Below are 114,051 nucleotides of genomic sequence, written 5' to 3' on the forward strand. Positions count from 1 at the left end.
AGGGCGGCGATGGGCGCGGTGAGGACATTTTTCGCCTGGCTGGCGACAAAGAACACCTGGGTGGTCATTTCCGCCATCAACGCGTTGTCGGCGTTGTCCACGTCCAGCAGCACGGTGTACAGCACCACCCGGCCGCTGCCGCTCTTGCTGGTGCTGGCGGGGCTGCCTCCGCCCTGGCTGGTTTCGTTCAATGGCTTGGGCGGGATCGGCAGGATCTGGCGCACGGTGCTGGTCCAGCGCCGGTTGCCGCCGCTCAAGGTGGTGAAGTAGGCCTGCATGCCGGGTTTGACGTGGCCGATGTCGGCTTCCGAGACTTCGGCCCAGACGGTCATCGGCGAAAGTCTGGCGATGCGCAGGATCAGCGGGGTTTGCTGCTGGGCGTTGAGGGTCTGGCCTTCGCGGGCGTCTACCGCCACCACGGTGCCGGACATCGGCGCATAGATGCGGGTGTAGCCCAGCTCGGCCTGGTCGCTGCGCAGGCTGGCCTGGGCCTGGCGGATCTGCGCTTTGTACATGTCGATGCGCGCCTGGGTGGCCTTGAGTTCGGCCAGGGCGGTCTGCACGTCTTCTTCGCGGGTGGCGCCGCCGGCGTTGAGATGCTGCTGGCGCTGGTATTTCTGCCGGGCCAGCTGGTTCTGGGCGTATTGCTCTTGCAGCTGGGCCTGGAGATTTTCGATGGAGAAGCGGCTGGCGTCGAGCTTGGCCTGCTGGGTGGCGGGGTCGATCTCCACCAGCAGTTGGCCTTCCTTGACCGTGTCGCCGGCCTCGACGTGGATCTTGCGGATCTGCCCGGAAGCCTGGGCGCCGACATCCACATAGCGTCTGGGTTGCAGGGTGCCCAGGGCGGTGACGCTGCTTTCGATATCGCCCCGGCTGACTTGTACCGTGGCGAGCTGGTCGCGTCCGGGGGGAATGAAGGTCCAGGCGCTGATGGCGACAACGGGAATCAGGCACAGCGCTGCCAGCAGGGCGCGCCGGGTATGTCGGGGACGTTTCATGCAGGGTTCCGGCCAGGGGGAAATCGGCCCGTCACAGCAGCCGGCCGCGGGGCGGGCGGCAAGGCTTGCGGCCACCGCGGGAACGGCGAAGACGGGGAACTGTCAGGTAAACGAGCTGCCACAGGGGGAATTTAACTGCCGACACATGGAGTTACAGCTGTCGCCAGGCTGATAAATCAACCGCTGTGGCGCGGCGCCACTTTAAATCTATATGAGAATTACTATAAATTACGCTGCTGCTAAACAGCCATCACGAATTACCGGGTGCAAGTGGCCATTGACGGCCTTGTTCAAGGACAGAATCGCCCCCCCGGGCGGTCGGGAGCCCAGTTGGAAAACTACTATCGCGAGCTGATGTGCTTCCTCAACGCCAAGCTGGGCAATCGCCAGGTGGCCGAGGATGTGGTGCACGACGCTTATGTGCGGGTCCTGGAGCGCTCCAGCGATACGCCCATCGAGCAGCCGCGGGCGTTTCTCTATCGCACGGCGCTGAACCTGGTGATCGACGGCCATCGGCGCAATGCCCTGCGCCAGTCCGAGCCCCTGGAGGTGCTGGACAACGAGGAGCGCTACTTCAACCCTTCACCGCAGACCAGCCTCGACCACGGCCAGCGCCTGGAGATGCTGCAACGGGCCCTGGCGGAACTGCCGCGGCTGTGTCGCGAGAGTTTTCTCCTGCGCAAGCTCGAAGGCCTGTCCCATCCGCAGATCGCCGAGCAGTTGGGCATCTCCCGCAGTCTGGTGGAGAAGCACATCGTCAATGCCATGAAGCATTGCCGGGTGCGGTTGCGGCAGTGGGACGCTCAATAAGGCGTTGCCATTGCGACGCATTTAGTTAAATTTTTTTTCATTGTCCTCGTCCCTACTCAACAGACGATCCGCTGTCCTGCATGGGCCAGTCGGGTCACCGTGACACTTTATCTCCCGCGTTGAGGCGGTTTATCCAGAGGACACTGGAAATGACACAGGCAATTGCATCGGCCCACGTTCACGATTTGATCGGTATCGGTTTCGGCCCCTCGAACCTGGCGCTGGCCATTGCGCTGGAAGAGCGCGGGCAGGAGCACGGTCCGCTGGATGCGCTGTTTCTCGACAAGCAGGCGGACTATCGCTGGCATGGCAATACCCTGGTGACCCAGAGCGAACTGCAGATTTCCTTCCTCAAGGACCTGGTGACCCTGCGCAATCCCACCAGCCCCTATTCCTTCGTCAACTACCTCAAGCATCACGGGCGCCTGGTGGACTTCATCAACCTGGGCACCTTCTATCCGTGCCGCATGGAGTTCAACGACTACCTGCGCTGGGTGGCCGGCCACTTCCAGGAGCACAGCCGCTACGGTGAAGAGGTGCTGGCCATCGAACCGCTGCTGCACAACCAGCAAGTCGAGGCATTGCGGGTGATTTCCCGGGATGCCCAGGGCGCCGAGTTGGTGCGCACCAGTCGTGCGGTGGTGGTCAGCGCCGGCGGCACGGCGCGGGTTCCGGAGACCTTCAAGGGGCTCAAGGACGATGCGCGGGTGTTCCACCATTCCCAGTATCTGGAGCGCATGGCCAGCCAGCCCTGTGTCAATGGCCAGCCGATGCGCATCGCGATCATCGGCGGCGGGCAGAGCGCGGCGGAAGCCTTCATCGACCTCAACGACAGTTTTCCTTCGGCGCAGGCCGACATCATCATGCGTGGCTCGGCCCTCAAGCCGGCGGATGACAGCCCGTTCGTCAACGAAGTGTTCGCCCCGGCCTTCACCGACCTGGTATTCCAGCAGACCCGCAACGAGCGCGAGCGTCTGGTCAACGAGTACCACAACACCAATTACTCGGTGGTGGATGTCGACCTGATCGAGCGCATCTACGGCATCTTCTACCGGCAGAAAGTCTCCGGCGTGGCGCGCCACAGCTTGCGCACCATGACCACGGTGGAGAAGGCCACGGCCACTGACCTGGGCATCGAGCTGATCCTGCGCAACAACGCCACGGGCGAGCGCGAAGTGCGGCATTACGATGCCGTGGTCCTGGCCACCGGCTACGAGCGGCAGATGCATCGCCAACTGCTGGCACCGCTGCAGGAGTACCTGGGCGATTTCGAAGTGGACCGCAACTATCGGGTGATCAGCGACGAACGCTGCAAAGCCGGCATCTACATGCAGGGCTTCAGCCAGGCCAGCCACGGCCTGAGCGATACCCTGTTGTCGGTGTTGCCGATCCGCGCCCAGGAGATCGCCGATTCGCTGTACGAACACGGCAAGACCCGCGGCCACAGCCGTTCGGTACGGGACCTGCTGCTGGCTACCGCCAGCTGATGGCGCGCCGCTGCCGCTGCTGTCGGCAGCGGCGGCCGCTGCCACAAAAACGTCATTTTCTGCCTGTTCCTGAACCTTGGCTGAAGAACTTTTCATTTCCCCGAGCCAGGGTTTTTCCCCGGTTTACTCTGCATAGGGCGCGGCGTAAGCTGCGCGCGTTTTCAACCATTGGAGGCCCAGTGTGGGTACTTGTTCGAGTGACAGGAGTCGGCCGGTCTTGACCACCGGCGCAGTCCCGGCAAGATAGCGCGCAGCCTTTTTCCTGCCGCTGTCTCGCCGTACAGCGAGAGGCGGCATCCCGATCGCGGCCCCTTTGTGGCCCGCTTCCCGACGTCCCTTCTTGACGACTCTGTTTCGCCCCCGGTCCGGCCTTGCGCCGCTCGTGGTGGCATCGACGCGTGGGTCCTGCGACCTGCGGGCCGGCCGTGCGCGGACGCTTGAAGCGTTGCGTCAGGCCCGGCCGTACCTGCCTGTGGTTGTCCTGTGTCGTCCTTGCGGGGGAGCCGTCATGGGTTACATCAGTCAGCGTCATCATCGCCAGCAACATCGTCCGTCCCTGTCGGTGCGATGGCCCCGGGCGTGAGCCCTGTCCCGTGCCTTTGCCTACTACCCTGACTGTTTAGTTGCATCACTGACGTCCCCGTGCCGCTGGCCGGACGTCTGTGCAGGAGTCATCACCATGAAGCTCAGCCTGTTGAAAGAATTTTTCGCCGGATTTCTCCGTACCCGGCACTTTTCCCGGCATTTCCGCCGCCTGGCGCTGCTGGACAGTATTCGCGACGCCAGCGTCAGCCGTGATGTGCCGCCGACCCTGGGGCAGACCCTGGTGGCCGCGGCCAACAGCGACGCCGCGCAATTGCTGGACCAGCTCGGCAGCCACACCGATGGCCTGAGCACCGAGGAGGCCGAAGCCCTGCGTGAGCGCTATGGCCTCAATGAGGTGGAGCACGAGCAGGCGCTGCCCTGGTGGACCCACCTGTGGCACTGCTACAAGAACCCCTTCAACCTGCTGCTGACCCTGCTGGCGGTGATCTCCTGGCTGACCGAGGACATGAAGGCGGCCACGGTGATTTTCTCCATGGTGGTGCTCTCGACCCTGCTGCGGTTCTGGCAGGAGGCCAAGTCGAACAAGGCCGCCGATGCCCTCAAGGCCATGGTCAGCAACACCGCCACGGTGATGCGCCCCGGTTCGGCGCCCCAGGCGGCGCCCATGCTCGGGCGTCTGCTGGGAGCCGCTGCCGAGGCCACGGGCGCACAGCGGATCGAACTGCCGATCAAGCAACTGGTGCCCGGCGACCTGATCGTGCTCTCGGCCGGCGACATGATTCCCGCCGACTGCCGGGTGCTCAGCGCCAAGGACCTGTTCGTCAGCCAGGCGGCGATGACCGGTGAATCCATGCCGGTGGAGAAGTTCCCGCGCCAGCAGGACGCCGATACCAGCAATCCCCTGGACCTGGACAATATCCTGTTCATGGGCACCAACGTGGTCTCGGGCTCGGCCACGGCGGTGATCCTGACCACCGGCAACAGCACCTATTTCGGTGCCCTGGCCCAGCGGGTGAGCGCCACCGACCGCGCCCCGACTTCGTTCCAGAGCGGGGTCAACAAGGTCAGCTGGCTGCTGATCCGCTTCATGTTCGTCATGGCGCCGCTGGTGCTGTTCATCAACGGCTTCACCAAGGGCGACTGGATGGAGGCGCTGCTGTTCGCGCTGTCGATCGCCGTCGGCCTGACCCCGGAAATGCTGCCGATGATCGTCACCTCGACCCTGGCCAAGGGCGCGGTGTTCCTCTCGCGCAAGAAGGTCATCGTCAAGCGCCTGGACGCGATCCAGAACTTCGGCGCCATGGACGTGCTGTGCACCGACAAGACCGGCACCCTGACCCAGGACAAGATCTTCCTGTCGCGGCACGTGGACGTCTGGGGCGAGGACTCCGACGACGTGCTGGAAATGGCCTACCTCAACAGCTACTACCAGACCGGGCTGAAGAACCTGCTGGACGTGGCGGTGCTGGAGCACGTCGAGGTGCACCGCGAGCTCAAGGTCGCGACGGCGTTCCAGAAGGTCGATGAAATTCCCTTCGACTTCACCCGGCGGCGCATGTCGGTGGTGGTGGCGGAAAAGGATCGGCCGCACCTGCTGATCTGCAAGGGCGCGGTGGAAGAAGTGCTGGCGGTATGCCGCAACGTGCGCCATGGCGAGGCCGAGGAAGCCTTGACCGAGAGCCTGCTGGCGCGGATTCGCCAGGTCACCGCCGACCTCAACGAAGAGGGCCTGCGGGTGGTGGCGGTGGCGGCCCGGCCGATGCTCGAAGGGCGCGACACCTACAGCCTGGCGGACGAGCGCGAGCTGACCCTGATTGGCTACGTGGCGTTCCTCGATCCGCCCAAGGAAAGCACCGCCCCGGCCCTCAAGGCCCTGGCCGAGCATGGCGTGGCGGTCAAGGTGCTGACCGGCGACAACGAACTGGTGACGGCGAAGATCTGCCGTGAAGTGGGCCTGGAGCAGCAGGGCCTGTTGATGGGCAACGACATCGAGCGCATGAGCGACGAGCAACTGGCCAAGGCGGTGGAAACCACCAACGTCTTCGCCAAGCTGACCCCGACCCACAAGGAGCGGATCGTCCGCCTGCTCAAGGCCAACGGCCATGTGGTGGGTTTCATGGGCGACGGGATCAACGATGCGCCGGCGCTGCGCACCGCCGACATCGGCATTTCGGTGGACAGCGCGGTGGACATCGCCAAGGAAGCGGCGGACATCATCCTGCTGGAAAAGAGCCTGATGGTGCTGGAGGAGGGCGTGCTGGAAGGGCGCCGGACCTTCGCCAACATGCTCAAGTACATCAAGATGACCGCCAGCTCGAACTTCGGCAACGTGTTCTCGGTACTGGTGGCCAGCGCCTTCATCCCGTTCCTGCCGATGCTGCCCATGCACCTGCTGGTGCAGAACCTGCTCTATGACATTTCCCAGATCGCCATTCCCTTCGACAACGTCGACGAGGACATGCTCAAGCAACCCCAGCGCTGGCAGCCGGCGGATGTCGGGCGCTTCATGGTGTTCTTCGGGCCGATCAGCTCGATCTTCGACATCACCACCTTTGCCTTGATGTGGTACGTGTTCGACGCCAACACCCCGGATCACCAGACCCTGTTCCAGTCCGGCTGGTTCGTGGTGGGGCTGCTGACCCAGACCCTGATCGTGCACATGATCCGCACACCGAAGATTCCGTTCCTGCAGAGCCGGGCGGCCACGCCGTTGCTGGTGATGACCGGGATCATCATGGCGGTGGGGATCTTCCTGCCGATGGGGCCTTTGGCGCACTACTTCAAGCTGCAGGCGCTGCCGTCGCTGTACTTCGTGTTCCTGCCACTGATCCTGCTGGCCTACATGACCCTGACCCAGGCGGTGAAGGGCTTCTATGTGCGCCGCTTCGGCTGGCAGTAATGCTGCCCTGTAGGAGCCAGCTTGCTGGCGAAGGCTTTCTTGCCAGCGAGAGTTACCCCGCAGGCGAACGCGTCTCTGCCCGCGAGAGTTACCCTGCTGGCGAAGGCGCCCTCACGGGCCGCTTCGCTGGCAAGCCAGCTCCTACGGTCGCCCGTGCGTCCGCGGCAGGCCATGAGACGTTCATGGACCGCTGCTAGAGTCCTCTGGTGCCATTCATGCCCTTCGCTCAAGGACAGTCGCCATGCAAGCCCTGCACAACATCAACCTGGACTCGCTGATCGATACCCTGGTCAGCCTCAGCGCGGCCTTCATCCTGGGTGGCCTGATCGGTTTCGAACGCCAGTACCGGCAGCGCACCGCGGGCTTGCGCACCAACGTACTGGTGGCGGTGGGCGCGGCGATCTTCGTCGACATGGCCAACCGTCTGGGCGGTGCCGACGGCGCGGTGCGGGTGGTGGCCTATGTGGTGTCGGGCATCGGCTTTCTCGGCGCCGGGGTGATCATGCGCGAGGAGGGCAACGTCCGCGGCCTGAACACCGCCGCCACCCTCTGGGCTTCGGCGGCGGTGGGGGCCTGCGCCGGTGCCGACCTGATCCTCGAGGCGTTGCTGGGCACCCTGTTCGTGCTGGCCGCCAATACCCTGTTGCGGCCCATCGTCAACAACATCAACCGCCAGCCGCTGGACGTGATCTCCGCCGAGGTCACCAACATCGTCTATGTGATTGCCCACCGTTCGAAACAGAAGGCCGTGTTCGCCTTGCTGGAAGCCGAGCTGGAACGCAGCAACTACCCGGCCAGCGATGTCGACGTGCATGCCTTTGGCAGCGATGAAGTGGAGATCGAGGCGACCCTGGCCACCACCTCGGTGGACGGTGAAGAACTGGATGCGCTGGTGGCGCGGCTGTCCACCTCGGCCCTGGTGCAGCAGGCGTTCTGGAGCCCGAGCACCACCGAGTGAGCGTTGCCCGCTGACGGCCTTGCGCGGTCTTTCTCGGTTTTCAGAGGCGTGTGCCGGTTTACAGGAAAAGCCTTACATCAAAACAAGACCCTGCCCGTCTGCAAAAAGCGGGTGGCGATTTAAGGTAGTCGGCAACCTTTTACCGAGATGGCGATCGGAACTGAGTGACAGCTGACTTGTCCGAAAAAAACGTCGGCAAGCCCGTTCTGGGCGTGGTTTTCAGATTAATCCTAGAGAAAACCCTCCGACACTTCCCTAGCCTTCTACCGATCTAGGAGGAAGGCCGGCAGTCGCCGGTCGTAGTCTCAAAAGCAGGATCCAGAAATGTCCAATAGAGCGCTGCGCATACTGATTGCCGATGATCAACATTTTCATCGGATGCAGATCGAACGAACCTTGAATCAACTCAATTACTACCGCATTGCCCCCGTGCACACATTGGAGGAACTGCTTTCGCTGGTGGAGTACGCCTGTAATCCGTTCGATCTGCTGATCATCAACGGCACCCTGGCCACCCACAGCGGTTTCGATCTGTTGGACTTCTGCCTGGACAACCCCCAGCTCGGCCACGCCCTGATCTATGACAGCCAGCGCTTTCCACCCATCCCCAGCAGCCTGCGGCACCGGATCCAGGCCAGCCGCGCCGAGTTGCCGGACAGCGAGGCGATCCGGCGTCTGATGCAGCAGATCGATCCGCCCGTGTTCCGGACCTCCAGGTCGGGCGGCATTCAGTGGCTGCCGGAACTGCAGCACGGCGGCTGGCGTGCCAGTGCCAATTGATTCAATCGCGCTCTATGCAAAACGGCATCCCCAGGGATGCCGTTTTACGTTGCGCTGCGGACAAGGCGCCGCCGATGCAGGCGGCGTCGGGTTCAGGCCATGTCGCTGTGGCTGAACTCCTCGCCAAGAAAGTCGATCAGGCTGCGCACCGACGGCAGCAGGCCGCGGCGTGACGGGAAGATCGCGTGCACGATCCCGCAGCGCGGCGCCCAGCCGGGCACCAGTTCCTGCAGGCGTCCGGCGTCCAGGTCTTCGCGGACCACCACCTTGGGCAGGTGGACGATACCGATGCCCGCCAGCACCGCATGTTGCAACGCCAGCAGATCGTCGGTGACCATCCGCGGCCGGTGGCGAATCAACGCCTCGGCGCCGTCGGGTCCCAGCAGCTGCCATTGGTAATCCCGTTGCGCCGCTCCCCAGTGCAGGCTGGGCAGGCCGCTGAGATCGGCCGGTGTCGTCGGGCTCGACAGGCGCTGGAGAAAGTCCGGATGCCCCACCAGGCATTGGGTGCTGTTGCCCAGGACCTTCATCACCAGGTCGGTGTTTTCCAGGGGCGGGAAGCGCACCCGCAGGGCAATGTCGAAACCTTCGTGGATCAGGTCGACCCGGCGGTTGGTGCTTTCGATGAACAGCTCCACCAGGGGGTACTTGAGCATGAAGCGGGTGAGCATCGGCCCGACCCAGGAATTGAGCAAAGCCGTGGGACAGGCCACCCGCACCAGCCCCTGGGGTTCGGAGCGATTGCGTTCGATGACTTCCGCCGCGCCCTCGGCTTCCACCCGCATGGCCAGGCAGCGCTGGTAATACTCCTGGCCGATCTCGGTCAGGGAGCAATGGCGGCTGGTGCGCTGGATCAGGCGCACGCCGAGGCGCTCCTCCAACTGGGCGATCCGCCGGCTGAGCTTGGACTTGGGCATGTCCAGGGCCCGTCCGGCCGCGGCGAATCCCCGGTGCTCCACCACCTGGGTGAAGTAGTAGAGGGTGTTCAGGTCTTCCAAGATCGTTCTCCAGATAGAACGCTAAGGGCGATTTTCGCAGTCTAGCGCGGCAAAGGTGCGAGTTTTAAGGTGTGCCCATCAGAAAGTTCTGGAGGGCGACATGAAAAACATCATTGGCATCTACACCGCTCCCCGGCCCCATTGGGTCGGCGACGGCTTCCCGGTACGCACCCTGTTTTCCTACGACAACCTGGGCCAGCACATCAGCCCGTTCCTGCTGCTGGATCATGCCGGACCCGCACAATTCAGCCCCACCACCGCCCGCCGTGGCGTCGGCGAGCACCCTCATCGCGGTTTCGAGACGGTGACCATCGTCTACGACGGTGAAGTGGAGCATCGCGACTCCACCGGCAGCGGCGGCAAGATCGGCCCGGGCGACGTGCAGTGGATGACCGCGGCCTCGGGGATCATCCATGAGGAACTCCACTCCAGCGAGTTCGCCCGGCGTGGCGGCAACCTGGAAATGGTCCAGCTGTGGGTCAACCTGCCGGCGAAGGACAAGCTCGCGGCCCCCGGTTACCAGAGCATCCTCGCGGCGGACATTGCGCAGATCCCGCTGCCGGGCAACGCCGGCAGCCTGCGCCTGATCGCTGGTGAGTATGACGGTCAGCGAGGGCCGGCCTGCACGTTCACCCCGATCGAAGTCTGGGACCTGCGCCTGCAGTCCGGCAAGTACCTGGAGCTGCCCCTGCAGGCAGGGCGCAATACCGCCCTGGTGGTGCTGCGCGGCACCGTGCAGGTCAATGGCCGGGAGCGGGTGGAGCAAGGACAACTGGCGCTGTTGGAACGCGACGGCGAGCTGATCAGCCTGCAAGCCGGCAGCGACGCCATTGTGCTGCTGCTCAGCGGCGAGCCCATCGACGAACCCATCGTCGGCCACGGCCCGTTCGTGATGAACAGCGAAGCGCAAATTCATCAGGCCTTCATCGACTACCAGTCGGGACGCTTCGGCCGGATGGACGCAGGCGGTCACTGACCGGCTGCACTGGCGCGGCTTGCATCGGCAACTAGGCTTTGCCAGTCGCGCGCTACACCCCGATGCCCACCATGACCCGGAGGGCGCGCAGCACGGGTTTCATTCCAGCCGGTTGATCCGGCATCGATCATTAGCGAGGACTCACCATGACTAACGCCTACAAACGTCTCGACAAGGAAAACGCCGCCGTGCTGCTGGTGGATCACCAGGCCGGCCTGCTGTCGCTGGTCCGCGATATCGAGCCCGATCGTTTCAAGAACAACGTGCTGGCCCTGGCCGACCTGGCCAAGTACTTCAAGCTGCCGACCATCCTCACCACCAGTTTCGAAACCGGCCCCAACGGCCCGCTGGTGCCGGAGCTCAAGGCGCTGTTTCCCGATGCGCCCTACATCGCCCGACCCGGCCAGATCAATGCCTGGGACAACGAGGACTTCGTCAAGGCAATCAAGGCCACCGGCAAGAAGCAACTGATCATCGCCGGGGTGGTCACCGAGGTCTGCGTGGCGTTCCCGGCGCTCTCGGCCCTGGAGGAAGGCTTTGAAGTGTTCGTGGTCACCGACGCTTCCGGCACCTTCAACGCCCTGACTCGCGACTCGGCCTGGAACCGCATGTCCAACGCCGGCGCGCAACTGATGACCTGGTTCGGCCTGGCCTGCGAACTGCACCGTGACTGGCGCAATGATGTCGAGGGCCTGGCGACCCTGTTCTCCAACCACATCCCCGACTACCGCAACCTGATGACCAGCTACAACACCCTGACCCAAGGCAAGTAAGCGCCCCCTGTAGCCACTGCCGCAGGCTGCGACACGCGCTTGAAGAGCGTGCAGCGCTCGCTCGGCGCCCCGGCAGTGGCTGCACCGATTCATGGCAACGGCCGCTGCCACCGGCCGCGCCCGGGGCCCCAGGGCCCTGTGCGTGCTCCGCAGCGCCCTGGCCCTCTTCGATCGGCGACTTTTCCAGCTATACCTGCTCCTGCTGCTTTCGTGCGATCTTGCCGTCCCCGTCTTGCCGGAGTGCTTCGATGTCTTCCCTGTTCAGCGATCATCCGTTGTTGGCCGCGCTGTTCCTGCTGTTCCTGGATGTGTTGCTCTGGCGCCTGATCGGCAGCCGCGGCGACTACTGGAAGCTGGCGGTGCGGGTGCTGATCTTCTCCCTCTACAGCCTGATGCTGTTCAACCAGGGCATGAACCCGATGCAGGCCGCGCCCTGGCCCGACGACGTGCCCCTGCACCTGGCCGCCACCGGCCTGGAAATCGGCTGGTGGCTGTTCGGCGCACGGACCCTGACGGTGCTGCTGGGCACCCTGATGATGCAGCGGGTCGGGCATACCGGGCGCCTGTTGCAGGACCTGATGGGCGCGGTGATCTTCCTGATCGCCATCATCGCCGCCCTGGCCTATGTGCTGGAGCTGCCGGTCAAGGGGGTGCTGGCCACCTCCGGCGCCTTGGCGATCATCGTCGGCCTGGCGCTGCAGAGCACCCTCAGCGATCTGTTTTCCGGGATCGTTCTCAACACCACCAAGCCCTATCAGATCGATGACTGGATCGCCATCGATGGCACCGAAGGGCGGGTGCTGGATATTGATTGGCGCGCCACCCGGTTGCAGACCTCCCAGGGCAGCATGGTGGTGATTCCCAACTCCCTGGCGTCCAAGGCCAAGATCACCAACTTCAGCCGGCCGGTGGACGTCCACGGTCTGTCGGTGAGCGTGCAGGTCAGCCCCCACGCGCGGCCGCAGAAGGTCATCGAGGCCCTGGAGCGGGCCACCCTCGGCTGTCGCCTGCTGTTGAACACGCCGGCTGCCAGCGTGGCGATGAAAAGCACCAGCAGCACGGGCGCGGAATACGAGATCAGTGCTTTTGTCGCCAGCATGGGGCACAAGCGCGAGGTGCGGAACCAACTGTTCGACCTGGCTTTCCGCCATCTGCAGGCCAGCGGCATCAGCCTGCTGTCCAGTGGCGAGAGCAGCCAGCCGCTGACCTTGTCGCGGCCCCGGGCACTGCTGGACGCGTCGAGCATCTTTTCCACGCTGCGCCAGGAGGAAAAGGACACCTTCAGCCAGAACATGCACCTGCAGACCTTCCGCGCGGGCGAAACCATCCTGGCCGCCGGGGACGTCAGCGACCACCTGTTCATCATCGAGTCCGGCGTGGTGACGGTGACCATGCAGCGTGACGGCAAGCCCTTCGAGGCCGGGCGCATGGGGCCGGGGGAAGTGATTGGCGAAGCCGGGGTGGTGGCCGAGCAGGCCACGATCGCCGAGTTTTCGGCCAAGACCTTCTGCAGCCTGTACCGCATCGACAATGAGTTCCTCAAGCCGTGCCTGGACGCGCGCCATGACATCAGCGAGGCGATGAAGAACCTTCTGGATTTTCGCCGGCACATGGCGCAGACCCTGGCCCAGGCGACCCCCAAGCCGGTGGCCAAGAAAGGCTTTCTGCAATGGCTGCGCAGCCGCACCTGAGGCACCGGCGATAGCAAACCTCGGCCCGGCCAGCGAGGCCGGGCAAAGCCCCCTTGGCAAAGCATTGCCGCAACAGGCCTTGTCACCTCAACAAGCCCCCCTGCCTGCGAAATGCTTCGTGCTGCCGCTTAGGTGAACAGCCTTACCCCCTTAGCGGAAATACGCCCGCGGCGTGGTGCCGGTCATGGCCTTGAAGAAGGCGATGAAGATGCTGTCGCTGGCAAAGCCCAGCTCGAACGCGGTGTAGCCGATGCTGCGGCCGGTGGCCAGCAGCTCGATGGCGCGCATCAGGCGCCACTGTTGGCGCCATTGCTGATAGCTCAGGCCGGTTTCGCGCTGGAAGATCCGGCCGATGGTGCGGCTGCTGGCGCCGACTCGGGTGGCCAGCACCTGCAAGGGCGGCGGCAGTGACTGCAGGTCCGCCAGCAGCGGTTGCAGGCGCTTGTCCCGGGGCAGGGGCAAGGACAGCGGCTGGCGCAGGGCCAGGCGGATTTCCTCGATGCACAGGCCCAGCAGGTGCGGGTAGCGGCCCTGGCTCCAGTCGCAGTCGAAGGCGGCCTGGGCCATGGGTTCCAGCACTGCCCGAAGCAGCGGGCTGACCTCGATCACCGCCACCTCCCCGGGCAGTTGCGGGCTCAGCTCCGGGCAGAAGTACAGCGAGCGGTAGTCCACGCTCTGCTGCATTTGTGCACGGTGCGTTACCCCGGCGGGAATCCACGCCGCCCGCGACGGCGGCAGCAGGCACACGCGGTCGGCCAGGGTGATCCGGGTGCAGCCCTGGCGGGTGTACAGCAGTTGCCCGCGGCGGTGCCGGTGCAGGCCGGAGTCGTGATCGCCGAGGGTCGCGGCGATGCCGATCAGCGGCGCGCTGAAGCGATCCGGGTCGAACTGTGCCTGTGGTTCGAGCCAAGCCATGGTTGACGTATTTCCGATAGTTGTTGGCAGGGTTGCGATAATACGCCAGGCGCCGCTGCCTAGAATCGTCGGCAGTTTTTTTGCCGAGCCCTGCCTGATGAATAACCGTTGCCTGTTGCCCCTGGCCCTGGCCCTGCTGATGTTCCCGCAGATCGCCCAGACCCTCTACAGCCCGGCCCTGGGCGATATCGGCCAGGCCTTTGGCGTGGCCCCCGGGCAAGCGGCCCAGAGCCTTTCACTGTTTGTCCTGGGCTTTGCCCCGGGGGTGCTGCTGTGGGGGCGCCTGAGCGATCGCTGGGGCCGGCGCCCGGCCTTGCTGGGGGGGCTGGGGCTGTATGTCCTGGCCCTGGTCATGGAGCTGCAGGTGCAGAGCTTCAGCGCGCTGTTGCTGTGCCAGGCCCTGGCGGCCCTGGGCGCGGCGGCGGGCTCGGTGGTGACCCAGACCCTGCTGCGCGACCGGTATCGCGGCAGCGAGCTGGTGCGGGTGTTTTCCCTGGTGGGCATGCTGCTGGCGGCGAGCCCGGCGATTGGCCTGTTCAGCGGTTCCGCCCTGGTGCAGGCCTGGGGTTACCGGGGCGCCCTGGTCGGCTTGCTGCTGCTGGCCCTGGCCCTGCTTGGCTGGTGCGCCCTGGCCTTGCCGGAAACCCGCCCGCCGGCCCAGCCCCTGGCGCCCCTGGTCGCGACCCTGTGGCAGATGCTCGGCGATCCGGGCATCTGGCGTTCGGCGCTGCTGGTGGCGGTGTTCAACATTGCCTTGCTCAGCTACTACAGCCTCGGGCCGTTCCTGTTCCGCGAGCTGGGGCAGGGCGAGCAGTGGTTCGGCTACAGCGGCGCGCTGCTGGCCCTGGGGTCGGGCCTGGGGGCCTGGCTCAACCGGCGCTTGCTGGCCCGGGGCTGGTCCGCGCGGCGCTTGCTGGTGGCGGCGGCGCTCGGTGTTTTGCTGGGCGCGGGCGGGGTCCAGGCCTTGCAGCACAGCCTGTGGCTGGTGCTGCCGATGTTCGGCGTGGTGCTCGGCTTCGGCCTGGCGATACCGAACATCCTCGGCTCGGCGCTGGCCGCCTACAGCGACCGGCTGGGCAGCGCCGGGGCCTGGTTCGGACTACTTTACTACCTGCTGATTGGGGTCGGCCTGCTGCTGGTGGCCTGGGCCCAGGCCCTGGCTGCGAGCCTGGCCCTGTGTGCCGCCGCGGCCTTGATGCTGGCCTGGTGGCGCGCCGCCGGGCGTGGCTGACACGGCCGGCCGCGAGCGGGCCAATGGCCAATTGCTTGATCATGATCAAGCCCCCGTCGGCACGATCCGCGCAGCCTGTCAGCAGATTTGCGCAGCCACGCAGAACCTTTCCCGGTACTGGAGGACTTGAACATGGCCAAGATGAAAGCAGCGATTTTCGTCGAAAAGAACCGCATCGTGCTGGACGACAAGGACATCCCCGAAATCGGTCCGCTGGACGCCCTGGTGCGCATCACCACCACCACGATCTGCGGCACCGACGTGCACATCCTGCGCGGCGAATACCCGGTGGCCAAGGGCCTGACCATCGGTCACGAACCGGTGGGCGTGATCGAGCGCCTGGGTTCCCAGGTCCGCGGTTTCCATGAGGGCCAGCGGGTGATCGCCGGGGCCATCACCCCCAGTGGCCAGAGCTATGCCTGCCTGTGTGGCTGCGGCTCCCAGGACGGCCCGGACACCCGCCATGGCTTTCGTGCCACCGGCGGCTGGAAGTTCGGCAACACCATCGACGGCTGCCAGGCCGAATACGTGCGGGTGCCGGACGCCCTGGCCAACCTGTGCCCGATCCCCGACGGCCTGAGCGACGAAGAAGTGCTGATGTGCCCGGACATCATGTCCACCGGTTTCTCCGGCGCCGAGCGCGCCGAGGTCAATATCGGCGACAGCGTGGCGGTGTTCGCCCTGGGGCCCATCGGCCTGTGCGCGGTGGCCGGGGCCCGACTCAAGGGCGCCACCACCATCATCGGCGTCGACACCGTGGCCGCGCGCATGAGCGTGGCGCGCGGGCTGGGCGCCACCCACGTGGTGGACTTCAAGCAGGGCGACGTGGTCAAGCAGATCATGGAGCTGACCGACGGCCGCGGGGTCGATGTGTCGATCGAGGCCCTGGGCACCCAGGGCACCTTCGAATCGGCGCTGCGGGTGCTGCGTCCGGGGGGCAAGCTGTCGAGCCTGGGGGTCTACTCCAGCGACCTGCGCATCCCCCTGGATGCCTACGCCGCCGGCCTCGGCGACCTGAGCATCCTCAGCACCCTGTGCCCCGGCGGCAAGGAGCGCATGCGCCGGCTGATGGAGGTGGTTGCCAGTGGCCAGGTGGACCTCAAGCCGCTGGTCACCCACCGCTTCAAGCTCGATGACATCGAAGCCGCCTACGAGCTGTTCGCCAGCCAGCGCGACGGTGTGATGAAGATCGCCATCACGCCATGACCCGCGCACCGGGTGACCTTGATGCATATCAAGGCGCCCGGGCCCGTCTGCCTCGACACTTCGGCCATCACCGTCCAAGGAGGTTCACCATGAGCCAGTACCAGCGCCTGTTGCTGATTGCCGACCCCCAGCAGCACCAATCCCCCGCGGCTCGTCGCGCCGCCGCCCTGGCCCAGGCCAGTGGCGCAGCGCTGCATGCCCTGGTGTTCGTCGAACCGCCGGCGCGCACCTACCTGTGGGAAGAACACCTGGAAGACAGCGAACGCCAGGCCTACCTGCAACGCCATGAGCGCTGGTTGCAAGTGGAGGCCGAATGGATGCGCGAGCAGGGCGTCGAGGTCACCACCCAGGTGATCTGGAGCACCCAGGTGCTCAAGGACATGCTGGCCTACATCGACGAGTTCCGGCCCGACCTGTTGATCAAGGACGTGACCCTGGAATCGGCCCTCAAGCGAGTCTTCGTCACCCCGCTGGACTGCCACCTGCTGCGCGAGGCGCCGGTGCCGGTGCACCTGGTCAACGAGGCGCCGCACAAACTGCCCCGGCGCATCGTCGCCGCCGTCGACCCGGCCCAGTCCGACACCCAGATCAGCGGCCTCAACGCTCTGATCATCCAGACCGCCAACGCCCTGGCCCTGCAATGCGATGCCCAGCTGCACCTGCTGTATGCCTACGACCTGATGCCGATGCTCGACGGCGTGGCGCCGGTGGCGTCCACCGCCTGGAGCGTCAACTGCCTGGACGAGCTGCGCGACTCCCTGCACAAGGAGTTCGAACGCCTGGGCGATCAGTACAACGTGCCCCAGGAATTTCGCCACTTCATCATGGGCCCGCCGGTGCCGGGCATCGCCCAGTTCGTCGACGAGTACCTGGTGGACGTGGTGGTCATGGGCACCGTGCACCGCACCGGCTTTGGCCGCTTGATCGGCAGCACCACCGAGCGCGCCCTGTACTCGATGCCGGGCAGCATCCTGGCGGTGAAGGCGCTGAGCCCGAGCTGAAATCCCCGCCTTGACCCCGCCTGCGGCGAGCCTCAGCCCGGCTCGTCGCCCTGGCTGCCCGGCAGGTACGGCAGCAGGCGCGCGGTTTCCTTGCGCACCACCGCGTAGCACTCGCAGCTGTGCTGTTCCAGGCGTGGCCGGTCGAGGACATTGATGCGTCCGCGGCTGTACTCGATGATGCCCTGGCGCTGCAGTTTGCCGGCGGCCTCGGTGACTCCTTCGCGGCGCACCCCGAGCATGTTGGCGATCAGCTCCTGGGTCATCACCAACTGGTTGCCCGGCAGGCGGTCCAGGGACAGCAGCAGCCAGCGGCACAGTTGCTGATCGATGGAGTGGTGGCGGTTGCACACCGCGGTCTGGGCCATCTGGGTGATCAGCGACTGGGTGTAGCGCAGCATCAGCAGGAGCATCTCGCCGTGGCGGTTGAACTCGTCCTTGAGGCGCTGCCCGGGCAGGCGCAAGGCGTGCCCGGCACTCTGCACGATGGCCCGGCTGGTGGTGCTTTCGCCGCCCATGACCAGGGACACCCCCACCAGCCCTTCGTTGCCCACCACGGCGATTTCCGCCGAGGCGCCGTTTTCCATCAGGTACAGCAGCGACACCACCGCGTCGGTGGGGAAGTACACATGACGCGGGATATCCCCGGATTCGTAGAGCACCTGGCCCAGGCTCAGGGCCACCGGCTTGAGATGGGGCAGCAGGCGCTCCTGCACCACGGCCGGCAGTGCATTGAGCAAGTGGTTGGGCCCGAGCCCAAGGTTGTCGAACATCTCAGAACCACCGGATGGCAAGGCGTCAGCGCTCACTCAGGGTAGTCCAGGGCCTGGCCCGCTGTCTGTCATGGCGCCGGCTCGCTGACGGCCGCTGTCAGGGAATGCCCGGCCTGTGGCGGCGCGGCGCTGGCGGGCCAGGTCAGCAACACCCGGTGCGCCCGGCCGTCGTCCAGCAGCGCGATGGCCAGCCCCGGCAGCGGCCGGCCGTCCAGGCTCAGGCTGAGGATGGCCCCGGGGTTCTGCCGCACCTCGATCTGGTACAGGGTTTCGCCAAACCGGTAGTCCAGGCTGTAGCCCGGCCAGTGGGCCGGGATCACCGGTTCGATGTACAGCTGCTGGCCTTCGCGGCGCAGCCCCAGCAGCGACTCGACGATCAGCCGGTACATCCAGCCCGCCGAGCCGGTGTACCAGCTCCAGCCGCCACGCCCGGTGTGGGGCGCCACGCCATAGACGTCGGCGGCCATCACATAAGGCTCGACCCGGTAGGTGGCCACCTGCTCGGCGCTGCGTCGGCTTGCCGGATTGATCATGCGCAGCAGCTCCCAGGCCCGGGCGCTGTCCCCCAGGCGGGCGAAGGCCATGCAGGCCCAGATGGCCGCGTGGGTGTATTGCCCGCCGTTCTCCCGCACACCGGGCACGTAGCCCTTGATATAGCCCGGGTCCAGCGGGCTGTGGGCGAACGGTGGGTCCAGCAGCAACACCACGCCGCTGTCGCGACGCACCAGGTGCCGGTCCAGGGATTCCATGGCCTGGCGCTGGCGGGCGTCACTGGCGGCGGCCGACAGTACCGACCAGCTCTGGGCGATGGAGTCGATGCGGCATTCCTGATTGTCGGCGCTGCCCAGGGCCTGACCGTCGTCGAACCAGGCCCGGCGATACCACTGTCCGTCCCAGGCCTGGCTGTCGAGGGCCGTGCGCAAGGCCAGGGCCTGCTCGCGGCAGGTCCGGGCGAAGTCCGGATCGTCGTGCTGTTCGGCGGTGACGGCGAAACGCTGCAGCACCTGATGGCTGAAGAACCCCAGCCACACGCTTTCCCCCAGGTCGCGCTCGCCGACCCGGTTCATGCCGTCGTTCCAGTCGCCGGTGCCCATCAGCGGCAGCCCGTGGACGCCGCGCCGGCTGCCGTGCTCGATGGCTCGCCGGCAGTGCTGGTAAAGGCTTTCCCGCAGCCCGCAGGTTTGCGGCAGGTCGTAGTAGGACTCTTCTCCGGGATTGAGCAGGCGACCTTCCAGGTAACCCACCTCGACCTTCAGCACGCTGCGATCGCCGGTGATCTGCACGTAGCGGCTGGTGGCCAGGGGCAGCCAGAGGAAGTCGTCGGAGCAGCCGGTGCGCACCCCGCGATTCTGCGGCGGGTGCCACCAGTGCTGAACGTCGCCCTCGGGGTATTGATGGGCCGCGCACAGCAGCAGGTGTTCCCGGGCCAGGGCCGGCTCGGCGTGGATCATCGCCATGCTGTCCTGCAACTGGTCGCGAAAGCCGATGGCGCCACCGGACTGGTAGAAACCGCTGCGCGCCCAGAAGCGGCAGGCGATGGTCTGGTACATCAGCCAGCCGTTGGCCATGACGTCGATCGCCGGTTCCGGGGTGCGCACCTGGATGCAGTCCAGGCTGCGTCGCCAGTGCCGGTGCACCGCCGCCAGCTCGCTCTGGGCCATCTGGCTGCCGCGGTATTGCAGGACCCGGCGGGTCGCTGCCTTGGCGTCGGTTTCGGCCCCCAGGCGGAACAGCACTTCCTGGCTCTGGCCGTCGGCCAGCTCCATCGCCACCTGCATCGCCGCGCACGGATCGAAACCGGCGCCGGAACGCCCGGACAGGCGCTCCCGGGTCAAGGCCGCCGGTGCCGCGAGGCTGCCGTTGCGGCCGATGAACTCGCTGCGGTCGCCGGTAAAACTGCGCACCGCCGAGTCGGTGTCGAGAAACGCCACATGCCCGGAGAACTCCATGTTGTAAGGGTTGCGGGCGAACAGCGCGCCACTGACCGGATCACTTTCAGTGACCACGTGCATGGCCGAGCGGCCGCGCAATTCCCCCAGCACCCATTCCACGTAGCTGGTGACCGTCAGGCGCCGTGGCCGGCCGCTGCGGTTGCCGATCTTCAGCCGCGAGAACTTGATCGGCGCGTCCACCGCGACATACACCGTCAGCTCGCTGTGGATGCCGTTCTCCTCGTGCTCGAACACGCTGTAGCCGAAACCGTGGCGGGTGCGATAGCTGCCGCTGCCGGGGCACGGCTGCGGGGTCGGTGACCAGACCTGGCCGCTGTCTTCGTCGCGCAGGTACAGGGCTTCGCCGCTGGGGTCGCTGACCGGGTCGTCGTGCCAGGGGCTGAGGCGGTATTCGTGGGCGTTTTCGCGCCAGCTGTAGGCGCCGCCGCTTTCCGAGATCACCGTGCCGAACAGCGGGTTGGCCAGGACGTTGGCCCAGGGCGCCGGGGTCGGCTGCCCGGGGTTGAGGGTGATCAGGTACTCGCGGCCGTCGCTGCTGAAACCGCCGTAGGGCGTTTGCAGAATCAGTTCCGGTTGCGCGGCTGCCGGGGCACTGCCGGCCGGTTGCGGCAGGCGCACCAGGGGCGCCTCCAGGCGTGGCAGCGAGGGATCGGCGCGGCGCCGGTGGACCTGCTCGGCGAGGCTGCCGCGGCTGTCGCTGATCACCAGGCGCGCCACCGCCAGCATCAGCACGCGGTCTTCGCCGGACAACTGCTGGGCCGGGCGCACGAAAATGCCCCCCGGGCGGTCGATCAGGCTGGCTTCGCTGCCGGAGGTCACCAGGCCCATGATCAGGTCCTGGAGTTGCTGGCGGTAACCGACCTGATCCTCGTTCCAGATCACCAGGTCCACAGCCAGGCCTTTTTGGCGCCAGTAGGCGTGGGCCTTGATCAGTTGCTGCACCAGGGCGATGTTGGCCAGATCGCCCACCTGCAGCAGGACGATCGGCAGGTCGCCGGAAATGCCCTGGCCCCAGAGCCCGGACTGGCTGCGGCGGTTGCCCAGCAGCAGGCTGCTGTCGGCGCGCAGGCTGGCGTTGGCGTACAGCAGCGAGGCGGCCATCTGCTGGTACAGCCGGGCTTCGGCCAGGGACGCGTTGAGCTGGCGCAGCAACACCTGGCTGTGGGTCCAGGCCAGGTCGAAGACCCGGTCCGCCAGGTGCCGGTCGCGGTATTTGTGGATCAGTTGCAGGCACTGTTCGCGGCTGTCGGCGACCCCGGTCACCAGATCGATGGTGGCGCTCTGGCCGGGTTCGAGGGTGATCCGGCAGCGGATCGCCACGATCGGGTCGAGCACCGGTCCGGCGCTGCCCGACAGCCGTTCGACCTGTGGGTCCAGGGCCAGGGGCGCGGCCAGATCGCGGCCTCGGCCGATGAAGCGCGCGCGGTCGGTTTCATAGGAAATAGCGTCGATGTCCACACCGTGGGCCGCCAGCAGGTGGCACAGCCACGGCACCGGCTGTTCCTGGGAACGCGGTCGGCGGCTGCAGACAATGGCCTGCAACTCCGGCAGCAGTTCGGTCTCGATGAACAGGTTGCTGAAGGCCGGGTGGGACGCGTCGCTCTGGGCCGTGGCCAGGACCACTTCGGCGTAGCTGGTGAGCTCGATGCTGCGCCGTACCCGGGCCCGGTTGCACAGGTGCAGGCGGCGCAGCTCGATGGGGTCCTCGGGGGACACGACGATTTCCGTGTGGCTGTCGAAGTCCCGCTCGCGCACCCGGAATTCGGCCCGGGCATCGGTGAAGATCGCCTCGAAACCCTGCGGCCGGCGGCGGGTCGGCTGGTAGGCGGCGGACCAGAAGTCGCCGCTGGCCACGTCCCGCAGGTAGCAGAACTGGCCCCAGTGATCCCGGGTCGGGTCTTCGTGCCAGCGGGTCACCGCCAGCTCGTTGCAGCGGCTGTAGCCACCACCGGCGCTGCTGAGCATGACGTGGTAATGACCGTTGGACAGCAGTTGCACCGCCGGGCGCTTGCGGTCCGGGTCGGCGAACACCCGCAGTTTGTTCTCGTGGGCCCGGGCCGCTTCGTCGGCCGCAGGTGCTCCGGCGGCGTGCAGGTACTGGGCGGCGGTTTTCGGCACCCGTTCCTGCAGCAGCAGGGCGATGGCCTGGAACTGCGGATCGGATTCGAAGCGCCGTTGCATGGGCTGCTCCAGCAGCAACCAGGCCAGGGCCAGCAGGCTCATGCCCTGGTGGTGGGCCATGAACGACTGCACCACGGCGTGATCCTGGCCCCGGGGCAGGCGCGACTCGGTGTAGTCCACGGCTTCATACAGGCCGAAGCGTCCCGCCAGCCCCAGCTGGGCCAGGCGTTGCAGGTTCTGGCAGGCCGCCTGGGGCGCCACCATCAGCGCCAGGACGCTGGCGTAGGGCGCCACCACCCGTTCCGCGCCGAGGCCGCGCTTGAGTCCCAGGCCCGGCACGCCGAACGCCCGGTACTGGTAGTTGAACTGGCTGTCGAGGGTGTTGTAGCCCGACTCGGACACGCCCCAGGGCAGGCCCTGTTGCTGGCCGTACTCGATCTGCAGGGCCACCGCGGCGCGGCAGGTCTGGTCCAGCAGGGTGCCCTGGTAGCTGGGCATCACCAGCATCGGCATCAGGTACTCGAACATCGAGCCGGTCCAGGACAGCAGCACCGGGGTTCCGGCGCTGCTGGTGAGCAGGCGGCCGAGGGCGAACCAGCTTTCCTGGGGCAGCTGTCCCTGGGCGATGGCGACAAAGTGGGTCAGGCGCACCTCCGAGGCCAAGAGGTCGTAGTAGCCGGCATCCAGGCGGTGCTCTTCGGCGTTGTAGCCGATCACCAGCAAATGGCGCCGGGTGTCGTAGAGAAAGCCGAAATCCATCTGCGCCATGCTGGCCACGCTGTCCTGCAGGCGGTCGGCGCAGGTGACGCGTTCCAGCGCCAGTTCGCGCACCGCGTTGATGCGCTCGCGGTGCAGCGGCGGCCAGTCTTCCGGGGCCAGTTGCGCCAACTGGCGCCAGCCCAGGGTGCCGAAGCGGCGGCCGTCGGCCATGGGCGGCAGGCAGCGCCATTGCAGTTCGTCATGCAGGTCCTGGCATTGCGCGGCCAGTGCCGCGCGCCAGTAGTCGACATCGTCCGCGCTCTGACCCGGGGCCTGGGCCGCGCCTTGGGCAATCCGTTGCAGCAGCCCGAGCAAGGCATCCGGGGCGACGTCCGCGTGCAGGCTCAGGTGCTCCTGCACGGCGCGGGTTTCCAGGCGCCAGCGCAGCACCGGCGTGGTGTCCTGGCCGGCCGCGGTGAGGGCGTCCTGGAACACGTCGAGGCTGTCCAGCAGACCGTTGGCGATCTGCGGCAGGTGCGGCGGGTTGTCCACCAGCGCCTGCAGGCCGGGGCGCAGGGTCAGCAGCAGGCCCGCCAGGTTGCCGCTGTCCACGGTGGACACATAGCGCGGCGGCAGAGGTTGCAGGCTCTGGGTGTCGTACCAGTTGTAGAAGTGCCCGCGGTAGCGTTCCAGGCGACCCATGCTGGCCAGCATCTGCTCCAGGCGCTGCAGCAGCCGGCGGCTGCTCAGGTAGCCGAAGTCGTGGGCCGTCAGGTGCGCCAGCAGGGCCAGCCCGAGGTTGGTCGGCGAGGTGCGATGGGCGATGCGGCGCTGGGGCTGTTCCTGCAGGTTGTCCGGGGCCAGCCAGTTGTCCTCGGGGCCGACGTACTGGTCGAAGAAGCCCCAGGTGCGGCGGGCCAGGCTCTGCAGAAAACGCCGCTGGCCGGCGCTGGGGACGAAGGCCACCGGGCTTGCGGGGCGGCTCAGCCACCAGGCCAGGGCCGGCCCGGCCAGCCAGGCCAGGAGCAGGGGCGCGGCCATCAGCAGTTGCAGCCGCGGCCACAGCAGCCCCGTCAGCAACAGCGCCAGCAGCGGACCGACCCACATTCGCCGGTACAGCTGCAGCAGGCTGTCGTCCGGGCCGCGCTCGGCTTCCCGCGAGGGCTGCCATTGCAGGCGGTGCCGTTTGCTGATGCCCATGCGCCACAGCGCGCGGGCCATGGCATCCAGGCTGTAGGCGGCCTCATAGGGCAGCCAGGCCAGGGGCAGCAGGGCCCGGGACAGGTGCTGGCCGGCGCTGCTCAGGGCCGCGTTCAGTTGTTGCAGCAACGGCACTTCCGGGGTGTTGTGCAGCAGCTCGCGCAAGGCCGCCGACAGCGGCAGCACCAGCAGCACAATCAGCACCGCCAGGGTCCAGGCCAGGGGCTGGGTGGAGCCCAGCCAGCCCCACAGCAGCATGCTCAGCAGGGCCAGGGGCTCCAGGCTGCGGCGCAGGTTGTCGAGGATCTTCCAGCGCGCCAGGGGGCTCAGGCGATTGCTTTCCAGGCCGCCGCCGGCCCTGGGCGACCAGGGCAGGAGCCAGGGCAGCAGTTGCCAGTCGCCACGGATCCAGCGCTGGCGGCGCTTGACGTCGGCGCTGTAGCGCGCCGGGTACTCTTCGAACAGCTGCACATCGCTGAGCAGGCCGGAGCGGGCATAGCAGCCCTCGATCAGGTCGTGGCTGAGGATCCGGTTGTCGGCGAAGCGCCCGCCCAGGGTCTGCTCGAAGGTGTCCAGGGCATAGATGCCCTTGCCGACGAAGGAGCCTTCCTGAAACAGGTCCTGGTAGACGTCCGACACCGCGCGGGTATAGGGGTCGATCCCGGCGTCGCTGGCGAACAGCCGGGAATAGGCGCTGCGCGCGGTGCTCGACAGGCTGATGCCGACCCGTGGCTGGAGAATCCCGTAGCCACTGACGATGCGCCCGCTGAGCGGGTCGGTCTGCGGGCGGTTCAGCGGGTGGTCCATGGCGCCCACGCATTGCTGGGCCACGTCCCGGGGCAGTTGGGTGTCGCTGTCCAGGGTGATCACGTAGGTGATCTCGGGCAGCGCCTGGATATCGCCGACGATCAGCAGGAAACGCTCGTGGCCACGGCCCCGCAGCAGGGCGTTGAGGTCTTCGAGCTTGCCGCGCTTGCGTTCGTGGCCCATCCAGCAGTGTTCGCCGGGGTTCCACAGGCGTGGCCGGTGCAGCAGGTAGAAGCGATCCACCGCCTCTTCGGGGTACTTCAGGTTCAGCGCCTCGATGCCTTGTCGGGCCAGCGCCAGCAAGGCAGCGTCGCCGTCCTGGGTTTCGCTGGGGGCGTCGAGAAAGTCGCTGAGCAGGGCGAAGTACAGCTGGGCATCGCGGTTGGCCAGAAAGCGCACTTCCAGGCCTTCCACCAGCTCTTCGACATCCGCCGTGCTGCCGAACAGGCAGGGCACGGCCACCAGGGTCCGGGCGCGAGGGTCGATGCCTTCGCTGTAGTCCAGACGCGGCAGAATGCCCGGGGCCACGGTCAGGGTCACCAGGCCGTTGATCAGGCCGATGGCCAGGCGGCTGGAGAGCAGCAACGCCGGCACGGCCCACAGAGCCAGCCAGTAGTGGCCGGGGGCGGCCTCCTGGTACAGGGCGTCGAGAAACGGCCAGGCGAACAGCGCCGAGAGCAGCATCACCGGCCCCAGGAAAAAGCCCAGGGGCGCCTGGGTCAGCAGGCGCCGGCCCCGTTCGGCCAGGGGCACCCGAGCCTGGATCTGTTGTTCAAGCGTGCGGCGTCCGGCGCCGATCAGGTAATGCCCGACATGGCCGGCCACGGCTTCCGGAGCTTCGGCGCGGTAGTGGGCCCGGGCCAGTTCGATGCACTGCCGGGCCACCTGCTGTTCGCTCAGGGGACAGTGGCGGGCCAGGCGTTCGAGCACATGCCGGTAATGGTCGCGGGTGGCGAAATCCATGCGCCGGTAGACCTTGGCCGGGTCCTCCTGCAGTTCCTGTTCGACCCGGCTCATCAGCTCGACGAACTCGCGCCAGTTGCTGGCCGAGAGCAGGCGCAGGCTGGAAATGCTGTTGCTGATGGACACCTGGTCGGCGGCCTGCTGCTGGGCGTCGAGCTGCACCAGGCGCTCGATGTTCAGCCCGGTTTCTCCCAGCAGTTGCTCGATCCAGGCCAGGGGCAGCACCAGGGCGGCGTTCTGCCCTTGCAGGCGGCGCGCCAGTTCGGCGACGAAGGCGGCACTCATGGGCGGCGCCGAGCGGGCCATGTCGGCCACCGCCAGCACCACGCTCTTGGCGTCCTGCTCGGCGGTTTCCATCAGGCGGTCGGCCCAGTCGTTGGCCAGATTGCGCTCGCTCCAGTTGGCCATGACCCGGAAGGCCACCCGGCGCAGGTTTTCGATCAGGGCCAGGCGCAGCATGATCGGGATCGCCCACAGCTCGCCGAGCATCAGCGGGGTGACGCTCTGGTAGCTGTCGACGAAACGCCCCAGGCTTTCGCTGTCGACCCGGCCGTCGCCGTGGGAAATGGTTTCCAGGGCAATGTCGTAGACCCGGGGCAGGCCCGCCGACTGACCGTTGGCCAGGCGCGGCAACTGCCGGCTGTAGCCCCGGGGCAGGTGGGTGCGGGTGATGCGGATCTGCTCTTCCAGCAGGTAGTAGTTGTCCAGCAGCCACTCGGCGGCGGGGGTGGCCCGGGGCGAGTTGCCGGTGGCGGCGGTCAGGCTCTTGCAGCAACTGGCCAGGGCGCCGGCGTTGTCCGCCAGGCGTGCCAGCAGCCAGTCCGGGTTGCGACTGCGACTCAGGCGGTGCTGTTGCGCCAGCAGGGTGCCGTGGCTGGCCATCTGCTCACTGCTGAACAGTTCCGAGCGCAGCGGCGCCTGGTATTCGACGCTGTTGCGCGAGGCCTTCCATTGGCCGTATCTGGCGGCGGGCATCTGCCAGAACCTCAGGAATGCGTGGGTCCAATGACTGTCCATGTTTTCCTTGGCATAACAGAGCCGTCCCTCGGCACGGGGTGCGAGGGAGGGCCGGGAGCGGGGCGTACGGTCAAATCGATGCACCGTCGCGACGAACGTTTCAGGCAAAAAGCTGCAACCTTGACGATGGCGGGCAGGGGGGAGGGTGTCTGTGCGCTGGGGCACATAGGCGCACGATCTGCCTTTTGGCTGGATGGGGTGTGCCTGCCTGTAGGCATTGCCGAAGGCTGCGAACGGGCGAGCATCGCCCGGCCAGTCGGCGCGGTAAATCAGGTACAGCGCTGATACGAAGACAGGGCGGCGCGATGGTGAGCGGGCAGGTTGCTGACAGGCTAACCCGGGGGAACAAACAGCCTCGCCACAGAGCCGTGGCTGTTTCAGAGAGTGCTGAAAGGTGCTTGGAACTACGCCGATTCGCTTTCTTTTGTAAGGCAAATCCGAGAAACTGCCGGCCGCTTGAATGCGCCAGGTGAGCGGGCTAGGGTGCTGGAGCCATCGCCCAATCGATGGCTCGGATGTGCAAGTCCGGTCATGTCGGCGCATCGTTGTCAAAAGCAGTTTCCGGGCTTTCTTGCCCTTCGTTTCTGCGTTATGGCAGCCGTGCGTGGGAGACTTTCGAGTCTGCTGGGTTCCGATATGCCCGGTCTTGCACACCTGCGTACGGCTGCCACCTTATTCGTGTGCAAGCGAACGGTGGCGGCTCCCATGAGTTTCATATCGGAGTTTGACCATGAAAAAGATTGTCCCCGATCCCCCCACGTCCTATCGCGATCCCCAACTCAAGGCCGCCAACGCCACCCTGCGCGTGGCTCTGGCCCGGCAACCACAGGACCCGGCGCTGTTCCAGCGCAACACCCAGGCCAAAGCCGTTACCCCCGACTCGCTGTTCAGCGTGCGTCCAGGCGTCAGTGCTGAAGAGGCATTGGTGCATGTGGCGTTGTTGCTCAAATGCGCCGAGGAGGTCTGCGATGAAATCACCCAGCAGGGCAGTGGCATCGAGCGTGGGCTGATCTGGTCCATGGTGCATTCCGTGGAGATGGCCCGGGCGGTGGTGGAGGCGTTGCTGGACGCCCGCCCGCGAGGCGCTCTGGAGCACGCGATCTCGGAAGAAACCGGCCGCTTGTAGGAGCCGGCTTGCCGGCGAAGAGGCCCGCAAGGCATGCGTCGTCTGGGCCGACGCCTTCGCTGGCAAGCCAGCTCCTACGGAGGACCAACTGCCGCACACCCACTGTAGGAGCCGGCTTGCCGGCGAAGAGGCCCGCAAGGCGTGCGTCGTCTGGGCTGATGCCTTCGCTGGCAAGCCAGCTCCTACGGAGGACCAACTGCCGCACCCCCACTGTAGGAGCCGGCTTGCCGGCGAAGAGGCCCGCAAGGCATGCGTCGTCTGGGCTGACGCCTTCGCTGGCAAGCCAGCTCCTACGGAGGACCAACTGCCGCACCCCCACTGTAGGAGCCGGCTTGCCGGCGAAGAGGCCCGCAAGGCGTGCGTCGTCTGGGCTGATGCCTTCGCTGGCAAGCCAGCTCCTACGGAGGACCAGCTGCCGCACACCCGCTGTAGGAGCCGGCTTGCCGGCGAAGAGGCCCGCAAGGCGTGCGTCGTCTGGGCTGACGCCTTCGCTGGCAAGCCAGCTCCTACGGAGGACCAACTGCCGCACACCCGCTGTAGGAGCCGGCTTGCCGGCGAAGAGGCCCGCAAGGCGTGCGTCGTTTGGGCTGACGCCTTCGCTGGCAAGCCAGCTCCTACGGAGGGAGACACCGCTTCAGCGGCGGACCGGCCGCAAGGCCGCCGTCGCGCTTGATCTGCCTGCATCTTCAACCCGCTGCGAAAACCAAGCGCCCGCACTTTAGTTCTGGTCCGATCCTCGGCCCTTGGGGCTTCGGCTATAAAGCTCGCCACAACCTCACCGCTGGCGGCGTCCTGAGTTTTGCTCGCCATGCTTTGGTGATTTTCCAGTGCTTTTTTCACTGTTAATCTTGCCGCCATGACCCAAGCCCCCTCACATCGCCCTCACATTGCCTGGACGCTGTATTTCTGCGTGCTGTTCAACGTGTTCGTCTGCGGTCTGGGTCATGGACAGATGGCGGCGCTGGAAATCATCGGCGTGGGCGGGCAGTTCTGTCACGCCCTGGGCGAATCGGCCTCGACCCTGGATGAAGGCCCCAGCGACAAGACCGCCCCCGGCGCCATGGGCGCCTTTGTCTGTCCCCTGTGCTCGGCGGTGAGCCTGGGCCTGGGGCTGCTGTTCTGCCTGGCCTGGCTGCTGCTGGGGCGGCGTCAGGCGCGAGTCCGGGTCGAGCAGCGCAGCAAGGCACCACCGCGTTATTCCTGGCCGTCACTCAATCCTCGGGCTCCCCCTCTGAGCGCCTAGCGCTGCTGCGCGACGGCCCTGGCCGTCGCGTCATTTTCATCCCCTGGTACTTTCCTGCGGTCGCGATGGCGACGGCGGCCGGGGGCTGTTCGATGATTTTTTCGAGTCCGAGTCCATGACGTTCCCTTATCGCTCCTCCAGTTGCGCGGCGCTGTGCTGTGCGCTGTCGTTCAATGCCCTGGCCGATGCTCCGCTGCAATTGCCGCAGATGCGCATCAGCGCCGACGAGTTGCCTCAACCCGGCCTGCAACTGGATACCCAGACCAGCACCGGCTCGCGCCTGGGCCTGACCCCGCGGGAAACCCCGGCGTCGGTCAATGTGGTCAACCGCCAGCAGATCGAGCAGCGCGGCGCTGCCAACACCCAGGACATACTGGCCAGCGTGCCGGGGATGAACGCCGCGGCATCGCCGGGCATCCCGGGGTTCGTCTCCTACCGCGGCTTCTCCGGGCCGCAGATCACCCAGTTGTTCAACGGCATCAGCGTGCAATACGACTCCATTGCCGCGCGTCCGGTGGACAGCTGGATCTATGACCGGGTCGAGGCGGTGGGCGGGCCGTCGAGCTTCCTTTATGGCACCGGCGCGGTGGGCGGTTCGATCAACTACATCACCAAGCTGCCTTCGCGCACCGAGTCGTTCAATGAAGGGCGGGTCAGCTATGGCTCCTTCGACAGCCGCGAAACTTCCTTCGGTTTCAACCATGCGCTGAACGACGGCGCCGGGCCGCGGCACTACGCGCGATTCGATGTCAGCCACACCACCAGCAACGGTTATGTCGACCGCGAGCAGCGCGATGCCTGGACCACGGCGTTTTCCCTGTTGACGGATTTCAACGACCAGCTGTCCCACACCCTGGCCTACGAGTACCAGAACGAAAGCGTCGACAGCCCTTACTGGGGCACCCCGGCGCTGAACCCGCTGGGGGGCAAGATGGAGGTGGACAAGAGTCGGCGCTTCGAGAACTACAACGTCAGCGACGGCCGCTATGAGCAGCGGGTGCAGTGGCTGCGCTCGATCATCGATTATCAGGTCGACGAGCGCACGTCGCTGCGCAACACCCTGTACCACTACAACGCCGATCGCGAATACCGCAACCTGGAAAACTACGCCTACAACAGTGACAACAGTCAGGTGGTGCGCTCCGGCATCCTGCTCCAGCGTCACGCCCAGGAGCTCAATGGCAATCGCTTCGAACTGCTGCACCACAACACGCTGTTCGGTCTGGACAGCCAGTGGTCGGCGGGCCTCGACTACAGCCACAACGTGATGAGCAACTACCCGCGCTCGGTGTCGGGCTCGCTGCCCGGCGTTGCTCCGGGCGACTTCGACCCGGGCAGTTTCTGGGACCTGCCGGGCATGCGGCGCGGTTTCGAAAAGAACCGCCGCAACCAGGTGGACACCTGGGCGCTGTTCCTGGAAAACCGCCTGCAACTGACCGATCGCCTGTCCCTGCTCAGCGGCCTGCGCCATGACCAGATCGATCTGCAAGTGACCAACTACCGCGCCGTCACCGAAGCCAACCCGGCGTTCTTCCAGCGCAAATACCGGCCCACCACCGGGCGCCTGGGGCTGGTGTACGAGTTGACCCCGGCGGCCAACGTCTACGTGCAATACAGCACCGCTGCCGACCCGCCCGCCGGGATCCTCACCACCGCCAGCTATGGGCAGGTGCGCGACTTTGATCTCAGCACCGGCAACCAGTGGGAGATCGGCAGCAAGCTGGACTTCCTCGACGGCCGTGGCTCGGCGACCCTGGCTGCCTACCGCATCGAACGCAAGAACCTGTCCACCGCCGACCCGGGCAACCCCGGCAGCAGCCAGCCGGTGGGCCAGCAATCGTCCCGCGGGGTGGAGCTGGCGACTTCGTTGCGGGTGACCCCCAAGCTGTTGGCCGAAGGCAACCTGGCCTATGTCGATGCTCGGTACGACGAGTTCTATGAAAACGTCGGCGGCCGGCCGGTGTCGCGCAAGGGCAACAGCCCCACCAATACCCCGGACAAGGTGGCCAACCTGTGGCTGACCTACGACCTGGCCCCGTCCTGGCAGGTGGGCACGGATGCGCGCTACGTGTCGTCGGTGTACGCCAACGCGGCCAACACCCGCTATGCGCCGGCCTACACGATCTTCGGCACCTTTGTCGGCTACCAGCTCAATGCCGATACGCGGATCACCGGCCGGGTGCGCAACCTCACCGATCAGGTCTATGCCCGCACCACGGGGCCGACCCAGTTGTACCTGGGTGCACCAAGAACCTTCGAGCTGGCGCTGCAAACGCGCTTTTAACCTGAGCCAGCGGGGCGCCTGACAGCGCCCCGCGCCTCTGTGAAATGGCTGTTCTGTGAGATGCCTGCGATGAAGCGTTATCTGTACCTCTGGCACCGTTGGCTGGGCATTGTCGCCTGCCTGTTCATGGCCCTGTGGTTCGTCTCCGGGGTGGTGATGCTGTATGTCGGCTACCCCAAACTGACCCCCGCCGAGCGTCTGGCGCATTTGCCGGTGCTGGTCCTGGAGCGGGAGCGGGTCGACCTGGAGCAGGTGCTGCACGCCGCCGATCCCGAGCAGGCGCCGTCGAGCATCCGCCTGACCACGGTGGCCGGCGCACCCCGTTACATCCTCGAATACCCGGGGCCGCGCAAGGTGGCGATCGAGGTCGACAGCGGCCTGCAGGCGTTGCCCACTGACCGGGTCGAGGCCCTGGCGGCAGCCCGGCAGTTCGCACCGGGCGTAGCGGTGCGCGATCGCGGCGCGGTACAGGGCGACATGTGGAGCCAGTCCCGGGCCCTGGACGCCGACCGGCCCTTGTACCGGGTGGCCACCGCTGATGCCGAGCGCCGCCTGTTGTATGTCTCGGGCAGCACCGGCGAGGTGGTGCGCGACGCCACCGCCACCGAGCGCGGCTGGAACTGGATCGGGGCCTGGCTGCACTGGCTGTACCCGCTGCGGGGCATCGGCATCGATGGCGCCTGGGGGCCGATCGTGACCTACCTGTCCCTGGCCGCGACCCTGATGACCGTGCTCGGCCTGGCCGTGGGCCTGCTGCGCTGGCGCTTCACCCGCACCTATCGCAACGGCTCGCGCTCGCCGTACCAGGGCTTTGCCCGCTGGCATCACCTGGGCGGGCTGCTGTTCGGGGTGCTGGCCATCACCTGGATTTTCAGCGGCCTGATGTCGATGAACCCGTGGCAGATCTTCAGCAGCGCCCAGCCCTTGTCGCTGGCCGCCTATCAGGGCGCACCGCTGCACCCGGCGGCCTTTCCCCTGAGCGCGAGCCAGGCCCTGCAACGCTTTGCCGACGACGGCCTGCGGGCCCGGGAGCTGGAGTGGCGGATGATCGGCGGCAAGGGGTACGTCATCGGCTACGACGGCGCCGGGCGCACACGGATTCTGGCCATGGCCGATGGGCAGGTCCTGCGCCAGTTCAGCCCGGGCACCTTGCAGCAGGCGGCCTGGGCCATCCGCCCCGAACGGCCGATGATCGTCCAGCAACTGGCGGCCTACGACTTCTATTACTACGCCCGCGAGCCCCACAGCATGATGGGGCATCTGCAGCAGCGCCTGCCGGTGCTGCGGGTGCGCTTCGACGACCCGGCCCAGACCTGGCTGCACCTGGACCTGCACACTGGCGCGGTGGTCAGCCAACTGGACCAGCCGCGTCGCGCCTCGCGCTGGCTGTTCGCCCTGTTGCACAGCTGGGACTGGCTGCCCCTGCTGGCCAACCGGCCGTTGTGGGATGTATGGATGCTCCTGTTCAGCGCCGGAGGTTTGCTGATCAGTGTCAGCGGCGTGGTGCTGGGCTGGCGACGCCTGGGACGTTCGTTGAAGCGGGGCAGGGGGTAGGTGCAGGGGCTGGGTCCTGGCGGGCTCCCGTGTCTGGGCTGCATTCCAGATGGCTGCCAATTTCAGATAGCTGCCAATTTCAGATAGCTCCCATGCCCCTCCAGCGTCGCGGCTTGTTAAGTTGCAGGGCCGTTTTTGCGTAATGGCTCCACAGTCGACGATGTTCCCTTCGCCTGGGAGCGCTTTGGCTAATGGAATCAGCCGCAACACGTCAAGGAGCGACCCATGTTCAGCCCGGCCGACCAGACCCACTTCAGCCTGGACATCCAAGGCATCCAGCACGACTTCCAGGTGCTCTCGTTCCAGGGCACCGAAGCCATCAGCCAGCCGTTTCGCTTTGACCTGCAACTGGTCAGCGAGCGCCCCTGGATCGACATTGAAGCCCTGCTGCACCAACCGGCCTTTCTCGCCTTCGACCCCCAGGGCCATGGCATCCATGGGCTGATCCAGCGCATCGCCCAGGGCGACGCTGGCAAGCGCCTGAGCCGCTACAGCCTGTCGCTGCTGCCGCACCTGGATTACCTGCGCCACCGCAGCAACCAGCGGATCTTCCAGCAGCTTTCGGCGCCGCAGATCATCGCCCTGATCCTCGAAGAGCACGGCATCCTCGGCAATGCCTACCAATTCCAGATTCAACACCCGTGCCCCGAGCGCAACTACTGCGTGCAGTACGACGAAAGCGACCTGCACTTCATCCAGCGCCTGTGCGAAGAAGAAGGCCTGCACTACCACTTCCAGCACAGCCGCGAGGCGCATTTGCTGGTGTTCAGCGATAACCAGAGCGTGTTCCGCACGCTCGGGCGGCCCACCGCCTACTTGCAGGGCAGCGGGCTGGTGGCCGATGAGCCGGTGATCAAGGGCTTTAACGTGCGCCTGGAAACCCGCACCAGCCGTATCACCCGGCGCGACTACGACTTCGAAAAGCCGCGCCTGCAAATGGAGGCTGCCTACAAGCCCGACGCCAAGACCCAGGAACCGGACCTGGAGGACTACGACTACCCCGGGCGCTTCACCGATCGCCAGCGTGGCAAGTTCCTCAGCCAACGCGCCCTGGAACGCCACCGCGCCGACTACCGCCAGGCCGAGGGCTGGTGCGATGAACCGCGGCTGATCAGCGGGCATTTTCTGCAATTGTCCGAGCACCCGCGTGGGGAGTGGAACGACCTGTGGCTGCTGACCCGGGTGACTCACGAAGGCAAGCAGCCCCAGGTGCTGGAGGAATCGATCACCAGCGACACCGAGACCGCAGACGGCTTCCAACAGGGTTACCGCAACCGCTTCCTCGCCACCCCCTGGGAGGTATTCTTCCGCCCCGCGCTGGACCATCCGAAACCCCGGGTCCTGGGCAGTCAGACCGCAGTGGTTACCGGCCCGCCCGGAGAGGAAATCCACACCGATCCATACGGCCGGGTCAAGGTGCAGTTCCACTGGGACCGCGAAGGCCAGGGCGACGACCAGACCAGTTGCTGGCTGCGAGTGGCGTCCAGCTGGGCCGGCGACCGCTACGGCGCCCTCGCCATCCCGCGCATCGGCATGGAAGTGCTGGTGGACTTTCTTGAAGGCGACCCCGACCAGCCGCTGATCAGCGGTTGCCTGTACCACCAGGAACATCCGGCGCCCTACGAATTGCCGGCCAACAAGACCCGCAGCACCTTCAAGACCCTGAGTTCGCCAGGCGGCGGCGGTTTCAACGAAGTGCGCCTCGAAGACAGAAAAGGCGCCGAACATATCTTCGTCCACGCCCAGCGCGACTGGGATGAAAACATCCGGCACGACCAGAAGATCCGCGTCGGCCACGAGCGTCACGACACGGTTGAAGGCAACAGCTACAGCGAGCTCAAGGCCGAGGAACACCGCACCATCCACGGCGAACGCAAAACCGAAATCCGCGCCGACGACCACCTGAACGTAGCGCAAGACCAGCACATCAAGCTGGGCACCGCACAACTGCTCCAGGCCGGCCGCGAGATCCACCTGCAAGCGGGGCAGAAGCTGGTGATCGAAGCGGCCAGTGAACTGACGGTGCAAGCCGGGGGCAGCTTTATCAAGCTCGACGCCAGCGGCGTCAGCGTGAGTGGGGCGTTGCTCAAAGTGAATGCGGGAGGTGCGGCGGGGCAAGGCAGCGGCGTCGGTATTGAGCCGCCGATGCTACCCGGTGTGGCGGACAAGGATAAGGCCGGAAGCTTGATGGAGAAGGCCTTGGTGAATCCCAAGCAGAAAACCAAACCTGAAGAAGATTATCCGTTCTCGCTGTAACGCTCGATTTCATGGACATGCAGATTGATGGATATGGAGTCCGACTATGTTGATCAGCCCGCCTTTTCTCCCGTTAGCCGCCCCAAACGAAAGCGATGAGGACTTTATCAATCGGGCGATGAACAGTACTGAAGGAGCCTTTCCTCTCGGTCAGAACATGGTCTGGCACGGTGGTATCCATCTCACGGCACCGAGGGAAGGGAACACTCACCTGCCCGTTCGCGCCATCGCCGATGGAACCGTGGCTTATGTTCGTCAGCCTACGGCAACCAACACCGATACCAGCCATCCTTTGAATTATCGAAATGGCTGGACCGATGACGGCTGCCTGATTCTGAAACACGAAACGGATATAGGCGAAGGCGCCCACGGCAAGGTTGTTTTTTATTCAATCTACATGCACTTATCCGCTATTAAATCCGTCGATATCGCAATTGATATGCCTATTTACCGGAAGGACGAATTAGGTACAGCAGGCAGGATTTATGGTGCTCCCCATAAAATACACTTTGAAGTCATCTGCTCTCAGGAGCAACTTGGCCATTTTCTAGGCAGGAGTACCGGGCGCCTAACCACCACCAGGAATGGGCGAACTGATAGTTGTTGGGGCGATGTTCACTTCTATATTCCTCCAGAAATACTGTTCTATGCCGCCCGGCCGACCAACCCAACAAGCGCAACTAATGAGTCGGCCATTGTCCACCGGCATATCGATGCCTATTTTGTTTCTATGAACTATGGAGAAGGACAGTGCACATTAACCACTCTCGATGAAGTTGGCACTCGACTGGGAGAACGGCAGGAAACGCAAGATTACGAATACAACCTCTATACGACTGCCAAAACGTTGTATCCCCGCTCACCGAGTGCGGGTTATGAGTTATTGCGATTTGGCCGGATATTGGGTCCAGATCTACTACAGCCCCATGATGCGGCGCACTGGCGACAAGTAGCCTATCCGGCGAGCGGCGCCCATCCGGCAGGCGTCGGCTGGGTCAACCTGAAAAGTCCTACCGTTACTGTCTATAGCGACGCCGACTTTCCCCATTGGCAGGGTTGGAAATTGATTGACGATGACACCGATGGCGATGGTCGTTGCCAGTCTGAACAGGTTATGGAATTACTGGGTATTTCCGAGATTCCAGTGACGCTACAACAGCGTACTGCCCATAGTGCGATGATCAACACACCTGAAAACCAGAAAAAACTTAAACGACTGATTTGTAAATTTCCCAGCGAATGGGAAAGAGCCAATTTCTTCAACAGATACAACTGGTTGAGTGAAGGTAATGAGCCTATTATTTCCGCACAGGCTCAAGAAAAACTGAAGTTGCACTATGAGGCGTTGGCCTTTTGGGAAGATATGGATCTGAAAGATATTAATTCAGAGCACTGGCATTTTCCACCGAAGGAATTTATTCGGGTTTTTAGAAAGTGCGGGTGGTTAAGTCTGTGCGAGCTCGGAAGTACATTCCCAAAACACATGTTTTATACCTCGAGTGGAAGTCCAAGAGTTTCCATAAGTGCAAGCGGTCAGGCATATGTCATAAGTAGAGTTGATGCGGAAAATAGAGTATTAAACCATGTGGTGGATCTAAATAAAGTCATAAGAAAATATTTAGGGGGAGACAAGAAAAGAATTTCTATATTTTTAGCGCAGGTGCTTCTTGAAACTGCGCAATGGAGAAATATTGGGGGGGATAAACGCCTAATGCATGAGTGGGGTTTTGGTAGGTATTCTGTGCTAAATCCAGCAACTGAGTTTTATGGCGTGTTCTACGGAAGAGGGATAATGCAGCTGACGTGGGCCAAGAATTATAAGGCTTATGGAGAGTATCGGTGTTTTAGAGATCATGTGGGTGTATATGTTGAAAGGATTTTGAATTTTCCTCCGCGTCTTACTAACGGTTCAATGCACTATTCAGCACACCCGGATGATGGAGGGCTTACCTTTGTCTGGGCTCCGAGATTTGATCCCGATATAGTCGCAGAGAATAGATATAATGCATGTGACTCGGGCGGCTTTTACTGGGTATCTAAAACCTTCTCAGGCGGAATGAGCATCAACAGAGTCTCAGACAGGCAGTACTCAGCAAATAATATAGGTCTGATCAATCGTCTAGTTAACGGTGGCGGCAATGGATACTATGAAAGACAGGCCTACACTGCTTATATGCTTCGAAAACTCACAGATAGTATTTCTGAAGCTCAAATAATAATTATATCCCCTACGGGGAAGGCTACTGTTCATGCAGATATGCAGCCAGCGGAGTAGTTAAGTGAATACTAAAAAAGTAGTTTTGGTAGTGTTGATAGCTTTTTTTTGTATGTCTATTCAAGCGCAATCTTTAAAGTTTAATCCTGACAAAAAAAGCGAAGTGGAACTGTCATGGCACGGATCTAGCTTGAATGTGGGTGTGAGCAGTAATGGCGGTTACAAAGTAAGTGAATTTGTTTTTGAGACGGATAAGAAGTTGCATGTAAGTCTTGATGACTTCAACTTTGATGAGGTGGTTGATTTTGCTGTTTGGCATACTGATGATGGGATGGGTACTTATACGATTTTTAGAGTGTTTGTTTACGACGCTAAAAAAGGATTGTTCACAGAAATTTTTCCAAGCTGTGGTGATGAGTTCATAAATCTCATGGTTGATAAAAAAAAGAAAATCCTAGAAAGCACCTACTATGACGGCAACATTCCAAAGCAGTGTGTTACTAGTCTTTCGACGAAAACGGGCAGCCGCTAATCAGCATTTTTCCGTGTTGCAAGGAGCACCAGTTGCCTTGCGAACGACCCCGAATACCTTATTTCGCAGTGGGTAGAAGATGGCGATCTGATTCAGGTGTTTTCAAGAATTGATGGAGGAAAGTTCTCTTTTTAGAGAAGTTAGGTTGTTTGTAGTGATGATCTTAATGGTGATGGGGGAGGGGGCGGTGTTAGGGTTCTAGACGCTTTCCTTGGTGCTAAAGATAAATATAAAAAATTTATAATGATTTAGGGGGCTGAAGTAGTCGTATGATTTCGGTTGGCTATGGTTGCTGTCAAAAAACTGGGTTTGTTGTGTCAGGAATTTCTTGGGGTAACGCAGTGCAGATGCCTTGTAGAGACTGTATATGGATGATTTTAAAGGGTGTGATAAAGATGAAAATTTGGAGTGCGTTAGTTGATCTTTGTTTCTTCTGATTTCTTGCTGAAAAAGATGTTCGTGTTGACCTTGAACAGGTTTTTTCTTCTTCCAATGAGCCATGACCAGAATCAAGCTTTTGCTTCTTAAAGGGCAAATTTACCCACCGGCACCGCCCCCAGCGGTGATAATGCGCGCCAGCCCATCCTCTTCAGCAACGGAGCCCGTCGCGCCCATGTTCGTCATCACCCCGCAGGACCCTGAGACTTACCGGCGGCAAACCCGTCGCAGCACCTTGATCATCGCGCTGGTGTTCATCGCCCTGGCCATGCTGTTTTCCAGCGCGGCGGTGGCGCTGTTCGGTCAGCCCGGTGGCGACAACCTGGTGTGGAACGCGGCGGGGGTGTTCACCGGTCTGCTGATCAGTGCGGCGCTGCTGCGCAGTGTGTTCTGGAGCAAGCCGTGGATGGCCGCGGCGGTCTATGGCTGGCGTCTCAAGCGCAGCCTGATGCGGGTGACCAATGTCATGCATCAGGTCACCGCCGGGGTCGCGGCGGGCGATCCGGCGGCGCTCAAGCTGCTGCGTTTCTATCACCTGGGGCTGCTGCAGATGCATCAGCTGGACGCCAACTCCAGCGCCCACGGGCAGATGCTGGGCGAGGTGGAGCGGCATCTGGCGCTGCTGGCCGAGCAGGGCATTGACCCGCAGCAGGAGCGCCTTGAGGCGTCATGGCTGGAAGCGGTGAAGCGGCACAAGACCCCTTGAGCGCCATTTGGCAACCTCCTGCCGCTGACAGGTCACCTGTGCGAACGAGCGTGCTCGCGCTGGGCTGCGTAGCAGCCCCTTTCGGCGCTATTGCAGATACCGCCACAACGCCTGGGCAATCGCGCTGGGCCGGCACTGGGTGCCGAACAGTTGCTGGCCGATGCCCAGGCCCAGTTGCCGGTAACTCTCGAACTGCGCCTCGTCAAAAAACTGGTCCACGGTGCTCTGGTTGGGAAAGCTCGGGTTGGCCCGGGCGTAGTTGACGACGTCCGGCGTCAGTCCGGCGATCAGTCGCGGCTTGAGCACCAGGATCCGGCAATGGGGCGTCTGGCACAGGTCATCGTCACGGCCCGGGGAGTGGGCATGGACATTCAGCAGCAGGGCGCATTTCTGGTTATCGGCGCTCGGCGTCTGGCGAAACTCTTCCAGGCTGGCAAATACCGTCTTCAGTTGCGGATGGCTCAGCACGCCCGGGTCTTCGCGGATCTCCAGGGCCTGATCGATGCGCGCCAGGCGCACCAGGTTGGCCAGGTCGTCGAACTGGTAGTCGGGATCGCAGCCGCTGTCGCAGGTGATGATCAACTCCACCTTGCGCCCCTGGCGCAGCAGTTCGTAGGTGCCGGTGTTTTCGAAGTGCCCGCCGTCCGACAGGTACTGGTAGTCGCGGCGGTAGCCGTGAAAGCGCGCGGTCAGTTCATAGAACAGGTAGGCCTGGGTGCTGTAGCGGATCCAGGGCTTGAGGTCCCGGGGCACCCAGTGCGATTGCCCGGGGTCGAGAAAGTGGCTGGGCCACCAGATGCCCAGGCGCACGTTGGCCAGCCCCAGGACCAGCGACATGCCAAGGCTGGTGGCGCGACCCAGGCCGGTGCTGAAGGCGGCGCCGGAAACGCCGATCCACTGGCCCAGGGTCAGCGGGCGCATGATTTCAGAGGCCGGGCCATGGTCGAGGTCGCGGCGATAGGCCTGGCCGTCGAGGAGGTAGCGTTCTGCCGGGCAAGCGCTGGTTGGCGCCGGGTTGTCGGGGGCCCAGTTCGGGGCGATGCACAGCGGTTTGCCCTTGCGGTCGCGTTGCACCAGCTGTTCGGCCGGGTCGACGGTGAGGTTCATGGTGACGTTGATCAGGTGCACCGGGCCGGCGCTGGGACTGGCGTAGTACTGCTGCAGCGACAGGTCGTCGCTGGCCATCGGCTCGGCCACGCTCATGTAGGTGCGGCGCTGTTGCGCCGGGCCGTTGAAGCGCCGGCCATTGGAGGCGCCGAGGTAGGCGCGGGTCAGGCGCGCCGAGTAGAAGGCCTGCAGCGACGAGGTATTGAGAAAGCCGATGAAGCGCCCGCTGAGGTGGGTCAGCAAGGCCGCCAGCAGGCTCAGTGCCGCGAGGCGCCAGGCCACGGCGTGATCGCCGGCAATCACCCCGCCGTCGTAGGCGATCCATTGCACCAGCAAGCCCCAGCACAGGCACAGCAGGCTCAGCAGCAGGCCACCGGCAAGCAGCGCGAGGACCTCCAGCGGTAGCTTGTGCATCCAGCCCGGCAGGTTCTTTTCATCCTTGAGCAAGGCCAGGCGCCGCACCAGCCACACCCCTGCGATCAGCAACAGCAGGCTGCCCAGGGCCCGCAGGTCATGCAGGTAGCGGTACAAGGCCTGGGCCGCGGTCACCAGCAGGGCGAGGAAGCCCAGCACGGCCACCGCGGCCATGGCCCGACCCAGGGCCCGGGTGATCTGTATCCGATAGTTGCGCACGCTGTTGGCGCAGGCGTTGTCCTTGGTCGGGTCGCGGTTGTCGGCCAGGTGCCTCACCAGTTGTCGGGTGATCAGCAAGGCGCCGCTGCCCACCAGGGCGCCGGCCAGGGTCAGGGCACCCACCGCATGCCACTGGGCCAGCCAGTAGGCCAGGGCGCCACAGAGCCACAGGCCGCCGACCACGCCGAGCATGCTCCGGTACGCCGCGTTGCCCATGCTCGGTGGCCGGTCCAGGTCGCCCTGGGGAATGATCAGCCAGTAGGCCACGGCGCAGGGCAGGGCGAAGAGTACGCCGGCCATGAGTGGCCAGAGCAGCAGGCTGGCGTGACTGAGCACCTGGAACAGGGTCAGCAGACTGAGCACCAGCAGGATCGGCAGGCCGATCATGGCCTGCAGCGACAGCCAGTTGCGCCAGGTCATGGCCAGGGCATAGAGCATGTCGCCGGAGCCGGTGGGGGTCAGGTAGCGGCCGTTCTCCCGCAGCCAGGCCGTGGGCCCCTGGCCCGGCGGCTGCCGGGCGTAGTCGACGCCGGTGCTGATCCGCCCCGGCGGTTCGAAGCGCAGGGCCTGGTAGGCATCGCGGGCGGCCTGGCCCACCGGGTCCTGGGGCGCCGCGGGGCGCAAGCGCCCTGGGAGAAACAGGCTGGAAAAGAAACTGCCGATGTAGCCGCCGCCACTGACCGTGGACAGGTAGTCGATGCGCGACAGCAGGCTGGGCTCGGCGTCGGCGTCGGCGTCGGTTGCCGGTGGCGCTGGCCGGGTGCTCGCGCTGGGCGCCGGGGCCCGGGCCAGGGCTTGCAGGACGCCCAGGCAGAAGGTTGCGCTGCGGATGCCGCCGCCGGACAGGGCCAGGCCCCAGTTGCCACGGGCGGCCGGGGTGTGCCCGGGGGCTTCCTGGCCCAGGCTCAGGCGTCGAAAGCGGATGCGTTGGTGCTCGATCTGGTACGGGTTCTCGTCAGGTGTCATGGACCTTCCTTGGGGGGACGGAGGGGCTGCGGTCCGGGCCGCGCCCCGGCAAGCGCACGGCAGGATAGCGGATGCCGGGGGCCGTCGTGCAAGCTCCGGGTGCCTTGGCGGCGGGCGCGACAGTGGAGGGCGCGGCTTCGGGGCACCAGGGGCATGGGGCTTGTGCAGGTCGCAAGCGGACAGGGCGCTTGATGCGCCGGCTGCATGGAAAAAACGTTCTTGGTTATAACGTTAGATTTTATTTATATAAATGGACATAAGCTTTAGCCGCTATGCTGCCGCCAGTTTTTGACCTGGCCGCGTGATCTGTAGGGTTTTTTATCGATGGATGTGGGTAATTTCGGTTTTGTAATCGCAGGCCTGGTAGTGGGTTTCATCGTGGGCATGACCGGTGTCGGAGGCGGCTCGCTGATGACCCCGATCCTGCTCTGGTTCGGCATCAACCCGGCCACCGCAGTGGGCACCGACCTGCTGTACGCGGCCATCACCAAATCCGGTGGGGTGCTGGTTCACCAGAAAAACCGCAACATCGACTGGCGCATCACCGGCTGGCTGACCCTCGGCAGCGTGCCGGCGGTGGCGGTGACCTTGTGGTTCCTGAAGAACCTCGACACCGATCCCCAGGCCCTGAACTCGGTGATCAAGCAGGGTCTGGGCTTTGTCCTGTTGCTCACGGCCCTGGCCATCGTCTTCAAGAAAAAGCTCATGGCCTTTGCCCAGCGCCACGGCAGCGAATACCAACCCAGCCCCGGCGGCCTCAACGGCCTGACCGTGGTCACCGGGCTGATCCTCGGCACCATGGTCGCCCTGACCTCCATCGGCGCCGGCGCCCTGGGTACCGTGGCGCTGTTCATTCTCTATCCGTTCCTGGCCACCAAGCGCCTGGTGGGCACCGAGATCGCCCACGCCGTGCCGCTGACCCTGGTGGCCGGCCTGGGCCACGCCAGCATGGGCAACATGGACTGGAACCTGCTGGGCTTCCTGCTCATGGGGTCGCTGCCGGGGATCTGGATCGGCAGTCACATGACCGGGCGGGTGTCCGACGAGATCCTCCGGCCGTGCCTGGCGCTCATGCTGTTCTCCATCGGCTACAAGCTGGCCTTTTAAAAGCAGCGGCAAGCCGCCAGCTTCAAGCGGCAAGCAAAAAGCACCTGTCAGTTGCGGCGGTAGAGTGCCAAAAATGCCGCCAGCGACAGCATGGTCGCGCCGCAGCATCGATTGAGCCGGCGCATGCCGCTGGCGGTGAGGAATTTCGCCGCCTGCACGCCGCCCGCGGCATACAGGCCCATCACCAGCACCTCGACCAGCGCCGTCACCAGCGCCAGGGTGGCGTACTGGATGAAGACCGGTTGGCCGGGGTCGATGAACTGCGGCAGGAAGGCAGTGAAAAACAGCAGCACCTTGGGGTTGGTCATGGCCACCGAGAAGCTGCGTCGGAACACCTCGCCACGCCGCGAACCGGCCCGCACCTGCTGGGCACCGAGAGCCAGGGGCGCACTGCGCCAGAGCTGGATGCCCAGCCAGGCCAGGTAGCACACGCCGACCCATTTCAAGACCATGAACAGCTGCTGCGAAGCCATCAGCATCGCCCCCAGGCCGAGGCCCACGGCGGCGATGATCAGCACATCCGAGAGCGCCGCGCCGGCCATGCCCACCGCCACCAGCTGGCGATTGCGCGAGGTGCCGTTGGCCATGGCCAGGAGCGAGGTCGGGCCGGGGATCAGCGCGCCGATAAAGCAGCTTGAGGTATAGAGCAGCAGGGTGGTGGTGTTCATCGCGGTGTTCTCGTCGGGCAGGTGGCGCAGTCGACGCAGCATGCACCAGCTCGATGCGGGTTTAAAAGGTGTTGGTCGAGGCCTGGGCGGCCGTTGTTGAATCGGCCTCCCGGTTTGCCAACTTCTGTGGATTCCCAGGGTCAGTTATCCTGAGCCGGCCGTTGGCGTGCAATCTTGCCCCTTTCCTCTTCTGTGATCTGTCCATGACCCGTTCTCCTCCTTGTGGTGCCGCTCCCCAGACCTTGCGCGGTGGCCAGACCGGTGCCGCGATCCGCCAGTACGACTGGTCGCACACGGCCGTGGGGCCCCGGGAACAGTGGCCGAGCCTGTTGCACAGCACCTTGAGCCTGGTGCTGGAATCCCCCGAGAGCCTGTACCTGCTGTGGGGGCCGCAGAAGCAGTTCTTTTTCAACGACGCCTATCGTCCGGTGCTCGGGCCGCGCCTGGCCAATGCCCTGGGACAGACCATCGAGACGCTCTGGGCCGACGCCTGGCCGGACGTGCAGCCCATGGTGGAACAGGCCTTCCTCGGGCAGTCGTGCCGGCACGAAGACCTGCCGGTGAACATGCAGCGCTACCCCGGCGAGGAGCTGACCTGGTGGTCGTTCTCCATGAGCCCGGTGTTCGACGAGCGCCAGGAGCAGGTGCTGGGGGTGCTCTGCCATACCGTGGAAACCACCGAACGGGTCCTTCTGGGCCAGCATGCCCGGCTCACCGAGGCCCGCCTGCGAGAAACCCGCGAGCTCAACACCCGGGTGCTGGCCAGCAGCAATGACTGCATCAAGGTGCTGGACCTCGATGGTCGGTTGTCGTTCATGAGCGAGGGCGGGCGGCGGGTCATGGAAGTCAGCGACTTCAATGCGATTGTCGGCTGCCCCTGGCCGGATTTCTGGCAGGGCCAGGGCAACCTGGAGGCCCGGGCGGCGATTGCCGCGGCCCAGGCCGGCGAATCGGCGCGGTTCCAGGGCGCGGCCAACACCCTGGCCGGCACCGCCAGATGGTGGGATGTGCAGGTCACGCCCATGTTCGATGCAAGCGGCCGGCCGGAGAAGATCCTCTGCATCTCGCGGGACATCAGTGCCACCCGCGCGGCGGAGGAAGAGCTGCGCCGCTTGAATGAGTCCCTGGAGCAGCGGGTCCAGGAGCGCACCCAGGAGCGGGACCGGATCTGGCAGCTGTCCACCGACCTGATGCTGGTGGCGGACTTCGACGGCCGCATCGTGGCGGTCAATCCGGCCTGGACCTCGCTGCTGGGCTGGCAGCGCGACCAGCTGGAGGGCCGCAGCTTCTACGATTTCATTCATCCTCAGGACCGCGTGGCGGCCGCCAGTGCCAGTGCCGAACTGGCCCGGGGACAGAGCTATTCCCGGGTGGAAAACCGCTTCCGGCACCAGGACGGCAGTTATCGCTGGGTGTCCTGGAGCGCCGTGCCCGACCCCCAGCATATCCATGCCGTGGGCCGCGACATGCAGGCCGAGCGTGAGGCGGCGCAAGCCCTGCGCAAGACCGAGGACATCCTGCGGCAGGCGCAGAAGATGGAGGCGGTGGGGCAGCTCACCGGTGGCGTGGCCCATGACTTCAACAACCTGCTGACGGTGATCCGCTCGTCCACCGACCTGTTGCGTCGCAACCTCAGCGAGGAGCGCCGACAGCTGTATATCGAGGCCATTTCCGACACCGTCGACCGCGCCAGCAAGCTCACCGGCCAGTTGCTGGCCTATGCCCGTCAACAGAACCTGCGCCCGGAAACCTTCGATGTCGGCGCCAGCGTGCAGCTGGTGGCGCAGATGATCAATCCGTTGATCGGCGCCTGCATCGAACTGCGTCTGGAGTTGCCGCAACAGCCCTGCCACACCCACGCCGATGTCGGTCAGTTCGATACCGCCCTGATCAACATGGCGGTCAATGCCCGGGACGCGATGCAGGGCGAGGGCTTGCTGGTGATCGCCGTGGAGCGGGTGACGCAGATCCCCGCCAGCGCCGGCCAAGGCGTCCAGGTCGGGGATTTTGTCGCGGTGTCGCTGACCGATACCGGGGCCGGCATCGAGCCGCAGCAGATCGAGCGGATCTTCGAGCCGTTCTTCACCACCAAGGAGGTGGGCAAGGGCACCGGCCTGGGGCTGTCCCAGGTGTTCGGTTTCGCCAAGCAGTCCGGCGGCGGCCTGGAGGTCCACAGCCGGCCGGGGCAGGGCACGCGCTTTACCCTTTACCTGCCGCGCACCGAGGCCTTGGCCAGCGTGCCGCTGCCAGCCAGCCCGGTGGCGTTGCCGGCGGATGGGCAGGGCGCGACCCTGCTGGTGGTGGAGGACAATCCGCAAGTGGGACGGCTATTGGCCCAGTCCCTCAATGAACTGGGTTATCAGGTCGAGTGGGCCACCAGCGCCGCCGAGGCGCTGCGTCGCCTGAGTCAGGAGCAGGACAGGTTCCAGGCAGTGTTTTCCGATGTGGTGATGCCCGGCATGAGCGGCATCGAGCTGGCCGGGCGGATCCGCAGCGACTACCCCGGGTTGCCGGTGATCCTCACCAGCGGCTACAGCCCGGCCCTGGCCGAAGGCCGCACCCGGGAGTTCGTGTTTCTGCAGAAACCCTACTCGATCGCCGAACTGGCCCAAGCCATCGATAGCTGCAGGTGCTAGGCGGCAAGCTCCAGGCGACAGCAAGCTTGGCGCTGGCCGCTTACAGCTTGCCGCTGTTCCTCAGCCATTCCTGTGCCGAACGCCACAGGCAGATCCCCAGAAAATAGGCGGAAGCCGCCAGCCACAGGCCCATGATCGACGGGCTGTGCAATGGGTGGCTGAGGATCAGCAGCGCGCCACTGAGCAGCCAGACGAAGGTCACGATGATGTTCAGCCCCATCCACTTGCGCACCCGGAACGGATGCAGGAACTGCAGCCGAGTGGCGGTCAGCAAGGCCAGGGCGAAGATGCTCAGCAGGGTCGGCCAGGGACCGGGCTCGATCAGGTAGAAGCACAGGGCGACCACGTTCCAGGCGGCGGGAAAACCCTGGAAGTAGTTGTCGTGGCTCTTCATGTTGACGTTGCAGAAGCACAGCAGCGATGAAAGCAGGATCAGCGAGGTGGCCAGCAGCGCGCTGTACTCCGGCAGGGGAATGTAGCGGTAGATGAACAACGCCGGAATGAACACATAGGTCAGGTAGTCGATCACCAGGTCCAGCACCGAGCCGTCGATGTTGGGCAGCACCGAACGGGTATTGACCTTGCGCGCCAGGGAGCCGTCGACCCCATCCACCAGTAGCGCCACCCCCAGCCACAGCAGGCAGGCCTTGGGCTGGTTGTCGAACAGCGCCAGGGTGGCGAGCAAGGCACTGACCACCCCGGTGGCGGTAAAGCCATGGGCGCCCCAGGCTTTGATTCTGGCGATTTGCAGGGTCGATATCACAGGGCGTGTCTCCGGCGGCTGGGGGGCCTGGAGTCCCCGCGTCGCTCAAGCGGCGACGCGGGTCCAGGTTGCAGTTATCGACCGAAAAGCCTGGCAGAAGGTTCAGCGTGATCCTGGAAACAGGCCCTTGTCGCAACCCTTGGCAGCCGATTGCCCGGCCTGGCCGGGGTGAGCGGTCGAGGGGATTTCCAGAGTCTAGGCGCGATGGCCGAAGCGACAAGAAAAACGCCACGTGAGCGCAGCCGGCACGTGGCGTTTGGTTGTTCCGGCGCGGGCCGGGGCGGTGCTGGAGCGCTTAGCGGGCCGCCTCAAGCGCGCCGAGAATCCCATGGGCGGTCTTGACCCGCTCTTCGTTGGGGTAGTTCTTGTTGGCCAGCAGGACGATGCCGATCTGCTTGCCGGGGACAAACAGCACATAGGCGCCGAAGCCGTTGGTGGAGCCGGTCTTGTTGTACAGGGCATCGGCTTGGGGCGCCTGGGCCGGCGTCAGCCACTGCACCGGGTGCGGCTCAAGGGCCATGGCCGATGAGTTGCCGGCCAGCAGCCGCGCCAGGGGCACCGGGTAGGCATAGCGTTCCCAGCCCAGGCCCTGGGTCATGTCGCCCACCCGGTAGTAACCGCTCTGGGTACTGGCAATGGCGCGTTGCACGGTGGCGTCGAGTTGCCCCGGTTGCAGGTTGCCGGCAACGAACTGCAGCAGGTCGGCGGCGCTGGTCTTGACCCCGTAGGCCTCGCTGTCCATGGCACCGGGGCCGACCCGACTCGGCTTGTTCTGCTTGTCGTAGCCCTGGGCGTAGTGGCTGCGCTGATCCTGCGGGACGCGGACGTAGCTGTGCTTGAGGCCCAGCTTGGGAAACAGCGTCTGTTCCATCAACTGATCGAACGGCTGGCCCAGGCTGCGCGCCGCCAGGTAGCCGAACAGCCCGAGGCTGGGGTTGGAATACAGGCGCTGGGTGCCGGGGCTGAAGGTCGGTTTCCAGGTGTTGTAGTAGTCCAGGGTCTTGTCTTCGCCCTTGACATCGTCGGGGAACTGCAGGGGCAGGCCGCCGGCGGTGTAGGTGCCCAGCTGCAACAGGCTGATACCGTCGAAGGCGCTGCCGCGCAGGGCCGGCAGGTACTGGCTGGCGTTGTCGTTGAGGGCCAGCTTGCCGCTGGCCTGGGCGTAGGCGGCCAGGGTCGCGGTGAAGGTCTTGCTCACCGAGCCGACCTCGAACAGGGTGTCGTGGTCCACCGGACGCTGATTGTCCTTGGAGGCGACACCGTAGTTAAAGTAATGTCGCTTGCCGTCGACGATGATCGCTACCGCCATCCCGGGGATGCCCTGCTGCTGCATCAACGGACGGATGGTGGCGTCCACCGTGGCTTTCAGGGCGCTGTCCGGGGTGGTTTCGGCCAGTGCCTGGGAGGCACCAAGAAGCAAGGCACAGGCGCCGAACAGGCCCCGTCCGGTTAAGGTTATTTGCCGCATGATGGGTGGTTTTCCATATTTTTTGCTTATTTTGACCGCAGGGTTCCAAGCGGCCTTCCGGCCTTGATCTTCGTCGCGCGAATTCAAGGGGTACACGGCTCGCCAGGTCTTCCGGGCAGGGGGCGCCGGGTCGGCGGCTGGCGAGCGAGGCCACTGTAGGCAGTCTGCGGCGGACCGGCAAACGACGATATTTCGCGGCAGCCATTAGAAAAATTAGGGAATAGTCATGCTCCGTCCTCATCTGCCCTTGAACGCGCTGCGCGCCTTCGAAGCCTCGGCACGTCATTTGAGCTTCACCCGCGCGGCCATCGAGCTGTGCGTGACCCAGGCGGCGGTCAGCCATCAGGTCAAGAGCCTGGAGGCCCAGCTCAAGGTCACCTTGTTCAAGCGCCTGCCCCGTGGGCTGATGCTCACCAGCGAAGGCGAGACGCTGCTGCCGGTGCTGCGCGAGTGCTTCGACCGCATCGCCCAGACCCTCGGGCGGTTCGACGGCGGGCACTACCGCGAGGTGCTGACGGTGGGCGCCGTGGGCACCTTCGCGGTCGGCTGGTTGCTGCCGCGCCTGGGGGACTTCCAGGCCCGCCATCCGTTCATCGACTTGCGCCTGAGCACCAACAACAACCGGGTGGACGTGGCCGCCGAGGGCCTGGACTACGCCATCCGCTTCGGCACCGGGGCCTGGCACGGCATCGATGCCCTGCCACTGCTGCAGGCGCCGCTGTCGGTGCTGTGCGTGCCGGAGATAGCCCGCCAGTTGCACAGCCCGGCGGACCTTCTGGGCCAGACCCTGTTGCGTTCCTACCGCACCGACGAGTGGCCGCAGTGGTTCCAGGCGGCGGGGCTGGGCAGCAACAGCCTGTTGCCCCAGAGCGTGGTCTTCGACTCGTCCCTGGGCATGCTCGAAGCCGCCCTGCAGGGCCTGGGCGTGGCCCTGGCGCCGCCCTTGATGTTCGCGCGGCAACTGGCCAGTGGCGCGGTGGTGCAGCCGTTCGACATCGGCATCGTCACCGGCAGCTATTGGCTGACGCGCTTGCAGTCACGGGCGGAAACCTCCGCCATGAGCGCCTTCAAGGCCTGGCTGCTGGAGGCGGTGGCCGCCTAGGCCCCGCTCAATAGCGCCAGTGCCCCGGCGTCCAGACCCACTGGCCGGCGTGCCAGCGGTAATGTCCGGCCACCCAGTGGTAGCTCGGTGCCGGCGCCATCGGTATCACTTCAACGAGGGGCGGTGGCGGCGGCCGGCGTGGATGGACCGGCTCGACCACGCAACCGGCCAGGGTGGTGCCAAGCAAGCTGGCAAGGAGGAGGCTTTGGAGAACACGAGGCATGGGCGCTGTCCTTGGGAAGAGGCCGTGGGCCCGCGGTCATCGCGGGCGCTCAAGGGTTGAACGCGGCCCGGGGCGAAATCCGTCGCCGACGTTTCAATCGCGATTGGCCGCGCGGTTTTTCCCCGGGCCCCGCAGGTACATGGACTCCACCAGTTGCTGGCGTTCCTTGAGCGACAGGCCGCCGGCAAAATTGGCCAGGGCTTCATCCACCCGGGCCCGCAGGGCGATGTCGGCCTCGCGGGACTTGCCCAGTTCGGCGTCCAGGGCGCGGCGGTCCAGCGAGTCGGCGCCGAGCTCGCGAACCACCCCCTGGCGGGCTTCGCGCGCGGCGATGATCAGCGGCTGGCTGTCGATGCGGGTCTGGCGCAACAGCTGGCGCAACTGGCGGCGGCGCTCGTCCGGCATCTGCGTCATGGCCTGGCGCAGGCCCTGTTGCGGCATCGCCAGGGCCTGGGTCGGTTTGGGCTGGCCGAACCATTGGTAGAGGCCGCCGGCAACGCCGCCGATCAGGAACACATTGAGCAGCAGCGACAGCAGCAGCAAGGTTTTCAGTGGGCGGGGGGACAGGTTCACTGTTCGGCCTCCTCGGCGTTGATGCTCAGGACGAATTCCGCGTCGCTCTGGTCCAGGACACTGGGCAAGGCCTCGGCGGAGGGCGGCAGCGGCAGGCTCAGGGTCACCGCCAGCATGCCGGCGGCGGCACCGCTGAGGCCGACCCCGATCCAGCCCAGGGAGGTCAGCCAGCCGGCATAGCGCTGCCAGAGCGTCGGTGCCGGCTGGCGCATGCTTGCCGTGGCGATGATCCGCTGCACCAGTGCCGGGCTTGGTTCCGGCACCTGGTAGCTGTCCAGCCGGGTGTCGAGCCAGCGCGCCTCTTGCAGCGCTTGCCGGGCCGCGCCATGGCCGGCGTCGAGCAGGGCCTGGGCGGCGGCGCGCTCGGCACTGGGCCAGCGTTGCAGGTCCGCGCCATAGGCGTCGGCCAGGTAGGCAAAGCGTTCGGGGGTCATGGTGTTCTCCTTCCTGAGAGGTCCGCGCCGGGGGCCTCGGCGAGGTGGCTGCGCAGAGTACGTCGGGCCCGCGACAGCAGGCTTTCTAGAGCCTCGACGCTGATGTTCATCAGCGCTGCGGCCTCGGTGTTGGACAGCTCCTGGTAGTACTGCAGGACGATCGCTTCGCGCTGGCGCTCCGGCAGCCGGTCCAGGGCCTGGGCCATGCGGCGCCGCTGGCTTTCGGCTTCCAGCTGCTGCTCCGGCGTGGGGCCGCTGTCCGCTGCCTCGATGGCCTCGTCGCTGTCGCTGTGCAGGTGATCCTTGCGCCGGCGCAGGCGGTCGTAGCACAGGTTCAGGGCGACCCGGTGCAACCAGGTATCGAAGCGTGCCTGTTCGCTGCGCCAGTGCGCCGCCTGTTTCCAGATCCGCAGGAAACTCTCCTGGGCAATGTCCCGGGCTTCGTCGGCGTCACCCAGCAAGCGGCTGGCCAGGGCCAGCAGGCGCGGCAGCTTGCGGGTGACCATTTCTTTCACGGCCTGGGCTTCGTTGTTGCCGATGCGGGCCAGCAACTCCAGATCCGGGTCGGTGTCGTTCAAATCGGCGGTTCTCGGTGCGGTGGTGGGGCGATCCGGAAGAGCGCGTGCTCAGCGCAGCCAATGGCCTTCGATCCAGTACCAGTTCGGCCCGCGGGCCTGCCAGTGCCCGGGCACCCACTGGCCGCGGCGCATCACTGGCTGCCAGTGTCCCGGCACCCAGACATAGCCGCCTGCGTGCCAGCGCCAGTGGCCGCGATCCCAGGCATAACCGGGACGGGCCATGGGCGGCGCTTCGTAGCGCATGGGCGGCGGGGCCTGCTGAACGATCACGGTCTGGGCGAAGACCGGGCTGCCGGCCAGGGCGGTGAAGGCCAGGGGGATCAGCAGCAGAGTGCGAAGACGTGGCAGACAACGGGCAAGCTTCATGATGGCTCCTTCAGGCCTGCGTTCGCTGTTGAACGCAGCTGATGGGTTCAACGATAGATGGCCGAGGAATCCGTCGCAGGGAAGTGAAGGTTTATCCGGGCCCGGTTCAACCGCGGTTCAGCGAGCGGGCCTGGGGGCTGGCACGGGGCGGGCTGCGGCGCATGCAAATTTTTCGGCGGTGGCGGCGACGGAAGTTGCCAGGGCGCGCCGTTCAATCGGTAACCCTGTGCGGCGCTGGCAAGGTTCGCCGGCGCCGCAGAGCGGTTGCACCACTGAACCCTTGAGGAATGCATCATGTCCCGTCGTATTGCACTGCTGATTGTCATGGCCACGATGCTGTCTTTGGGGGGCTGCGTGGTTTACCCCGGGCACTACCACGGCTGCTGCTACCGCTATGGCTACTACCGCTAGGGCCCCGGGCCGCACGCTGGCGTGATCCGGGGTGCTTGGCTAAGCCCCATGGGCCCGGCACAATCCTCGACCTTGCAGGGCAGGCACCGGCGTCGCGCCGATGGCGGAAATGCCCCGGGAGCGCGGAGGAAGGTGGATGCCCGTCTTGAAACACCAGGACCAGGACCCGGATGCGATTGCGCGTCCGGTGTGCGCCCTGCGCATCTCGATGCAAGAAGAGCGCTGGGAGCGGCCGTGGCACAGCCATCGCAAGGCCCAGTTGCTGTTTCCCGCGGGCGGCGTGCTCAGCTGCGAGAGCGCCGAGGGCCTGTGGCTGGCGCCGCCGCAGTGCGCGGTATGGATTCCCAGCGCGATCGAGCATCGAGTCCAGGGGCTGCAGAACGCCCAGGGCTACTGCCTGCTGGTCGAGCCCGAGCACGCCCGTGCGCTGCCTCAGGCCTGCTGCACCCTGGTAATGTCGCCGTTGTTGCAGGAGCTGCTCAGGCGCTGTGCGCAGCTGCCGTTCCTGTATGACCAGGACGGCGCCGCCGGGCGCTTGGTCGCCGTGACCCTGGATGAACTGGCGGTCGCGCCCCGGGAGCAGATCCACCTGCCCATGCCCCGGCACGCACAACTGCGGCGCCTGGCCCAGCAGATCCTTGAACAGCCGCAGCGGCGCCTGAGCCTTGGGCAATGGGGCGAGCAGATCGGCCTCAGCGAACGCAGCCTGAGCCGCTTGATCGTGGCCGAGACCGGCCTGAGTTTCGGTCGCTGGCAGCGTCAGTTGCACATCCTCCTGGGGCTCAGGCAATTGGGTCGGGGCGACTCGGTGGAGCGTGTGGCGCTGACCCTGGGCTATGACAGCGCCAGCGCCTTTATCCGCATGTTCAAGAAAGCCGTGGGCCAGCCACCGGGGCGGTTTTTTGCCGAGCGCCGCCAGGCGCTGGAAAACGACGCCCTGTAGCCGCTGCCGAGCCCGCGAGGCTGCGAAAAGACCCGCAGGGCCTTGCCTGGCGCTGTCCGGTCAAACTCACGATCGCTGTGGCCGGTCGGCGTGCCGCCCAGTCCGTTCGCCGCCTGTGGCAGTGGCGATATCTGGCCGGATTGATCAATAACTTGTCGATCTCGGCTGATGCGGACAGTGGTTCCCAGGAAGATGATAAGCATTCTTGTTTGTCAACTTCTTGAGGTGTTCCCATGTACTTCGATCATCAGCATTTTCCCCTGGTCTGGATGCGTCGCGCCGAGGACGCAGGGCAGCCCGGAGTCGACCCTTTCCAGCAGTTGGAGGCATTGATGCAGCGTGCTCAGGCCTTTGTCCTGATGAGCGATGTGCTTCCTGAGCCCGAGCAGCGCAACAGCCAGCAGAACAAGGCGTTGCTCAAGCAGGGTTCGTTGTGGATGAAGCGCAACAAGGCGGCGATCCGCCGCTGGATCAAGGCGATGATCGTCATCGCCCCGCAGCCGGAAGCCCAGGCCGGCGTCGAGGCTTTTGCCAGGAACTATGAAAAGTTCTGGGGCTACCCACTGCTGCACAGCGCCTCGCCGCTGGCGGCCATCAGCCTGGCCCAGCAACTGCTGGCGCCACCGCGCAGCAACCTGAACAACTGGTAAGGGCGGCGCGGCTGCCGTCAGCCGCGCCGGTGCTCGGGGACGTTGGCGGTGATCACCTTGCCCATGCTGACTCGGGGTTCAACCTGATACCCCAGGGCCTGGTAGAAGCCCTGCACCGCGGCGTTGCTGCTGAGGATCTGCAGGTTGATCTTCAGGCAGCCGCGGGCGCCCAGGGCCTGCTCGCCATGGCGCACCAGGGCCCGGCCGGTGCCGAGCCGGCGCTGTTGCGGGTCCACCGCCAGGGAGTACAACCAGCCACGGTGGCCGTCGTAGCCGGCCATTAAAGTGCCGATGACCTGAGCTTCGGCCAGGGCGACGAAGAACAGCCCGTCATCCACGGCGAGCTTGCGGTCGATGGCCAGCTCCGGGGCGTTGTGGGCGGTGTCGTAACCGAAGACACGCTCCCACAGTTCGATCACCGGCTGGCGGTGCTGGGTGTTGCGGTACTCGACGAGTTGGATCATGGCGTGGGCTCGATAAAGGGTTGAGCACCGGAGCGCGGGTATGGCCGGTGGCAGGTTTCAGTCCTGGTGGCCGGGCCAGGTTTCGGTGGGGAAATAGGCCTCCAGCCCAGGTTCCTTGTGGTCCACGCCATCCCGGGTCCAGTAGCAGCTCAAGCGCGAGTAGTTGTCCAGGTCGCCACGGACCAGGCAGGTGGCGCTGTGCCCGGGCTCGCTGAAGCGCAACACATCGGCCTCGGCCATGGTGGCCCGCTCCACCTTGCCGATGGCGGTGGTGGTCTTGCCGTTGATGGTCTTGACCAGGGTCAGGGCCTGGTTCTCGTAGCGGATCACCGCGGTGCCTGAGTAGGTAGGGCCGCCGTCCGGCTCCTTGCCGATCAGCATGAACTGGCCGGGCACCATGCTGTAGTAGATGTGCGGCTCCTGGTCCTGCTTCGGCGCGGCCTGGGCCGCAAGGCTGGCCAGCAGCAGGCCGAGAAGGGGGGCGCGGGAGAAATGCGGCATCGGTGCTCACTCCTGTTGAGGCGGGGGGCCATGATTCCAGACTTGGCGTTGCAGATAAATGCCCGGGCGGCTAGCGGTGTTCGATCACCCGGTGTTCCACGGTGTCTGGCAACTCAGCTTTGGAGGGCTTAGCCGCAAGCCGCAAGCTTGGAGCTTGGAGCTTGGAGCTTGGAGCTTGGAGCTTGGAGCTTGGAGCTTGGAGCTTGGAGTGGAGGCGGGCTTGAAGGTCGTTGGAACGGGGTTTGGTCGCTTTCTTTTGTAAGGCAAATCCGAGAAACTGCGGGCCGCTTGAATGCGCCTGGTGGGCGGGCTAGGGTGCCTGGGCCATCGCCAAATCGATGGCTCGGATGTGCAAGTCCGAATTTTGCTAAGGCGTAGAAACGCTCAGCCATGCTTGGGCGTTTTTCATGTCCGCTGTGTCATGGCGGCCGTGCGCGGGAGATCTTCGGATCTGCCGGGTGTCCTAGCAAACTCGGTCTTGCACACCTGCGTACGGCTGCCACCCTTATTCGTGTGCAAGCGAACGGTGTCGGCTCCTATTCTTAGCTAGGAGTTTGACCATGAAAAAGATCGTTCCCGATCCACCGACTTCTTCCTATCGCGATCCCCAGCTCAAGGCCGCCAATGCTTCCGTGCGTGAAGCGCTGGCCCGGCATCCATTGGACCTGGCGATGTTCCAGTTCAAGACCACGGCCCAGGCCGTTGCTCCCGACTCGCTGTTCAGCGTGCGCCCGGGCGTGGGCGTCGAGGAGGCGCTGGTGCATGTGGCGTTGCTGCTCAAATGCGCCGAGGAGGTCAGTGATGAAATCACCCGGCAGGGCAGTGGCCTGGAGACTGGGTTGATCTGGTCCATGGTGCATTCGGTGGAGATGGCGCGGGCGGTGGTGGAAGCGTTGCTCGATGGCGCTCCGAGGGATGCTGTTGGCCTTGGAGTAGAGGGCGGTTGTTGATGGGGTACATATCCGTTGCTGCGGCTGTGGCCACTGGCGGTTTCGCTTTTACAGCGACTCACTTTTGACGGACGCAAAAGTAAGCAAAACGTCTCTGCCCCTGCATCCGGCGCCTCGCTAAGGCTCGGCGTTCCCTCGTTCCGGCATTGCTCCGGGGGCACGCCGCCCCAGGCCATGCATGGCCTGGGGCGGCTAGCTCGGCATCCTTGCCGAGCTGCCCCCTGCGCAATGCCTGCACTCGGCCTCCTGAAGGGGCAGCAAGATCAAAAGCCAAAGACTTAGCTGCAAGCCACAAGCCACAAGCCGCAAGCCGCAAGCTTGGAGCTTGGCGCTTGGCGCTTGGCGCTTGGCGCTTGGCGCTTGGCGCTTACAGCTTGAGTATTCTGCCGCTGGCGGCCACTGCCAACAGCAGCACGGCGATCAGGCCGAAGGCCGCGCTCAGGCTGCTGCCGTGGGCGATGAAGCCGATCACCGCGGGGCCGGCAAGGATGCCGGCATAGCCCAGGGTGGTGATGGCCGGTACGGCGATGCTCTCCGGCATGACCTGCTGTTTGCCCACGGCGCTGTAGAGCACCGGCACGATGTTCGAGCAACCCGCGCCCACCAGGGCATAGCCCAGCAGCGCCGCTTCCCAGGCCGGGGCCAGGGTCGCCAGCAGCAGGCCGGCGGCGGCGGTGCTGCCGCCGATGACGATCACCCGGCGCGCGCCCAGGCGATGGACGATGGCATCGCCGGTCAGGCGGCCCAGGGTCATGGTCAGGGCAAAGGCGGCGTAACCCAGCCCGGCGTAGGCTGCATCCAGGTCGCGCTCGGCGGTGAGAAACACGGCGCTCCAGTCCAGCACCGCGCCCTCGGCGAGGAACACCACGAAGCACAGGCAGCCGATGAACAGCACCACGCCATGGGGCACGGCAAAGGCCGGGCCCGAGCTCTGGCTGCCGTAGGGCAGCATGTGCGGCGCGGCCTTGAGCAGCGCCAGCAGCGTCAAGACGATCACCACCAGGGTCGCGCCCAGCGGCGACAGGCCGAGGCCGAGCAAGGCGCTGACCCCTGCGGCGCCGACGATCCCGCCCAGGCTGAACAGCCCGTGAAAGCCCGACATCATGGTCTTGCCGCTGGCCCGTTCGACGATCACCGCTTGCAGGTTGACCGTGGAATCCACGCCACCCAGGCCGGCGCCGAACATGAACAGCGCCGCCATCAGCAGCGGGATCGAGCTCAGGGTCGCCAGCAGCGGCAAGGCCAGGCAGATCAGCAAGGTGCCACCGGCCATCACCCGGCGGCAGCCGAAGCGCCCGGCCAGGGCCCCGGCAATCGGCATCGCCAGGATCGAACCCACCCCCAGGCACAACAGCAGCAGGCCCAGGGTGGCTTCGTCGAGCCCGGCCCGGGCCTTGGCGTAGGGCACCAGCGGAGCCCAGGCGGCGATGCCGAAACCGGCGATGAAAAAGGCGATGCGGGTGGACATCTGTTCGAGGCGGCCGGGGGTGGCCTGCATGTGGGTGTTGCTGGCAGTCATAAAAATCCTTGGCGATGAAACTCGCTGCCGGCCACCTGATGCCCCCATGGCGTGATGGCGGCCGGGTCGGGGATTGTGACAAATCCAGCCAGTGAAGGTTGCAGTAATTGCCACGGCGCTGCGCCAGGGCCGGAAATAATAGTGCGCAAGCCGGCGCGTTGTTTCGCATAATCGGCCGCTTTGCACAAAAACATTGCAGCGCGTGCCGTCCGCCCCCGGAGTTTTCCTGCCCATGAATGCCAGTCTCGACGCCTATGACCTGAAGTTGCTCGCCGAGCTGCAGCGTGACGCCAGCACCGCGCAAAGCGAGCTCGGGCTGCGGGTCAACCTGTCCACCGCCGCGGTCAACCGGCGGCTCAAGCGCCTCAGCGACGAGGGTGTGATCGAGCGCTACAGCGCCATCGTGGCCCCCGATGCCCTGGGGCACGAGCTGAGCATCATCGTCGAGGTGGAAGTGGAGAGTGAGCGCATCGACCAGATCGACGCGCTCAAGCGTAGTTTCCAGGCCTGCCCCCAGGTCCAGCAGTGCTACTACGTGGCCGGCGAGTGCGACTTCGTGCTGATTTTCTGCGTCCGCAACATGGCCCAGTACACCCAGCTGACCCGCGAACTGTTCTTCGACAACGCCAACGTCAAGCGCTTCAAGACCCTGGTGGCGATGAACCGGGTCAAGGTCGGCCTGGACGTGCCCACGTCCGGCTGAGGTTCAGGGCGCCTGCAGCGCTTGCACGAGAAAATCCACGAACACCCGGACCTTCTGCGACAGGTGGCGCTGGCTGGGGTACAGCGCATAGATATGACGCTCGGACAGGTGCTGCTCCGGCAGCACCCGCAGCAGCTGGCCGCTGTCCAGCAACGGTTGGGCGACGAACCCGGGCAGCGCGCCGATGCCCAGGCCGGCCACCAGCATGTCGGCCAGCAGCAGGCTGTTGTCTGCGGAGAAATGCACCGGCAGCTCCAGCCGGGTCTGGCCTTCGGGGCCTTGCAGTTGCCAGCGCCCCGGGTGTTCCGCCAGCCGGTAGGCCAGGCAGCGATGCTGATGCAGGTCGGCAATGCTCGTCGGCGTGCCGGCTTCTTGCAGATAGCCCGGCGCGGCGCAGATGAGCTGTTCCACTTGCCCCAGGTGGCGGGCGATCAGTGACGAATCCTCCAGTTGCCGGCGAATCCGCAACGAGACGTCGAAGCCTTCGCCCACCACGTCCAGCACCTGGTCGTTGAGGGTCAGGTCCACCTGCAACTGCGGGTAGCGCTGCATGAAGGCCACCAGGATCGGCGACAGCACCTTGAGCCCGAAGGACAGCGGCGCGTTGACCCGCAGGCGCCCGCCGGGTTCGTGCAGGCCGGCCTGGGTGGCCCGCTCCAGGGCGTCCAGCTCGTCCAGCAGGTGGCAGCATTCGCTGAAGTAGCGCTGCCCGGCCTCCGACAGGCTCATGCGCCGGGTGGTGCGCAGGATCAACAGGCTGCCCAGGCGTTCTTCCAGCTGGCGCACCTGTTTGCTCACCGCCGCCGTGGACTGCCCGAGATCGGCGGCGGCCTGGCTGAAGCTGGAACGTTCCGCCACCCGGCGAAAGGTGCGCATGGCCATCAGCACGTCCATATTGTTTCTCCTGGGTTGAATATGTATCCACGAAACCGCTGATTATCTCTGATCGAGCACTCAATACCATGGCCACTTCATTTCACAGGAGTGTTGTCATGGCTTATCGCGCAATGTCGAAGATGGTTTCCGGGGTGTTGGCCCTGTCCCTGCTCAGTGGCCTGTGCAACGCCGCCACGGCGCCCCGGCCCGAGGTGGGCATCAGCCCCTGGGGGCCCAGGGACGAGATCGGTCGCCTGAACCTGATCACCCCCGAGTCCCGGGCGGCGATCATGGCCCGGGTCAGTGGCGAGCAGGCCTATGACCTGGCGGTGGACTACTTCGTCGGCATGCCCAGCTGGCAGGCCGCCGGCGACCCGCCGTACCAGATGTGGATGACCCACACCCCCCACGGCAACGTGATCGCCGACCCGATGCAGGTCGGTGAACCGATGAACCAGCACGTCAGCTACAGCGGTTCGGCGGTGTCGATGTACGCCCACATGGGCACCCATATCGATGCCCTCAACCACTTCGGCCTCAACGGCAAGATCTGGAACGGCTACCGCGCCGACCAGCACCTGGGGGACCGCGGCTGGAACGTCACCGGCGCGGAAAAACTGCCGCCGATCATTGCCCGCGGGGTGCTGATCGACGTCGCCGCGGCCAAGGGCCTGGAGCAATTGGCGGACAGCTACCGGGTCACCCGCGCCGATCTGCAGCAGGCCCTGGCCCGGCAGAACGTGGCCCTGGAAAAAGGCGATGTGGTGCTGATCCGCACCGGGCGCATGCGCGACTTCGACAATGCCCAGCGCTACATGGCCAACCCACCGGGGCTGAGCCTGGATGCGGCGAAGTTCCTGGTGGAAGAGGGCGGGGCCATGGTGGTGGGGGCCGACAACCTGAGTTTTGAAACATTCCCCTCCGAGGTCGAGGGCAATTACCTGCCGCTGCACACCTACCTGCTGGCCATGCAGGGCGCGCCGATCATGGAACTGGTCAACCTGGAAGGCCTGTCCCGGGACAAGGTGTACCAGTTCGCCTTTATCGGTGCTTCACTCAAGCTGCGCGGCGCTGATGCCGCGCCGATCCGGCCCATGGCCTTGCCCATTCGTTGAAGGGGCGAATGGCTTTTGCTCAGGAGATGAACATGTCTACCGCGCTTTTTTCAAACCCGGTGCTGCGCCTGTCCAACCCGCCCGGGCTCTATGACCCCAGCGCCAACGGCTATTCCCATGTGGCACAAGTGGCCGCCGGTGCGCGCCTGGTGTTCATCGCCGGGCAGGGTGGCGAAACGCCTGACGGTCAGTTGGCCGCAGACTTCGCCGCCCAGGTGCGCCAGGCCCTGGCCAACCTGCAGACCGCCCTGGCCAGCGTGGGCGCCGAGGTCAGCCAGGTGGCCAAGCTCACGGTGCTGATCGTCGATCACAGCCACGAGCGGTTGGCGATCTTTGGCCGCCAGTTGCGGGCGTTGTGGGGACCGGCGGCGACCCCGGCCTGCACCCTGATCCCGGTGCCGCGCCTGGCCCTGGACGGCATGCTGTTCGAGATCGAGGCGATTGCCGTGTTGCCATCCTGAGCCTGAGTTCCCCTCTGGTGGAGCCGCTGCATTCTCCGTAATGTCAGCGGCTCGGTTTTTTCTGGAGGCGGTGTCATGGCGGCGTTCTACGATGCACGGGGCAATATCTATGGGGTGGTGACGCCCGCAGCGCTGCGCGGCCTGGGCATTGCCTTGCCCGGCAGCGCGGCCCAGGCGGCCCGGGACCGGCGCCTGTGGGCCGAACAGGCGATCGCCGCGCTCTGCGACTGGGCCCCGGGCACCCGGCCAGCCGGGGCCAAGGCCCACCGCAGCGATGGTTTGCTGGTGGGGCCGTTCCAGGCTCAGGCGCCCTTCGACCTGTTGATCGTCAACACCGACGGCACCCTGGCCGAGCGCAGCGGCAATGGCCTGACGATCTTTTCCCAGGCCCTTGTCGAACAGGGGCTGCTGGCAACCCAGGGGCCGACGCTGTTGCAGGTGCATCACGATCAAGCCACGGGCGCCTCGCCGGTGGCCACGCAGGTGGAGCCGGCGCAAGTGGCGGGGCAGCAGGGCTTCTGGCTGGATCTGGGCCAGCCGTCCTTCGGGCCCGAGGCCGTCGCGGCGATCGGTGTCGAGGCCGTGACTTTCAACGGTCGCGAGCTGAGCCGGGTGGCGCCGTTGCAGGCGCTGAACCCGCTGTGGGAGCACAGCCAGTTCGTGCGCATCGGCAACCCCCATTGCGTGACCCTGGTGGAAGAAGCCGACGCCTTGCCGAGCAACCCGCAGATGCTCGCGGCGCCGCTGGCCGAAGGGCTGACCGCGACGGCTTTTGCCTTGCCCCTGGGCAGCGGCGAGCCGTGCCCGGCGGGGGTCAACCTGCAATGGGCGATGCGCGAGTCGGCGCAGCGCATCGTCGCCCGGGTGTTCGAGCGTGGCGAAGGGCCGACCGCCTCGTCGGGCACCAGTGCCAGTGCCGTGGCTTGCGCGGCGTGGCGGGTGGGCTGGGTCAAGGCTGGCGAGGTGCAGGTGGTGATGCCCGGCGGCACCGCGCCCTTGCTGTTGCAAGAGACCGAGGGGGTGTTGACCCGGGTGAGCCTGTTCGGCACGGCGCGGGCTGAGTGAGGACGCCGGAGTCGCGGTGGCGGAGTGCAAAACGGTTGGAGTTTCTATAGCGTGGCGGCAGTCGCGGCTCATCTCCCGCTACAGCCCACCTCTCTGGAAAGGATTCGACATGCAAAAAGGAATGCCCCGCCGAGCCTTGCTCAAAGGCTCGGTTATGGCTCTGGGGGCTTTAGTCGCTGGCAGCCTTGGCGGTTGCCTGACCAGCCAGCTTTACGAAAGCCAAGCCAGCAATGAGGTCTATACGGAAACCGTCAGCCAGTTCTATGTCACGGCGGACGCGAAGAGCTTTGTCATCCTTGGCAAGAAGTACCACTACTTCGTGATGGTCGATCCGAAGTTGCTGCAGGCTATCCAGTCGGACCTGCATGGGAAAATGCAGGCCGAGTTTTCGCAGATCCACGTCAGTGCGTGGCAGAACCTGGAGGGTGAGCTGGTCCTGAGGATTCCCGGGCTGGATCAGCTCGACGCCCAGCAGATCGAGGCAGCCGAGGCCTTGGGTTTCGTGGTGGAGAGGTCGCAGAACGCCCTGTTGCACCGCTATGCCATTCGCGGCAGCCGCTTCAAGTCCAAGCGGGATATCAGCGCCTATCAGGCCAACCCGTTGAACAGCACCTACACCTTGCAGTTCTCGGCGTACCGCGAGAAGAGCAAGGTCGGCCAGGTGCTGTTGACGCCGGTGACCCTCACCGCGGACGGCGTGTTGATGATCCTCGCCCTGCCGCTGTTGCCGGTGGCGTTCATGGCGGCCCAGCCGTTTCGGGTCAAGTAAGCATCGCTACCGTCAGTCGCCGGCCAGTTGCACCTGGGCCATCTGCCGTTGCATCAGCACCTTGCCGTGGCGGATCGAATACAGCGGCAGGCCTTGGCTGCGGATCATTTCGTAATCGCTGTCGGCCGAGAGGATCAGCAGGTTCGCCGGCCGACCTTCCTCAAGGCCGTAGCCTTCGCCCAGGGCCAGGGCCTTGGCGCTGTTGTCGGTGACCAGGTCCAGGGCGCTCTGCAGGTTGCGGTAGCCGAGCATGTGGCAGATGTGCAGGCCGGCTTCCAGCACCCGCAGGATGTTGCCGTTACCCAGGGGGTACCAGGGGTCGACAATCGAATCCTGGCCGAAGCACACGTTCATTCCGGCTTCCAGCAGTTCGTTGACCCGGGTCACGCCGCGGCGTTTCGGGAAGCTGTCGAAGCGCCCCTGCAGGTGAATGCTTTCGGTGGGGCAGGAGACGAAGCTGATGCCCGAGTGCCCCAGCAGGCGGAACAGCTTGGCGCAGTAGGCGTTGTCGTAGGAGCCCATGGCGGTGGTGTGGCTGGCGCTGACCCGCGAGCCCATGCCGCGGCTGCGGGCCTCTTCGGCCAGCACTTCGAGAAAGCGCGAGTGCGGGTCGTCGGTTTCGTCGCAGTGCACGTCCACCAGGCAGCCCGTGCGTTCGGCCAGGTCCATGAGGAACTTCACCGAGCTCACGCCCTGGTCGCGGGTGTATTCGAAGTGGGGAATGCCGCCCACCACGTCGGCGCCCAGGCGGATGGCTTCTTCCATCAGTTCGCGGCCGTTGCGAAACGATTCGATGCCCTCCTGGGGGAAGGCAACGATCTGCAGGTCGATCAGGTGCGCGCTTTGCTCGCGCACTTCGAGCATGGCCTTGAGGGCGGTGAGGTCCGGGTCGGTGACGTCGACGTGGGTGCGCACGTGCTGGATGCCGTGGGCGGCCAGGGCGCGGATGGTCTTGTGGGCGCGGGTGCGGGTGTCTTCGGCGGTGATGCTGGCCTTGCGTTCGCCCCAGCATTCGATGCCTTCGAACAGAGTGCCGCTCATGTTCCAGCGCGGCTCGCCGGCGGTGAGGGTGGCGTCCAGGTGAATGTGCGGTTCGACGAAGGGCGGCACCACCAGGTTGCCGCCGGCATCCAGGTGCTCGGGGCCGAAGGGCGCGGTGGCGGTGGGGGCGTCGGGGCCTTGCAGGACAATGCGGGCGATGCGGCCGTTTTCCAGGTGCAGTTGGTGCAGACCTTCACGGTGGCGCAGGCGGGCGTTGGTGATCAGCATCGGGGCAATTCCTCGAGTCGGGCAATCAGTGGTTGCGCCGTGAGATCCGGGCACTGGCCCTTGTCCCACGGTCATTGGACTGTCCTTGCACCGGCCGCGACAGGGCCGGTGGGTGGGGACAGGGTGTTGCATGACCGGGCCATGATAGACCCGGATCGCCTGGAGTGAGCAAGGCGCGGGTTCAGCTGCGAGCCTCGGCGCCGGCACTGGAGCGGGCGCCGAGCCAGGCGCTGAACAGCACATGGCTCAGGCTGGCGACGGCGATGCCCACCAGCGGGGCGACCCAGGGCGAGCAGAATGCCGCCAGGGTGCCCAGGCCGTAGGCGGCCAGCCCCGACCAGTTCCAGTCCGGCAACTGGCTGTCGGCCAGACGCGGGTAGCGGCCGCGCCAGCGATAGAAGAAGTCGGCCATGATCACCCCGCCAATCGGCGGAATCACCGTGCCCAGCAGCACCAGATAAGGCACCAGCAAATCGTACATGCCGAGCATCGCCAGCAGGGTGCCAATCAGCGCCCCCACCAGGGTCACGGTCTTGCGCCGGTTGGTGCGCAGCAGGTTGCAGCCGGCCACGGCGAAGTTGTAGATGGTGTTGTCCTGGGTGCTCCAGATGTTCAACAGCAGCATGGCCATGGCGGCCGTGGCAAAGCCCTGCAGCAGCAAGACTTCGACCACGTCCGGCTGCTGGTAGACGATGGCGCCGTAGGCACCGATCAGCACCATCAGGCCATTGCCGAGGCAGAAACCGATCAGGCTGGCGCTCACCGCCACCCGCGCCGAGCGGGAGAAACGGGTCCAGTTGGTGGCCTGGGTGGCGCCGCTGACAAAGGTGCCGAACACCAGGGTCAGGGCGGTGGACAGGTCCAGGCTGGCGCTGGGGGTGAGGGCCAGCAGGCCGTCGAGGCCGCCGACCTGGGTGGTCGCCACCGTCATCGACAGCACCAGCAGCAGACCCATGGCCGGCACCGCGATCCACGACAGGATCTCCAGGCCGCGGTAGCCGATGTAGGCGGTGGCGCAGAAGGCCATGCCGAACAGCAGCATCAACCCCAGCACCGCGCCCGAATCCAGCTGGAAATACTTGCCCAGTACCACCGCGGCGGTGGCGGTGCCCCAGGCGTACCAGCCGACCTGGGTCAGGCCGAGGATCAGGTCGCTGAGCTTGCTGCCCCGTTCACCGAAGCAGAAGCGCCCCATCAGCACCGTGTTCAGCCCGCTCTTGAAGGCGATGTAGCCCAGGCTCGCGGCGTAGATCCCCAGCAGCAGGTTGCCAAGGACAATCACCATCAGCAGGGTGGTGAAGTCGAACGCCACCCCCAGCTTGCCGCCGGCGAACATGGTGGCGGTGAAGAAGGTGAAGCCCAGCAGCACCATGGCCATGGAGGCCAGGCCCTTGCGGGCGTGCTGCGGAACTTCGCTCAAGGGGTAGTCGTTGCCGGGTTCGTGCTGGGTCATGGGCCTGTCCCTGGTCGCAGTGGTGCCTCGCTGTTGCAGGCGCCGTGCCAAACGGGTCGCCGGAGCGGGTGCCCCAGCAGTTATAGCCGATGCCTGCGGGCCTGCCCCGGCTGCAGGCCGCGCCGGGGCGAAAATGGTGCACGGGCGCACTGCCTCGTGGCCGGGGTCAGTCCTGGTCGGGGTTGAAGATGCTTTCGATAGGCATCTGGAAGGCCCGGGCGATCTTGAACGCCAGGGGCAGGCTGGGGTCGTAGCGCCCGGTCTCGATGGCATTCACCGTCTGCCGGGACACCTCAAGCCGGGTGGCCAGCTCGGCCTGGGACCAGCCTTTGAGGGTGCGCAATTCGCGCAGTTGGTTGTTCATCGGTAGCGCCGCCAGCCGACCACCGTGGCCAGGGCCCAGACCAGGCCCATCACTGGCCACACATAGAACATCGAGAGCCGGGGCAGGCCGGCGGTTTCCAGGAAGCCGTAGCTGAAGGTGATCAGCGCGGTGCAGACAAAGGACAGCCCCAGGGCTTCGAGCTGGATGCGCCGGGCCAGTTCGTCCATGCGCCGCAACTGGCGCACCACCGCCAGGGCCATGGCCACCATGGGGATCACCGGCACCAGGGCCAGGGCAATCTTGCCCGGACCCGGGCTCATGTCAGCCAGCCAGTGGCTGCTCAAAACCACACAGGCGATATAGGCCAGCAAGGCCAGGCTGAATTCCCCGAAATAGCGTTTGGTGCCCATGGGCGATCTCCTTGAGTAAAGTGTCCTTTACATTAGGTGGGGCGATTTTTCATGTCAAGGGTGCTTTACATTGACCGCGTCATGCTCAGTCGAACAGGGCCACGCTGCGCCGGCCTTCGTGGAAGTCGAAAGCCTCCTGGATATCCCGTTCCACGGTGCGACCCTGGGACAGCGGCGGCAACTGGTCCGGGGCGAAGAACGCCGCGTCGCTGGTTTCGCTACCGGCCACCGGGGCCTCGGCGTCTTGCCGTTCACAGAGAAAGTACAGCTTGTAGAAGTCCCGGTGATCCGGCTTGTAAGGGCCCTTGGCCTTGTGCCGCAGGCCGTACAGCTGGCGCACCGAGACCTGGAGCCCGGCTTCCTCGTGGATTTCCTTGATGATGTTCTGCGCCGCCGACAGGCCCACATCGGCATAACCCCCGGGCAGGGCCCAGAGGCCGTCGTGCTGCTCGCGCACCAGGAGGATCTTGCCGTCCTCGATCAGCGCGCCGCGCACTTCGACCATCGGCGTCGAGTAGCGCTGGGCAAAGTCCGAGACCAGATCGGTGATGCGCTCCACGGGCACGTTGCCCAGTTGCGCGAGCATGTCGTGGGCGATGTTGGCGACTTCCTGGTAGCGCTCGCGGTCGTGCACGTCCTTGCAGAAGTGCAGGCCGGTGGAGGCGATGGCTTGCAAGCGTTTGGCGTGGGTCAGCCAGTGGCTTTCCATGGGTGGGGTTCCTGCGGCGTCAGAGAGAAGGCGCCTGTTTTAAGCCCTTGGCGCGCAGGGAGCAAGCACCACGCCGTAGCCGGCGGCGTGGTGCCGGTGGATCACCCCGGGAGGTCTTGCCGATGGCAACGCACTTGCTGGGTCGCGCTGCCCTGCAACGGTTGCGGCTGCTCGCAACCCGGGCCGCGCCGGCTGCAGCGGTCGAGAAAGAAGCAGCCGCTGGGCAGCTTGCGGTTGCCCGGCAGTTCGGTGGGCGCCGAGACCTGGCTGTCCGCCAGGGGCGCGCCGAGGCGTGGCACCGCATCCAGCAGCAGTTGGGTGTAGGGATGGCGCGGTCGCTCCAGCACCTGTTCGGCGCTGCCCAGTTCGACGATCTGTCCCAGGTACATCACCGCCACCCGGTCGGCCATGTGCCGCACCACCGAGACGTTGTGGGAGATCAGCACGAAGGTCAGGCCGCGACTGCGTTGCAGGTCCGCCAGCAGGTTGAGGATCTGCGCCTGCACCGAGATGTCCAGGGCCGAGGTCGGTTCGTCGAGGACGATGATGTCCGGGTTCGACGCCAGGGCCCGGGCAATGGCGATGCGCTGGCGCTGGCCGCCGGAGAACTGGTGCGGGTAGCGCTCCAGGTATTCGCTGCGGATGCCCACCTGCTGCGCCACCGTGGCGGCGATCTCGCGCATCTGTGCGGCCGGGGTGTTGCCCAGGGCGAACAGCGGCTCGGTGATGATCTTCCAGATCGGCAGGCGCGGGTCGAGGGACGATTGCGGGTCCTGGAACACGATCTGCACATGGCTGTGGCGTTCGCGGTCGCTGGCGTAGGCCCAGCGCAGGTCGCCGCTGCTGGGCTTGACCAGGCCCATCAGCAGTTGCGCCAGGGTGCTCTTGCCGCAGCCGGATTCGCCAACGATGCCCAGGGTTTCCCCGGGGCGCAGTTCCAGGTCGATGCCGTTCAGCGCGTGGGCGAAGGCCCGGGGCCGGCCCAGCCAGTCATTGCTCAGGGGGAAGCGTACCTGCACGTCGTTGAGCCGCAGCAGCGGCGGGTTGCCGGTTTGCGAGGCGGTGGTTGTCATTGGGCGGACTCCGGGGCGGCCAACCAGCAGGCGCTCTTGCGCTGCTCGCTGGCGTTGATCGAATGCAGCGGTGGCCGTTGGGCACATATCGCCATGGCCTGCGGGCAGCGCTCGCGGAAGGTGCAGCCAGCGGGCAGGTGGGCGAGGTTCGGCACCTGCCCGGGAATGGTCAGCAGTGGCGCGCCGGGGGCCACCTGCTCCGGCAGGCCGCTGAGCAGGCCGCGGGTGTAGGGGTGCTGCGGGTCGAGCATGACCTGGGCGGTGCTGCCTTGCTCCACCACGGCGCCGGTGTACATCACATAGACCCGATCGCAGAACTGCGAGACCACCGCCATGTCGTGGGTGATCAACAGGATCGCGGTGCCCCGTTGCCGGGCCTTCTCGCGCAGCAACAGCAGCACCTGGCGCTGCACGGTGACGTCCAGGGCGGTGGTGGGTTCGTCGGCGATCAGCAGTTGCGGGTCGCAGGAGAACGCCAGGGCGATCATCACCCGCTGGCGCATGCCGCCGGACAGCTCGAACGGATAGGCCTGCAGCACCTGCTCGGGGTCGGCGATGTGCATGTCGCGCAGCAGGGCGATGGCCTTGGCCCGGGCCTGGTCCTGGCTCAAGCGCTGGTGATGGATGATCACGTCGAGCATCTGCCGGCCGATGCGCCGGGTCGGGTTGAGGGCGGTCATCGGCTCCTGGAAGATCATCGCCGCGTCGCGGCCACGGATCTGCAGCAGCTGTTTTTCCGGGGTGGCGAGCATGTCGCGGCCCAGCAGCGACAGGCTGCCGGAGGTGATGCGGTAGCTGCGCTCGGGCAGCAGGCGCAGGCTGAGCATGGCGGTCACCGATTTGCCCGAGCCGGACTCGCCGACCACGCCGACGATCTCCCCCGGGTTGACGTGTAGCGACACGCCGTTGAGGGCCTGCACATTGCTGCGGTAGGCGGGGAATTCCAGGCTCAGGTTATCGATGTTGAGAACGGCGGATGAGCTCATGGTCATTTCCCCTGTTGCCGTGGGTCGAGCAGGTCACGGATGCCGTCACCCAGCAGGTTGAAACCGGTGGCGGTGAACAGGATCGCCAGCCCGGGAAAGGTCGAGTACCACCAGTTGTCGAGGATGAAGTTGCGCCCGGTGGCCACCATCGCCCCCCATTCGGCGGTAGGCTGCTGCGCCCCCAGGCCAATGAAGCCCAGGGCCGAGGCCATGAGGATGGCGCTGCCGATGTCCAGGCTCAGTTGCACCAGCAGCGGCGGCATGGCGTTGCGCCCCACGTGCCAGCTGACGATGTGCCAGCGCCCGGCGCCGTAGGTCTGGGCCGCCTTGACGTAGCCCATCTGGCGGATGCTCAGGGCCTGGCCCCGGGCCAGGCGCACGTAGAACGGAATGCGCACCAGGGTGATCGCCAGCATGGCGTTGAACAGGCTCGGGCCCAGGGCGGCGGCCAGGGCCATGATCAGCACCAGCGACGGCACCGACAGCATGATGTCCATCAGGCGCATGATCAGGCTGTCGAAGCGCCCGCCGATGATCCCCGACAGGCAGCCCAACAGGCCCCCGGCCAGGCACGAGGCGAAGGCCACGAACAGGCCCACGCCCACCGACTGGCGGCTGCCGTGGAGCACCCGGCTGAACAGGTCGCGGCCGACTTCGTCGGTGCCGAACCAGTGGGCGGCGCTGGGGGCGGCCAGGCGCTCGGCGAGGTTCAGGGCGTTGGGGTCATGGCTCGACAGCCAGGGGGCGAAGGCCATGCACAGCAGCACCAGCAGGGTCATGCACAGCCCGGCGATGGTCAGCGGGCTTTGCCGCACGCGGTAGCCCAGGTAGGCCAGGCGCGCGCGCCAGCCGTTGGCCTGCGCCACGGGCAGCGGCAGGGGAATGTTCAAGGGAGCGGACATCTCAATTTACCTCGCCAATGCGCGGGTCGATCACCCGGTACAACAGGTCGATCGCCATGTTCAGCAGCACATAAATGAACGACACCAGGATGGCGAAGCCCATCACCGCCGGAAAATCCAGGGCCTGGATCGACTTCACCACGTAGGCGCCCATGCCCGGCCAGGCGAACACCGTCTCGGTCAGCACGGCGCCGTACAGCAGGTCGCCCAGGGTCAGGCCGAGCACCGTCACCGAAGGGATCAGCGCATTGGGCAGGGCGTGGCGCAAAATCACCGCCCAGCGCGACAGGCCGTAGGCCCGGGCGGTGCGGATGTAGTCCTCGCCGAGCTGGTCGAGCATCGCCGAGCGGATCTGCCGCGCCACCACCCCGAGGTTGACGAAGCCCAGGGTCACCGCCGGCAGGATCAGGTGCTGCAGGGCATTGAAAAACAGCGGGAGGTCCCCGGCCAGCAGCGAGTCGATCAGGTAGAAGCCGCTGATCGTCGGTGGCGGCTCCAGGCCTTCGTCCAGGCGCCCGCTGCCGGGCAGCCAGCCCAGGTTGCCGTAGAACAGCAGGATCAGCCCCAGCCCCAGCCAGAACGCCGGGGTGGAAATCCCGGTGACCGCCAGGGTGCGGGCGATCTGGTCGATAAAGCGGTTGTGATAGACCGCCGACAACACCCCCAGCGGCACGCCCACCAGCACCGACAGCAGCAGGGCGGCCAGGGCCAGCTCCAGGGTCGCCGGGAAGAAGTTCTGCAGGTCTTCCAGCACCGGGCGGCTGGTACGGATCGAGGTGCCCAGGTCGCCGTGCAGCAGGTCGAGCATGTAGCGCCCGTACTGCTGGTACAGCGGCAGGTCCAGGCCCAACTGGTGGCGGATGTTCTGCACGATGGCATCGCTGGCCCGGTCGCCGGCGATCAGCCGCGCCGGGTCACCGGGAATCAGGTGCGAGATGGTGAAGGTAATCAGCGAAACCCCGACCACGACCAGCAACAGGCCGAGCAGGCGTTTGCGCAACATATTCAGGAAGGCCATGAGGCAACCTCGTTAACGCTTGACGAACGGCGGGGGCAGCAGCGGCGCCCCGCCGGGGACACGGCAACCCGGCGCCGACCCGGTTCAGGGGCCGGCGACGGGGACTGCAGGCGCGGTCCTACTTGCTGATTTCAGCGATGTTGAACACCTGTTCCAGCATCGGATGGAACACGTAGCCCTTCACCGAATCACGCATCGGCAGGCTGTAGTTCTTCTGATACAGGTAGGCGTAGACGTTGTCCTTGAGGACGATCTTCTGCGCCTTCTGGTACAGCTCGATGCGCTTGGCGGTGTCGTTGGTGGCCGCCGCTTCGCGGATCAGGCCGTCGACTTCCGGGTTGCTGTAGAACGAGCGGTTGCCCGGCAAGCCCTGCAGGCTGGAGTCGAACCAGAAGTTCATGAACATGTAGGGGTCGGCGAAGTCCGGGCTCCAGGAGCCGATGGCCACGTCGTAGTCACCCTTGCCGACCCGTTCACGCATGGTGGCGTTGGCCAGCTTCTCCATCTTCAGGTTGATGCCCAGGGGCGCCAGGCCCGCTTGCAGGGTCAGTCCGATGGACTCCCAGTTGGCGTCCTTGTCCGAGTACAGGTAGGTCAGGTTGCTGATCTTCTGCGGGACCTTGGCCAGGCTGGCCTTGGCGCCGTCGAGGTTCTGCTGCATCAGCGGCAGGCTCGGGTCGTGGGCCCACATGCCGTCGGGGATCGGCCCGTTCATCAGCTTGGCCTGGCCCTTGAGGATGCCGTCGACGATGCCCTTGTAGTCGATGGCCTGGACCAATGCCTGGCGCGCCTCGACGTTGTTCAGGGGCGCGCGCTGGTTGTTCAGGTACAGGTAGTTGACCCGCAGCGAGGGGAAGGTCTGGATCACCACCCCGGACTTGCCGGCCAGGGTGCCGAGCTGGTCTTCGGGCATGTCCTCGATGATGTCCAGGTCGCCGCGTTCCAGTTGCAGGCGGCGCACCGAGGCCTCGCTGATGATCTTGATCACCACCTTGTTCAGGCTCGGCTTGGGCCCGGCGTAATAGCTGTTGGGCTCCAGCGTCAGCGACTGGCCCTTCTGCCAGTTGCTCAGGCGGAAGGCCCCGGAGCCGGCGGTGTGGGTCGACAGGTAGGCGTTGACGTCCTCGCCCTTGTTGGCCACGTCCGGGTTGATGATGCCGCCGCCGTTGTGGGCCAGGGTATAGAGGAAGGGCGCGTAGGGCTTCTTCAGGGTGAAGCGCACGGTCAGCGGGTCGACCACGGCCACGCTCATGTCATCCGGGAAGGCCCCGGACGGGCCTTGCTTGAGCTGCATCAGGCGCTCGAAGGAGAACTTCACCGCGGCCGCGTCCACCGGCTTGCCGTCGTCGAACTTGTTGCCGGGCTTGAGCTTGAAGTCCCAGGTCAGGTTGTCGGCGGAGGTGCTCCAGCTCTCGGCCAGGTCGCCCTGGACTTCGGTGCTGCCCTTGCCGTTCTCGACCTTGTAGGTCACCAGCTTCTGGTAGGCCGGGTAGGTCACGGCCCAGTCGTTGTTGTCGATGGTCACGGCCGGGTCGAGGGTCTGCGGGTCGGCGGCCTTGCCGATCATCAGGGTGTCCTTGGGCGCGGCGGCGCTGGCCGCCTGCCAGGCGCCCAGGCTCAGGGCGGCGCACAGCAGCGACAGGGCGACACGGGTGGACAGACGCACATCAGGGTTATTGCGCAGATTGGGGGTCATGCCGGTTTCCTTGATCATTCGATGTTGGGAAGTTCGTCAGGTTTTTTATAAAAGCTATAACCGGGCAGTTGTTGCTGAAGCGGTGTTGCAGGGCGACCGGCTTGGGGCAGTTAGCTGCCTGTTGTTGTGGCCGGTTGGGGAACGGGACATCAGTGTTCGAAGGGCTGGTCGTGCTCCTGGATCAGGGGGAAGTCCTCGGCGTTGGGCAGCTCGTAGTGCCACCACTCGGTGGGGATTGCCTCGAAGCCGGCGCTGAGCATGATCCCCAGCAGCAGCAGGCGATTGCGCTGCACCTGGGGCGGCAGGTCGCTGTAGAACTGGTGCGACTTGGGCTCCATGGCGTCGAAGGCGGTGCCCATGTCCAGCGCCTGGCCGCTTTCATCCACCAGGGTCAGGTCCACGGCCACGCCGCGGGTGTGGTGTGAGCCCAGGCGCGGGTCGCGCACGTAGTCCGGGTCGGGCAGGGCCTGCCACAGCAACTGCTGGGCGTAGGCCGGGCGGTAGGCGTCGTAGATGCGCAGGCCCAGGCCGGCCATGCGTGCCAGCTGGCTGGCCTTGTACAGGCAGGCCGCGGCGTCCTTGTGCAGCAGGCAGCGGGCGTTGCGGTAGATCACCTGGCCGGCCAGGTTGTCGGCGCTGGCGTAGACCAGGTCGATTTCCAGTTGGTGGCGCTGGGCGTCGATTTCGACAAGGGGGCTGTTGTTCACTCACTCACTCCATCTTGGGACAGGCTTGAAGGTCAGGACTCGAACTGGCCGAAGGCTTCCTGCAACGCTCGGTTCTTCGCCAGGCGCTCATCCAGGCGCTCGCCATAGCCCTCGGCCACCGCGGACACCATCAGGTTGAACAGGCAGGTCAGCGGCGCCAGGGAATCCCAGAACTGGCCGACATCGGTTTTCAGTTGCAGCAGGTCCAGCGGGTAGTCCCGGGCCCAGGGGCATTGCAGGTCGGTGACCAGGGCCAGGGGCAGGGCGTTGGCGTTGGCCACTTCGCAGAAGGTCTGGGTGATGGCGGAGTAGGCGCGAAAGTCGGAAATGATCGCGTAGGGCTTGGCGAAGCCCGAGTTCAGGGTTTCCGCGTAGATGCCCGACAGGCCGTCGACGTAATAGACCTTGGGCCGGATGTATTCCAGGTGGCTGTGGAAGGCGTTGAGGATGCCCCGGGTCGACTGGATGCCGATGATGAACACCGCGTCGGCCTCGACGATCTGCCGCACGATCGCGTCGAACGCTGGGCTGCGGGCCAGGCCGTAGACATGCTGGATGGCCTCGATCTCGCGATGCATCGAGCGCTCCAGGGCGTCGTCCTGATGGGCTTCGCTGCGAAACGCGCCAAGCCGGTCGGTGATCAGCCAGGAGGCCGGGGTATCGCCGCGCAGGCCTTGCTTGACGTCATCCAGGTTGCGGTAGCCCAGCGAGCGCAGGAAGCGCCCCACGGATATGCCCGTGGTGCCGGCTTGCTGGGCGATGCTGTCGGCGGTCTCGAAGGGCAGTTGCTGGAGGTTGGCCAGCAGGTAGGTGGCGATGCGCTTGCCGGTGGGCGTCAGGCTTGCAAACTGCTGCTCCAGGGTGACTTGGAAACTGTTCTTGTCCATGACCATCTCGCCAGGCGTTCGCGGAAAATGTTATTGAAGTTTCATTTTTGTAATTCGTGTTAGAAACATAACATCGGCCTTCGCGGCAAAACAAGGCTTTTGTCCGACGAGGTCGTTTTCGGCAGAAAGTGACGCTGCTGGTTATCTTCAGTGGGCCGCAGGGGCTGCGTTCAACCAGTGCCCGAGGTCACGGATGGCTGTTTCCACACAGGTGCTACGACCGCTCCAGGTGCAGGCCAGCATCAGGTTGCGCGGCAGATTGAAGTCTTCCACCGCAAAACCCTGGGCATCGCGGCCCTAGGCGTCGTGGGGCACCTGCTGGCGCAGGGTCGCGGGGCCGCTGAAGTAGGCCCACACCGGCTTGCCCAGGGCGATGGCCGCGCCCACTTCGAAGGCGGTGCCGGAATCCGGCTCCAGGCCGCGAAAGTCGTTGAGGTTGGCCAGCAGGGCGTCGCAGGCGTGGAGCATGGCCAGGTTCTGCTGGCAGATCCACTGCGCCGTGGCTTCTGGCGAGAGGTTCTGCGGGGCCTGGTTATCCAGGGGGAACAGACCGTGCAGGCCCTGGGCGCTGCACAGTTGCTTGAGGTATTGGCCATGGGCCTGGGCATCGCGGCGAAACACATCGAAACCGGCGAGGTAGATACGTGGGCTCACGGGCAGCTCGATCTCTTCTGTGGCGAGGGAGCTTGCTCCCGCTGGGTGGCAGCGCCACCCCAAATGCGCTAAACGCGGCGCTCCCGGCCGATCACTGATTCGGCGTCACCAGCGCTGGCCAGCCCAGCAGGGCGCGGATTATTCGCCGCGGTAGATGCAGCCGCTGGTGCAGGTTTCGTGGATGCGGATCGCCGAGAGCTCCGGCAGCAGCGGCTTGAGCTCGTTCCAGATCCACTTGGCCAGGACTTCGCTGGTGGGGTTTTCCAGGCCGGGGATGTCGTTCAGGTAGTTATGGTCCAGGCGCTCGTACAGCGGCTTGAAGATCGCCTTGATTTCCGAGAAGTCGCGGATCCAGCCGGTGTGCGCGTCGACCTCGCCACTGAGGTGGATCGCCACCTTGAACGAGTGGCCATGCAGGCGGCCGCACTTGTGGCCTTCGGGCACGAAGGGCAGGCGATGGGCGGATTCGAAGGTAAATTCTTTGAAGATTTCCACAGTGTCGGTCAGCTCTGTCAGGTGGCGTCGCCCGCGGGCGAGTTGAGGCAGGCGGCGAGTTTATCAGCTTGGCTCCCGGGCTGCGGAAAAACCCTGACTAAAGGGTCAGTCCGCCACGCCGGCGGGTTTCTAGAGGCTTTGCAGGCGTTCGCCCAGGCGGTTCTGCGCCGCCAGTTCGAGGAATTCGTCGCCCAGGCGCCGGCTTTCGTCCATGGCGCTGCGCCAGTATTTTTGCCGGCCGGCGTCGTCGCCCATGAAGCGCTTGAAGTCGTTGCGGTCCGGCAGCTTGCCGTAGGGCAGGCGCGCCAGGTACTCCTTCGACGGCGCCAGCAGCAGGACGTCGCGCAGGCGTTCGGGGCTGGCCCGGCGCCAGGGCAGGGTCTTGTCGAACCAGCCGGGGATCACCCGATCGGTGAAGTGCGGGTAGAGCACGATGTCGCTGCCGCTGTAGGGCAGGTCCAGGTGGTAGTCCAGCAGGCCGCCGTCGCGGAAGGTGCCGGTGCCGGCCCCGGGCAGTTCGCGCACGCCCTGCATGACCATGGGGATCGAGCCGGAGGCCAGCAGTGCCTGGCGCAGGTTGCCGCGATCCAGGGGCACGAAGCGCGAGGGAAAGTCCTCCAGTGCCTGCAGCGGCGGGGCCAGGCGCGGGTCGTGCAGCACCAGGCGTTCGAAGTGCCGCGACAACCGCGCGCGGCCCCGCAGGTTGTCGGCGATCACCGAGGACAGGCCCAGGCCCAGGCGCCCGCGATGGTCGTCGGCGAGCAGGCCGTGGCTTTTGACCACCATGATGTTGAGCCGGTAGTGGGGGTTGTCGAGGATCGAGGCGTCGCGGCCATCGAGCAGGTCGTCGAGCATGCGCTGCGAGCTCTGGCTGATCTGCGCCATGGTCACGCCCTTGGCGAAGCTCTGGGCGTTGTACAGCTGGCCCAGGCGGCGGATGCCTTCGGCGGCGTCCGGCAGGCAGGCGCTGGCGAAGCGCCAGGAACCCACCGAGGCACCGATCAGCGAGCGTTCGCGGGGCGCGGCGGGCAGCCATTCGCCGAACAGCGCCAGGTCCAGGCCCTGAATGCCCAGGGCCTTGGGGCCGCCGGCGGCGCCCGGCAAGGTGCCGACTTCACCGGCGTGCAGGCCCTGGCGGCGGATGCGGGCCAGGGCGCGGGGGCCAGCCTTGAGGGTCAGGGCGGGAAACTTGATATGGATGGCGGTCATACCGGGCTCACTCTTGAATCAGCCGCCGAGTATAGAGAACCCGGGCGCCGGGGGCCGAGTGAAAGTTCTGTCAGGCCCATGATGGCGATTCAGTTTCAATTAAGTTGCCTTGGGTATCGTTTGCGGCATCGGCCTTGTGGCCTGCGACCTTGGAGAACTGCCATGAAAACCCTGACCGCGCTGTTCAGCGCCAGCCTGATCGCCCTGACCGCCAGCCTGGCCCACGCCCGCGACCTGGGCCCCGACGAAGCCCTGCGGCTGCGCGACGCTGGTACCATTGTGTCCTTTGAAAAACTCAATGCCACGGCCCTGTCCCGGCATCCTGGGGCGAGCATCAGCGAAACCGAGCTGGAGGAGGAGTACGGCAAGTACATCTACCAGGTTGAGCTGCGCGACCCGCAGGGACTGGAATGGGACCTGGAACTGGACGCGGTGAGCGGCCAGGTACTCAAGGATCATCAGGACACTTAATGAACCGGACTCTGCGCATCGCCGGCAGCTGTGCCGCCCTGGCGCTGCTGTTCTGCTCCCTGGCCATGGCCCGCGACCTGGACCAGGACGAAGCCCTGCGCCTGCGCCAGCAGGGGGTGATCCTGCCCCTGGAGCAGTTGCTCAAGCAGGCCCTGGACCGCTACCCCGGGGCCAAGCTGCTGGAAGCTGAACTTGAAGAAAAACACGATGTGTACATTTATGAAGTCGAGCTCTTGACCGTGGACGGCGTGGTCCGCGAGCTGGACCTGGACGCCGCCACCGGGCGCCTGTTGAAAGATGAGGAAGACGACTGATGCGCCTGCTTGTGGTGGAAGATCATGTATCCCTGGCCGATGAACTGCTCGAAGGCCTGAAGCTGCAGGGCTACGCCGTGGACTGGCTGGCCGATGGCCGCGACGCGCTGTACCAGGGCGCCAGCGAACCCTATGACCTGATCATTCTCGACCTCGGCCTGCCCGGGGTGCCGGGCCTGGAGGTATTGCGCCAGTGGCGCGCGGACGGGCTGGCGACCCCGGTGCTGGTGCTCACCGCCCGTGGCTCCTGGGCCGAGCGCATCGAGGGGCTCAAGGCCGGTGCCGACGATTACCTGAGCAAACCCTTTCATCCCGAGGAGCTGCACCTGCGGGTCCAGGCCCTGCTGCGCCGTTCCCACGGCCAGGCCAATCAGCAGACCCTGCAGGCCGCCGGGCTGCAACTGGATGAAGGCCGCCAGTGCGTGGTCCGCGATGGCCAGGACGTGCTGCTGACCGCCGCCGAGTTCCGCCTGCTGCGCTATTTCATGCTGCACCCGCAGCAGATCCTGTCCAAAAGCCACCTGGCCGAACACCTGTATGACGGTGAAACCGAGCGCGACTCCAATGTGCTTGAAGTCCACGTCAACCACCTGCGGCGCAAGCTCGGCCGCGAGGTGATCGAAACCCGTCGCGGCCAGGGCTACCTGTTCGGCGGGACGGCTTCGTGAGGTCGATCCAGCGGCGCCTGAGCCTGGGGCTGATCACGGTGATGCTGGTGGTCGGCCTGGTACTGGCCCAGACCAGCCTCTGGCTGTTTGAAGTGGGCCTGCAGCGTTACCTGGAGGCCGGGCTGCGGGAAGACAGCGAGAGCCTGTTGCTGGCCCTGGTGCGCGGTCCGCAAGGCTTGCAGCTGGACGAGCGGCGCCTGTCGCCGGCTTATCAGCGGCCCTTTTCCGGGCATTACTTTCGTATCGATTTTGCCGACGTGCACTGGCGTTCCCGCTCCCTGTGGGACCAGGAACTGCCGCAGCTTGCGCGCGCCGGCCTGCAAAGCGACCTGCAACTGGGGCCCGAGGGCCAGCAACTGCTGGTGTTGCGCAGCGACTACAAGCGTCTGGGCCAGTCCATTTCCATCAGCGTGGCCCAGGACTACACCCCGGTGCGCGAGAGCTTCCAGCGCATGCGTCAGGTCGGTCTTGGCCTGGGGCTGGCGGGGTTGCTGCTGATCCTGTTGCTGCAGCGCATGACCGTGCGCCGGGCCCTGCGTCCCCTGGAAACCGCCCGCGAGCAGATCGCCCAGTTGCAGCAGGGCCAGCGTTCGCAGCTCGATGCCCGGGTGCCGCTGGAGCTGGAGCCTTTGGTGGCGCAGATCAACCATTTGCTGGCCCACACCGAAGACAGCCTGAACCGCTCGCGCAATGCCCTGGGCAACCTTGGCCACGCCCTGAAAACACCGCTGGCAGTGCTCCTGAGCCTGGCGTCGGGGCCCAAGCTCGATGGCCACCCTGAGCTGCGCAAGGTGCTGCTGGAGCAATTGCAGCAAGTGCAGCAGCGCCTCAATCGTGAACTCAACCGCGCGCGGCTGGCGGGGGATGCCTTGCCCGGGGTGCTGTTCGAATGCGATGCCGAACTGCCGGGCTTGCTGGCGACCTTGAACATGATCCATGGCGAGCACCTGGACTTGAGTTACCAGGCGCCACCGGGGCTGCGCCTGCCCTGGGACCGGGAAGACCTGCTGGAGCTGTTGGGCAATCTGCTGGACAACGCCTGCAAATGGGCCGATGCCCAGGTGCGCCTGAGCGTCGAGGAGCGGTCGCAGGACTTTTGCCTGCGGGTGGAGGACGACGGCCCGGGCATTCCCGAAGCACGGCGGGCGGAGGTGTTCAGTCGTGGTGCCCGCCTGGATGAACAGACCGATGGCCATGGGCTGGGCCTGGGCATTGTGCGCGACATCGTCGACGCCTGCGGCGGCCGCCTGAACCTGGGGGACAGCGAGTGGGGCGGCTTGCGGGTGGAGGTCGAGCTGCCCAAGCGCTGAACTCGGCGGGCGCTCGACCTACGAACCTTGGCGGCCCTGCGTGCCGTTCGCAGCCTGCGGCAGCGGCTACAGCATTCGGTTTGGTGCCGGTGTAGCCGCTGCCGAGCCCTGGCGAGGCTGCGACAAGGCCCGAAGGGCCTTTGCACAGGGTCAGACGCGGAACTGGTCCATCAGGCTCTGTTGCTGGTTGGCCAGGCTGTTGAGCGACTGGCTGACCCGCGCCGACTCATTGGCCTGTTCCGACAGCGACTCGGTGACATCGCGAATGGTCGCCACGTTGCTGTTGATCTCTTCGGCCACTGCGCTCTGCTGTTCGGCGGCGCTGGCGATCTGCAGGTTCATGTCGCTGATCACCGTCACCGCATCGCCGATCTGGCGCAGGGCGGTGACCGCCTGACCGACTTGCTCGACGCTGCCCTGGGCCTGGCGATGGCTGTTGTTCATCGACCCCACCACGTCCCGGGTGCCGGTTTGCAGTTGCTCGATCACTTGGCGGGTTTCCTCCACCGACTCCTGGGTGCGCTGGGCCAGGTTGCGCACTTCGTCGGCGACCACCGCAAAACCGCGTCCGGCCTCTCCGGCGCGGGCCGCTTCGATGGCAGCGTTGAGGGCCAGCAGGTTGGTCTGCTCGGCAATCGAGCGGATCACTTCCAGTACCGTGCCGATCTGTTCGCTGTTGGCGGCCAGGCCTTCGACCTGGGTCATGGCGGCGCTCATGTCGGCGGCCAGTTGGTCGATGCTGCGGGTGGTGCGGTCGATCACGGTCAGGCCCTGTTGCGTGGCCTGGTCGGCATCCCGCGCCGCCTGGGCCGCCTGGGCCGCGCTGCGGGCGACGTCCTGGGCGGTGGCGCTCATTTCGTGGGACGCGGTGGCCACCTGGTCCACCTGGCGATACTGCTGCTCCATGCCGGCGCTGGTCTGGGTGGCAATGGCCGATGACTGGTCGGCGGTGCCGCGGGCGTCCTGCACCGAGCGTTTCACTTCGGCAATGATCGGCTGCAGCTTGTCGAGGAAACGGTTGAACCAGCCGGCCAGCTGGCCCAGCTCGTCCTGCTTGTCGTAAGCCAGGCGCCGGGTCAGGTCGCCTTCACCGCTGGCGATGTCTTCGAGCATGTGGGCCACGCCGAGGATCGGCCGGGTCACGCTGCGGGCCATCAGCCACACCAGCAGCAGGCCGACCACGGCGGCCAGCAGGCCCAGGCCCAGCTCCATCAGGGTGCCGCTGCGGTTGTCGGCATCGAGCTGGCTTTTCAGGGTTTCGGCCGGGCCCACCAGGACCTTTTCCGGTACGTCCAGCAGCACGCCCCAGGGCTTGCCGCCGGGGATCGGGGTGAAGGGGGCGAGCACCTTGAGTTCATGGTTGCTGTGCAGGCTGTGGGTCTGGGTGCTGCCGGCCAGCTGGCGGATCAGCTCGGCGCCGTTGAGGCTGTCGACGCTGTCCAGGCGCTGGCTGAGTTTGCTGGCGTCCGGGCTGTAGCCGGCCAGCAGGCCCACCGGGCTGAGGATGCTGACGCTGGTCTGGCCGGCGTAGAGCTTCTGGCTGGCGTTGCGGCTGATGGCCTGCAGGCTGTTGAGGTTGATGTCCACCGACAGCGAGGCGATGACTTTGCCGTTGACCAGCAGCGGGAAGACGATGCTGGTCATCAGCACCTTCTGGCCGTCGATGTCATAGAAGTAGGGTTCGATCACGCAGGGCTTGAGGGTGCTGCGCGGGCAGGTGAACCAGGCATTGGCCGGCTGGCCGCTGGGGCCGGTGCGGGTGTCGCTCATGTCGCTTTCCGGCAGCGACATGGCGGTCAGCTTGCCCGGGGTGGGCTGGGACCAGTACAGGGCGAAGCGGCCCTTTTCGTTGCTGCCCAGTTCGCTCTGGCCGCTGAACAATTCGTCCTTGCCATCCAGGGCGTTGGCTTCGAACACCAGGGACAGGCCCAGCAGGTCGGGGTTGGCCTGCAGCGCCGACTTGACCTGGCGGGTCAGGTCCTCGCGCAGGTCGAAGGCGTCGAGAAAGCGCTTCTCGGCCTGTTCACGCAGGAACAGCACCTGGCGCGAGAAGCCGTGGCCGTACTGGTAGGCGTCCATGAACTGCTGGCGAATGCCCAGCGCCTGGACTTCACCCTGGGCCTCGATCCGCGCCTGGGCGGCTTCGTTGAGCATCTCCATGCTCGAGGTCTTTACCAGCTCGGAGCTGTGCTCCATGCGATACAGCGAAAGCCCCACCAACAGCGAGACGATGCCCAACAGGCAGAGTCCGGCCAGCAGGGTGATCTTCCATTGGATGGAAAGTTGTCTGAGCGACATGGAGACGTCCTTTATTCGATAAATATCTGAGACATCGCACTGTAACGGCCGACGAACGGCGTTCTTTAAACGCTTGTTCGAAATTAGCCGCAAAGCTCTGGGGCTGCTGCGCCGCCCAGCGCGAGCAAGCTCCCTCGCCACGGGGAGGGTGTGGGGCTTGGGGGCTTCGCTGGCATGGGGCTCGACAGGAGCCGGGTTTTGACAAGCCGGGCCTGCTGCTGCAAAGTGCGCGCCCCTTAGGGTCTGTTGCCATTGGGTGACAGGCCGCGACGGCAGCCCACTTGGCACAGGGCAAGGCGCGAGGAGCGCGGTTTGGTTGTTCCAAATAAGCTCCGAGCAACACAGCCCTGTGCCAAGTGGGCCCCGTCCCTTCGGGTTGCGTGCCAAACGGCGCGAGGCTGCGTTGCGGGATTTGCCAAGGGAGCACCATTAGCGGCATCCCGCGCCTTGCCTCGCTCCGTTTGGCCCAGCAACGCGGCTCGTCACCAAATGGCAACAGACCCTTGAACCTCTTTCATTTCGATGTCGGCAGCCCGCTGCCTTCCGGTCGGTCACAGGCTTTTGCGCCATTTTTGCTGGTGCAGTAATGAGGTAACGATGATTAACGCAGTAATTGCCGCGGTTGGCGTGATGTTGGTGCTCAGCCTGTCCCGCGTGCACGTAGTGATCGCCCTGATCGTTGGCGCGCTGGTGGGCGGCCTGACCGGCGGCCTGGGTATCGAGGCCACGCTCAAGGCGTTCAACAGCGGCCTGGGCGGCGGTGCCACCGTGGCCTTGTCCTACGCCTTGCTCGGCGCGTTCGCCGTGGCCATTGCCAAGTCCGGCCTGGCCCACGCCCTGGCGGACAAGATCCTGGTGCTGGTGGATCGCCAGGATGCCCAGGGCGGCGGCCAGGTCAAATGGCTGCTGATCGGCCTGCTGTGGGTGGTGGCGATTGCCTCGCAGAACATCCTGCCGATCCACATTGCCTTCATTCCGCTGCTGGTGCCGCCGCTGCTGTATGTGCTGACCAAGCTGCAACTGGACCGGCGGCTGATCGCCTGCGTCATCACCTTCGGCCTGATCACCCCCTACATGTTCCTGCCGGTGGGCTTCGGCAACATCTTCCTCAACGAGATCCTCCTGGCCAACGTGGCCCGCAGCGGGGTGGACATCAGTCAGGTGAATGTCACTCACGCCATGGGCATTCCGGCCCTGGGCATGCTCTGTGGCTTGCTGCTGGCCTTTGTCAGCTACCGCAAGAAGCGCGTGTATGACCTGGACCGGATCGAGAAGGTCGAGCAGGTGGCGGTGCAGTACAACCCGCGGACCCTGCTGGTGGCGGGCCTGGCGATTGTCGCTGCCTTCGTGATCCAGTTGCTGCTGGACTCGATGATTATCGGTGCTTTGTGCGGGTTTCTGATTTTCTCGGCGTCGGGCATCGTGCGCTGGCGCGAGACTGACGAGCTGTTCACCGAAGGCATGAAGATGATGGCCATGATCGGCTTCATCATGATCGCCGCCTCGGGCTTTGCCGAAGTGATGAAGGCCACCGGCGAGGTCAATTCCCTGGTCCAGGCCTCGGCGGCGTGGATCGGCCACAGCAAGGGCGTGGGTGCCTTGCTGATGCTGCTGGTGGGGCTGCTGGTGACCATGGGCATCGGCTCGTCGTTTTCCACGGTGCCGATCCTCGCGGCGATCTTCGTGCCGCTGTGCGTGCAGCTGGGCTTCAGCCCGCTGGCGATCGTCTGCATCGTGGGCACTGCCGGGGCGCTGGGGGATGCGGGCTCGCCGGCCTCGGACTCGACCCTGGGGCCGACCTCGGGCCTGAACATCGATGGCCAGCACCACCATATCTGGGACACCGTGGTCCCGACCTTCCTGCACTACAACCTGCCGTTGCTGGCCTTCGGCTGGGTGGCCGCCATGGTTCTCTGACCACCTGCCTCTCCCGGGAACGGGGCGGTGTGGGCGTCGGCAAGGTCGGTGCAGGGCTCAAGGGCCTCTTCGCCGACAGGCCGGCGCCTGCGGGTTCAGGCTCAACTTTTGGACGGGCGTGCCGCTAACGCGGTTATCACGCCAATAAAAAACCAGAGTGAGCCCCCCTATGCGCTTGAGCCTGAAGGCCAAAGTCCTGTCCCTGGCAGTCCTCCCGGTACTGTTGTTTGCGCTGGTGATCAGCCTGAGCACGGTATTCATGCTGCGTCAGCAGGCCCAGAAAGAAGTCGAGGAAACCCGTCAGCGCCTGCTGGGCGAGGCCAAGGCCACGCTGCAGAGCTATGTCGAAGTGGCCCTGAACACGGTCAAGCCGCTGTACGACGCGGCAGCCCCCGGGGATCAGGCGGCTCGGGCCGAGGTGGTCAAGCTGCTGTCGAACATCAGTTACGGCAAGGACGGCTACTTCTTCGGCTACGACTCCGAGACCGTGCGCCTGTTCAAGGGCAATAGCGCGGACGGTGTGGGCAAGAGCTTCAAGGACAACCGCGACCCCAATGGGGTCTACGTCAACCGCGAATTGGTACGCGTGGGCAAGGACGGCAGTCACTACGTGCAATACAGCTCGACCCAGCCGGGCAGCGATGTGCTGGTGCCCAAGCTGGGCTACACCGAGTACCTGCCCAAGTGGGACATGGTGCTGGGCACCTCGGTCAACCTCGACGGCATCGACGCCCAGGTGGCAGCGGTGGAGAGCAGCGTCAACCAGCGCATGGAAGGCATGGTCCTGAGCATTCTCGGGATTGCCGCGGTGGTGCTGCTGGTGATCGCGGCCCTGGGGCTGCTGGTGGCCAACACCATGCTGCGGCCGCTGAACCTGATGAAGGCCAACCTGGATGACATCGCCGCCGGCGAAGGCGACCTGACCCGCCGCCTGGCGATCACCAGCCAGGACGAGTTGGGCGAGCTGGCCGGTTCGTTCAACCGCTTTGTCGACAAGATCCACGGCCTGGTGCGGCAGATCACCGAAATGACCGGACAGCTCACCGAGCTGGTGACCCAGGTGTCGGACCAGGCGCACCGCTCCGAGCAGGCCATGGAGCGCCAGCGCCACGAGACCGATCAGGTGGCCACGGCGATCAATGAAATGTCTTCTGCGGCCCAGGAAGTGGCGCGCAGCGCCCAGGGCGCGGCGGTGGCGGCGCAGCAGACCGATGAAGAAGGCCAGGCGGCCAAGCGCGTGGTGGACGGCAGCATCCAGCAGATCCACTCCCTGGTCAGCGATATCCGCAACAGCGGCACCTCCCTGGACAGCCTGCAGCAGGACGTGTCGTCGATTGTCAGCGTGCTGGACGTGATCCGCTCGATTGCCGAACAGACCAACCTGCTGGCGCTCAACGCCGCCATCGAAGCGGCCCGGGCCGGGGAGGCCGGGCGCGGTTTTGCCGTGGTCGCCGACGAAGTCCGGGCCCTGGCCAGCCGTACCCAGCAGAGCACCCAGGAAATCCAGGGCATGATCGACCGTCTGCAGCAGGGCACCCGGGTGGCGGTGGACGCCATGCGCCGCTCCAGCGACGCCGGCGACGGCACCTCGGTCAAGGCCAACGAGGCCGGGGCTTCGCTGGACACCATGGCCCAGCTGATTGGCACCATCAATTCGATGAACGCGCAGATTGCCAGCGCCGCCGAGGAGCAGACCGCGGTGGCCGAGGAGATCAACCGCAGCGTGCACCAGATCGCCGTGGCGGTGGACAGCGTGGCCGATGAAACCCAACGCGGGGCCCAGACCTCCCGCAGCCTGGCGGACCTGGGCCAGCGCCTGGGTCGGTTGGTGGGGCAGTTCCGGATCTGAGGGAGCCTGCCGTAGCCGCTAGCGAGCCCGCAAGGCCCGGAAAAGGCCCCAAGGGCCTGGCTTGGCGGGCCAAGCGGCGCGACCGCTGCGAACTCAGGCGCAGCCGTGGCTACGACAGGTGGTCATTGCGCCGTGTCAGGCGCTGATGTCGCGCATCAGCAGGGCGAACTGCAGGTCCACTTGATCCGGGATCGGCAGGTACACCGTGTGGCCATCGCCCGGGGCGACTTCGATGGCTTCGCCCTTGGCGTTCTGCAGTTGGTGCAGGTCGAAGTGGAAGTTGCCCTTGGGGGTCATCAGTTCCATGTGATCGCCCACCGTGAATCGGTTCTTGACCTTGACTTCGGCCAGGCGGTCGCGGCGCTCGCCGGTGAGTTCGCCGACGAACTGCTGGCGCTCCGACACCGAACTGCCGTTCTGGTAGTTCTGGTACTCGTCGTGCACATGGCGGCGCAGGAAGCCTTCGGTGTAGCCGCGCTGGGCCAGGGACTCCAGGTCGTTCATCAGGCTGCGGTCGAACTCGCGCCCGGCCACGGCGTCGTCGATGGCCCGGCGGTACACCTGGGTGGTGCGCGCGCAGTAGAAGTGCGACTTGGTCCGGCCTTCGATCTTCAGGGAGTGCACGCCCATGCGGGTCAGGCGCTCGACGTGCTGCACCGCCCGCAGGTCCTTGGCGTTCATGATGTAGGTGCCGTGCTCGTCCTCGAAGGCCGGCATCAGCTCGTCCGGGCGGTTGGCTTCCTGCAGCAGGAACACCTGCTCGGTGGGTGCGCCCAGGCCCAGGGTCGGCTCCGGCTGGAAGGTCTGGACGATTTCCCCCAGGTCGTTTTCGGTGGCTTGCTCGGCCTTGTATTTCCAGCGGCAGGCGTTGGTGCAGGTGCCCTGGTTGGCGTCGCGCTTGTTCATGTAGCCCGACAGCAGGCAGCGCCCGGAGTAGGCCATGCACAGGGCGCCGTGGACGAAGACTTCCAGCTCCATGGCCGGTACTTGCTGGCGGATCTCCTCGATCTCTTCCAGGGACAGCTCCCGGGACAGGATGATCCGGGTCAGCCCCTGTTGCTGCCAGAACTCGACGCTGGCCCAGTTCACCGTGTTGGCCTGCACCGAGAGGTGGATCGGCATGTGCGGGAAGTGCCGGCGCACCAGCATGATCAGGCCCGGGTCGGACATGATCAGCGCATCCGGCGCCATGTCGATGACCGGTTGCAGGTCCTTGAGGAAGGTCTTGAGCTTGGCATTGTGCGGGGCGATGTTGACCACCACGTAGAAACGCTTGCCCTGGGCCTGGGCCTCGCGAATGCCGAGGGCCAGGTTGGCGTGGTCGAATTCGTTGTTGCGCACCCGCAGGCTGTAGCGCGGCTGGCCGGCGTACACCGCATCGGCGCCGTAGGCGAAGGCGTAGCGCATGTTCTTCAGGGTGCCGGCGGGGGCCAGGAGTTCGGGTTTGGCGAGGAGCGTCATGGGGCTTGTCGGTCGCAAAAGGTCGCGAGGGTAAGCCAGCGCGCCGGGGCATTTATTGATCTGGGTCTATGTCTGGCGCAGAAAAAAACGCACTCGGCAACGCGCTTGCGGACTAACCCTCAGGACGCCGCAATCGAGCGTTGACCGACCGGGACCGGACATGAATCAAAACAACCTGCAAAACAAAAGCCTGCTGCTGTTGCTGGCCCTGGTGACGCTGGCGTTCATCTGGATTCTGCTGCCGTTCTACGGGGCGCTGTTCTGGGCGGTGATTCTCGGCATCGTCTTCGCTCCCCTGCAGCGCCGCCTGCAACTGAAGTTCGGCTGGCCGCGCAATCTCACGGCCCTGTGCACGCTGTTGATCTGCCTGCTGATCGCCATCCTGCCGGTGATCGTCACCGGCGTGCTGCTGGTTCAGGAAGGCGCCGAGCTGTACCAGAAGATCGAAAGCGGCCAGTTGGATATCGCCGGCTACCTGGCCCAGTTCAAGCACGGCCTGCCGCCGTACCTGCAGCACGTGCTGGACCGCCTGGGCCTGGGCGAGCTCAAGGGCTTGCAGGACAAGGCGGTCAAGGGCGCGATGCAGGGCAGTCAGTACCTGGCGACCCAGGCCTTCAGCTTCGGCCAGGGCACCTTCGAGTTCGTGGTGAGTTTTTTCATCATGCTCTACCTGCTGTTTTTCTTTCTGCGCGATGGCGCCGAGCTGGTGCGCAAGATCCGCAGCGCCGTGCCCCTGGCCGAGCACCAGAAGCGCCGACTGCAATTGAAGTTCAATCGGGTGGTGCGGGCCACGGTCAAGGGCAATGTGCTGGTGGCGGTGACTCAGGGCGCCCTGGGCGGGCTGATCTTCTGGTTCCTCGACATTCCCAGCGCCTTGCTCTGGGCGGTGCTGATGGCCTTTCTGTCGCTGTTGCCGGCGGTGGGGGCGGGGATTGTCTGGGGGCCGGTGGCGGCGTATTTCCTGATCAGCGGCGCGATCTGGCAAGGGGTGGTGCTGGTGCTGTTCGGGGTGCTGGTGATCGGTCTGGTGGACAACCTGCTGCGCCCGATCCTGGTGGGCAAGGATACGCGGATGCCGGATTACCTGATCCTGATCTCGACCCTGGGCGGGCTGGCGATCTTCGGCCTCAACGGTTTTGTCATCGGGCCGTTGATCGCCGCATTGTTCATGTCCAGCTGGGCGCTGTTCGTCGAAACCCGGCCGCGGGTGCAGTTGCCCTAGCGCTGGACGGCCCGGTGCTACGAAACATCACCTATTGCGCTGCTGGGCATTGCTACCGGTGCTACCGGCGTGGGCGGTTCAGTCCACCACTTGATCGAGCATGTGCAGCACTTCCTGCTCGTTGAGCAGGCCCTTGCGCACCAGGTTCTGGGTCAGCAGCGAAAGGAACTTGGCGCTGCGATGGCCTTCCAGATGCTTGAGTTCGGTCAGGGCGTCGTACACCCGGCTGGAGGTGCAGAGGCCTTCGACGCGGTGCGGGTTTTGCGTGGGCATGGGTTTCGTCCTTGTTGTTATGGGCCTGTTGTGACAGGGCTGCTATGACAGGCGTGGGGCGAGCGGACCCGGTCGATCTTGCAGTCCCTGAATGACACACGCGTGACAGTCCCATGTCGCTCGAGGCGTCGTCGGGATTGGCACACTATTGCCGGATTTTCAGGCAAATACTGTTCCAGTCGCGACATGATGCTGAACTATTCAGACATTTGGGTGATGGCAAAATGCAACAAGCCCCGCTGGATGGGCGGGGCCTGTGGCTGTTTCAGTGGCGCGTTACCAGCGGCCGGGACCCGGGCCGTAGTAGTAATGAGGGTGGCCGTAGTAGCCGCGGGGCGGGCCGTAGTACACCGGCGCCGGGCGGTAGTAGACCGGCTGCTGCACATAGACCGGTGCCGGCTGGTAGTAGACCGGCGGTGGTGGCGCGGCGTACACCGGCTGCGGTTGGACATACACCGGCGCCTGCTGCACATAGACCGGACGATCCTGGTTGGCGATCACCGAACCCACTACGGCTGCGCCGACAACAGCACCCAATGCGGCGGGTCCGGCCCAGCCACCGCCGTGGGCGGACGCCTGGCCTGCGACAGCGAGTGCGCCAATGAGCAAGGCTATCTTGGGGATTTTGGAAATCATGGTTGTTCCTCGGTTCAACCTCCGCGTTCATGGTCTGCACCAGACTCAAGAACTGACGCGGGGATACTTCTAAGACAGCGGTTTTTGCAAAATCTGCACAGCCGCTGAGTAAATATTGTGTAAGGTCTGTACCGGTCTCTTTACCGTCATCCCTGGGCGCTGAAGAGGCCTGTGAACCCGCGGCGATATGATCGGGCACAAGGGCTTGGCTGACCAATCCCGTCTATCCGAAAGTGCCCAGCTAGGAGATGAACATGCAAATGAACCCCAACAAAGACACCCAGTTGTGCATGTCGCTGTCCGGGCGTCCGGGGAATTTCGGCCTGCGCTTTCACAATCACCTGTATGAGCAGTTGGGGCTCAACTTCTATTACAAGGCCTTCAGCAGCCAGGACCTGCCCGGCGCGGTCCGGGGGATTCGCGCGCTGGGGATTCGCGGCTGCGGCGTGTCCATGCCGTTCAAGGAAGACTGCATCGCCCTGGTGGATGAACTGGATGCCTCGGCCCGGGCCATCGCCTCGATCAACACCATCGTCAATACCAATGGCCATCTGAAGGCTTACAACACCGATTACATCGCCGTGGCCCGCCTGCTGGCCGAACACGCCGTGCCCCGGGAGTCGACCTTCGCCCTGCGCGGCAGCGGCGGCATGGCCAAGGCCGTGGCCAGTGCCTTGCGCGATGGCGGTTACGCCCGTGGGGTGATCGTCGCTCGCAACGAAGTGGCCGGGCGCGCGCTGGCCCATTCCCTGGGCTATGAGTGGCAGGCCGAGTTGGGCAGCCTGCGGCCGCAGATGCTGATCAACGTGACCCCGATCGGCATGAGCGGTGGCGAGGAAGCCCAGCAACTGGCGTTCGACGCCGAGGCGATAGCGGCGGCGGACACGGTGTTCGACGTGGTGGCGGTGCCGCCGGAAACGCCGCTGATCCTGCGGGCCCGGGCCGAGGGCAAGCAGGTGATCACCGGGCTGGAGGTGATTGCCATCCAGGCCCTGGAGCAGTTCGTGCTGTATACCGGGGTGCGCCCGAGCGAGGAGCAGTTCCAGAAGGCCGTGGCCTTCGCCCGGCCCTGAAACCGCAACGCTGTAGCCGCTGCCGCAGGCTGCGACAAGGCCCGCAGGGCCTTGGGCGTGCCTTAGGTGCGACGCCTCCTTCGGGGGCGATCAGCGCCTGCGGCAGCGGCTACCAGGATCAGCCCTCGAGCTGGGCCAGGCGCTCTTCCAGGGCGGCAATCCGCGCTTCCAGTTCTTCGATGCGTTCCACTGAAACGCCGCCGCTCGTGCTGCGTTCCACTGGGTTGCCCCGGGCGGCGAGAATCGCCTCGATGTCCGCCGGGTCGCCCAGGGCATGGGTGTAGCGGTCTTCGCGCTGACCGGCCTGACGCGGAATGTGCAGGGCCAGGCCCCGGGCGATCAGGCGTTCGAGCTGGTGCAGGACTTGCTCGCTGTCTTCGAAATCATGCATGCGTCCGCTGCGGGTCAGGAGCTCGTTGACGGTTTGCGGACCGCGCAGAAACATCAGGCCGCAGAGGATCAACTGCGCCGGCACCAGTTCCAGGGCCTTGTCCAGGCGCTGTTCCCAGCGATCGGCGCGGCTGCCCATGACCAGCCGGGTGAAGCCCCGGGCTTCGAGGGCGCGCAGGCTTTGGCCAACCTGGCCTGGCGTCAGGTTCATCACCGGTTCGCGGCTGGTTTTCTGATTGCAGGCCAGTACCAGGGCGTTGAGGGTCAGGGGGTAGGTTTCCGGGCTGGTGGCCTGCTTTTCGATCAACGAACCCAGGATGCGGATGTCGCTGCTGCTCAAGCGCAGTTCTTCGCCGGGGGTGTCGTGCTCGCTGCTCATAAGTGCTGGTCCCTTGGTCACTGATGGGTGGGTCGTGAAAAACCGCAACAGGGCGCCGGATCGGCGCCGCGGTTTTTCCGTGGCCGGGTGGGCCACCTTGGAGGGGCTCTGTTTTACCTTCAGAACCCGGATCTTGCCATCAGAACTTGGTCGGACCCGGACAAACACCCTGCTTGCCGCAGCGCCCCCGCCCTGGTGATCCGGGCGAGGGCGGCCCGCTCAGCTCGGTTGCGGATCTGTGGCAGGCTGTGTCGCCGGCGTCGAGTCCGTGGCGGCAGCGGGCTCGCCCGATGCTTCCAGGCACTGGCGGCTGAAGCGGGCGGCGGCGAGCAGGGCGTTTCTCGCGGAACGCAGGTAGAACGCCTGCAACTGGAAGACGTGCCAGCGATCCTCATGGATTTCCAGGCGGCAGCTCACCCCGGCCTGCCGGGCGCGCTCGGCCAGGCGAACCGAGTCCGACAGCAGCAGCTCCTGGTCGCCCACCTGGATCAGCATCGGCGGCAGGCCACGCAGGTCCGCCTCCAGGGGGCGATGGCTGGGCGCCGGCGCCGCGTAGGCCTTGAGGGCTTGCTCCAGCCAGTCGCGGCGAATCATCGGGTCGGCCTCCTGGCGCGATTGCAGGCTGGCGCCGCGCAGATCCGGATCGGTGACCGGCGACAGCAGTATCAGCCCGGCGGCAATCGTCTCGCCGCGCTGCTTCAAGGCCAGGGCCAGGGCCAGGACCAGGGCGCCCCCGGCAGAGTCGCCGGCAATCAGCAGTCGTTCGGCCGGGCAGCCCTGGGCGCGGATGGCGTCGTAACAGGCCAGGCAGTCCTCCAGCGCGGCGGGGTAGGGGTGCTCCGGTGCCAGCCGGTAGTCGGGCACCCAGACGCTGCAGCCGCTGTCCCGGGCCAGGCGGCTGGTGACACTGAAGTGGCTGCGCGGGCTGCCCAGGCAGAAGGCGCCGCCGTGCAGGTAGAGGATCACGCCCTGGTCGGGCGTGGCACCGGCGTCGACTTTCTGCACCGGCAGGCTGCCCAGCCAGTGCTGCCGGCGCCGGATCCCGGCGCAACCGGGCATCAGCCAGGCCAGGGCGTTGACGATCTGGCGTTGGCGCACCAGCTCCCGGGGCGGGCCGATCAGGGCGCGGAAGCTGGCCCGCAGGAACAGCCGCAACAATGCCGCGTGACCCCGTTCCAGCCAATCCCGCGGTGACGCCACGCGCTGGCCGTCGGCCGCTACCGAGTGCGGCTCCAGGGGGCTGGCGAAACGATAGGCGGCAAGCCCGGCATAGCGGGTCAACCACCTGTAGGTCCAGGTGAATCCGGGCCAGTTGGTGCTGTTGTGGCCGCGGGCGTCGACGTACCAGCTGGTGCATCCGCTCCAGACCGAATCGGCCAGGCGCCGCTGGATTCGCTGTTGCAGGCGCCGGTGCGGGGCCTCCTGCACTTCCAGGGTCCGCGCGCCGCTGGCCTTCAGGGCCTGGCGAGCCTTGAGCACGTGGCTGATCTGGCTTTCCAGCATGTGGATGATGGAGTTGTGACCCAGGTTGGTGTTGGGTCCGTAGAGCATGAAGAAGTTGGGGAAGCCGGGGACGCTGAGCCCCAGGTAGGCGCTGGCGCCTGCTTGCCAGGCCTGGTTCAGTTCCAGGCCGTTGCGGCCGCTGATGCGCATGGGCGCAAGGAACTCGGTGGCGGCGAAGCCGGTGCCGTAGATGATCGCGTCCACCGGATGCTGCTGGCCGTCGAGGGTCTCGATGCCGTGTTCGGTGATGCGTGCGATGCCCTGGGTCAGCAGCTCCACATGGGGGCGGGCAAAGGTCTTGAGGTAGTCATTGGACAGCAGGATGCGCTTGCAGCCGATGGGGTAGTCCGGGGTCATCTGGCGGCGCAGCTCGGGGGCGGGCACCGAAGCCTCCAGCAGTTGGCGAAAGGGCTGGCCGACCACCCATTTGGTCAGGCCCTTGAGGCGAGTGAAGCCCAGGGCCCGGGATTCGAAATGCAGGTAATGGGCCGCGCGCAGCAGTTTCATCCGCCAGGGCTGGCGGGCCAGGCGCTGTTTTTCTTGCTCGCTGTAGGCCCGGTCGACCTTGGGCAGGATGTAGGCCGGCGAGCGCTGGAAGACCTTGAGTGCTGCCACCTGATCGGCAATCTGCGGCACGAACTGGATGGCCGAGGCGCCGGTGCCGATCACCGCCACCCGTTTGTTGGCCAGGGGGTAGTCGTGGTCCCAGTGGGCGGAGTGGAAGACCTTGCCGCGAAAGTTGTCCATGCCCGGCAGTTTGGGCAGGGCGGGGCGGCTGAGCTGGCCGACGGCGCTGATCAGCAGGCGGGTGAAATGCTCCTGGCCATCGTTGCAGACGACCTGCCAGTACTGGCCGGTCTCATCGAATCGGGCGTGGCGCACTTCGCTGCCCAAGTGAATGTGTCGCAGCAGGTCGTAGGTGCGGGCGCAATGCTGCAGGTAGTCGTGGATCTCGGCCTGGGGCGCGAACACCCGGGACCAGCGCGGGTTGGGCTCGAAGGAAAATGAATACAGGTGCGAAGGCACGTCGCAGGCAGCGCCAGGGTAGGTATTGTCGCGCCAGACGCCACCGACGTCCTGGCCTTTCTCAAGCAGGATGAACTGGCTGACCCCGGCCTTGCGCAGGGCGATGGCCATGCCCAGGCCGCCGAAGCCGCTGCCGATGATCAGGGCTTCCAGGGGCGCGCAGGGGCTGGAGCGAAGGTTTTCAGGGGCGGTGGATTCGGGCATGACGACCTCGTTGTTATTGTTGTGGACGCAGGATGGATCGACCCGGGGCCGGGCTCTGCCGACGGTGGCGCGGCCCCGTTGAGTGAAGCATGGGGGCAAACATCCGGGGACCCCATGCTGCAACGGGACAAGTGCTTTAGTATTTGGGCCAAATCCGCCGCCCATGAGTCAGGCCATGAACGTTCAAGCATTCACCCGGGGACCGTCCAGCGCCTTGCTGCTGGTGAATTTTGCGCTTGAAAGGGGCCTGTCGCCGACGCGCCTGCTGGCCGGTTGCGCGGTGTCCCTGGAGGTGTTGCAGGACCCCAATACGGTGCTGCTGGCGGCCCAGGAGCTGCGATTGGCGAGCAATCTGCTGCAGCTCCTGGGCCATCCTCCCGGGCTGGGCTATGAGGTGGGGGCGCGTTATCACTTCTCCACCTACGGCCTGTTCGGCTACGGCCTGATCAGCAGCGCGACGCCGGCGGATGCGCTGGACCTGGCCCTGCGCTTTCTGCCGTTGACCTATGCCTTTGCTTCCATCGGTTACCGACTGGAGCGGGATCTGGGCGTGCTGACGTTCGGTGCGCCGCCGGTGGCCGATCCGCAGGTGGCGGCGTTTTTGCTGGAGCGGGACATGGCCGCTGCCGCGGTCTTGATGCAGGAGATCGTCGGTGAAGATTTTTGTCTGGCCCGCCTGACCCGTCGCGCAGCGCCTCCCGCGGATCGCGCTGCCAGTGATGCGCCGCGGGTGCTGGGCCGGGTGCCCGAGTACCGGGCGGCGCTCGACAGCCTGGCGTTCGACCGGCGCTTCCTGGATCGCGCCTTGCCCCAGGCCAACCCGCTGACGGTGGCGATGTGCGAGCAGATGTGCCGGCAGTTGCTTGAGCGCCGACAGGCTCATCAGGGCATGGCGGCCCTGGTCCGCCAGCACCTCGAGGCCCTGCCGGCCGGCAGGGTCGCGGATCTGCCGGGCATGGCTCGTCTGAGTCGGACCAGTGTGCGCACCCTGAAACGACGCCTGCAGGAAGAGGGCACCAGCTATCGCCAGTTGCTGGCCGAGCAGCGCGGCGCCCGGGCCCTGGAGCTGTTGGGCAATCGCTCCTTGAGCCTGACCCGGATCGCGGAAGAGCTGGGTTTCAGCGATCTGTCGAGTTTTTCCCAGAGCTTCAAGCGCTGGTTCGGCGTCGCCCCCAGCGCCTATCGCCGGGGGCCTCCGGGATAAAGGCCCCGCACCGGGCCGCAGTGGCTATAATCGCTGCTCGTTGTATTCCCGCCATCTGTGTCGAGACTGTCATGACTATTTCCCTGTATGCCGCTTCCGTTCCCGTCTTCAAGCAAATGCTCAATGCCCTGAGCGATGTCCTGCACAAGGCCGAAGCTCACGCCACGGCGAAGAACATCGAGCCCAATGCCCTGCTTCAGGCCCGCCTGTACCCGGACATGTTCCCTCTGGTGCGTCAGGTGCAGATCGCCGTGGACTTCGCCAAGGGCGTGTCGGCCCGCCTGGCCGAGGTCGAGCTGCCCAAGTACGACGACAGCGAAACCACCTTCGCCGACCTGCAGGCGCTGATCGCCAAGGTGCTGGCCTTCATCGACGGCATCCAGCCGGCGCAGATCGATGGCAAGGAAGGCATCGAGATCGTCACCCGTCCGGGCACCCCGAAAGAGAAGCGCTTCACTGGCCAGTCCTACCTGCTGACCTACGGCCTGCCGCAGTTCTTCTTCCACGTCACCACCACCTACGCGATCCTGCGTCACAACGGTGTGGAAGTGGGCAAGCGCGACTATATGGGCGCGTTCTAAAACCCCAGGTGATAAAAAAGCCCGGCCAGGTTGACCCTGGCCGGGCTTTTTAGTGGGCGCTGGATCAGGCGGCGGCTTGCGCCTTGTCTTCCTGGGCCATGCACGCGGCGGCCGTGAAGAGCACGTCGGTGGAGGAGTTCAGCGCGGTTTCCGCCGAGTCCTGCAGCACGCCGATGATGAAGCCCACGGCGACCACCTGCATGGCGATTTCGCTGGGGATGCCGAACAGGCTGCAGGCCAGGGGAATCAGCAGCAGCGAGCCACCGGCAACGCCGGAAGCGCCGCAGGCGCAGATCGCCGCCACCACGCTGAGCAGCACGGCGGTCGGCAGATCCACGGCAATGCCCAGGGTGTGCACGGCGGCCAGGGTCAGCACGGTGATGGTGATCGCCGCGCCGGCCATGTTGATGGTGGCGCCCAGGGGGATGGACACCGAGTAGGTGTCTTCATGCAGGCCCAGGCGCTTGCTCAGCTCCAGGTTGACCGGAATGTTGGCCGCCGAGCTGCGGGTGAAGAAGGCGGTGATGCCGCTCTCGCGCAGGCAGGTCAGCACCAGCGGGAAGGGGTTGCGGCGGATTTTCCAGAACACGATCAGCGGGTTCATCACCAGCGCTACGAACAGCATGCAGCCGATCAGTACCGCCAACAGGTGCAGGTAGCCGAGCAGGGCGTCGAAGCCGGAGGTGGCCAGGGTCGAGGCCACCAGGCCGAAGATCCCCAGGGGCGCGAAGCGGATCACCACGCGCACGATGACGGTGACCCCGTTGGACAGGTCATCGAGCACGGCGCGGGTGGTCTCGCCGGCATGACGGATGGCCACGCCCATGCCGATGGCCCAGGCCAGGATGCCGATGAAGTTGGCGTTCATCAGGGCGCTGACCGGGTTGTCCACCACGCTCAGCAGCAGGCTTTGCAGCACTTCGCTGATACCGCCGGGGGCACTCACGGCGACGTCGTGGGTGGCCAGGACCAGGGACGAGGGGAACAGGCTGCTGGCGATCACCGCGACCACCGCCGCGGCGAAGGTGCCCAGCAGGTAGAGCACCAGGATCGGCCGGATATGGGTTTCCTGGCCGTGCTTGTGGTTGGCGATCGAGGCCATGACCAGCACGAACACCAGGATCGGCGCCACGGCCTTGAGCGCCGAGACGAAGACCTTGCCGATGAAGGTGGTGGACTTCGCCACTTCGGGGGCCAGCAGGGCCAGGGCGATCCCGGCAATCAGGCCGATGACGATCTGGGTCACCAGGCTCAGGCGTTTGAGGGTGTGCAGGAAGGAAGGAGGTGCAGCGCTCATAGCGGTATCTCTATTTTTTTTAATGTGCAGTGCATGCCGGGGCTGAGCCGGCATCCAGGGATGCGGTGGCAAAGGGCAACGGGCGATCGGGTGGCCTGACGGGCAAGCCAGTACGACAACCACTGTTTTTGGCAGGGGGCGGACTTTATCACAGGCGCTCGGGCTTCCTGCGTCGATGTGACGATCTGCCACCGCTGATCTCCGGTGCCGGGGACGGGGCGGTTGCCCAGACCCGTGCCCTCTCTGTTAAGATCCGTCACCCCCTTTTCTATCCAGTCAGCGGGCCCTTCGGGCTGTCGCTGCTGTCGTTGTTTCTGGAGTTTGCGATGTTGTTGCCCATCCTGCTGTTGTCCGCCGCGGGTTTTACCGTGTTGACCACGGAGTTCGTCATCGTCGGCCTGTTGCCGTCGATAGCCCGGGACTTGCAGGTCAGCGTGTCGCAGGCCGGCTTGCTGGTGACCCTGTTCGCCTTTACCGTCGCCGCGTTCGGGCCCTTCCTCACGGCCTATTTCGCGCGTTTTCCGCGCAAGCAGCTGTTTATCGGCGTGTTGTTGATGTTTGGCCTGGCCAACACCCTGGCGGCCCTGGCGCCGAACATCTGGGTGATGGCCCTGGCACGCCTGGTGCCGGCCCTGGGGTTGCCGGTGTTCTGGGCCCTGGCCAGTGAAACGGCGGTGGATATCGTCGGCCCGGATCATGCCGGGCGGGCCATTGCCAAGATCGGCTTCGGCATCGTCTGTGCCACGGTGTTCGGGATTCCCGTGGGCACCCTGATCGCCGATGCATTCGGCTGGCGCAGCGCCTTCGGCATCCTGGCCCTGGTGGCCTTCGCCAAGGCCCTGCTGCTGTGGGTCTATCTGCCGAAAACCAGGCCGCACAACCCGCAGGCGAGCCTGCGGGCGCAGTTTCGCATCCTGCGCAGCCCGCTGATGCAGGGGCATGTGCTGCTGTCGATCCTGGTGTTCAGCGGCATGTTCACCGCCTACACCTACCTGGCGGACATCCTCGAACGCCTGGCCGGTTTCGACGGCACCCTGGTGGGCTGGTGCCTGATGGGCTTCGGCGCCGTGGGGCTGCTCGGCAACTCCCTGGGTGGCCGGGCCGTGGACCGCCATCCGCTGATCGCCTCCATGGTGTTCTGCGCCTTGATGATGGGCGGCATGCTGGCCCTGGTGCCGAGTATCGATTCGACCCTGGGGCTGGCGGCGGCGATGGGCCTCTGGGGCGTGACCCAGGCCGCGCTGTTCCTGGTCAGCCATGTGCGCCTGATCAAGGCTGCGCCGCAAGCGCCGGCATTCGCTGCGTCGCTGAACATCGCCGGGGCCAACCTGGGGATCGGCCTGGGGGCGATGGTGGGCGGACGGGTGATCGATACCCTGGGCCTGGGCAGCCTGGGGATGGCGGCGTCGGCGTTCATCCTGCTGTCGATTGCCCTGGCCCTGCTGCTGATGAACCTCAAGACGCCGCAGGCCTGCGCCTCTGTCAATGCGCCAGGGGCGTGAACAGTTCGCGGCGCGCGCCCTCGGTGATGGCCAGGATGCCCGGGTGCTTGACCTTGCGCTCCACCGAGATGGCATAGAACGATTCGGTCACGGCGTCAGTCTGGCCAATCAGCTGGACGCCGTACTGGTGCCGGACCTCCTCGGCAATCACGCTGGGGGCGATGAAGATCCCGCTGCCGGATTGGCCAAAGGCCTGCATCAGGGCGCTGTCGTCGAATTCGCCGATGATCCGCGGTTGCAGTTGCTGTTCGGCGAACCAGCGCAGCAGGCGGCTGCGCACCACGGTTTCCTGCCCGGGAATCAGTAGCGGCGCGCCGTGCAGGCCGCGAGGGAAGTCGGCGCCGTGCTGCTGGGCCAGTTCGGCGGTGGCGAAGAAGCTGATGCCGCACTCCCCGAGCTTCTGGCTGTAGCCCTTGATGTCCAGGTGCGAGGGCATCGGGCTGTCGGAGATCACCAGGTCCAGGCGCTGGATGGCCAGATCCGCCAGCAGCCGTTCGAGTTTGTCTTCGCGGCAGGTCAGGCGAATCGGTTCGCTGAGCTCCATGGTCGGGGCGATCAGGCGATAGACGATGGACTTGGGCACCACATCCGCCACGCCGACCCGGAACTGGATCTGCTGCTCGTCGGGGCGGGCGCGGAGCATGGCTTCCAGTTCGCCGCCGAGCTGGAACATCTGTTCGGCGTAGGGCAGCGCCTGGCGTCCGGCTTCGCTCAGTTCCAGCTGGCGCCCGACCCGGCGAAACAGTTCGATGCCGTAGGTCTGTTCCAGCAGGCTGATCTGCCCGCTGATGGTTTGTGGGGTCAGGTTGAGCTGCTCGCAGGCGCGCACGATGCTGCCGGTCTTGGCCACAACCCAGAAGTAATGCAGTTGGCGGTAGTTGAGCATGGCGCTTACCAGTTCGTAAAAACCGAAGTATAACTGCCAAAAATACGAATTTTCCTGAAGTATTCGTCTCCTTAGAATGCCCCGCTATCGACGGGGCCCGCATTGGCCCTGTCCGTTCTATCGAGGAATACGGCATGTCATTCAAAACCCTGGGCGCGGCCTCGTTGCTGGCCCTGTCTATGCTGACCCTGGCGGGGTGTGATCAGGCGGAAAAAAGCGCTCAACAGGTGCTGGACAAGGCCGCCGAGACGGCCAAGCAGGCCATCGATGACACCCACAAGGCTGCCGAGCAGGCCCTGAGCGAGGCCACGCAAAGCGTGACCGGCAAGGAAAAACCAGAGGACGACGCGGCCAAGAAGCCCGATTCTTCCCAGGAAATCTGACTTTTCATATCACCGATTCAGGATTGACCCATGGATTACCTTTTACAGCTCGCCGCCAGCCCCACCGCCTGGGTGGCTCTGGCCACTCTGGTGGTGATGGAGATCGTGCTTGGCATCGATAACCTGATCTTTATTTCCATCCTCACCAACAAGCTGCCGGAAAAGCACCGGGCCAAGGCGCGACGCATCGGGATCAGCATGGCGTTGTTCCTGCGTCTGGCGCTGCTCAGCACCATCGCTTTCATTGTCCAGCTCACTGAGCCGGTGATCGACGTGCTGGGGCAGAGTTTCTCCTGGAAGGACATGATCCTGATTGCCGGTGGCCTGTTCCTGGTCTGGAAAGCCACCACCGAGATCCACCAGAGCATGGACCCTGAGCCCGAGAAGCCGGCTACCGCGACTTCCAAGGTGAGCATCGGGTTTGCGGCGGCGATCGGGCAGATCCTGATGCTGGACCTGGTGTTTTCCATCGACAGCATCATTACGGCGGTGGGCATGACCGAGCACCTGCCGATCATGATCATTGCCGTGGTGATCTCGGTGCTGGTGATGTTGCTGGCCGCCGAACCGCTGGCCAAGTTCATCCATGACAACCCGACTGTGGTCATGCTGGCCCTGGGCTTCCTGATCATGATCGGCATGACCCTGATCGCCGAAGGTTTCGGCGCCCATGTGCCCAAGGGCTATGTGTATGCGGCCATGGCGTTCTCGGCGGCCATTGAAAGCTTGAACATGTTGGCCCGTCGGGCTCGGCAGAAGCGCCAGGCGCAGCACACCGAGGTCTGATTCGCCACCAAGGCAAACGGCCGTCTGTACTCGCTGGAGTCAGGCGGCCGTGTCGTTTTACGGGAAGGGAAAGCGGGGATCAGTGCACAGTGGCGGGGCGCCGGGCGGTCTTTTCGCTTTCGATGCCTGGCTTGCGGGGCTGAGCATGGTGGCGGCGAGTGATACGCAGCACGCCCCAGAGCATGGCGCCGGCGACGGCCAGCCAGCCCAGGATCAGCATCAGGATTGTCGTTGTCAGGCTCATCAGTGCCTCCTTATATGCCCTGTACAGGGCACACACACTTACCAATGGACAGTCTAGTAGCCCCTGTGTTTCAGGCTATTGACCAATAGTCGCGAGTCTTCGAACACTTCGCTCTATGGTTTGCAATTAACTGTTGCCTAACGCTATACCCTCGCCCGTGAGGGCCCTATGATCAAGGCCCCAGCCGGAGCAGGGTCGTCCGGCGTCTGTCTATTAGAGAGCAATGATGGTGCGGGTATTTCCTCGATTTCGAGCGGCGCTGCTGGCCAGCGCCTGTGTTCTGGGCCTGGCCGGATGTGCCGGCAGCGTGGCACCGGAGATTCAGCGTCTGCCGGAGCGGGTGGAGCTCAACAGCGTGCCGTTCTTCCGTGGCGAGATGTACCAGAGCGCTCCCGGAGCCTTGGCCAGCATGTTGTCGCAACAGGGCATCGTGATTACCCCCGGGTTGCTGGACAAGCCTTTGCACCTGCCGGGAGCCGAGGCGCAGCTGCAGCAGAACCTGCAGGGCCTGGCCCGGCAATACGGCATGGTGGTCTATCCCCTGGATGATCATCTGCCGGCCTTGCTGACGCAGGTGGCCGCAGGTTATCCGGTGCTGGTGCGCTTTACCGAGGGTTCAAGCTTGTGGGCGCAGCCGCGTTATGCGGTCCTGGCCGGATATAACCGGGACAAGCAGACGGTGCTGTTGCGGGGGGCGAAAAGCCGTCGGCAACTGATGAGCTTCAGTGCGTTCGAGTCGTCCTGGAAAGACGCCGGCAGTTTTGCGGTATTGATTCAGGCGCCCAACCAGCTACCTGCCAAGGTCGATCGCCAGCGTTGGCTGAAAGCGGCCAATGAGCTGGCCCAGGCCGGCCAGGAGCAGGCGGCGGCTCGGGCCGGCAAGGCACTCGACGGTCATTGAACGCTCTATAGACAACAACGGCGCCTCAGGGCGCCGTTGTTGTTGCTGGGGATCAATGTGAGGCTTGCGGGGCTGCGCTCTGGTGGTTCTTGAGGTTCTTGTCGGCCTTGTAGCGCAGGGCCACGTCCGGTACCGAACCGCTTTTGCCGGTCTCGACCCAGTTGCGGATACGGCTGGCGTCGGCAAAGTGGGTGTACTTGCCGAAAGCGTCGAGAATCACCAGGGCTACCGGGCGGTTGCCCATGCTGGTGACCAGCACCAGGCAGTGGCCGGCCTGGTTGGTGAAGCCGGTCTTGGTGATCTTGATGTCCCATTTTTCCTTGTTGACCAGGTGGTCGGTGTTGCGAAAGCCCAGGGTGTAGTTGGGTTTACGGAACGCCACGGTCTTTTCCTTGGTGGTGCTCAGTTCGCTCAGCAGTGGGTATTTGCGAGCGGCCACCAACAGCTTGCTCAGGTCGCGGGCAGTGGAGACGTTGTGGATCGACAGGCCGGTGGGCTCGACATAGTGGGTATGGGTCATGCCCAGGGACTTGGCCTTGGCGTTCATGGCGGCAATGAACGCCGAGTAGCCGCCTGGATAGTGATGGGCGAGGCTGGCAGCGGCACGGTTTTCCGAGGACATCAGGGCGATCAGCAAGGTATCGCGACGGCTCAGCTCGCTGTTGAGCTTGACCCTTGAAAACACACCCTTCATCTCCGGGGTGTCGCTGATGTTCATGGAGATGTGCTCATCCAGCGGCAGCTTGGCGTCCAGCACGATCATGGCGGTCATCAGCTTGGTGACTGAGGCGATGGGCACCACGACGTCCGGGTTGCTGGAGTAGATGACTTTGTTGGTCTGCAGATCCAGCAGCAGGGCGCTGCCGGAGGCGATATGCAACTGTGAAGTGTCTCTTGGCGCCGCGGTGGTTTCGCTGGCGTCGACGCTGTGTGCGATCAAGGTGCCGGACACAGCAAACAACAAGCTGAGGATGGAGAGACGAATTTTCACGCGGGCGGACTCGATAAAGATGGATATGCCGTCTGGCAACGGGTTTTTTCGGGAAAACGTTACATTTTATGAATATAGCTGAGGAACTGTCGATTGTTCTTCAGCGGTCAGTCGAAAACCCTTAAAAACCAAGAAAAAACAACGGTTTTCCCTGAGTGGCAGGTGTTCGTCAGGATAGGCCCGGCTTGACCTGGAGCGCTAAGATTCAGGAGCTATATGTCGGGCGCAGGGAGTGTGTTGCGGCGGCATAAAAAAGCCCGCCAATGGCGGGCTGATTGAAGCAGGCTGGCAAACTCAGCTGTGCAGCGTTTCCGCGGCGTACAGGGTGTTTTCCAGCAGGCAGGCACGGGTCATGGGACCGACGCCGCCAGGTACCGGCGTGATCCAGCCGGCGCGGGGCAGGGCGGTCTCATACACGACGTCGCCCACCAGTTTGCCGTCTTCCTGACGATTGATGCCCACGTCGATGACGATGGCGCCTTCCTTGATCCATTCGCCCTTGACCAGGCCCGGCTTGCCAGCGGCAACCACGACCAGATCGGCGCGGCCGACGTGGCCGGCCAGGTCCTTGGTAAAGCGGTGGGTCACGGTCACGGTGCAGCCCGCCAGCAGCAACTCCATGGCCATCGGACGACCGACGATATTGGAGGCGCCCACTACGACTGCGTCCATGCCATACAGATCGGCGCCGGTGCTTTGCAGCAGGGTCATGATGCCCTTGGGGGTGCAGGGGCGCAGCAGGGGAATGCGCTGGGCCAGGCGACCGACGTTATAGGGATGGAAGCCATCCACGTCTTTGTCCGGGCGAATGCGCTCAAGCAACAAGGAGGCGTCCAGGTGCTCGGGCAGCGGCAATTGCAAGAGGACGCCGTCGATATTCGGGTCATCGTTGAGCTTGTCGATCAGGCCGGCCAGATCTTCTTGAGTCGTGTTGGCGGGCAAGTCATAGGCTTGTGAAAGGAAGCCGACCTCTTCGCAGTCTTTACGCTTGTGCGAGACATAAACCTGAGAGGCCGGGTCGCTGCCGACCAGAATCACCGCGAGGCCCGGAGTACGCAGGCCTTGCTGGCGACGCTCGGCGACACGTTTGGCGATCTGCTGGCGCAGGCTAGCGGCGATCGCTTTGCCGTCGATTAGTTGTGCAGTCATGACGCGTGATTAACCATCGAGAGGGAGAGAAAAAGAGAACGCATTCTCGCATGTCGGGACGTGAGGGCAAAGGCGCTTGGTCTGCAAATTCCCCTAACTCCTTTAATTAAATGAATTTTTTTGAAAAAAGAGTTGACGACCTAACGGCTCGTCTATAACATTCGTCGCACTTGTCGGGCACAGCCTAGCACTGGTTAAGAAGGTCGGGCAGAGTTGATGTTTAACTCGTAACGACTGAAAGCAATTAGTTTGTAGTCATTAAAGAATACAGATTAATAAGGCGCCCGTAGCTCAGCTGGATAGAGCATCCGCCTTCTAAGCGGATGGTCGCAGGTTCGAGTCCTGCCGGGTGCGCCATTAGGCAGCTTTGGCACAAGTAACGCAATATGGTGGGCGTAGCTCAGTTGGTAGAGCACAGGATTGTGACTCCTGTTGTCGTGGGTTCGATCCCCATCGTCCACCCCATATTCGAAGAAGGCGCCAGATTAATAGTCTGGCGCCTTTGCTTTAAAAGCTTGTTAAGCGGACGTGGTGGAATTGGTAGACACACTGGATTTAGGTTCCAGCGCCGAAAGGTGTAAGAGTTCGAGTCTCTTCGTCCGCACCATTAAAGTAGCTAGTTAATAGCAGATCACGGCGCAGCACCTGAAAGGGGCTGCGCCGTTTTCGTTTCTGGACTCGATGCTGTGGTCTGGCTGCATGTAGTGGGTTGGCCGGTGGCGCCAGATTCGCTCTTGGTCGTCGGGTGTTTGAGTTTCAGCTGTTGGCTGGTGTTTGTCAGGGGTGGGTTGGTCGATCCCTTCTATATATAGAAGGATTGGTTTAGAGCCCCTGGCTGGATTTGTAGTAATTGCTCTCATGGCGAGGCTCAACCCTTTGTCCCCGCCTTCACATTGTCGGTCGTATTTCACCCTTTTTCAGTAGGGTGACTTCTTGAGTTTGACCCACTAGAATGCATGCCCTTGATTCTGGGGTCGGAAAACGGCCGGCTAACGTCTGTGCAACGAGGAATATCCATGCAAGTTTCTGTTGAAAATACTTCTGCTCTTGAGCGCCGCATGAGCATCACCGTGCCGGCTGAGCGCATCGAGAGCCAGGTCAACAAGCGTCTGCAGCAGACTGCCCAAAAGGCCAAAATCCCAGGCTTCCGTCCTGGCAAGGTTCCAATGAGCGTGATTCGTCAGCGTTATGAGGCTGACGCGCGTCAAGAAGCAGTGGGTGATGTGATCCAGGCATCTTTCTATGAAGCTGTTGTTGAGCAGAAGCTGAACCCGGCTGGCGCTCCTTCGGTCGAGCCTAAAGTGCTGGAGAAGGGCAAGGATCTGGAATACGTTGCCACTTTCGAAGTTTTCCCAGAGTTCACTGTCGCCGGTTTCGAAAGCATCGCTGTTGAGCGTCTGAGCGCTGAAGTGGCTGATGCTGACCTGGACAACATGCTGGAAATCCTGCGCAAGCAGAATGTTCGCTTCGAAGTGGTTGATCGCGCTGCGCAGAACGATGATCAACTGAACATCGATTTCGTTGGCAAGGTCGACGGCGAAGCTTTCGCAGGTGGCTCGGCCAAGGGCACTCAGCTGGTGTTGGGTTCCGGTCGCATGATTCCTGGTTTCGAAGACGGTCTGGTTGGCGCTAAAGCTGGCGAAGAGCGTGTTCTGAACCTGACCTTCCCTGAGAACTATCAGAACCTGGACCTGGCCAACAAAGCCGCCGAGTTCACTGTTACTGTCAACAGCGTTTCCGAGCCTAAGCTGCCAGAGCTGACCGAAGAGTTCTTCGCTCAATTCGGGATCAAGGAAGCGGGTCTGGATGGCTTCCGTGCCGAAGTTCGCAAGAACATGGAGCGCGAACTGCGTCAGGCTATCAAGTCCAAAGTGAAGAATCAGGTTATGGACGGTCTGCTGGCCTCCAACCCGATCGAAGTGCCAAAAGCGCTGCTGGACAACGAAGTCAATCGTCTGCGCGTTCAGGCTGTTCAGCAGTTCGGTGGCAACATCAAGCCGGATCAACTGCCGGCTGAGCTGTTCGAAGAGCAGGCTAAGCGCCGCGTAGTGCTGGGTCTGATCGTCGCTGAAGTGGTTAAGCAATTCGACCTCAAGCCTGATGAAGCCCGCGTTCGCGAGCTGATCCAGGAAATGGCTTCGGCTTACCAGGAGCCAGAGCAAGTCGTGTCCTGGTACTACAAGAACGAGCAGCAGTTGAACGAAGTCCGTTCGGTTGTGCTGGAAGAGCAAGTTGTGGATACTGTTCTGCAGAAAGCTAGCGTGACCGACAAATCGGTCTCTTACGAAGAAGCGGTCAAGCCGGTAGAAGCACCTCAAGCCGACTGATCCTCTTTTCGTTCGAAGCACACACCATAAGCCAGCCTTCGTGCTGGCTTATGCGTATTCAAGACATGACTATTTGGGAGTGACTGCAGGACATGTCCCGCAATTCTTATTATCAGCAGAGCTCTGACATCCAGGCCGCAGGCGGCCTGGTCCCGATGGTTATCGAGCAGTCCGCCCGCGGCGAACGCGCCTATGACATCTATTCGCGCCTCTTGAAGGAGCGAGTGATCTTCCTGATTGGCCCGGTAGAGGACTACATGGCCAACTTGGTTGCGGCGCAACTGCTATTCCTTGAAGCGGAAAACCCGGACAAGGACATCCATCTCTACATCAACTCGCCAGGTGGCTCGGTGACTGCTGGCATGTCGATCTACGACACCATGCAATTCATCAAGCCTGACGTTTCGACTATCTGCATTGGTCAGGCATGCAGCATGGGGGCCTTCCTGCTCGCTGGCGGTGCCGCGGGCAAGCGTCATTGCCTGCCTAACTCGCGGATGATGATTCACCAACCGCTCGGCGGTTTCCAAGGCCAGGCGTCGGATATCGACATCCATGCCAAGGAAATCCTGCACATTCGTTCGCGCCTGAACTCGCTGCTGGCTCACCACACTGGTCAGAGCCTTGAAACCATTGAGCGTGACACCGAGCGTGACAACTTCATGAGCGCCGAGCGCGCCGCGGAGTACGGTCTGATCGACTCCGTGATCAACAAGCGTCAAATGCCTGCCTAAGCAACTCAAATGTAGGCGGCTTATTTAACTGGCCGCCTGCGGACTTGAAAAAGCCCGCAATTGCCTTCATCTTGTGTTGCAAGCCTATCGGATTTGGATCGATCGAATGACTGACACCCGCAACGGCGAGGACAACGGCAAACTGCTTTATTGCTCCTTCTGTGGCAAAAGCCAGCATGAAGTACGCAAATTGATTGCCGGCCCCTCGGTCTTTATCTGCGACGAGTGCGTCGACTTGTGCAATGACATCATCCGTGAGGAGGTGCAGGAGGCACAGGCCGAAAGCAGCGCGCATAAATTGCCTTCGCCTAAAGAAATCAGCGGCATCCTTGATCAGTATGTGATTGGTCAGGAGCGTGCGAAAAAGGTTCTGGCGGTAGCGGTATACAACCACTACAAGCGTCTGAATCAGCGTGACAAAAAGAACGACGATGTTGAGCTCGGCAAGAGCAATATCTTGCTGATCGGACCTACAGGTTCGGGTAAGACGCTTTTGGCGGAAACCTTGGCTCGTCTGTTGAATGTACCGTTCACCATTGCCGACGCAACCACCCTGACCGAAGCCGGTTATGTGGGTGAGGACGTTGAGAACATCATTCAGAAACTGCTGCAGAAGTGCGACTACGACGTAGAAAAAGCTCAGATGGGCATTGTCTACATCGATGAAATCGACAAGATTTCCCGCAAGTCTGATAACCCTTCGATTACTCGGGATGTTTCCGGCGAGGGCGTTCAGCAGGCCCTGTTGAAGTTGATCGAGGGTACGGTCGCTTCCGTTCCTCCTCAAGGTGGTCGCAAGCACCCGCAGCAGGAGTTTCTGCAAGTCGACACTCGCAACATCCTGTTTATCTGCGGCGGCGCTTTCTCGGGTCTGGAAAAGGTTATTCAAAACCGCTCCACCCGTGGCGGCATCGGTTTCAACGCCGAAGTTCGCAGCAAGGAAGAGGGCAAGAAGGTCGGTGAGTCCCTGCGTGAAGTTGAACCTGACGATCTGGTCAAGTTCGGTCTGATCCCGGAGTTCGTCGGTCGTCTGCCGGTTCTTGCGACGCTGGATGAGCTGGACGAGGCTGCCTTGATTCAGATTCTCACTGAGCCGAAGAATGCCCTGACCAAGCAGTATGCCAAGCTGTTCGAGATGGAAGGTGTGGACTTGGAGTTCCGTACTGACGCATTGAAGTCGGTCGCCAAGCGAGCACTTGAACGCAAGACTGGTGCTCGTGGTCTGCGCTCGATTCTCGAAGGTGTTCTGCTCGACACTATGTATGAGATCCCCTCGCAATCCGAGGTGAGTAAAGTAGTGATCGATGAAAGCGTTATTGAAGGCAAGTCCCAGCCACTGTACATCTATGAGAACAGTGAGCCGACGGCCAAGGCTGCGCCAGACGCGTAAGTGTTGTGGTGTTGCTTAAAAGAAGGGGCCTTCGGGCCCCTTTCCTTTTAGCGTCTTAAAGTGCTGTCTTTAAGCTTGTTTTTTTTGCAGGCAGCCCCCATCTTGGTTTCAAGCTTACTTCCATCTGTTTACGGCCGTACGGCCGCCGTAGAGGCGAAATCATGAAGACAACCATCGAATTGCCTCTCCTGCCATTGCGTGATGTCGTGGTTTATCCGCACATGGTTATCCCGCTGTTCGTGGGGCGCGAGAAGTCGATCGAAGCCCTCGAGGCAGCGATGACGGGCGACAAGCAGATTCTTCTGCTGGCACAGAGAAATCCTGCTGATGATGATCCCGGTGAAGATGCACTCTATCGCGTAGGCACCATTGCGACTGTCTTGCAGTTGCTCAAGTTGCCTGATGGCACCGTCAAGGTGCTGGTTGAAGGCGAACAGCGCGGCGCTGTAGAACGCTTCAGTGAAGTTGATGGTCACTGCCGTGCTGAAGTCTCTCTGATTGACGAGGTCGATGCTCCTGATCGTGAGTCAGAAGTGTTCGTCCGCAGTTTGCTGTCCCAGTTCGAGCAGTATGTGCAACTGGGCAAGAAAGTCCCTGCCGAGGTGTTGTCTTCTCTCAACAGCATCGACGAGCCAAGCCGCCTGGTAGATACCATGGCTGCGCACATGGCGCTGAAGATCGAGCAGAAGCAGGAAATCCTCGAGATCATTGATCTGTCAGCCCGAGTCGAGCACGTCCTGGCATTGCTGGACGCCGAGATTGATCTGCTGCAAGTGGAAAAGCGCATTCGTGGCCGCGTCAAGAAACAAATGGAGCGTAGCCAGCGTGAGTACTACCTGAATGAGCAGATGAAAGCCATTCAGAAAGAGTTGGGTGACGGTGACGAAGGCCACAACGAAATCGAAGAGCTGAAGAAGCGCATCGATGCCGCCGGCCTGCCCAAAGACGCCATGACCAAGGCTCAGGCCGAACTGAACAAGCTCAAGCAGATGTCGCCGATGTCTGCCGAGGCCACCGTGGTTCGCTCCTACATCGACTGGTTGGTGCAGGTGCCGTGGAAGGCTCAGAGCAAGGTGCGCCTGGACCTGGCACGTGCCGAAGACATCCTTGATGCCGACCACTACGGTCTGGAAGAAGTCAAAGAGCGGATTCTCGAATACCTCGCCGTACAAAAGCGGGTTAAGAAAATCCGTGGTCCGGTGTTGTGCCTCGTCGGGCCTCCAGGGGTAGGGAAAACCTCCCTGGCCGAATCGATCGCCAACGCAACCAATCGCAAGTTTGTGCGGATGGCGCTGGGTGGTGTTCGGGACGAAGCGGAAATCCGTGGCCATCGTCGGACTTACATCGGTTCGATGCCAGGAAGATTGATTCAAAAGATGACAAAGGTGGGTGTGCGCAACCCGCTGTTCCTGCTCGATGAAATCGACAAGATGGGCAGCGATATGCGCGGCGATCCAGCGTCTGCCTTGCTAGAGGTTCTGGATCCCGAGCAGAACCATAATTTCAACGATCACTATCTGGAAGTCGATTACGACCTGTCCGATGTGATGTTCCTGTGCACCTCCAACTCGATGAATATCCCACCAGCATTGCTGGACCGGATGGAGGTAATTCGTCTGCCCGGCTATACCGAGGACGAGAAGATCAACATCGCGATCAAGTACCTGTCGCCCAAGCAGATCCAGGCCAACGGCCTGAAGAAGGGCGAGCTGGAATTCGATCCGGATGCGATCCGCGACATCATTCGTTACTACACCCGCGAAGCCGGTGTGCGGGGCCTGGAGCGCCAGATTGCCAAGGTCTGCCGCAAGGCAGTGAAAGAGCACGCGATGGAAAAACGCTTCTCGGTGAAAGTGACTTCCGAGTTGCTGGAACACTTCCTTGGTGTGCGCAAGTTCCGCTACGGCCTGGCAGAGCAGCAAGATCAGATCGGCCAGGTAACGGGTCTGGCCTGGACTCAGGTCGGCGGTGAATTGCTGACCATCGAAGCTGCGGTGGTGCCAGGCAAGGGCCAGTTGATCAAGACCGGCTCCCTGGGCGATGTCATGGTCGAGTCGATCACTGCAGCACTGACCGTGGTACGCAGTCGGGCGAAGAGTTTGGGCATTCCCCTGGACTTCCACGAGAAGCGCGATACCCATATCCATATGCCTGAAGGGGCAACCCCCAAAGACGGCCCTAGCGCAGGCATAGGCATGTGCACGGCGTTGGTTTCCGCGCTGACCGGGATCCCGGTACGGGCTGACGTGGCGATGACTGGCGAGATCACTCTGCGTGGTCAGGTGTTGGCCATCGGTGGACTGAAAGAGAAATTACTCGCAGCTCATCGGGGTGGAATCAAGACGGTGATCATTCCTGAAGAGAATGTTCGCGATTTGAAAGAAATTCCTGACAATATCAAGCAGGATCTGCAGATTAAACCGGTTAAATGGATTGACGAAGTCCTGCAAATTGCGCTGCAATACGCGCCGGAGCCCTTGCCGGATGTGGCTCCCGAGATAGTTGCAAAGGACGAAAAACGCGAGTCTGACTCTAAGGAAAGAATTAGCACGCATTAGTACGCATTAGCCTGGGGGGCTTCCTTGACAGCTTTTTAGAGCCCTTGTTATAAAGCGGCTCTTAAGTGTCTGTAGGCCATTCAGCACTCGTTTTTGCTTTCACCAAAAAACTTAGAATCATACTCATAGATATATAAGGGGACTTAGAGTGAACAAGTCGGAACTGATTGATGCTATCGCTGCATCTGCTGATCTCCCGAAAGCTGCTGCTGGCCGTGCGCTGGACGCAGTTATCGAATCCGTTACTGGCGCTCTGAAGGCCGGTGACTCTGTTGTTCTGGTTGGTTTCGGTACCTTCTCCGTAACTGATCGCCCAGCTCGTATCGGCCGCAACCCACAGACCGGTAAGACTCTGGAAATCGCCGCTGCTAAAAAGCCAGGTTTCAAAGCCGGTAAAGCACTGAAAGAAGCCGTTAACTAAGTTTCTTCAGGGTCTTTGCCCATCCGGGTCGGGGTCATGCCTGATCTGGCAGCGGGGCGCCAGTCGACCGATAGACCATCGGTTTACGCAGAGGGTTGCAGATTCAACTCTCGTCCGCTCCGCCAGTTACGAGAAGGCGCATCCTCGGATGCGCCTTTCTTCTATCCGGATTCTACCCACGCTCCACGGCTGCTCAAATTGAATTACAGCCGTTTTTGGGGGACGTATGCTGCAGAATATCAGGGACAATTCACAAGGCTGGATTGCCAAAACCATCATCGGGGTCATCGTCGCGCTGCTGGCGTTGACCGGTTTCGATGCCATTTTCAAGGCCACCACCCACAACCAGGACGCGGCCAAGGTCAACGGCGAGGAAATCACTCAAAACGAGCTGAGCCAGGCCGTCGACATGCAACGCCGTCAGTTGATGCAACAGTTGGGCAAAGACTTCGATGCCTCCCTGCTGGATGAGAAGATGCTGCGTGAAGCCGCTCTGAAAGGGCTGATCGATCGCAAGCTGTTGCTGCAAGGGGCGAAGGATTCCAAGTTCGCGTTTTCTGAAGGCGCACTGGATCAAGTGATCCTGCAGACACCTGAATTCCAGGTGGACGGCAAATTCAGCCCCGAGCGTTTCGACCAGGTCATCCGTCAACTGGGTTACACCCGTCTGCAATTCCGCCAGATGCTGGCTCAGGAAATGCTGATCGGCCAGGTACGCGCCGGTCTTGCCGGCAGCGGTTTTGTAACCGACGCCCAGGTGCTGGCCTTCGCTCGTCTGGAAAAGCAGACCCGGGATTTTGCCTCCCTGACCATCAAGGCCGATCCGGCGGCAGTCAAGCTGATCGACGAAGAGGTCAAGGCCTACTACGATCAGCACGCCAAGGAGTTCATGACTCCTGACCAGGTGGTCATCGATTACATCGAGTTGAAGAAGGCCGCATTCTTCGACCAGGTCAGCGTCAAGGACGAAGACCTGCAAGCGCTGTATCAGAAAGAAGTCGCCAACCTGTCCGAGCAGCGTCGTGCCGCGCACATCCTGATCGAAGTCAACGACAAGGTGAACGAGGCTCAGGCCAAGGCCAAGATCGAAGAAATCCAGGCTCGCCTGGCCAAGGGTGAAAGCTTCGAGGCACTGGCCAAGGAGTTCTCCCAGGATCCAGGTTCGGCCAATAACGGCGGTGACCTGGGCTACGCCGGCCCAGGTGTCTATGACCCGATCTTCGAAAAAGCGTTGTATGCGCTGGACAAGGATCAGGTCTCGGCGCCGGTACGTACCGGTTTCGGTTTCCACTTGATCAAGCTGCTGGGCATTGAGGCACCGCAAGTGCCGAGCTTCGCCAGCCTCAAGGACAAGCTGACCCGCGATCTGAAAACCCAGCAGGTTGAGCAGCGTTTCGTCGAGGCTACCAAGCAGCTTGAGGATTCGTCGTTCGAGGCATCCGATCTGGCACAGCCGGCTCAGGATCTGAAACTGACTGTACACACCTCCGCGCCGTTTGGCCGTGAGGGCGGTGACGGCATCGCCGCCAACCGTAACGTGGTGCAGGCTGCTTTCAGCACCGAGGTTCTCGATGAGGGTGCCAACAGCACCGCAATCGAACTGGACCCGGAAACCGTGGTGGTGCTGCGTGTCAAAGAGCACCACAAGCCTGAGCAACTGCCGCTGGAAGGGGTTGCTACCGCCATTCGCGCGCAATTGGCCAAGGAGCACGCCAGTGCTGCGGCCAAGACCAAGGCCGAAGAACTGATCGCCAGCTTGCGTGATGGCAAGACCGCGCTGAACAAGCCGGTGGACGGTCAGAACTGGAAAGTCATGCAAGCCGTGACCCGCGCCCAGGAAGGTGTCGATCCGACCGTGCTGCAGGCGTTGTTCCGTATGAGCAAGCCTGAGTCCAAGGACAAGCCGACCTTCGCCAGCGTGACTCTGCCCAACGGCAACTTGATGGTGCTGCAACTCAACAACGTCAACGAAGCCGCGGCGCCGACCGAGGAAGAGAAGGTTCAATACCGTCGTTTCCTGGCCTCGCGTATCGGTCAGCAGGACTTCTCTGCCTATCGCAAGCAGTTGGAAAACCAGGCGGACATCAAGCGCTACTGATGCCTGATCTGCTGTGTTGAAAAGACCCCGTCCGCAAGGCCGGGGTCTTTTTTTTGGGGCGGATCTGGCTCAGGTGACGACGGTTCCGGCGCTTGACGGTATGCCGGTCACCGCCAGTGTCCATGCCGGGGAGAGTTGGCGGTCGCGAACGCCTTGGACCCGTTTCAAGCGCTGGCTGGAAAGCCCTGTTGCCGGGCGTTCACCACCACCAGCAGGGTCAGCAGCAACAGGGTGGCGATTACCCAGGGGAAGGTTGCCACCCCAGGTCCCTGCAGCAGCAATGCGCCACCCAGGCCGCCGCCGGCCATCGCCAGGTTCCACAGGGTCACCAGCATCGACTGCGCGGTGTCGGCGTGCTCGCCTGCGGTCTTGGCCAGTGCGGTTTGCAACAGGGTGGCCATGCCACCGAAGGACAACCCCCAGATTGCGGTGGCCCCGTAGATCGCCAGCGGCTGATCGCCCTGCAGCCCCAGCACCAGGGTGGCGCCGATAAACAGCAGGCAACCGAGCAGCACCAGCTCACGCAGCCAGCGGTCGATCAAAAGACCGACCAGCCAGATGCTCAGCAACGCCGCCAGACCGAACACCAGCAGCACCCGTTCAATCGCGTTGCCAAGCCCGGCCGACTCGAGAAAGGGCGCGATGTAGGTGTAGAGAATGTTGTGCCCCAGCACATAGGCGAAAGTCACGAACAGCACCGATCGGATCCCTGGCAAGGTCAGGACCCGAGTCAGCGGCAGGCGCTTGTGCATCCGCAGTCCGGGGAAATCCGGCACCTGAACCAGCACCCAGCCGATCAGCCCGAGGGTTAGCACAGTCATGCAGGCGAAGCTCATGCGCCAGCCCAGCAGGCCGCCCAGCCAGGTTCCGGCGGGCATGCCCACGGACAACGCCAACGGCGCGCCGAGCATGGCCAGGGTAATCGCCCGTCCCTGCAGGTGGGGCGCCGCCATTCGGCTGGCGTAACCGGCCAGCAGGGCCCAAAGCAGGCCGGCGAAGACGCCGGCACACCCGCGCGCCACGAGGATCAGGCTGTAGTTGGTGGAAAGGGCGGTCACGCTGTTGACCACGGCGAAGCCGCCGATGGCGATCAACAGCAGCGGTCGTCGTCGCCAGCCCTGGGTCAGGATGATCAGGGGGATGGCGGCCAGCAGCGATCCCAGGGCGTAGAAGGTCACCAGCTGGCCGATCAGGGCGGGAGAAACGCCCAGGTCGACGCTCATCAGCGGCAGCAGGCCGGCGGGCAGCGTCTCGGTCATCAGGGTGATGAACCCGGCAGTCGCCAGGGCCAGCAGGCCGCCGACAGGCAGTCGCTCGCGGGTTTGGCCAGGCGCTTGCAGCAGCTCGCAGGCATTGACGGAATTGTTCATGGGCAGGTCCCGTTGGGTTGGCTCAAAAGTGAGGGGCCTAGGGTAGGGCGCTGTGCATGGCGGAAAAATAGGCTAAGGTTCCGAACTTATCGGACACAGATGTCCTTAGTTCGGGAGTGCGCAATGGACTGGCTGGGCAGTATCCCGGTGTTTGTGCAGGTGGCGGAAACCCGCAGCTTCACCGAGGCAGGGCGGTTATTGGGGGTGTCGTCCTCGGCGGTGGGCAAAAGCATCGCCCG

At 64.4% G+C, this 114,051-nt stretch carries 95 protein-coding genes, 3 tRNA genes and 1 pseudogene (2 of these 99 running past the window's edge); 54 read left to right on the top strand and 45 right to left on the bottom strand.

Annotation, left to right across the window (positions count from 1 at the left end):
• Positions 1-998, bottom strand: partial view of an efflux RND transporter periplasmic adaptor subunit gene (locus L1O02_RS10275; protein ID WP_108546277.1) — the 5' portion only. The gene continues 175 nt to the left of window position 1, outside the view; the window shows 998 of its 1,173 coding nt (coding positions 1-998); its start codon is at positions 996-998; its stop codon lies beyond the left edge, outside the window.
• Positions 999-1,352: 354 nt separating this feature from the next.
• Between L1O02_RS10275 and L1O02_RS10280 the strand changes: the two genes are divergently transcribed.
• The 5 genes from L1O02_RS10280 to L1O02_RS10300 all read left to right on the top strand — a co-directional run bounded on the left by L1O02_RS10280 (position 1,353) and on the right by L1O02_RS10300 (position 8,478).
• The gene (locus tag L1O02_RS10280) at positions 1,353-1,808 is read left to right on the top strand and encodes a sigma-70 family RNA polymerase sigma factor (RefSeq protein ID WP_281063687.1); all 456 of its coding nucleotides are present in this window, start codon (positions 1,353-1,355) and stop codon (positions 1,806-1,808) included.
• 149 nt (positions 1,809-1,957) lie between these two features.
• Entirely contained in the window at positions 1,958-3,295 is a 1,338-nt protein-coding gene (locus L1O02_RS10285; RefSeq protein WP_108546278.1) for a SidA/IucD/PvdA family monooxygenase, read from the top strand.
• A gap of 679 nt (positions 3,296-3,974) precedes the next feature.
• On the top strand, positions 3,975-6,740 hold the full coding sequence (gene mgtA, locus L1O02_RS10290) for a magnesium-translocating P-type ATPase (protein WP_060840271.1): 2,766 nt from the start codon (positions 3,975-3,977) through the stop codon (positions 6,738-6,740).
• Between the two features lie 241 nt (positions 6,741-6,981).
• A complete protein-coding gene (locus tag L1O02_RS10295) occupies positions 6,982-7,698 on the top strand; it encodes an MgtC/SapB family protein (RefSeq protein WP_060840269.1) in 717 nt (238 codons plus the stop codon).
• A 324-nt stretch (positions 7,699-8,022) separates the two neighbouring features.
• The gene (locus tag L1O02_RS10300; RefSeq protein WP_108546280.1) at positions 8,023-8,478 is read left to right on the top strand and encodes a response regulator; all 456 of its coding nucleotides are present in this window, start codon (positions 8,023-8,025) and stop codon (positions 8,476-8,478) included.
• Between the two features lie 92 nt (positions 8,479-8,570).
• Here L1O02_RS10300 and L1O02_RS10305 read toward each other — a convergent pair whose 3' ends face one another.
• On the bottom strand, positions 8,571-9,479 hold the full coding sequence (locus L1O02_RS10305) for a LysR family transcriptional regulator (RefSeq protein ID WP_108546281.1): 909 nt from the start codon (positions 9,477-9,479) through the stop codon (positions 8,571-8,573).
• A gap of 97 nt (positions 9,480-9,576) precedes the next feature.
• On the opposite strand from L1O02_RS10305, the gene L1O02_RS10310 reads away from it, so the two are divergent.
• The 3 genes from L1O02_RS10310 (at position 9,577) to L1O02_RS10320 (ending at position 12,916) form a co-directional block, all read left to right on the top strand.
• Positions 9,577-10,452 (top strand): pirin family protein, encoded by an 876-nt coding sequence (locus L1O02_RS10310; RefSeq protein ID WP_235759821.1) that lies wholly within the window; start codon positions 9,577-9,579, stop codon positions 10,450-10,452.
• Between the two features lie 146 nt (positions 10,453-10,598).
• Positions 10,599-11,225, top strand: coding sequence for an isochorismate family cysteine hydrolase YcaC (ycaC, locus tag L1O02_RS10315; RefSeq protein ID WP_060840265.1), 627 nt, complete (start codon positions 10,599-10,601; stop codon positions 11,223-11,225).
• A gap of 248 nt (positions 11,226-11,473) precedes the next feature.
• Entirely contained in the window at positions 11,474-12,916 is a 1,443-nt protein-coding gene (locus tag L1O02_RS10320) for a mechanosensitive ion channel family protein (RefSeq protein WP_108546282.1), read from the top strand.
• Positions 12,917-13,066: 150 nt separating this feature from the next.
• Here L1O02_RS10320 and L1O02_RS10325 read toward each other — a convergent pair whose 3' ends face one another.
• On the bottom strand, positions 13,067-13,831 hold the full coding sequence (locus tag L1O02_RS10325) for a helix-turn-helix transcriptional regulator (protein WP_060840263.1): 765 nt from the start codon (positions 13,829-13,831) through the stop codon (positions 13,067-13,069).
• 97 nt (positions 13,832-13,928) lie between these two features.
• Here L1O02_RS10325 and L1O02_RS10330 point away from each other — a divergent pair, with 97 nt between their 5' ends.
• The 3 genes from L1O02_RS10330 to L1O02_RS10340 all read left to right on the top strand — a co-directional run bounded on the left by L1O02_RS10330 (position 13,929) and on the right by L1O02_RS10340 (position 17,269).
• Positions 13,929-15,062, top strand: coding sequence for an MFS transporter (locus L1O02_RS10330; RefSeq protein ID WP_235759822.1), 1,134 nt, complete (start codon positions 13,929-13,931; stop codon positions 15,060-15,062).
• A 132-nt stretch (positions 15,063-15,194) separates the two neighbouring features.
• Positions 15,195-16,268, top strand: a complete 1,074-nt coding sequence (locus L1O02_RS10335) for an NAD(P)-dependent alcohol dehydrogenase (RefSeq protein ID WP_060840261.1) — start codon at positions 15,195-15,197, stop codon at positions 16,266-16,268.
• An 89-nt stretch (positions 16,269-16,357) separates the two neighbouring features.
• Complete coding sequence (locus L1O02_RS10340; protein ID WP_060840260.1) at positions 16,358-17,269, top strand: universal stress protein; 912 nt, start codon at positions 16,358-16,360, stop codon at positions 17,267-17,269.
• A 32-nt stretch (positions 17,270-17,301) separates the two neighbouring features.
• Here L1O02_RS10340 and L1O02_RS10345 read toward each other — a convergent pair whose 3' ends face one another.
• Both L1O02_RS10345 and L1O02_RS10350 read right to left on the bottom strand, forming a co-directional pair.
• Positions 17,302-18,039: a Crp/Fnr family transcriptional regulator gene (locus L1O02_RS10345; RefSeq protein WP_108546284.1), complete on the bottom strand. Its 738-nt coding sequence runs from the start codon at positions 18,037-18,039 to the stop codon at positions 17,302-17,304.
• Positions 18,040-18,107: 68 nt separating this feature from the next.
• Complete coding sequence (locus tag L1O02_RS10350) at positions 18,108-26,798, bottom strand: glycoside hydrolase family 94 protein (protein WP_235759823.1); 8,691 nt, start codon at positions 26,796-26,798, stop codon at positions 18,108-18,110.
• A gap of 730 nt (positions 26,799-27,528) precedes the next feature.
• On the opposite strand from L1O02_RS10350, the gene L1O02_RS10355 reads away from it, so the two are divergent.
• The 8 genes from L1O02_RS10355 (at position 27,529) to L1O02_RS10390 (ending at position 39,152) form a co-directional block, all read left to right on the top strand.
• Complete coding sequence (locus tag L1O02_RS10355) at positions 27,529-27,924, top strand: hypothetical protein (protein ID WP_060844178.1); 396 nt, start codon at positions 27,529-27,531, stop codon at positions 27,922-27,924.
• A gap of 856 nt (positions 27,925-28,780) precedes the next feature.
• Positions 28,781-29,167 (top strand): DUF2946 domain-containing protein, encoded by a 387-nt coding sequence (locus L1O02_RS10360; RefSeq protein WP_060840257.1) that lies wholly within the window; start codon positions 28,781-28,783, stop codon positions 29,165-29,167.
• A 115-nt stretch (positions 29,168-29,282) separates the two neighbouring features.
• On the top strand, positions 29,283-31,451 hold the full coding sequence (locus tag L1O02_RS10365) for a TonB-dependent receptor (RefSeq protein ID WP_108546286.1): 2,169 nt from the start codon (positions 29,283-29,285) through the stop codon (positions 31,449-31,451).
• Between the two features lie 69 nt (positions 31,452-31,520).
• Complete coding sequence (locus L1O02_RS10370) at positions 31,521-33,005, top strand: PepSY-associated TM helix domain-containing protein (RefSeq protein WP_108546287.1); 1,485 nt, start codon at positions 31,521-31,523, stop codon at positions 33,003-33,005.
• Between the two features lie 225 nt (positions 33,006-33,230).
• A complete protein-coding gene (tssI, locus tag L1O02_RS10375) occupies positions 33,231-35,261 on the top strand; it encodes a type VI secretion system tip protein TssI/VgrG (protein ID WP_235759824.1) in 2,031 nt (676 codons plus the stop codon).
• Positions 35,262-35,307: 46 nt separating this feature from the next.
• On the top strand, positions 35,308-37,536 hold the full coding sequence (locus L1O02_RS10380; RefSeq protein ID WP_235759825.1) for a M23 family metallopeptidase: 2,229 nt from the start codon (positions 35,308-35,310) through the stop codon (positions 37,534-37,536).
• Positions 37,537-37,540: 4 nt separating this feature from the next.
• Complete coding sequence (locus L1O02_RS10385) at positions 37,541-38,008, top strand: hypothetical protein (protein WP_235759826.1); 468 nt, start codon at positions 37,541-37,543, stop codon at positions 38,006-38,008.
• A gap of 613 nt (positions 38,009-38,621) precedes the next feature.
• On the top strand, positions 38,622-39,152 hold the full coding sequence (locus L1O02_RS10390) for a DUF3087 domain-containing protein (protein WP_060840251.1): 531 nt from the start codon (positions 38,622-38,624) through the stop codon (positions 39,150-39,152).
• Positions 39,153-39,239: 87 nt separating this feature from the next.
• Here L1O02_RS10390 and L1O02_RS10395 read toward each other — a convergent pair whose 3' ends face one another.
• Positions 39,240-41,858: a hypothetical protein gene (locus L1O02_RS10395; protein WP_235759827.1), complete on the bottom strand. Its 2,619-nt coding sequence runs from the start codon at positions 41,856-41,858 to the stop codon at positions 39,240-39,242.
• A 324-nt stretch (positions 41,859-42,182) separates the two neighbouring features.
• Between L1O02_RS10395 and L1O02_RS10400 the strand changes: the two genes are divergently transcribed.
• Entirely contained in the window at positions 42,183-42,965 is a 783-nt protein-coding gene (locus tag L1O02_RS10400; RefSeq protein ID WP_060840249.1) for a sulfite exporter TauE/SafE family protein, read from the top strand.
• Positions 42,966-43,012: 47 nt separating this feature from the next.
• On the opposite strand, the gene L1O02_RS10405 is transcribed toward L1O02_RS10400, so the two are convergent.
• Entirely contained in the window at positions 43,013-43,675 is a 663-nt protein-coding gene (locus L1O02_RS10405) for a LysE family translocator (protein WP_235759828.1), read from the bottom strand.
• A 161-nt stretch (positions 43,676-43,836) separates the two neighbouring features.
• On the opposite strand from L1O02_RS10405, the gene L1O02_RS10410 reads away from it, so the two are divergent.
• Entirely contained in the window at positions 43,837-46,269 is a 2,433-nt protein-coding gene (locus L1O02_RS10410; protein WP_235759829.1) for a PAS domain-containing protein, read from the top strand.
• Positions 46,270-46,309: 40 nt separating this feature from the next.
• Here the strand turns inward: L1O02_RS10410 and pcsA are convergent, their stop codons facing one another.
• Both pcsA and ampC read right to left on the bottom strand, forming a co-directional pair.
• The gene (gene pcsA / locus L1O02_RS10415; RefSeq protein WP_060840247.1) at positions 46,310-47,032 is read right to left on the bottom strand and encodes a phosphatidylcholine synthase; all 723 of its coding nucleotides are present in this window, start codon (positions 47,030-47,032) and stop codon (positions 46,310-46,312) included.
• 295 nt (positions 47,033-47,327) lie between these two features.
• Positions 47,328-48,500, bottom strand: coding sequence for a class C beta-lactamase (gene ampC, locus L1O02_RS10420; protein ID WP_235759830.1), 1,173 nt, complete (start codon positions 48,498-48,500; stop codon positions 47,328-47,330).
• Positions 48,501-48,726: 226 nt separating this feature from the next.
• Here ampC and L1O02_RS10425 point away from each other — a divergent pair, with 226 nt between their 5' ends.
• A complete protein-coding gene (locus L1O02_RS10425) occupies positions 48,727-49,602 on the top strand; it encodes a LysR substrate-binding domain-containing protein (protein ID WP_060844167.1) in 876 nt (291 codons plus the stop codon).
• Between the two features lie 7 nt (positions 49,603-49,609).
• Here L1O02_RS10425 and L1O02_RS10430 read toward each other — a convergent pair whose 3' ends face one another.
• The 5 genes from L1O02_RS10430 to L1O02_RS10450 form a co-directional block, all read right to left on the bottom strand.
• Positions 49,610-49,825, bottom strand: a complete 216-nt coding sequence (locus tag L1O02_RS10430; protein ID WP_082729279.1) for a YXWGXW repeat-containing protein — start codon at positions 49,823-49,825, stop codon at positions 49,610-49,612.
• A 93-nt stretch (positions 49,826-49,918) separates the two neighbouring features.
• A complete protein-coding gene (locus L1O02_RS10435) occupies positions 49,919-50,398 on the bottom strand; it encodes a periplasmic heavy metal sensor (protein ID WP_060844166.1) in 480 nt (159 codons plus the stop codon).
• Positions 50,395-50,832, bottom strand: a complete 438-nt coding sequence (locus L1O02_RS10440; RefSeq protein ID WP_060840243.1) for a hypothetical protein — start codon at positions 50,830-50,832, stop codon at positions 50,395-50,397. Before L1O02_RS10440 ends, L1O02_RS10435 begins: the two co-directional genes overlap by 4 nt.
• Positions 50,829-51,410, bottom strand: a complete 582-nt coding sequence (locus tag L1O02_RS10445) for an RNA polymerase sigma factor (RefSeq protein ID WP_235759831.1) — start codon at positions 51,408-51,410, stop codon at positions 50,829-50,831. Before L1O02_RS10445 ends, L1O02_RS10440 begins: the two co-directional genes overlap by 4 nt.
• A 48-nt stretch (positions 51,411-51,458) precedes the next feature.
• Positions 51,459-51,776 carry a YXWGXW repeat-containing protein gene (locus L1O02_RS10450; RefSeq protein WP_129405814.1) on the bottom strand — a complete coding sequence of 106 codons (318 nt, stop codon included), beginning with the start codon at positions 51,774-51,776 and terminating at the stop codon, positions 51,459-51,461.
• A gap of 547 nt (positions 51,777-52,323) precedes the next feature.
• Here L1O02_RS10450 and L1O02_RS10455 point away from each other — a divergent pair.
• Positions 52,324-53,130 (top strand): helix-turn-helix transcriptional regulator, encoded by an 807-nt coding sequence (locus tag L1O02_RS10455; protein WP_060840240.1) that lies wholly within the window; start codon positions 52,324-52,326, stop codon positions 53,128-53,130.
• 233 nt (positions 53,131-53,363) lie between these two features.
• Positions 53,364-53,780, top strand: a complete 417-nt coding sequence (locus L1O02_RS10460; RefSeq protein WP_060840239.1) for a hypothetical protein — start codon at positions 53,364-53,366, stop codon at positions 53,778-53,780.
• 17 nt (positions 53,781-53,797) lie between these two features.
• Here L1O02_RS10460 and L1O02_RS10465 read toward each other — a convergent pair whose 3' ends face one another.
• Positions 53,798-54,244, bottom strand: a complete 447-nt coding sequence (locus tag L1O02_RS10465; RefSeq protein WP_235759832.1) for a GNAT family acetyltransferase — start codon at positions 54,242-54,244, stop codon at positions 53,798-53,800.
• A gap of 57 nt (positions 54,245-54,301) precedes the next feature.
• Positions 54,302-54,745, bottom strand: coding sequence for a hypothetical protein (locus L1O02_RS10470; RefSeq protein WP_129405813.1), 444 nt, complete (start codon positions 54,743-54,745; stop codon positions 54,302-54,304).
• 560 nt (positions 54,746-55,305) lie between these two features.
• Between L1O02_RS10470 and L1O02_RS10475 the strand changes: the two genes are divergently transcribed.
• A complete protein-coding gene (locus tag L1O02_RS10475; RefSeq protein WP_060840236.1) occupies positions 55,306-55,695 on the top strand; it encodes a hypothetical protein in 390 nt (129 codons plus the stop codon).
• 367 nt (positions 55,696-56,062) lie between these two features.
• Here the strand turns inward: L1O02_RS10475 and L1O02_RS10480 are convergent, their stop codons facing one another.
• Entirely contained in the window at positions 56,063-57,214 is a 1,152-nt protein-coding gene (locus L1O02_RS10480) for an MFS transporter (RefSeq protein ID WP_235759833.1), read from the bottom strand.
• A gap of 232 nt (positions 57,215-57,446) precedes the next feature.
• Between L1O02_RS10480 and L1O02_RS10485 the strand changes: the two genes are divergently transcribed.
• Complete coding sequence (locus L1O02_RS10485; RefSeq protein ID WP_060840234.1) at positions 57,447-57,917, top strand: Lrp/AsnC family transcriptional regulator; 471 nt, start codon at positions 57,447-57,449, stop codon at positions 57,915-57,917.
• A gap of 3 nt (positions 57,918-57,920) precedes the next feature.
• On the opposite strand, the gene L1O02_RS10490 is transcribed toward L1O02_RS10485, so the two are convergent.
• A complete protein-coding gene (locus L1O02_RS10490) occupies positions 57,921-58,811 on the bottom strand; it encodes a LysR family transcriptional regulator (protein WP_060840233.1) in 891 nt (296 codons plus the stop codon).
• Positions 58,812-58,909: 98 nt separating this feature from the next.
• On the opposite strand from L1O02_RS10490, the gene L1O02_RS10495 reads away from it, so the two are divergent.
• The 4 genes from L1O02_RS10495 to L1O02_RS10510 all read left to right on the top strand — a co-directional run bounded on the left by L1O02_RS10495 (position 58,910) and on the right by L1O02_RS10510 (position 62,203).
• A complete protein-coding gene (locus L1O02_RS10495) occupies positions 58,910-59,908 on the top strand; it encodes a cyclase family protein (RefSeq protein ID WP_060840232.1) in 999 nt (332 codons plus the stop codon).
• 32 nt (positions 59,909-59,940) lie between these two features.
• The gene (locus tag L1O02_RS10500) at positions 59,941-60,369 is read left to right on the top strand and encodes a RidA family protein (RefSeq protein WP_129405811.1); all 429 of its coding nucleotides are present in this window, start codon (positions 59,941-59,943) and stop codon (positions 60,367-60,369) included.
• Positions 60,370-60,444: 75 nt separating this feature from the next.
• On the top strand, positions 60,445-61,434 hold the full coding sequence (locus tag L1O02_RS10505; protein ID WP_235759834.1) for a diaminopimelate epimerase: 990 nt from the start codon (positions 60,445-60,447) through the stop codon (positions 61,432-61,434).
• Positions 61,435-61,543: 109 nt separating this feature from the next.
• Complete coding sequence (locus L1O02_RS10510; protein ID WP_235759835.1) at positions 61,544-62,203, top strand: hypothetical protein; 660 nt, start codon at positions 61,544-61,546, stop codon at positions 62,201-62,203.
• A 12-nt stretch (positions 62,204-62,215) separates the two neighbouring features.
• Here L1O02_RS10510 and codA read toward each other — a convergent pair whose 3' ends face one another.
• The 15 genes and pseudogenes from codA to L1O02_RS10585 form a co-directional block, all read right to left on the bottom strand.
• A complete protein-coding gene (gene codA / locus L1O02_RS10515; protein WP_060840228.1) occupies positions 62,216-63,472 on the bottom strand; it encodes a cytosine deaminase in 1,257 nt (418 codons plus the stop codon).
• Between the two features lie 181 nt (positions 63,473-63,653).
• Positions 63,654-64,925, bottom strand: a complete 1,272-nt coding sequence (gene codB, locus L1O02_RS10520) for a cytosine permease (protein ID WP_235759836.1) — start codon at positions 64,923-64,925, stop codon at positions 63,654-63,656.
• Positions 64,926-65,091: 166 nt separating this feature from the next.
• Complete coding sequence (locus tag L1O02_RS10525; protein ID WP_060840226.1) at positions 65,092-65,289, bottom strand: helix-turn-helix transcriptional regulator; 198 nt, start codon at positions 65,287-65,289, stop codon at positions 65,092-65,094.
• The gene (locus L1O02_RS10530; protein WP_060844154.1) at positions 65,286-65,660 is read right to left on the bottom strand and encodes a hypothetical protein; all 375 of its coding nucleotides are present in this window, start codon (positions 65,658-65,660) and stop codon (positions 65,286-65,288) included. Before L1O02_RS10530 ends, L1O02_RS10525 begins: the two co-directional genes overlap by 4 nt.
• An 85-nt stretch (positions 65,661-65,745) precedes the next feature.
• Positions 65,746-66,369, bottom strand: a complete 624-nt coding sequence (locus tag L1O02_RS10535; protein WP_235759837.1) for an NUDIX hydrolase — start codon at positions 66,367-66,369, stop codon at positions 65,746-65,748.
• A 101-nt stretch (positions 66,370-66,470) separates the two neighbouring features.
• A complete protein-coding gene (locus L1O02_RS10540) occupies positions 66,471-67,442 on the bottom strand; it encodes an oligopeptide/dipeptide ABC transporter ATP-binding protein (RefSeq protein ID WP_235759838.1) in 972 nt (323 codons plus the stop codon).
• Positions 67,439-68,434, bottom strand: coding sequence for an ABC transporter ATP-binding protein (locus tag L1O02_RS10545; RefSeq protein ID WP_235759839.1), 996 nt, complete (start codon positions 68,432-68,434; stop codon positions 67,439-67,441). Before L1O02_RS10545 ends, L1O02_RS10540 begins: the two co-directional genes overlap by 4 nt.
• On the bottom strand, positions 68,431-69,330 hold the full coding sequence (gene ddpC / locus L1O02_RS10550) for a D,D-dipeptide ABC transporter permease (protein ID WP_108546347.1): 900 nt from the start codon (positions 69,328-69,330) through the stop codon (positions 68,431-68,433). The genes L1O02_RS10545 and ddpC overlap by 4 nt, the downstream gene beginning before the upstream one ends.
• A 1-nt stretch (position 69,331) precedes the next feature.
• Positions 69,332-70,348 (bottom strand): ABC transporter permease, encoded by a 1,017-nt coding sequence (locus L1O02_RS10555; RefSeq protein ID WP_060844150.1) that lies wholly within the window; start codon positions 70,346-70,348, stop codon positions 69,332-69,334.
• Positions 70,349-70,466: 118 nt separating this feature from the next.
• On the bottom strand, positions 70,467-72,044 hold the full coding sequence (locus L1O02_RS10560) for an ABC transporter substrate-binding protein (protein ID WP_060844149.1): 1,578 nt from the start codon (positions 72,042-72,044) through the stop codon (positions 70,467-70,469).
• 149 nt (positions 72,045-72,193) lie between these two features.
• Positions 72,194-72,751 (bottom strand): D-alanyl-D-alanine dipeptidase, encoded by a 558-nt coding sequence (gene ddpX, locus L1O02_RS10565; RefSeq protein WP_060840218.1) that lies wholly within the window; start codon positions 72,749-72,751, stop codon positions 72,194-72,196.
• Between the two features lie 32 nt (positions 72,752-72,783).
• Positions 72,784-73,644 carry a MurR/RpiR family transcriptional regulator gene (locus tag L1O02_RS10570; RefSeq protein ID WP_060840217.1) on the bottom strand — a complete coding sequence of 287 codons (861 nt, stop codon included), beginning with the start codon at positions 73,642-73,644 and terminating at the stop codon, positions 72,784-72,786.
• A 141-nt stretch (positions 73,645-73,785) separates the two neighbouring features.
• Positions 73,786-74,292, bottom strand: a pseudogene (locus L1O02_RS10575) (nucleoside 2-deoxyribosyltransferase).
• Positions 74,293-74,430: 138 nt separating this feature from the next.
• Entirely contained in the window at positions 74,431-74,787 is a 357-nt protein-coding gene (gene queD, locus L1O02_RS10580) for a 6-carboxytetrahydropterin synthase QueD (RefSeq protein WP_011062303.1), read from the bottom strand.
• 129 nt (positions 74,788-74,916) lie between these two features.
• Positions 74,917-75,996: a patatin-like phospholipase family protein gene (locus tag L1O02_RS10585; protein WP_060844146.1), complete on the bottom strand. Its 1,080-nt coding sequence runs from the start codon at positions 75,994-75,996 to the stop codon at positions 74,917-74,919.
• A 162-nt stretch (positions 75,997-76,158) separates the two neighbouring features.
• On the opposite strand from L1O02_RS10585, the gene L1O02_RS10590 reads away from it, so the two are divergent.
• From L1O02_RS10590 to L1O02_RS10605, 4 genes are read left to right on the top strand one after another with little or no spacing between them, the layout of a single operon-like run.
• Positions 76,159-76,467: a PepSY domain-containing protein gene (locus tag L1O02_RS10590; protein WP_060840214.1), complete on the top strand. Its 309-nt coding sequence runs from the start codon at positions 76,159-76,161 to the stop codon at positions 76,465-76,467.
• The gene (locus L1O02_RS10595) at positions 76,467-76,781 is read left to right on the top strand and encodes a PepSY domain-containing protein (RefSeq protein ID WP_060844145.1); all 315 of its coding nucleotides are present in this window, start codon (positions 76,467-76,469) and stop codon (positions 76,779-76,781) included. The genes L1O02_RS10590 and L1O02_RS10595 overlap by 1 nt, the downstream gene beginning before the upstream one ends.
• A complete protein-coding gene (locus L1O02_RS10600; RefSeq protein WP_060840212.1) occupies positions 76,781-77,449 on the top strand; it encodes a response regulator transcription factor in 669 nt (222 codons plus the stop codon). Before L1O02_RS10595 ends, L1O02_RS10600 begins: the two co-directional genes overlap by 1 nt.
• Positions 77,446-78,759: a sensor histidine kinase gene (locus tag L1O02_RS10605; protein WP_060840211.1), complete on the top strand. Its 1,314-nt coding sequence runs from the start codon at positions 77,446-77,448 to the stop codon at positions 78,757-78,759. Before L1O02_RS10600 ends, L1O02_RS10605 begins: the two co-directional genes overlap by 4 nt.
• Before the next feature lie 150 nt (positions 78,760-78,909).
• Here the strand turns inward: L1O02_RS10605 and L1O02_RS10610 are convergent, their stop codons facing one another.
• Positions 78,910-81,057, bottom strand: a complete 2,148-nt coding sequence (locus L1O02_RS10610) for a methyl-accepting chemotaxis protein (protein ID WP_060840210.1) — start codon at positions 81,055-81,057, stop codon at positions 78,910-78,912.
• Between the two features lie 600 nt (positions 81,058-81,657).
• Between L1O02_RS10610 and L1O02_RS10615 the strand changes: the two genes are divergently transcribed.
• Together L1O02_RS10615 and L1O02_RS10620 are read left to right on the top strand one after the other, a co-directional pair.
• A complete protein-coding gene (locus L1O02_RS10615; protein WP_162492857.1) occupies positions 81,658-82,974 on the top strand; it encodes a Na+/H+ antiporter family protein in 1,317 nt (438 codons plus the stop codon).
• A gap of 169 nt (positions 82,975-83,143) precedes the next feature.
• A complete protein-coding gene (locus tag L1O02_RS10620) occupies positions 83,144-84,823 on the top strand; it encodes a methyl-accepting chemotaxis protein (protein WP_060840208.1) in 1,680 nt (559 codons plus the stop codon).
• A gap of 135 nt (positions 84,824-84,958) precedes the next feature.
• On the opposite strand, the gene yegQ is transcribed toward L1O02_RS10620, so the two are convergent.
• A complete protein-coding gene (gene yegQ / locus L1O02_RS10625; RefSeq protein WP_060840207.1) occupies positions 84,959-86,284 on the bottom strand; it encodes a tRNA 5-hydroxyuridine modification protein YegQ in 1,326 nt (441 codons plus the stop codon).
• A 160-nt stretch (positions 86,285-86,444) separates the two neighbouring features.
• On the opposite strand from yegQ, the gene L1O02_RS10630 reads away from it, so the two are divergent.
• Positions 86,445-87,506 (top strand): AI-2E family transporter, encoded by a 1,062-nt coding sequence (locus L1O02_RS10630; protein WP_235759840.1) that lies wholly within the window; start codon positions 86,445-86,447, stop codon positions 87,504-87,506.
• Positions 87,507-87,584: 78 nt separating this feature from the next.
• On the opposite strand, the gene L1O02_RS10635 is transcribed toward L1O02_RS10630, so the two are convergent.
• Complete coding sequence (locus L1O02_RS10635; RefSeq protein WP_016965586.1) at positions 87,585-87,779, bottom strand: hypothetical protein; 195 nt, start codon at positions 87,777-87,779, stop codon at positions 87,585-87,587.
• Positions 87,780-88,055: 276 nt separating this feature from the next.
• Positions 88,056-88,415: a hypothetical protein gene (locus L1O02_RS10640; protein ID WP_060840205.1), complete on the bottom strand. Its 360-nt coding sequence runs from the start codon at positions 88,413-88,415 to the stop codon at positions 88,056-88,058.
• A gap of 254 nt (positions 88,416-88,669) precedes the next feature.
• On the opposite strand from L1O02_RS10640, the gene L1O02_RS10645 reads away from it, so the two are divergent.
• The gene (locus L1O02_RS10645) at positions 88,670-89,488 is read left to right on the top strand and encodes a shikimate 5-dehydrogenase (RefSeq protein ID WP_060840204.1); all 819 of its coding nucleotides are present in this window, start codon (positions 88,670-88,672) and stop codon (positions 89,486-89,488) included.
• Between the two features lie 118 nt (positions 89,489-89,606).
• Here L1O02_RS10645 and L1O02_RS10650 read toward each other — a convergent pair whose 3' ends face one another.
• Positions 89,607-90,257 carry a DUF480 domain-containing protein gene (locus L1O02_RS10650; protein ID WP_060840203.1) on the bottom strand — a complete coding sequence of 217 codons (651 nt, stop codon included), beginning with the start codon at positions 90,255-90,257 and terminating at the stop codon, positions 89,607-89,609.
• Positions 90,258-90,476: 219 nt separating this feature from the next.
• Positions 90,477-92,990: an alpha/beta hydrolase fold domain-containing protein gene (locus L1O02_RS10655; protein WP_235759841.1), complete on the bottom strand. Its 2,514-nt coding sequence runs from the start codon at positions 92,988-92,990 to the stop codon at positions 90,477-90,479.
• A 175-nt stretch (positions 92,991-93,165) separates the two neighbouring features.
• On the opposite strand from L1O02_RS10655, the gene L1O02_RS10660 reads away from it, so the two are divergent.
• Positions 93,166-94,194: an AraC family transcriptional regulator gene (locus L1O02_RS10660; RefSeq protein WP_235759842.1), complete on the top strand. Its 1,029-nt coding sequence runs from the start codon at positions 93,166-93,168 to the stop codon at positions 94,192-94,194.
• A 71-nt stretch (positions 94,195-94,265) separates the two neighbouring features.
• Positions 94,266-94,775: a DUF1993 domain-containing protein gene (locus L1O02_RS10665; RefSeq protein WP_060840200.1), complete on the top strand. Its 510-nt coding sequence runs from the start codon at positions 94,266-94,268 to the stop codon at positions 94,773-94,775.
• Between the two features lie 64 nt (positions 94,776-94,839).
• On the opposite strand, the gene sstT is transcribed toward L1O02_RS10665, so the two are convergent.
• Positions 94,840-96,072, bottom strand: a complete 1,233-nt coding sequence (gene sstT, locus L1O02_RS10670) for a serine/threonine transporter SstT (protein ID WP_108546352.1) — start codon at positions 96,070-96,072, stop codon at positions 94,840-94,842.
• 326 nt (positions 96,073-96,398) lie between these two features.
• Between sstT and L1O02_RS10675 the strand changes: the two genes are divergently transcribed.
• The gene (locus L1O02_RS10675; protein WP_108546353.1) at positions 96,399-97,574 is read left to right on the top strand and encodes an MFS transporter; all 1,176 of its coding nucleotides are present in this window, start codon (positions 96,399-96,401) and stop codon (positions 97,572-97,574) included.
• On the opposite strand, the gene nhaR is transcribed toward L1O02_RS10675, so the two are convergent.
• Positions 97,555-98,460, bottom strand: coding sequence for a transcriptional activator NhaR (nhaR, locus tag L1O02_RS10680; protein ID WP_060840197.1), 906 nt, complete (start codon positions 98,458-98,460; stop codon positions 97,555-97,557). The two genes, L1O02_RS10675 and nhaR, sit on opposite strands and share 20 nt — an antisense overlap.
• 134 nt (positions 98,461-98,594) lie before the next feature.
• On the opposite strand from nhaR, the gene L1O02_RS10685 reads away from it, so the two are divergent.
• Complete coding sequence (locus tag L1O02_RS10685) at positions 98,595-98,843, top strand: hypothetical protein (protein WP_060840196.1); 249 nt, start codon at positions 98,595-98,597, stop codon at positions 98,841-98,843.
• 30 nt (positions 98,844-98,873) lie between these two features.
• The gene (locus L1O02_RS10690) at positions 98,874-99,629 is read left to right on the top strand and encodes a TerC family protein (protein WP_060840195.1); all 756 of its coding nucleotides are present in this window, start codon (positions 98,874-98,876) and stop codon (positions 99,627-99,629) included.
• Positions 99,630-99,708: 79 nt separating this feature from the next.
• Here the strand turns inward: L1O02_RS10690 and L1O02_RS10695 are convergent, their stop codons facing one another.
• Positions 99,709-99,873 (bottom strand): hypothetical protein, encoded by a 165-nt coding sequence (locus L1O02_RS10695; RefSeq protein ID WP_164990722.1) that lies wholly within the window; start codon positions 99,871-99,873, stop codon positions 99,709-99,711.
• Positions 99,874-100,099: 226 nt separating this feature from the next.
• Here L1O02_RS10695 and L1O02_RS10700 point away from each other — a divergent pair, with 226 nt between their 5' ends.
• Positions 100,100-100,774, top strand: coding sequence for a peptidase C39 family protein (locus L1O02_RS10700; RefSeq protein ID WP_108546372.1), 675 nt, complete (start codon positions 100,100-100,102; stop codon positions 100,772-100,774).
• 52 nt (positions 100,775-100,826) lie between these two features.
• On the opposite strand, the gene pbpG is transcribed toward L1O02_RS10700, so the two are convergent.
• Both pbpG and folD read right to left on the bottom strand, forming a co-directional pair.
• Entirely contained in the window at positions 100,827-101,765 is a 939-nt protein-coding gene (pbpG, locus tag L1O02_RS10705) for a D-alanyl-D-alanine endopeptidase (RefSeq protein ID WP_108546355.1), read from the bottom strand.
• Between the two features lie 294 nt (positions 101,766-102,059).
• The gene (gene folD / locus L1O02_RS10710; protein WP_016965270.1) at positions 102,060-102,914 is read right to left on the bottom strand and encodes a bifunctional methylenetetrahydrofolate dehydrogenase/methenyltetrahydrofolate cyclohydrolase FolD; all 855 of its coding nucleotides are present in this window, start codon (positions 102,912-102,914) and stop codon (positions 102,060-102,062) included.
• A 280-nt stretch (positions 102,915-103,194) separates the two neighbouring features.
• Here folD and L1O02_RS10715 point away from each other — a divergent pair.
• From L1O02_RS10715 to L1O02_RS10755, 9 genes are all read left to right on the top strand, one after another.
• A tRNA-Arg gene (locus L1O02_RS10715) sits at positions 103,195-103,271 on the top strand.
• Between the two features lie 32 nt (positions 103,272-103,303).
• Positions 103,304-103,379, top strand: a tRNA-His gene (locus L1O02_RS10720).
• Between the two features lie 57 nt (positions 103,380-103,436).
• Positions 103,437-103,521, top strand: a tRNA-Leu gene (locus tag L1O02_RS10725).
• Positions 103,522-103,930: 409 nt separating this feature from the next.
• Positions 103,931-105,241, top strand: coding sequence for a trigger factor (tig, locus tag L1O02_RS10730; RefSeq protein WP_060844137.1), 1,311 nt, complete (start codon positions 103,931-103,933; stop codon positions 105,239-105,241).
• Positions 105,242-105,333: 92 nt separating this feature from the next.
• The gene (gene clpP / locus L1O02_RS10735; protein WP_016965272.1) at positions 105,334-105,975 is read left to right on the top strand and encodes an ATP-dependent Clp endopeptidase proteolytic subunit ClpP; all 642 of its coding nucleotides are present in this window, start codon (positions 105,334-105,336) and stop codon (positions 105,973-105,975) included.
• Between the two features lie 106 nt (positions 105,976-106,081).
• Entirely contained in the window at positions 106,082-107,365 is a 1,284-nt protein-coding gene (clpX, locus tag L1O02_RS10740; RefSeq protein WP_016965273.1) for an ATP-dependent Clp protease ATP-binding subunit ClpX, read from the top strand.
• A 161-nt stretch (positions 107,366-107,526) separates the two neighbouring features.
• Positions 107,527-109,923 carry an endopeptidase La gene (lon, locus tag L1O02_RS10745; RefSeq protein WP_060840192.1) on the top strand — a complete coding sequence of 799 codons (2,397 nt, stop codon included), beginning with the start codon at positions 107,527-107,529 and terminating at the stop codon, positions 109,921-109,923.
• Positions 109,924-110,071: 148 nt separating this feature from the next.
• Positions 110,072-110,344 (top strand): HU family DNA-binding protein, encoded by a 273-nt coding sequence (locus L1O02_RS10750; RefSeq protein ID WP_011062271.1) that lies wholly within the window; start codon positions 110,072-110,074, stop codon positions 110,342-110,344.
• 226 nt (positions 110,345-110,570) lie between these two features.
• On the top strand, positions 110,571-112,442 hold the full coding sequence (locus tag L1O02_RS10755) for a SurA N-terminal domain-containing protein (RefSeq protein WP_108546356.1): 1,872 nt from the start codon (positions 110,571-110,573) through the stop codon (positions 112,440-112,442).
• Positions 112,443-112,606: 164 nt separating this feature from the next.
• On the opposite strand, the gene L1O02_RS10760 is transcribed toward L1O02_RS10755, so the two are convergent.
• Positions 112,607-113,812, bottom strand: coding sequence for an MFS transporter (locus L1O02_RS10760; protein ID WP_108546357.1), 1,206 nt, complete (start codon positions 113,810-113,812; stop codon positions 112,607-112,609).
• Positions 113,813-113,935: 123 nt separating this feature from the next.
• Between L1O02_RS10760 and L1O02_RS10765 the strand changes: the two genes are divergently transcribed.
• On the top strand, positions 113,936-114,051 hold the 5' end (the start) of the coding sequence (locus L1O02_RS10765) for a LysR family transcriptional regulator (protein ID WP_060844135.1). 784 nt of this gene lie beyond the right edge of the window; the window shows 116 of its 900 coding nt (coding positions 1-116); the start codon lies at positions 113,936-113,938; the stop codon falls past the right edge of the window.

The sequence above is a fragment of the Pseudomonas sp. BC42 genome, assembly GCF_021560055.1.
Lineage (GTDB): Bacteria > Pseudomonadota > Gammaproteobacteria > Pseudomonadales > Pseudomonadaceae > Aquipseudomonas.

Excerpts from the sequence above, each read along its gene's own strand:
- L1O02_RS10280 (WP_281063687.1), top strand. The coding sequence starts at position 1,353 with ATGTGCTTCCTCAACGCCAAGCTGGGCAATCGCCAGGTGGCCGAGGAT.
- L1O02_RS10285 (WP_108546278.1), top strand. The coding sequence starts at position 1,958 with ATGACACAGGCAATTGCATCGGCCCACGTTCACGATTTGATCGGTATC.
- mgtA (WP_060840271.1), top strand. The coding sequence starts at position 3,975 with ATGAAGCTCAGCCTGTTGAAAGAATTTTTCGCCGGATTTCTCCGTACC.
- L1O02_RS10295 (WP_060840269.1), top strand. The coding sequence starts at position 6,982 with ATGCAAGCCCTGCACAACATCAACCTGGACTCGCTGATCGATACCCTG.
- L1O02_RS10300 (WP_108546280.1), top strand. The coding sequence starts at position 8,023 with ATGTCCAATAGAGCGCTGCGCATACTGATTGCCGATGATCAACATTTT.
- L1O02_RS10310 (WP_235759821.1), top strand. The coding sequence starts at position 9,577 with ATGAAAAACATCATTGGCATCTACACCGCTCCCCGGCCCCATTGGGTC.
- ycaC (WP_060840265.1), top strand. The coding sequence starts at position 10,599 with ATGACTAACGCCTACAAACGTCTCGACAAGGAAAACGCCGCCGTGCTG.
- L1O02_RS10320 (WP_108546282.1), top strand. The coding sequence starts at position 11,474 with ATGTCTTCCCTGTTCAGCGATCATCCGTTGTTGGCCGCGCTGTTCCTG.
- L1O02_RS10325 (WP_060840263.1), bottom strand. The coding sequence starts at position 13,831 with ATGGCTTGGCTCGAACCACAGGCACAGTTCGACCCGGATCGCTTCAGC.
- L1O02_RS10330 (WP_235759822.1), top strand. The coding sequence starts at position 13,929 with ATGAATAACCGTTGCCTGTTGCCCCTGGCCCTGGCCCTGCTGATGTTC.
- L1O02_RS10335 (WP_060840261.1), top strand. The coding sequence starts at position 15,195 with ATGGCCAAGATGAAAGCAGCGATTTTCGTCGAAAAGAACCGCATCGTG.
- L1O02_RS10340 (WP_060840260.1), top strand. The coding sequence starts at position 16,358 with ATGAGCCAGTACCAGCGCCTGTTGCTGATTGCCGACCCCCAGCAGCAC.
- L1O02_RS10345 (WP_108546284.1), bottom strand. The coding sequence starts at position 18,039 with ATGTTCGACAACCTTGGGCTCGGGCCCAACCACTTGCTCAATGCACTG.
- L1O02_RS10350 (WP_235759823.1), bottom strand. The coding sequence starts at position 26,798 with ATGGACAGTCATTGGACCCACGCATTCCTGAGGTTCTGGCAGATGCCC.
- L1O02_RS10355 (WP_060844178.1), top strand. The coding sequence starts at position 27,529 with ATGAAAAAGATTGTCCCCGATCCCCCCACGTCCTATCGCGATCCCCAA.
- L1O02_RS10360 (WP_060840257.1), top strand. The coding sequence starts at position 28,781 with ATGACCCAAGCCCCCTCACATCGCCCTCACATTGCCTGGACGCTGTAT.
- L1O02_RS10365 (WP_108546286.1), top strand. The coding sequence starts at position 29,283 with ATGACGTTCCCTTATCGCTCCTCCAGTTGCGCGGCGCTGTGCTGTGCG.
- L1O02_RS10370 (WP_108546287.1), top strand. The coding sequence starts at position 31,521 with ATGAAGCGTTATCTGTACCTCTGGCACCGTTGGCTGGGCATTGTCGCC.
- tssI (WP_235759824.1), top strand. The coding sequence starts at position 33,231 with ATGTTCAGCCCGGCCGACCAGACCCACTTCAGCCTGGACATCCAAGGC.
- L1O02_RS10380 (WP_235759825.1), top strand. The coding sequence starts at position 35,308 with ATGTTGATCAGCCCGCCTTTTCTCCCGTTAGCCGCCCCAAACGAAAGC.
- L1O02_RS10390 (WP_060840251.1), top strand. The coding sequence starts at position 38,622 with ATGTTCGTCATCACCCCGCAGGACCCTGAGACTTACCGGCGGCAAACC.
- L1O02_RS10395 (WP_235759827.1), bottom strand. The coding sequence starts at position 41,858 with ATGACACCTGACGAGAACCCGTACCAGATCGAGCACCAACGCATCCGC.
- L1O02_RS10400 (WP_060840249.1), top strand. The coding sequence starts at position 42,183 with ATGGATGTGGGTAATTTCGGTTTTGTAATCGCAGGCCTGGTAGTGGGT.
- L1O02_RS10405 (WP_235759828.1), bottom strand. The coding sequence starts at position 43,675 with ATGCTGCGTCGACTGCGCCACCTGCCCGACGAGAACACCGCGATGAAC.
- L1O02_RS10410 (WP_235759829.1), top strand. The coding sequence starts at position 43,837 with ATGACCCGTTCTCCTCCTTGTGGTGCCGCTCCCCAGACCTTGCGCGGT.
- ampC (WP_235759830.1), bottom strand. The coding sequence starts at position 48,500 with ATGCGGCAAATAACCTTAACCGGACGGGGCCTGTTCGGCGCCTGTGCC.
- L1O02_RS10425 (WP_060844167.1), top strand. The coding sequence starts at position 48,727 with ATGCTCCGTCCTCATCTGCCCTTGAACGCGCTGCGCGCCTTCGAAGCC.
- L1O02_RS10430 (WP_082729279.1), bottom strand. The coding sequence starts at position 49,825 with ATGCCTCGTGTTCTCCAAAGCCTCCTCCTTGCCAGCTTGCTTGGCACC.
- L1O02_RS10440 (WP_060840243.1), bottom strand. The coding sequence starts at position 50,832 with ATGACCCCCGAACGCTTTGCCTACCTGGCCGACGCCTATGGCGCGGAC.
- L1O02_RS10450 (WP_129405814.1), bottom strand. The coding sequence starts at position 51,776 with ATGAAGCTTGCCCGTTGTCTGCCACGTCTTCGCACTCTGCTGCTGATC.
- L1O02_RS10455 (WP_060840240.1), top strand. The coding sequence starts at position 52,324 with ATGCCCGTCTTGAAACACCAGGACCAGGACCCGGATGCGATTGCGCGT.
- L1O02_RS10460 (WP_060840239.1), top strand. The coding sequence starts at position 53,364 with ATGTACTTCGATCATCAGCATTTTCCCCTGGTCTGGATGCGTCGCGCC.
- L1O02_RS10465 (WP_235759832.1), bottom strand. The coding sequence starts at position 54,244 with ATGATCCAACTCGTCGAGTACCGCAACACCCAGCACCGCCAGCCGGTG.
- L1O02_RS10470 (WP_129405813.1), bottom strand. The coding sequence starts at position 54,745 with ATGCCGCATTTCTCCCGCGCCCCCCTTCTCGGCCTGCTGCTGGCCAGC.
- L1O02_RS10475 (WP_060840236.1), top strand. The coding sequence starts at position 55,306 with ATGAAAAAGATCGTTCCCGATCCACCGACTTCTTCCTATCGCGATCCC.
- L1O02_RS10480 (WP_235759833.1), bottom strand. The coding sequence starts at position 57,214 with ATGACTGCCAGCAACACCCACATGCAGGCCACCCCCGGCCGCCTCGAA.
- L1O02_RS10485 (WP_060840234.1), top strand. The coding sequence starts at position 57,447 with ATGAATGCCAGTCTCGACGCCTATGACCTGAAGTTGCTCGCCGAGCTG.
- L1O02_RS10490 (WP_060840233.1), bottom strand. The coding sequence starts at position 58,811 with ATGGACGTGCTGATGGCCATGCGCACCTTTCGCCGGGTGGCGGAACGT.
- L1O02_RS10495 (WP_060840232.1), top strand. The coding sequence starts at position 58,910 with ATGGCTTATCGCGCAATGTCGAAGATGGTTTCCGGGGTGTTGGCCCTG.
- L1O02_RS10500 (WP_129405811.1), top strand. The coding sequence starts at position 59,941 with ATGTCTACCGCGCTTTTTTCAAACCCGGTGCTGCGCCTGTCCAACCCG.
- L1O02_RS10505 (WP_235759834.1), top strand. The coding sequence starts at position 60,445 with ATGGCGGCGTTCTACGATGCACGGGGCAATATCTATGGGGTGGTGACG.
- L1O02_RS10510 (WP_235759835.1), top strand. The coding sequence starts at position 61,544 with ATGCAAAAAGGAATGCCCCGCCGAGCCTTGCTCAAAGGCTCGGTTATG.
- codA (WP_060840228.1), bottom strand. The coding sequence starts at position 63,472 with ATGCTGATCACCAACGCCCGCCTGCGCCACCGTGAAGGTCTGCACCAA.
- codB (WP_235759836.1), bottom strand. The coding sequence starts at position 64,925 with ATGACCCAGCACGAACCCGGCAACGACTACCCCTTGAGCGAAGTTCCG.
- L1O02_RS10525 (WP_060840226.1), bottom strand. The coding sequence starts at position 65,289 with ATGAACAACCAACTGCGCGAATTGCGCACCCTCAAAGGCTGGTCCCAG.
- L1O02_RS10530 (WP_060844154.1), bottom strand. The coding sequence starts at position 65,660 with ATGGGCACCAAACGCTATTTCGGGGAATTCAGCCTGGCCTTGCTGGCC.
- L1O02_RS10535 (WP_235759837.1), bottom strand. The coding sequence starts at position 66,369 with ATGGAAAGCCACTGGCTGACCCACGCCAAACGCTTGCAAGCCATCGCC.
- L1O02_RS10540 (WP_235759838.1), bottom strand. The coding sequence starts at position 67,442 with ATGACAACCACCGCCTCGCAAACCGGCAACCCGCCGCTGCTGCGGCTC.
- L1O02_RS10545 (WP_235759839.1), bottom strand. The coding sequence starts at position 68,434 with ATGACCATGAGCTCATCCGCCGTTCTCAACATCGATAACCTGAGCCTG.
- ddpC (WP_108546347.1), bottom strand. The coding sequence starts at position 69,330 with ATGTCCGCTCCCTTGAACATTCCCCTGCCGCTGCCCGTGGCGCAGGCC.
- L1O02_RS10555 (WP_060844150.1), bottom strand. The coding sequence starts at position 70,348 with ATGGCCTTCCTGAATATGTTGCGCAAACGCCTGCTCGGCCTGTTGCTG.
- L1O02_RS10560 (WP_060844149.1), bottom strand. The coding sequence starts at position 72,044 with ATGACCCCCAATCTGCGCAATAACCCTGATGTGCGTCTGTCCACCCGT.
- L1O02_RS10570 (WP_060840217.1), bottom strand. The coding sequence starts at position 73,644 with ATGGTCATGGACAAGAACAGTTTCCAAGTCACCCTGGAGCAGCAGTTT.
- L1O02_RS10585 (WP_060844146.1), bottom strand. The coding sequence starts at position 75,996 with ATGACCGCCATCCATATCAAGTTTCCCGCCCTGACCCTCAAGGCTGGC.
- L1O02_RS10590 (WP_060840214.1), top strand. The coding sequence starts at position 76,159 with ATGAAAACCCTGACCGCGCTGTTCAGCGCCAGCCTGATCGCCCTGACC.
- L1O02_RS10595 (WP_060844145.1), top strand. The coding sequence starts at position 76,467 with ATGAACCGGACTCTGCGCATCGCCGGCAGCTGTGCCGCCCTGGCGCTG.
- L1O02_RS10600 (WP_060840212.1), top strand. The coding sequence starts at position 76,781 with ATGCGCCTGCTTGTGGTGGAAGATCATGTATCCCTGGCCGATGAACTG.
- L1O02_RS10610 (WP_060840210.1), bottom strand. The coding sequence starts at position 81,057 with ATGTCGCTCAGACAACTTTCCATCCAATGGAAGATCACCCTGCTGGCC.
- L1O02_RS10620 (WP_060840208.1), top strand. The coding sequence starts at position 83,144 with ATGCGCTTGAGCCTGAAGGCCAAAGTCCTGTCCCTGGCAGTCCTCCCG.
- yegQ (WP_060840207.1), bottom strand. The coding sequence starts at position 86,284 with ATGACGCTCCTCGCCAAACCCGAACTCCTGGCCCCCGCCGGCACCCTG.
- L1O02_RS10630 (WP_235759840.1), top strand. The coding sequence starts at position 86,445 with ATGAATCAAAACAACCTGCAAAACAAAAGCCTGCTGCTGTTGCTGGCC.
- L1O02_RS10635 (WP_016965586.1), bottom strand. The coding sequence starts at position 87,779 with ATGCCCACGCAAAACCCGCACCGCGTCGAAGGCCTCTGCACCTCCAGC.
- L1O02_RS10640 (WP_060840205.1), bottom strand. The coding sequence starts at position 88,415 with ATGATTTCCAAAATCCCCAAGATAGCCTTGCTCATTGGCGCACTCGCT.
- L1O02_RS10645 (WP_060840204.1), top strand. The coding sequence starts at position 88,670 with ATGCAAATGAACCCCAACAAAGACACCCAGTTGTGCATGTCGCTGTCC.
- L1O02_RS10650 (WP_060840203.1), bottom strand. The coding sequence starts at position 90,257 with ATGAGCAGCGAGCACGACACCCCCGGCGAAGAACTGCGCTTGAGCAGC.
- L1O02_RS10655 (WP_235759841.1), bottom strand. The coding sequence starts at position 92,990 with ATGCCCGAATCCACCGCCCCTGAAAACCTTCGCTCCAGCCCCTGCGCG.
- L1O02_RS10660 (WP_235759842.1), top strand. The coding sequence starts at position 93,166 with ATGAACGTTCAAGCATTCACCCGGGGACCGTCCAGCGCCTTGCTGCTG.
- L1O02_RS10665 (WP_060840200.1), top strand. The coding sequence starts at position 94,266 with ATGACTATTTCCCTGTATGCCGCTTCCGTTCCCGTCTTCAAGCAAATG.
- sstT (WP_108546352.1), bottom strand. The coding sequence starts at position 96,072 with ATGAGCGCTGCACCTCCTTCCTTCCTGCACACCCTCAAACGCCTGAGC.
- L1O02_RS10675 (WP_108546353.1), top strand. The coding sequence starts at position 96,399 with ATGTTGTTGCCCATCCTGCTGTTGTCCGCCGCGGGTTTTACCGTGTTG.
- nhaR (WP_060840197.1), bottom strand. The coding sequence starts at position 98,460 with ATGCTCAACTACCGCCAACTGCATTACTTCTGGGTTGTGGCCAAGACC.
- L1O02_RS10685 (WP_060840196.1), top strand. The coding sequence starts at position 98,595 with ATGTCATTCAAAACCCTGGGCGCGGCCTCGTTGCTGGCCCTGTCTATG.
- L1O02_RS10690 (WP_060840195.1), top strand. The coding sequence starts at position 98,874 with ATGGATTACCTTTTACAGCTCGCCGCCAGCCCCACCGCCTGGGTGGCT.
- L1O02_RS10695 (WP_164990722.1), bottom strand. The coding sequence starts at position 99,873 with ATGAGCCTGACAACGACAATCCTGATGCTGATCCTGGGCTGGCTGGCC.
- L1O02_RS10700 (WP_108546372.1), top strand. The coding sequence starts at position 100,100 with ATGGTGCGGGTATTTCCTCGATTTCGAGCGGCGCTGCTGGCCAGCGCC.
- folD (WP_016965270.1), bottom strand. The coding sequence starts at position 102,914 with ATGACTGCACAACTAATCGACGGCAAAGCGATCGCCGCTAGCCTGCGC.
- tig (WP_060844137.1), top strand. The coding sequence starts at position 103,931 with ATGCAAGTTTCTGTTGAAAATACTTCTGCTCTTGAGCGCCGCATGAGC.
- clpP (WP_016965272.1), top strand. The coding sequence starts at position 105,334 with ATGTCCCGCAATTCTTATTATCAGCAGAGCTCTGACATCCAGGCCGCA.
- clpX (WP_016965273.1), top strand. The coding sequence starts at position 106,082 with ATGACTGACACCCGCAACGGCGAGGACAACGGCAAACTGCTTTATTGC.
- lon (WP_060840192.1), top strand. The coding sequence starts at position 107,527 with ATGAAGACAACCATCGAATTGCCTCTCCTGCCATTGCGTGATGTCGTG.
- L1O02_RS10755 (WP_108546356.1), top strand. The coding sequence starts at position 110,571 with ATGCTGCAGAATATCAGGGACAATTCACAAGGCTGGATTGCCAAAACC.
- L1O02_RS10760 (WP_108546357.1), bottom strand. The coding sequence starts at position 113,812 with ATGAACAATTCCGTCAATGCCTGCGAGCTGCTGCAAGCGCCTGGCCAA.